Source organism: Knoellia tibetensis, assembly GCF_048606415.1.
GTDB lineage: Bacteria > Actinomycetota > Actinomycetes > Actinomycetales > Dermatophilaceae > Knoellia > Knoellia tibetensis.
On record NZ_JBMBWF010000003.1, the window covers coordinates 1 to 111,682 of the forward strand.

At 72.2% G+C, this 111,682-nt stretch carries 111 protein-coding genes and 1 tRNA gene (1 of these 112 cut by a window edge); 33 read left to right on the top strand and 79 right to left on the bottom strand.

What is annotated here, in order from left to right; translation table 11 throughout:
- Positions 1-345 precede the first annotated feature (345 nt).
- Positions 346-3,258: a leucine--tRNA ligase gene (gene leuS, locus ACOJV7_RS13755; protein ID WP_420190791.1), complete on the bottom strand. Its 2,913-nt coding sequence runs from the start codon at positions 3,256-3,258 to the stop codon at positions 346-348.
- A 262-nt stretch (positions 3,259-3,520) separates the two neighbouring features.
- Between leuS and ACOJV7_RS13760 the strand changes: the two genes are divergently transcribed.
- Positions 3,521-4,381 carry an NAD(P)/FAD-dependent oxidoreductase gene (locus ACOJV7_RS13760; RefSeq protein WP_420190792.1) on the top strand — a complete coding sequence of 287 codons (861 nt, stop codon included), beginning with the start codon at positions 3,521-3,523 and terminating at the stop codon, positions 4,379-4,381.
- Between the two features lie 14 nt (positions 4,382-4,395).
- Here ACOJV7_RS13760 and ACOJV7_RS13765 read toward each other — a convergent pair whose 3' ends face one another.
- Positions 4,396-4,881, bottom strand: a complete 486-nt coding sequence (locus ACOJV7_RS13765) for a DUF4396 domain-containing protein (RefSeq protein WP_420190793.1) — start codon at positions 4,879-4,881, stop codon at positions 4,396-4,398.
- Between the two features lie 68 nt (positions 4,882-4,949).
- On the opposite strand from ACOJV7_RS13765, the gene ACOJV7_RS13770 reads away from it, so the two are divergent.
- Positions 4,950-5,438, top strand: coding sequence for a methyltransferase family protein (locus ACOJV7_RS13770; RefSeq protein ID WP_420190794.1), 489 nt, complete (start codon positions 4,950-4,952; stop codon positions 5,436-5,438).
- A 7-nt stretch (positions 5,439-5,445) separates the two neighbouring features.
- On the opposite strand, the gene ACOJV7_RS13775 is transcribed toward ACOJV7_RS13770, so the two are convergent.
- The gene (locus ACOJV7_RS13775; RefSeq protein WP_420190795.1) at positions 5,446-6,240 is read right to left on the bottom strand and encodes a deoxyribonuclease IV; all 795 of its coding nucleotides are present in this window, start codon (positions 6,238-6,240) and stop codon (positions 5,446-5,448) included.
- A 10-nt stretch (positions 6,241-6,250) separates the two neighbouring features.
- Positions 6,251-7,747 carry a flavin-containing monooxygenase gene (locus ACOJV7_RS13780; RefSeq protein WP_420190796.1) on the bottom strand — a complete coding sequence of 499 codons (1,497 nt, stop codon included), beginning with the start codon at positions 7,745-7,747 and terminating at the stop codon, positions 6,251-6,253.
- A gap of 139 nt (positions 7,748-7,886) precedes the next feature.
- Between ACOJV7_RS13780 and ACOJV7_RS13785 the strand changes: the two genes are divergently transcribed.
- From ACOJV7_RS13785 to ACOJV7_RS13800, 4 genes are read left to right on the top strand one after another with little or no spacing between them, the layout of a single operon-like run.
- Entirely contained in the window at positions 7,887-9,023 is a 1,137-nt protein-coding gene (locus ACOJV7_RS13785; protein WP_420190797.1) for a metallophosphoesterase, read from the top strand.
- 1 nt (position 9,024) lies between these two features.
- Entirely contained in the window at positions 9,025-9,510 is a 486-nt protein-coding gene (locus ACOJV7_RS13790; RefSeq protein ID WP_420190798.1) for a hypothetical protein, read from the top strand.
- On the top strand, positions 9,507-10,106 hold the full coding sequence (locus ACOJV7_RS13795; protein ID WP_420190799.1) for a DNA-3-methyladenine glycosylase I: 600 nt from the start codon (positions 9,507-9,509) through the stop codon (positions 10,104-10,106). Before ACOJV7_RS13790 ends, ACOJV7_RS13795 begins: the two co-directional genes overlap by 4 nt.
- 35 nt (positions 10,107-10,141) lie before the next feature.
- Positions 10,142-10,963, top strand: coding sequence for a dienelactone hydrolase family protein (locus tag ACOJV7_RS13800; RefSeq protein ID WP_420190800.1), 822 nt, complete (start codon positions 10,142-10,144; stop codon positions 10,961-10,963).
- 39 nt (positions 10,964-11,002) lie between these two features.
- Here the strand turns inward: ACOJV7_RS13800 and ACOJV7_RS13805 are convergent, their stop codons facing one another.
- From ACOJV7_RS13805 to ACOJV7_RS13830, 6 genes are all read right to left on the bottom strand, one after another.
- Positions 11,003-11,689, bottom strand: coding sequence for a hypothetical protein (locus ACOJV7_RS13805; protein WP_420190801.1), 687 nt, complete (start codon positions 11,687-11,689; stop codon positions 11,003-11,005).
- An 85-nt stretch (positions 11,690-11,774) separates the two neighbouring features.
- Positions 11,775-11,847: transfer RNA gene (locus ACOJV7_RS13810), tRNA-Ala, on the bottom strand.
- Between the two features lie 77 nt (positions 11,848-11,924).
- Entirely contained in the window at positions 11,925-12,605 is a 681-nt protein-coding gene (locus ACOJV7_RS13815) for a histidine phosphatase family protein (RefSeq protein WP_420190802.1), read from the bottom strand.
- The gene (gene rsfS / locus ACOJV7_RS13820; protein WP_420190803.1) at positions 12,602-12,982 is read right to left on the bottom strand and encodes a ribosome silencing factor; all 381 of its coding nucleotides are present in this window, start codon (positions 12,980-12,982) and stop codon (positions 12,602-12,604) included. Before rsfS ends, ACOJV7_RS13815 begins: the two co-directional genes overlap by 4 nt.
- On the bottom strand, positions 12,969-13,604 hold the full coding sequence (gene nadD / locus ACOJV7_RS13825) for a nicotinate-nucleotide adenylyltransferase (RefSeq protein WP_420190804.1): 636 nt from the start codon (positions 13,602-13,604) through the stop codon (positions 12,969-12,971). Before nadD ends, rsfS begins: the two co-directional genes overlap by 14 nt.
- A gap of 26 nt (positions 13,605-13,630) precedes the next feature.
- Positions 13,631-13,867 carry a hypothetical protein gene (locus ACOJV7_RS13830; RefSeq protein ID WP_420190805.1) on the bottom strand — a complete coding sequence of 79 codons (237 nt, stop codon included), beginning with the start codon at positions 13,865-13,867 and terminating at the stop codon, positions 13,631-13,633.
- Between the two features lie 505 nt (positions 13,868-14,372).
- Between ACOJV7_RS13830 and ACOJV7_RS13835 the strand changes: the two genes are divergently transcribed.
- Together ACOJV7_RS13835 and ACOJV7_RS13840 are read left to right on the top strand one after the other, a co-directional pair.
- The gene (locus ACOJV7_RS13835) at positions 14,373-15,326 is read left to right on the top strand and encodes a glycosyltransferase family 2 protein (protein ID WP_420190806.1); all 954 of its coding nucleotides are present in this window, start codon (positions 14,373-14,375) and stop codon (positions 15,324-15,326) included.
- Positions 15,323-15,838, top strand: a complete 516-nt coding sequence (locus tag ACOJV7_RS13840) for a hypothetical protein (protein ID WP_420190807.1) — start codon at positions 15,323-15,325, stop codon at positions 15,836-15,838. Before ACOJV7_RS13835 ends, ACOJV7_RS13840 begins: the two co-directional genes overlap by 4 nt.
- Here the strand turns inward: ACOJV7_RS13840 and ACOJV7_RS13845 are convergent.
- The gene (locus ACOJV7_RS13845; protein WP_420190808.1) at positions 15,835-16,449 is read right to left on the bottom strand and encodes a TetR/AcrR family transcriptional regulator; all 615 of its coding nucleotides are present in this window, start codon (positions 16,447-16,449) and stop codon (positions 15,835-15,837) included. The genes ACOJV7_RS13840 and ACOJV7_RS13845 overlap by 4 nt on opposite strands.
- A gap of 92 nt (positions 16,450-16,541) precedes the next feature.
- Here ACOJV7_RS13845 and ACOJV7_RS13850 point away from each other — a divergent pair, with 92 nt between their 5' ends.
- Complete coding sequence (locus ACOJV7_RS13850; protein WP_420190809.1) at positions 16,542-17,264, top strand: GAP family protein; 723 nt, start codon at positions 16,542-16,544, stop codon at positions 17,262-17,264.
- 12 nt (positions 17,265-17,276) lie between these two features.
- On the opposite strand, the gene ACOJV7_RS13855 is transcribed toward ACOJV7_RS13850, so the two are convergent.
- On the bottom strand, positions 17,277-18,569 hold the full coding sequence (locus ACOJV7_RS13855; RefSeq protein ID WP_420190810.1) for a glutamate-5-semialdehyde dehydrogenase: 1,293 nt from the start codon (positions 18,567-18,569) through the stop codon (positions 17,277-17,279).
- Between the two features lie 78 nt (positions 18,570-18,647).
- Between ACOJV7_RS13855 and pdxY the strand changes: the two genes are divergently transcribed.
- Entirely contained in the window at positions 18,648-19,502 is an 855-nt protein-coding gene (gene pdxY / locus ACOJV7_RS13860; protein ID WP_420190811.1) for a pyridoxal kinase PdxY, read from the top strand.
- Positions 19,503-19,596: 94 nt separating this feature from the next.
- Here pdxY and proB read toward each other — a convergent pair whose 3' ends face one another.
- The 7 genes from proB to ACOJV7_RS13895 form a co-directional block, all read right to left on the bottom strand.
- Complete coding sequence (gene proB, locus ACOJV7_RS13865; RefSeq protein ID WP_420190812.1) at positions 19,597-20,724, bottom strand: glutamate 5-kinase; 1,128 nt, start codon at positions 20,722-20,724, stop codon at positions 19,597-19,599.
- 9 nt (positions 20,725-20,733) lie between these two features.
- Positions 20,734-22,266, bottom strand: a complete 1,533-nt coding sequence (obgE, locus tag ACOJV7_RS13870) for a GTPase ObgE (protein WP_420190813.1) — start codon at positions 22,264-22,266, stop codon at positions 20,734-20,736.
- A gap of 199 nt (positions 22,267-22,465) precedes the next feature.
- A complete protein-coding gene (rpmA, locus tag ACOJV7_RS13875; RefSeq protein ID WP_035907325.1) occupies positions 22,466-22,738 on the bottom strand; it encodes a 50S ribosomal protein L27 in 273 nt (90 codons plus the stop codon).
- A gap of 43 nt (positions 22,739-22,781) precedes the next feature.
- The gene (rplU, locus tag ACOJV7_RS13880; protein WP_035948939.1) at positions 22,782-23,087 is read right to left on the bottom strand and encodes a 50S ribosomal protein L21; all 306 of its coding nucleotides are present in this window, start codon (positions 23,085-23,087) and stop codon (positions 22,782-22,784) included.
- 105 nt (positions 23,088-23,192) lie between these two features.
- Complete coding sequence (locus tag ACOJV7_RS13885) at positions 23,193-26,309, bottom strand: Rne/Rng family ribonuclease (protein WP_420190814.1); 3,117 nt, start codon at positions 26,307-26,309, stop codon at positions 23,193-23,195.
- Between the two features lie 175 nt (positions 26,310-26,484).
- Positions 26,485-27,234 carry a TIGR03936 family radical SAM-associated protein gene (locus tag ACOJV7_RS13890; protein WP_420190815.1) on the bottom strand — a complete coding sequence of 250 codons (750 nt, stop codon included), beginning with the start codon at positions 27,232-27,234 and terminating at the stop codon, positions 26,485-26,487.
- Positions 27,235-27,321: 87 nt separating this feature from the next.
- A complete protein-coding gene (locus tag ACOJV7_RS13895; RefSeq protein ID WP_420190816.1) occupies positions 27,322-28,251 on the bottom strand; it encodes an MSMEG_6728 family protein in 930 nt (309 codons plus the stop codon).
- 217 nt (positions 28,252-28,468) lie between these two features.
- On the opposite strand from ACOJV7_RS13895, the gene ACOJV7_RS13900 reads away from it, so the two are divergent.
- Positions 28,469-29,479: a TerC/Alx family metal homeostasis membrane protein gene (locus ACOJV7_RS13900; protein WP_420190817.1), complete on the top strand. Its 1,011-nt coding sequence runs from the start codon at positions 28,469-28,471 to the stop codon at positions 29,477-29,479.
- A gap of 176 nt (positions 29,480-29,655) precedes the next feature.
- Here ACOJV7_RS13900 and ACOJV7_RS13905 read toward each other — a convergent pair whose 3' ends face one another.
- The 5 genes from ACOJV7_RS13905 to ACOJV7_RS13925 all read right to left on the bottom strand — a co-directional run bounded on the left by ACOJV7_RS13905 (position 29,656) and on the right by ACOJV7_RS13925 (position 35,511).
- Complete coding sequence (locus tag ACOJV7_RS13905) at positions 29,656-30,462, bottom strand: hypothetical protein (protein ID WP_420190818.1); 807 nt, start codon at positions 30,460-30,462, stop codon at positions 29,656-29,658.
- A complete protein-coding gene (locus ACOJV7_RS13910) occupies positions 30,459-31,421 on the bottom strand; it encodes a hypothetical protein (protein WP_420190819.1) in 963 nt (320 codons plus the stop codon). The genes ACOJV7_RS13905 and ACOJV7_RS13910 overlap by 4 nt, the downstream gene beginning before the upstream one ends.
- Positions 31,422-31,596: 175 nt before the next feature.
- Positions 31,597-32,802, bottom strand: a complete 1,206-nt coding sequence (locus ACOJV7_RS13915) for an endonuclease/exonuclease/phosphatase family protein (protein ID WP_420190820.1) — start codon at positions 32,800-32,802, stop codon at positions 31,597-31,599.
- A 124-nt stretch (positions 32,803-32,926) separates the two neighbouring features.
- Positions 32,927-33,388 (bottom strand): VOC family protein, encoded by a 462-nt coding sequence (locus ACOJV7_RS13920; RefSeq protein ID WP_420190821.1) that lies wholly within the window; start codon positions 33,386-33,388, stop codon positions 32,927-32,929.
- Between the two features lie 134 nt (positions 33,389-33,522).
- A complete protein-coding gene (locus tag ACOJV7_RS13925; protein WP_420190822.1) occupies positions 33,523-35,511 on the bottom strand; it encodes a TIGR03960 family B12-binding radical SAM protein in 1,989 nt (662 codons plus the stop codon).
- 78 nt (positions 35,512-35,589) lie between these two features.
- On the opposite strand from ACOJV7_RS13925, the gene ACOJV7_RS13930 reads away from it, so the two are divergent.
- A complete protein-coding gene (locus tag ACOJV7_RS13930) occupies positions 35,590-36,189 on the top strand; it encodes a protein-L-isoaspartate O-methyltransferase family protein (protein WP_420190823.1) in 600 nt (199 codons plus the stop codon).
- Positions 36,190-36,361: 172 nt separating this feature from the next.
- Here ACOJV7_RS13930 and ACOJV7_RS13935 read toward each other — a convergent pair whose 3' ends face one another.
- The 9 genes from ACOJV7_RS13935 to rimP all read right to left on the bottom strand — a co-directional run bounded on the left by ACOJV7_RS13935 (position 36,362) and on the right by rimP (position 47,295).
- On the bottom strand, positions 36,362-38,242 hold the full coding sequence (locus ACOJV7_RS13935; RefSeq protein ID WP_420190824.1) for an AMP-dependent synthetase/ligase: 1,881 nt from the start codon (positions 38,240-38,242) through the stop codon (positions 36,362-36,364).
- Positions 38,243-38,393: 151 nt separating this feature from the next.
- Positions 38,394-39,530: a rod shape-determining protein RodA gene (gene rodA / locus ACOJV7_RS13940; RefSeq protein WP_420190825.1), complete on the bottom strand. Its 1,137-nt coding sequence runs from the start codon at positions 39,528-39,530 to the stop codon at positions 38,394-38,396.
- Positions 39,494-40,456: a bifunctional riboflavin kinase/FAD synthetase gene (locus tag ACOJV7_RS13945; RefSeq protein ID WP_420190826.1), complete on the bottom strand. Its 963-nt coding sequence runs from the start codon at positions 40,454-40,456 to the stop codon at positions 39,494-39,496. The genes rodA and ACOJV7_RS13945 overlap by 37 nt, the downstream gene beginning before the upstream one ends.
- Before the next feature lie 10 nt (positions 40,457-40,466).
- A complete protein-coding gene (gene truB, locus ACOJV7_RS13950; protein WP_420190827.1) occupies positions 40,467-41,381 on the bottom strand; it encodes a tRNA pseudouridine(55) synthase TruB in 915 nt (304 codons plus the stop codon).
- Positions 41,378-41,950: a 30S ribosome-binding factor RbfA gene (gene rbfA / locus ACOJV7_RS13955; RefSeq protein ID WP_420190828.1), complete on the bottom strand. Its 573-nt coding sequence runs from the start codon at positions 41,948-41,950 to the stop codon at positions 41,378-41,380. Before rbfA ends, truB begins: the two co-directional genes overlap by 4 nt.
- 190 nt (positions 41,951-42,140) lie before the next feature.
- On the bottom strand, positions 42,141-45,023 hold the full coding sequence (infB, locus tag ACOJV7_RS13960) for a translation initiation factor IF-2 (RefSeq protein WP_420190829.1): 2,883 nt from the start codon (positions 45,021-45,023) through the stop codon (positions 42,141-42,143).
- A gap of 125 nt (positions 45,024-45,148) precedes the next feature.
- On the bottom strand, positions 45,149-45,514 hold the full coding sequence (locus ACOJV7_RS13965) for a YlxR family protein (protein WP_420190830.1): 366 nt from the start codon (positions 45,512-45,514) through the stop codon (positions 45,149-45,151).
- Positions 45,515-45,522: 8 nt separating this feature from the next.
- Positions 45,523-46,722, bottom strand: coding sequence for a transcription termination factor NusA (gene nusA, locus ACOJV7_RS13970; protein WP_420190831.1), 1,200 nt, complete (start codon positions 46,720-46,722; stop codon positions 45,523-45,525).
- 3 nt (positions 46,723-46,725) lie between these two features.
- On the bottom strand, positions 46,726-47,295 hold the full coding sequence (rimP, locus tag ACOJV7_RS13975; RefSeq protein ID WP_420190832.1) for a ribosome maturation factor RimP: 570 nt from the start codon (positions 47,293-47,295) through the stop codon (positions 46,726-46,728).
- A 102-nt stretch (positions 47,296-47,397) separates the two neighbouring features.
- Between rimP and ACOJV7_RS13980 the strand changes: the two genes are divergently transcribed.
- The gene (locus ACOJV7_RS13980; protein ID WP_420190833.1) at positions 47,398-48,456 is read left to right on the top strand and encodes a hypothetical protein; all 1,059 of its coding nucleotides are present in this window, start codon (positions 47,398-47,400) and stop codon (positions 48,454-48,456) included.
- Positions 48,453-49,385, top strand: a complete 933-nt coding sequence (locus ACOJV7_RS13985; protein WP_420190834.1) for an aminoglycoside phosphotransferase family protein — start codon at positions 48,453-48,455, stop codon at positions 49,383-49,385. The genes ACOJV7_RS13980 and ACOJV7_RS13985 overlap by 4 nt, the downstream gene beginning before the upstream one ends.
- A gap of 114 nt (positions 49,386-49,499) precedes the next feature.
- Here ACOJV7_RS13985 and ACOJV7_RS13990 read toward each other — a convergent pair whose 3' ends face one another.
- Positions 49,500-50,183 carry a response regulator gene (locus ACOJV7_RS13990; protein WP_420190835.1) on the bottom strand — a complete coding sequence of 228 codons (684 nt, stop codon included), beginning with the start codon at positions 50,181-50,183 and terminating at the stop codon, positions 49,500-49,502.
- Complete coding sequence (locus ACOJV7_RS13995; RefSeq protein ID WP_420190836.1) at positions 50,176-51,759, bottom strand: sensor histidine kinase; 1,584 nt, start codon at positions 51,757-51,759, stop codon at positions 50,176-50,178. Before ACOJV7_RS13995 ends, ACOJV7_RS13990 begins: the two co-directional genes overlap by 8 nt.
- A 193-nt stretch (positions 51,760-51,952) precedes the next feature.
- Between ACOJV7_RS13995 and ACOJV7_RS14000 the strand changes: the two genes are divergently transcribed.
- Both ACOJV7_RS14000 and ACOJV7_RS14005 read left to right on the top strand, forming a co-directional pair.
- Entirely contained in the window at positions 51,953-53,332 is a 1,380-nt protein-coding gene (locus ACOJV7_RS14000; protein WP_420190837.1) for a cation:dicarboxylate symporter family transporter, read from the top strand.
- A 160-nt stretch (positions 53,333-53,492) separates the two neighbouring features.
- Entirely contained in the window at positions 53,493-55,484 is a 1,992-nt protein-coding gene (locus ACOJV7_RS14005; RefSeq protein WP_420190838.1) for a thioredoxin domain-containing protein, read from the top strand.
- Here ACOJV7_RS14005 and ACOJV7_RS14010 read toward each other — a convergent pair.
- Positions 55,481-56,320 carry a PhzF family phenazine biosynthesis protein gene (locus tag ACOJV7_RS14010; RefSeq protein WP_420190839.1) on the bottom strand — a complete coding sequence of 280 codons (840 nt, stop codon included), beginning with the start codon at positions 56,318-56,320 and terminating at the stop codon, positions 55,481-55,483. The two genes, ACOJV7_RS14005 and ACOJV7_RS14010, sit on opposite strands and share 4 nt — an antisense overlap.
- Positions 56,321-56,446: 126 nt before the next feature.
- Here ACOJV7_RS14010 and ACOJV7_RS14015 point away from each other — a divergent pair, with 126 nt between their 5' ends.
- Positions 56,447-58,372 (top strand): alpha-amylase family protein, encoded by a 1,926-nt coding sequence (locus ACOJV7_RS14015; RefSeq protein WP_420190840.1) that lies wholly within the window; start codon positions 56,447-56,449, stop codon positions 58,370-58,372.
- Positions 58,373-58,397: 25 nt separating this feature from the next.
- Here ACOJV7_RS14015 and ACOJV7_RS14020 read toward each other — a convergent pair whose 3' ends face one another.
- The 6 genes from ACOJV7_RS14020 to ACOJV7_RS14045 all read right to left on the bottom strand — a co-directional run bounded on the left by ACOJV7_RS14020 (position 58,398) and on the right by ACOJV7_RS14045 (position 64,476).
- Complete coding sequence (locus tag ACOJV7_RS14020; protein WP_420190841.1) at positions 58,398-59,090, bottom strand: nucleoside/nucleotide kinase family protein; 693 nt, start codon at positions 59,088-59,090, stop codon at positions 58,398-58,400.
- Positions 59,080-59,871 (bottom strand): TSUP family transporter, encoded by a 792-nt coding sequence (locus tag ACOJV7_RS14025; RefSeq protein WP_420190842.1) that lies wholly within the window; start codon positions 59,869-59,871, stop codon positions 59,080-59,082. Before ACOJV7_RS14025 ends, ACOJV7_RS14020 begins: the two co-directional genes overlap by 11 nt.
- A 7-nt stretch (positions 59,872-59,878) precedes the next feature.
- Entirely contained in the window at positions 59,879-60,640 is a 762-nt protein-coding gene (locus ACOJV7_RS14030) for an HAD family hydrolase (RefSeq protein ID WP_420190843.1), read from the bottom strand.
- A complete protein-coding gene (locus ACOJV7_RS14035; protein WP_420190844.1) occupies positions 60,637-62,514 on the bottom strand; it encodes a proline--tRNA ligase in 1,878 nt (625 codons plus the stop codon). The genes ACOJV7_RS14030 and ACOJV7_RS14035 overlap by 4 nt, the downstream gene beginning before the upstream one ends.
- Before the next feature lie 148 nt (positions 62,515-62,662).
- A complete protein-coding gene (locus ACOJV7_RS14040; RefSeq protein ID WP_420190845.1) occupies positions 62,663-63,082 on the bottom strand; it encodes a CBS domain-containing protein in 420 nt (139 codons plus the stop codon).
- Positions 63,083-63,216: 134 nt separating this feature from the next.
- Positions 63,217-64,476: an MFS transporter gene (locus tag ACOJV7_RS14045; RefSeq protein ID WP_420190846.1), complete on the bottom strand. Its 1,260-nt coding sequence runs from the start codon at positions 64,474-64,476 to the stop codon at positions 63,217-63,219.
- A 22-nt stretch (positions 64,477-64,498) separates the two neighbouring features.
- On the opposite strand from ACOJV7_RS14045, the gene ACOJV7_RS14050 reads away from it, so the two are divergent.
- The gene (locus tag ACOJV7_RS14050) at positions 64,499-65,029 is read left to right on the top strand and encodes an MGMT family protein (RefSeq protein WP_420190847.1); all 531 of its coding nucleotides are present in this window, start codon (positions 64,499-64,501) and stop codon (positions 65,027-65,029) included.
- A 35-nt stretch (positions 65,030-65,064) separates the two neighbouring features.
- Here the strand turns inward: ACOJV7_RS14050 and ACOJV7_RS14055 are convergent, their stop codons facing one another.
- The 3 genes from ACOJV7_RS14055 to ACOJV7_RS14065 form a co-directional block, all read right to left on the bottom strand.
- On the bottom strand, positions 65,065-65,532 hold the full coding sequence (locus tag ACOJV7_RS14055; protein ID WP_420190848.1) for an SRPBCC family protein: 468 nt from the start codon (positions 65,530-65,532) through the stop codon (positions 65,065-65,067).
- Positions 65,533-65,578: 46 nt separating this feature from the next.
- Positions 65,579-65,980, bottom strand: a complete 402-nt coding sequence (locus tag ACOJV7_RS14060; protein WP_420190849.1) for a DoxX family protein — start codon at positions 65,978-65,980, stop codon at positions 65,579-65,581.
- Between the two features lie 70 nt (positions 65,981-66,050).
- Positions 66,051-66,344, bottom strand: a complete 294-nt coding sequence (locus tag ACOJV7_RS14065; RefSeq protein WP_420190850.1) for an Rv0909 family putative TA system antitoxin — start codon at positions 66,342-66,344, stop codon at positions 66,051-66,053.
- A gap of 197 nt (positions 66,345-66,541) precedes the next feature.
- Here ACOJV7_RS14065 and ACOJV7_RS14070 point away from each other — a divergent pair, with 197 nt between their 5' ends.
- From ACOJV7_RS14070 to ACOJV7_RS14080, 3 genes are all read left to right on the top strand, one after another.
- The gene (locus ACOJV7_RS14070; RefSeq protein ID WP_420190851.1) at positions 66,542-67,045 is read left to right on the top strand and encodes a hypothetical protein; all 504 of its coding nucleotides are present in this window, start codon (positions 66,542-66,544) and stop codon (positions 67,043-67,045) included.
- Between the two features lie 174 nt (positions 67,046-67,219).
- Positions 67,220-68,140 (top strand): hypothetical protein, encoded by a 921-nt coding sequence (locus ACOJV7_RS14075; RefSeq protein WP_420190852.1) that lies wholly within the window; start codon positions 67,220-67,222, stop codon positions 68,138-68,140.
- Positions 68,141-68,243: 103 nt separating this feature from the next.
- On the top strand, positions 68,244-69,458 hold the full coding sequence (locus ACOJV7_RS14080; protein WP_420190853.1) for a hypothetical protein: 1,215 nt from the start codon (positions 68,244-68,246) through the stop codon (positions 69,456-69,458).
- A gap of 89 nt (positions 69,459-69,547) precedes the next feature.
- Here ACOJV7_RS14080 and ACOJV7_RS14085 read toward each other — a convergent pair whose 3' ends face one another.
- From ACOJV7_RS14085 to ACOJV7_RS14115, 7 genes are all read right to left on the bottom strand, one after another.
- Positions 69,548-70,393 (bottom strand): GNAT family N-acetyltransferase, encoded by an 846-nt coding sequence (locus ACOJV7_RS14085; protein ID WP_420190854.1) that lies wholly within the window; start codon positions 70,391-70,393, stop codon positions 69,548-69,550.
- An 84-nt stretch (positions 70,394-70,477) separates the two neighbouring features.
- Positions 70,478-71,638, bottom strand: a complete 1,161-nt coding sequence (gene ispG / locus ACOJV7_RS14090; RefSeq protein ID WP_420190855.1) for a flavodoxin-dependent (E)-4-hydroxy-3-methylbut-2-enyl-diphosphate synthase — start codon at positions 71,636-71,638, stop codon at positions 70,478-70,480.
- Positions 71,639-71,763: 125 nt separating this feature from the next.
- Positions 71,764-73,128 carry a M50 family metallopeptidase gene (locus ACOJV7_RS14095; RefSeq protein ID WP_420190856.1) on the bottom strand — a complete coding sequence of 455 codons (1,365 nt, stop codon included), beginning with the start codon at positions 73,126-73,128 and terminating at the stop codon, positions 71,764-71,766.
- Positions 73,129-73,188: 60 nt separating this feature from the next.
- Entirely contained in the window at positions 73,189-74,400 is a 1,212-nt protein-coding gene (gene dxr, locus ACOJV7_RS14100) for a 1-deoxy-D-xylulose-5-phosphate reductoisomerase (protein WP_420190857.1), read from the bottom strand.
- Positions 74,397-74,915, bottom strand: coding sequence for an acyl-CoA thioesterase (locus ACOJV7_RS14105; protein WP_420190858.1), 519 nt, complete (start codon positions 74,913-74,915; stop codon positions 74,397-74,399). The genes dxr and ACOJV7_RS14105 overlap by 4 nt, the downstream gene beginning before the upstream one ends.
- Positions 74,916-74,959: 44 nt before the next feature.
- Positions 74,960-75,304, bottom strand: coding sequence for a barstar family protein (locus ACOJV7_RS14110; protein ID WP_420190859.1), 345 nt, complete (start codon positions 75,302-75,304; stop codon positions 74,960-74,962).
- Positions 75,304-75,798: a guanyl-specific ribonuclease gene (locus tag ACOJV7_RS14115; protein WP_420190860.1), complete on the bottom strand. Its 495-nt coding sequence runs from the start codon at positions 75,796-75,798 to the stop codon at positions 75,304-75,306. Before ACOJV7_RS14115 ends, ACOJV7_RS14110 begins: the two co-directional genes overlap by 1 nt.
- A gap of 92 nt (positions 75,799-75,890) precedes the next feature.
- On the opposite strand from ACOJV7_RS14115, the gene ACOJV7_RS14120 reads away from it, so the two are divergent.
- Together ACOJV7_RS14120 and ACOJV7_RS14125 are read left to right on the top strand one after the other, a co-directional pair.
- Entirely contained in the window at positions 75,891-77,078 is a 1,188-nt protein-coding gene (locus ACOJV7_RS14120) for a sensor histidine kinase (RefSeq protein WP_420190861.1), read from the top strand.
- Positions 77,075-77,722, top strand: a complete 648-nt coding sequence (locus tag ACOJV7_RS14125; RefSeq protein ID WP_420190862.1) for a response regulator — start codon at positions 77,075-77,077, stop codon at positions 77,720-77,722. The genes ACOJV7_RS14120 and ACOJV7_RS14125 overlap by 4 nt, the downstream gene beginning before the upstream one ends.
- A gap of 48 nt (positions 77,723-77,770) precedes the next feature.
- Here the strand turns inward: ACOJV7_RS14125 and ACOJV7_RS14130 are convergent, their stop codons facing one another.
- Positions 77,771-78,214, bottom strand: coding sequence for a hypothetical protein (locus ACOJV7_RS14130; protein ID WP_420190863.1), 444 nt, complete (start codon positions 78,212-78,214; stop codon positions 77,771-77,773).
- Positions 78,215-78,380: 166 nt separating this feature from the next.
- Between ACOJV7_RS14130 and ACOJV7_RS14135 the strand changes: the two genes are divergently transcribed.
- Together ACOJV7_RS14135 and ACOJV7_RS14140 are read left to right on the top strand one after the other, a co-directional pair.
- On the top strand, positions 78,381-79,154 hold the full coding sequence (locus ACOJV7_RS14135) for an ABC transporter ATP-binding protein (protein ID WP_420190864.1): 774 nt from the start codon (positions 78,381-78,383) through the stop codon (positions 79,152-79,154).
- Positions 79,151-80,542 (top strand): ABC transporter permease, encoded by a 1,392-nt coding sequence (locus ACOJV7_RS14140; protein WP_420190865.1) that lies wholly within the window; start codon positions 79,151-79,153, stop codon positions 80,540-80,542. Before ACOJV7_RS14135 ends, ACOJV7_RS14140 begins: the two co-directional genes overlap by 4 nt.
- A gap of 98 nt (positions 80,543-80,640) precedes the next feature.
- Here ACOJV7_RS14140 and ACOJV7_RS14145 read toward each other — a convergent pair whose 3' ends face one another.
- Positions 80,641-82,104 carry an NAD-dependent succinate-semialdehyde dehydrogenase gene (locus ACOJV7_RS14145; protein ID WP_420190866.1) on the bottom strand — a complete coding sequence of 488 codons (1,464 nt, stop codon included), beginning with the start codon at positions 82,102-82,104 and terminating at the stop codon, positions 80,641-80,643.
- 33 nt (positions 82,105-82,137) lie between these two features.
- Between ACOJV7_RS14145 and ACOJV7_RS14150 the strand changes: the two genes are divergently transcribed.
- On the top strand, positions 82,138-83,241 hold the full coding sequence (locus tag ACOJV7_RS14150; RefSeq protein ID WP_420190867.1) for an LOG family protein: 1,104 nt from the start codon (positions 82,138-82,140) through the stop codon (positions 83,239-83,241).
- On the opposite strand, the gene ACOJV7_RS14155 is transcribed toward ACOJV7_RS14150, so the two are convergent.
- From ACOJV7_RS14155 to pyrH, 5 genes are all read right to left on the bottom strand, one after another.
- On the bottom strand, positions 83,228-84,427 hold the full coding sequence (locus ACOJV7_RS14155; protein ID WP_420190868.1) for a monooxygenase: 1,200 nt from the start codon (positions 84,425-84,427) through the stop codon (positions 83,228-83,230). The two genes, ACOJV7_RS14150 and ACOJV7_RS14155, sit on opposite strands and share 14 nt — an antisense overlap.
- A gap of 339 nt (positions 84,428-84,766) precedes the next feature.
- Positions 84,767-85,981: a 23S rRNA (adenine(2503)-C(2))-methyltransferase RlmN gene (rlmN, locus tag ACOJV7_RS14160; protein WP_420190869.1), complete on the bottom strand. Its 1,215-nt coding sequence runs from the start codon at positions 85,979-85,981 to the stop codon at positions 84,767-84,769.
- Positions 85,982-86,066: 85 nt separating this feature from the next.
- Positions 86,067-86,996 carry a phosphatidate cytidylyltransferase gene (locus ACOJV7_RS14165; RefSeq protein ID WP_420190870.1) on the bottom strand — a complete coding sequence of 310 codons (930 nt, stop codon included), beginning with the start codon at positions 86,994-86,996 and terminating at the stop codon, positions 86,067-86,069.
- A 21-nt stretch (positions 86,997-87,017) separates the two neighbouring features.
- The gene (gene frr / locus ACOJV7_RS14170; protein WP_420190871.1) at positions 87,018-87,575 is read right to left on the bottom strand and encodes a ribosome recycling factor; all 558 of its coding nucleotides are present in this window, start codon (positions 87,573-87,575) and stop codon (positions 87,018-87,020) included.
- A 93-nt stretch (positions 87,576-87,668) separates the two neighbouring features.
- Positions 87,669-88,421, bottom strand: coding sequence for a UMP kinase (gene pyrH, locus ACOJV7_RS14175; protein ID WP_420190872.1), 753 nt, complete (start codon positions 88,419-88,421; stop codon positions 87,669-87,671).
- Between the two features lie 97 nt (positions 88,422-88,518).
- Here pyrH and ACOJV7_RS14180 point away from each other — a divergent pair, with 97 nt between their 5' ends.
- Together ACOJV7_RS14180 and ACOJV7_RS14185 are read left to right on the top strand one after the other, a co-directional pair.
- Positions 88,519-90,927 (top strand): hypothetical protein, encoded by a 2,409-nt coding sequence (locus ACOJV7_RS14180; RefSeq protein WP_420190873.1) that lies wholly within the window; start codon positions 88,519-88,521, stop codon positions 90,925-90,927.
- 48 nt (positions 90,928-90,975) lie between these two features.
- Positions 90,976-91,599, top strand: a complete 624-nt coding sequence (locus tag ACOJV7_RS14185) for an antibiotic biosynthesis monooxygenase (protein ID WP_420190874.1) — start codon at positions 90,976-90,978, stop codon at positions 91,597-91,599.
- 156 nt (positions 91,600-91,755) lie between these two features.
- On the opposite strand, the gene tsf is transcribed toward ACOJV7_RS14185, so the two are convergent.
- The gene (gene tsf, locus ACOJV7_RS14190; protein ID WP_420190875.1) at positions 91,756-92,586 is read right to left on the bottom strand and encodes a translation elongation factor Ts; all 831 of its coding nucleotides are present in this window, start codon (positions 92,584-92,586) and stop codon (positions 91,756-91,758) included.
- A 51-nt stretch (positions 92,587-92,637) separates the two neighbouring features.
- Positions 92,638-93,558: a 30S ribosomal protein S2 gene (gene rpsB / locus ACOJV7_RS14195; protein ID WP_420190876.1), complete on the bottom strand. Its 921-nt coding sequence runs from the start codon at positions 93,556-93,558 to the stop codon at positions 92,638-92,640.
- A gap of 377 nt (positions 93,559-93,935) precedes the next feature.
- Between rpsB and ACOJV7_RS14200 the strand changes: the two genes are divergently transcribed.
- Both ACOJV7_RS14200 and ACOJV7_RS14205 read left to right on the top strand, forming a co-directional pair.
- The gene (locus ACOJV7_RS14200; RefSeq protein ID WP_420190877.1) at positions 93,936-95,183 is read left to right on the top strand and encodes an MFS transporter; all 1,248 of its coding nucleotides are present in this window, start codon (positions 93,936-93,938) and stop codon (positions 95,181-95,183) included.
- A 48-nt stretch (positions 95,184-95,231) separates the two neighbouring features.
- Positions 95,232-95,534, top strand: coding sequence for a DUF1232 domain-containing protein (locus ACOJV7_RS14205; RefSeq protein ID WP_420190878.1), 303 nt, complete (start codon positions 95,232-95,234; stop codon positions 95,532-95,534).
- Between the two features lie 21 nt (positions 95,535-95,555).
- Here the strand turns inward: ACOJV7_RS14205 and ACOJV7_RS14210 are convergent, their stop codons facing one another.
- Positions 95,556-96,251 carry a DNA alkylation repair protein gene (locus ACOJV7_RS14210; RefSeq protein ID WP_420190879.1) on the bottom strand — a complete coding sequence of 232 codons (696 nt, stop codon included), beginning with the start codon at positions 96,249-96,251 and terminating at the stop codon, positions 95,556-95,558.
- 44 nt (positions 96,252-96,295) lie between these two features.
- Here ACOJV7_RS14210 and ACOJV7_RS14215 point away from each other — a divergent pair, with 44 nt between their 5' ends.
- Positions 96,296-97,456, top strand: a complete 1,161-nt coding sequence (locus ACOJV7_RS14215) for a pyridoxal phosphate-dependent aminotransferase (RefSeq protein WP_420190880.1) — start codon at positions 96,296-96,298, stop codon at positions 97,454-97,456.
- Between the two features lie 179 nt (positions 97,457-97,635).
- The gene (locus ACOJV7_RS14220; protein ID WP_420190881.1) at positions 97,636-98,223 is read left to right on the top strand and encodes a M23 family metallopeptidase; all 588 of its coding nucleotides are present in this window, start codon (positions 97,636-97,638) and stop codon (positions 98,221-98,223) included.
- A 4-nt stretch (positions 98,224-98,227) separates the two neighbouring features.
- Here ACOJV7_RS14220 and ACOJV7_RS14225 read toward each other — a convergent pair whose 3' ends face one another.
- The 12 genes from ACOJV7_RS14225 to ACOJV7_RS14280 form a co-directional block, all read right to left on the bottom strand.
- Positions 98,228-99,397 carry a DUF3152 domain-containing protein gene (locus tag ACOJV7_RS14225; RefSeq protein ID WP_420190882.1) on the bottom strand — a complete coding sequence of 390 codons (1,170 nt, stop codon included), beginning with the start codon at positions 99,395-99,397 and terminating at the stop codon, positions 98,228-98,230.
- Positions 99,390-100,322: a tyrosine recombinase XerC gene (locus tag ACOJV7_RS14230; protein ID WP_420190883.1), complete on the bottom strand. Its 933-nt coding sequence runs from the start codon at positions 100,320-100,322 to the stop codon at positions 99,390-99,392. The genes ACOJV7_RS14225 and ACOJV7_RS14230 overlap by 8 nt, the downstream gene beginning before the upstream one ends.
- Positions 100,323-100,440: 118 nt before the next feature.
- Positions 100,441-101,589, bottom strand: coding sequence for a DNA-processing protein DprA (dprA, locus tag ACOJV7_RS14235; RefSeq protein WP_420190884.1), 1,149 nt, complete (start codon positions 101,587-101,589; stop codon positions 100,441-100,443).
- Positions 101,586-103,133 carry a YifB family Mg chelatase-like AAA ATPase gene (locus ACOJV7_RS14240; protein ID WP_420190885.1) on the bottom strand — a complete coding sequence of 516 codons (1,548 nt, stop codon included), beginning with the start codon at positions 103,131-103,133 and terminating at the stop codon, positions 101,586-101,588. The genes dprA and ACOJV7_RS14240 overlap by 4 nt, the downstream gene beginning before the upstream one ends.
- Positions 103,130-103,489, bottom strand: coding sequence for a YraN family protein (locus ACOJV7_RS14245; protein WP_420190886.1), 360 nt, complete (start codon positions 103,487-103,489; stop codon positions 103,130-103,132). The genes ACOJV7_RS14240 and ACOJV7_RS14245 overlap by 4 nt, the downstream gene beginning before the upstream one ends.
- 109 nt (positions 103,490-103,598) lie before the next feature.
- Positions 103,599-103,913 (bottom strand): DUF2469 domain-containing protein, encoded by a 315-nt coding sequence (locus ACOJV7_RS14250; RefSeq protein ID WP_035906130.1) that lies wholly within the window; start codon positions 103,911-103,913, stop codon positions 103,599-103,601.
- Positions 103,910-104,701 carry a ribonuclease HII gene (locus tag ACOJV7_RS14255; RefSeq protein WP_420190887.1) on the bottom strand — a complete coding sequence of 264 codons (792 nt, stop codon included), beginning with the start codon at positions 104,699-104,701 and terminating at the stop codon, positions 103,910-103,912. The genes ACOJV7_RS14250 and ACOJV7_RS14255 overlap by 4 nt, the downstream gene beginning before the upstream one ends.
- Positions 104,702-104,732: 31 nt before the next feature.
- Entirely contained in the window at positions 104,733-105,626 is an 894-nt protein-coding gene (lepB, locus tag ACOJV7_RS14260) for a signal peptidase I (RefSeq protein WP_420190888.1), read from the bottom strand.
- Positions 105,626-106,327: a signal peptidase I gene (gene lepB / locus ACOJV7_RS14265; protein ID WP_420190889.1), complete on the bottom strand. Its 702-nt coding sequence runs from the start codon at positions 106,325-106,327 to the stop codon at positions 105,626-105,628. Before lepB (ACOJV7_RS14265) ends, lepB (ACOJV7_RS14260) begins: the two co-directional genes overlap by 1 nt.
- 56 nt (positions 106,328-106,383) lie before the next feature.
- Positions 106,384-106,743 carry a 50S ribosomal protein L19 gene (rplS, locus tag ACOJV7_RS14270; protein ID WP_420190890.1) on the bottom strand — a complete coding sequence of 120 codons (360 nt, stop codon included), beginning with the start codon at positions 106,741-106,743 and terminating at the stop codon, positions 106,384-106,386.
- 225 nt (positions 106,744-106,968) lie between these two features.
- Positions 106,969-107,130 (bottom strand): hypothetical protein, encoded by a 162-nt coding sequence (locus tag ACOJV7_RS14275; RefSeq protein ID WP_420190891.1) that lies wholly within the window; start codon positions 107,128-107,130, stop codon positions 106,969-106,971.
- The gene (locus tag ACOJV7_RS14280; protein WP_420190892.1) at positions 107,127-107,555 is read right to left on the bottom strand and encodes a hypothetical protein; all 429 of its coding nucleotides are present in this window, start codon (positions 107,553-107,555) and stop codon (positions 107,127-107,129) included. Before ACOJV7_RS14280 ends, ACOJV7_RS14275 begins: the two co-directional genes overlap by 4 nt.
- A 63-nt stretch (positions 107,556-107,618) precedes the next feature.
- Between ACOJV7_RS14280 and ACOJV7_RS14285 the strand changes: the two genes are divergently transcribed.
- Complete coding sequence (locus ACOJV7_RS14285; RefSeq protein WP_420190893.1) at positions 107,619-108,377, top strand: ABC transporter permease; 759 nt, start codon at positions 107,619-107,621, stop codon at positions 108,375-108,377.
- A 77-nt stretch (positions 108,378-108,454) separates the two neighbouring features.
- On the opposite strand, the gene ACOJV7_RS14290 is transcribed toward ACOJV7_RS14285, so the two are convergent.
- The 5 genes from ACOJV7_RS14290 to rpsP form a co-directional block, all read right to left on the bottom strand.
- Positions 108,455-109,036 (bottom strand): hypothetical protein, encoded by a 582-nt coding sequence (locus ACOJV7_RS14290; RefSeq protein WP_420190894.1) that lies wholly within the window; start codon positions 109,034-109,036, stop codon positions 108,455-108,457.
- A gap of 70 nt (positions 109,037-109,106) precedes the next feature.
- The gene (trmD, locus tag ACOJV7_RS14295) at positions 109,107-110,324 is read right to left on the bottom strand and encodes a tRNA (guanosine(37)-N1)-methyltransferase TrmD (protein ID WP_420190895.1); all 1,218 of its coding nucleotides are present in this window, start codon (positions 110,322-110,324) and stop codon (positions 109,107-109,109) included.
- Positions 110,325-110,332: 8 nt separating this feature from the next.
- Positions 110,333-110,878 (bottom strand): ribosome maturation factor RimM, encoded by a 546-nt coding sequence (gene rimM, locus ACOJV7_RS14300; protein ID WP_420190896.1) that lies wholly within the window; start codon positions 110,876-110,878, stop codon positions 110,333-110,335.
- A gap of 90 nt (positions 110,879-110,968) precedes the next feature.
- Positions 110,969-111,211: an RNA-binding protein gene (locus tag ACOJV7_RS14305; protein ID WP_147061631.1), complete on the bottom strand. Its 243-nt coding sequence runs from the start codon at positions 111,209-111,211 to the stop codon at positions 110,969-110,971.
- A 2-nt stretch (positions 111,212-111,213) separates the two neighbouring features.
- Positions 111,214-111,682, bottom strand: the 3' portion of a protein-coding gene (gene rpsP, locus ACOJV7_RS14310) for a 30S ribosomal protein S16 (protein WP_420190897.1). 65 nt of this gene lie beyond the right edge of the window; 469 of the gene's 534 nt are visible here — the last part of the coding sequence; the start codon falls outside the window, past its right edge; its stop codon occupies positions 111,214-111,216.

A 111,682-nucleotide genomic window follows, 5' to 3' on the forward strand; every position in this document is an offset into this window, starting at 1 on the left:
CCACACTTGGGCGTCAAACCCGGCCTACCGACCGAACCGACCACACTTGGATCTTCGCGGGGCTCCCACTCTAGCAGCCTTCCGACTGCCTCCCAAACCGGCTCTCACCGACCTGATCTTGCGGGGTCAGACCCAGGGACCGGCCTACTTCGCGCTGGGCCTCAAGCCCTGCACCGTGGTGTCCGTTCCTCCCTCTCGGGCTGACATCGAGAACAGTAGACGACCTTTCGCGGGAACTCCAAATCGACGCATTTGTGCAGGTCAGCGCGTCGCCGAACGGCACCGGCCCCGCACCGTCGCCTCGGGGGCGGTCGTGCGGGGCCGGCATACGGCGGTGTCCGGGCGTCACATGGGGACGACGTTGACGAGCTTGGGTGCGCGGACGATCACGGTGCGCACTCCCCCGGCCGTCGCCTCGACCACCTTGGGCAGCGCCAGCGCCTTCTCGCGCAGCTCGTCCTCACTGATGTCGGAGGCCACCTCGAGCCGGTCGCGCACCTTGCCCTTGATCTGGACGACGCACGTCACGGTGTCGTCGACGAGCAGGGCGGGGTCGGCCACCGGGAAGTCGGCGTGCGTGAGCGACTCCGCGTGCCCGAGCCGGGACCACAGCTCCTCCGCGATGTGCGGGGCGAGCGGCGCCACCATGAGGACGAGCTGTTCGGCCGCCTCACGCGGCACCGCGCCGAGCTTCGTCAGCGCGTTGTTGAGCTCGATGAGCCGGGCGATGGCGGTGTTGAAGCCGAGCTCGTCGTAGTCGCGGCGCACCGCGTCGATGGTGCGGTGCAGCACCCGGAGCGTCGCGTCGTCCACCGGCTCGTCGACGACGCGGACCTCGCCGGTCTCCTCGTCGACGACGTTGCGCCACAGTCGCTGGAGGAAGCGCTGCGAGCCGACGATGGCGCGTGTGTCCCAGGGCTTGCTCTGGTCGAGCGGGCCCATCCCCATCTCGTAGAGACGCAGGGTGTCGGCGCCGTAGGCGGCATACATGTCGTCCGGGGACACCATGTTCTTGAGCGACTTGCCGATCTTGCCGAACTCGCGGCTAACCGGCTGGCCCTGCCAGGTGAAGGTCACCTCGCCCGAGTCGCCGACGACCTCCTCGACCTCGCTGGCCTCGACCGGCTGGCCGCGGTCGTCGCGGTAGGCCGGCGCCTGAATGTAGCCCTGCGAGAAGTAGGTCCGGAACGGCTCCTCGCTCGTCACGTGACCGAGGTCGAAGAGCACCTTGTGCCAGAAGCGGGCGTAGAGCAGGTGCAGCACCGCGTGCTCGACGCCGCCGATGTAGAGGTCGACACCGCCGGGGTCGACCGTGCCCTCGGGGGCGCCGGCCACCGGCGTCTCGCGGGGCCCGATCCAGTAGTCCTCGGTCGCCGCGGAGACGAGCTCGTCGCGGTTCTCGGGGTCGAGGTAGCGCAGGTAGTACCAGCAGGACCCGGCCCAGTTGGGCATGGTGTTCGTCTCGCGCCGATAGCGCTGCACCCCTCGCCCGTCGCCGAGGTCGAGGTCGACCTCGACCCACTCACGGACCCGGCCCAGCGGCGGCTCTGGCTCGCTCGCGGCGTCGTCGGGGTCGAACGTGCGCGGGCTGTAGTCGGGCACCTCGGGCAGCTCGACCGGCAGCATCGACTCGGGCACACCGTGCGCGACACCATCGGCGTCGAAGACGATCGGGAACGGCTCACCCCAGTAGCGCTGACGCGAGAAGAGCCAGTCGCGCAGCTTGTAGCTCACCGTCGCCTCGCCGTGCCCGCGCTCGACGAGCCAGTCGATCATCGCGGCCTTGGCCTCGGCGACCGGCTTCCCGTTGAGGTCGATCTCGTCGTTGGCCGAGTTGATGGCCGGACCCTCGCCCGTGAACGCCTCGTCCTCCGGGTGCCCCTCGGTCGGCTGGACCGTGCGGACCCTCGGCAGGTCGAAGTTGTCGGCGAAGTGCCAGTCACGCTCGTCCTGGCCGGGCACCGCCATGATCGCGCCGGTGCCGTAGCCCATGAGGACGTAGTCGGCGACGAAGACCGGGATCTCGGCGCCCGTCGCGGGGTTGACGGCATACGCGCCGGTGAAGACGCCGGTCTTGTCCTTGCCCTCAATCTGTCGCTCGACGTCGCTCTTGCGCGAGGCGGCACGCCGGTATGCCGTCACCGCGGCCTCCGGGCTCGCCTCGCCTCCCGTCCATGCCGGGTTCGTGCCCTCGGGCCACTTCCCCGAGGGCACGAGGGCGTCGACGAGCGGGTGCTCGGGCGCGAGCACCATGAAGGTCGCGCCGAAGAGGGTGTCGGGGCGGGTCGTGAAGACCTCGATCGGGTCGACCTCCGGCGCTCCGGCGACCGGGAAGGCGACGCGGGCGCCGTGGCTGCGGCCGATCCAGTTGCGCTGCATCGCCTTGACCTTGTCGGGCCACTGCACGCGGTCGAGGTCGTCGGCGAGCCGGTCGGAGTAGGCGGTGATCCGCATCATCCACTGGCGCAGGTTGCGCTTGAAGACCGGGAAGTTGCCGCGCTCGGAGCGGCCCTCGTTGGTGACCTCCTCGTTGGCCACGACCGAGCCCAGCCCGGGCGCCCAGTTGACCGGGGCCTCCGAGGCGTAGGCGAGGCGGTGGCTGTCGACGATGTCGGCCTGCTCGACGGGGCTGAGGTCGGACCAGTCGCGGCCGTCCTCCGCCGGCAGTGGACGCGCGCCACTGGCGTACTCCTCGACGAGCTCGGCGATCGGCCGGGCGCGGCCGCGGCCGCCGTCGGGACGCTCGGCCTCGGTGTCGTACCAGCTGTTGAAGATCTGCAGGAAGATCCACTGCGTCCAGCGGTAGTAGTCGGGGTCCATCGTGCGGATCGCGCGGCGGTTGTCGAGGCCGAGCCCGAGGCGGCGCAGCTGCCGGGCCATGATGTCGATGTTGGCCTCGGTCGTGACACGCGGGTGCTGTCCCGTCTGGACGGCATACTGCTCGGCCGGCAGGCCGAAGGCGTCGTAGCCCAGGCAGTGCAGGACGTTCTTGCCGAGCATCCGGTGGTAGCGCGAGAAGACGTCGGTGGCGATGTAGCCCAGCGGGTGCCCGACGTGGAGGCCCGCGCCGCTCGGGTAGGGGAACATGTCGAGCACGAGCATGTGCCCACCGGAGAACGAGGCGACCTTCTCGGGGTTGGCGAACGGGCCGGAGGGGTTCGGCGCGTCGAAGGTGCCGTCCGCCTCCCAGCGGTCCTGCCACGCCAGCTCGATCCGGTCGGCCAGCTCGGCCGTGTAGCGGTGCGCCGTCTCGCTCATCTCATCCTTGCCTTCTCGAAGTCCTACGGCTGGCTGCCCACGAAAAAACCCCTCGCTCAGGAGGGGTTGGCCGCGGTGACGTCCGGGTCGGACGGTCAGCGCGGCTCGGGAAGGAGCTGCGGCCCTGCCATGCCCGAAGAGTAGCGCAGGCCCGTACGGCGACGACCCGGCCACCAGGAGGAGGGACGGACCCTGGCCCCACCTCACATGAGACGGGCCCCGGATGGGTACGGCAGGTCGACACCAGTGAACAAGGAGCGACATGTACGACGCACTCGTCATCGGAGGAGGGCCGGCCGGCCTCCAGGCCGCACTCACCCTCGGCCGCATGCACCGCCCGACCCTGCTCCTCGACTCGGGCTCGTACCGCAACGCGGCGGCCGAGGCGGTCCACAACCTCGTCACGGGCGACGGCCGCCCGCCGAAGGAGCTGCGGACGGACGCGGTCGCCGAGCTCACGGCATACGAGGCGGTGGAGCTGCGTGAGGTGGCCGCGACGGTGGTCCGGCGCAGGGAGGACGGGACGTTCGTCGCCGACCTCGAGGACGGCTCGCAGGTGGCCGCGCGCACCGTCGTGCTGGCGACCGGGGTGCGCGATGTCATGCCCGACGTGCCCGGCTTCACCGAGCAGTGGGGACGCACCGTCCACGTGTGCCCGTTCTGCCACGGGCACGAGCTTGCGGGCAGGCGCGTGGCCGTGGAGGGCGGAACCGCGGCCGCGCACCTCGTGGCGATCTTCGAGCCCATCGCCGCGCGGGTGGAGGTCGTGCCGACGGTGACCGCCGTGGAGATGACGGACGCAGGCCTGCGGGTCACCACGACGTCCGGAGAGGTCGTCGTCGACGGCCTCTTCACCCACCCGGACGTCGTCCAGGCGGCACCCTTCGCGGACCAGCTGGGGCTCGAGCTCCGCGAGAGCGGCTGCATCGCCATCGACGTCAACGGCAACACCAGTGTCAGGGGCGTCCTGGCGGCCGGGGACGCGGCGCACGTCGCGGACATGGAGATGCCGGTGCAGTCGGTGCTCGCCGCGGCGTATGCCGGTCAGGTCGCCGCCGCGTCGGCGCTCGGCCTGCTCGTCCTGCCGGTGGTGGAGCGGGTCGAGGCCGGCGCGGTGTCCTGACAGCGCCGCCGACGTCAGTGGTGGTACTCGTGCACGACGGCGTGGCCCTTGCCGCGGCCGATGAGCCAGCGGTTGACGGGGACCGTGACAACGAACGCGACCGCGAGCGCGAAGGCGAGCGCGCCCCAGAAGAGCCATGAGGCCAGGCCCGCGTCCATGGCGCCCGGGACGGCGAGCATGATCGCGTTGTCGACGACCTCCATGACCGTGATCGACACAGTGTCGGCGGCGAAGGCCACCCCGAGTGCGGTCGCCAGCGGCACACCCGCGCGGAGCACGGGCGTGATCGTCAACGCGTAGCCGAAGACGAACGCGAGCACGACCGCGAGGACGATGGTCGCGAGGTTCGAGAGGCCGAGGGCGGTGCCGATGGCGAGCCCCAGGACCTCACCGATGGCACACCCGGTGAGGCAGTGGAGCGTGGCGCTGGCCGCCTGGGACCAGGTGGCGCGGCTCGACGTGTGCTGGCCGTGGACGTGGTGGGGGGTCGAGGCGTTCATGATGTCGGCAACCATACCCCAGGGGGGTATATTCCGTCGAGCGTCGACGATCTCGATACGCTTCGCCGATGAGCGAGTCCGACGCCCCGGGCGCCCGGGGCGACGCCGTCGTCGCGTTCCACCTCTGGCCACCGGTGGCGGTGGGTGGACCGCTCGTCCTCGGCCTCGTGCTCACCAAATGGCTCGGCGACCTCGTCGAGCTCGGGGCTTGGCGGGTGCCCGTCGGGTGGTCCCTGCTCGGAGCCTTCGTCCTCTGGAACGGCTGGGCGCTGCTGCTCTTCGCCCGGCACCGGACCGGGCTGCTGCCCGGACAGGCGACGCGGCGGATCCTCTCGGACGGGCCGTTCGCCCGGTCGCGCAACCCGCTCTATGTCGGGCTGCTCGCGCTCCACCTCGGGATCGCGCTCGTCGCGCCATCGGCATGGGCGCTGCTGCTCCTGCCGGCGTCGGCCGCGCTCCTGCACTGGGGAGCGATCCGCCCCGAGGAGCGGTTCCTCACCGCGACCTTCGGGGACGAGTACACGGCGTATGCCGCGCGGGTGCGCCGCTGGCTGTGACGACGCCTCAGAGGCGCTCGCGCAGCCAGGCGAAGTCCGCCTTGTGGTCGTCGGGACCGCCCGGCGTCTCGCACACGACAGGCGCGCCCGCCGAGCGGACGACACCGGCGAGGAGGTCTGCGTCGATCTGGCCGGACCCGAAGTTGGCGTGGCGGTCGGCGCCGGAGTCGAAGGCGTCGCGGCTGTCGTTGCAGTGGACGAGGTCGATCCGGCCGGTGATGGCGAGGACGTCGTCGACGACGGTCTCGAGCGGGTTGCCACCGGCGTGCGCGTGGCAGGTGTCGAGGCAGAATCCCACCCGGTCTGCCTGCGACGCGGAGCCGATGGCGTCCCAGACGCCGGCGATGCGCTCGAGGTAGCGGGCCATCGCGTTGTCACCGCCGGCGGTGTTCTCGAGCAGCAGCGGCACCTTGAGGTCTGTCGCCTCGACAGCCTTGCGCCAGTTGTCGAAGCCCACGGCCGGGTCATCGCCCTTGTTGACGTGGCCGCCGTGGACGATGAGCCCCTTGGCTCCCACCGACGCGGCGGCGTCGACGTGCTGCTGGAGGAGCTTGCGCGAGGGGATGCGGATGCGGTTGTTGGTCGTCGCGACGTTGATGACGTAGGGCGCGTGGACGTAGAGGTCGACCCCGGCCGCCTCGGCGTCGGCGCGCAGGCCGTCGGCTCCCCCGGCATACCGGATCTCGGGGCCCTTGTAGCCCTGTGGGTCGCCGAGGAAGAACTGGACGAGCGTCGTGCCGCGGGCGGCGGCCTCGGCGAGCGGGTCGGTCTGGTCGACGTGGGCACCGATGGTCAGCGACATGCCGACCAGTCTAGGAACGACCCCTGTCAGCGGCGGCGAGGACCGGGGTCCGCGCGGGCAGCGGGGCGAACTCGAGTGTTCCGTCGTCCACGCGCCTCGCGGACATGAGCCGGAGGTCGGAGAAGTAGTTCTGCCGGACCGTCCACGGCCGGGTCGTACCCTGCTTGGGCAGCAGGTGGCGCGACCTCTCGATGTAGCCCGAGGTCAGCTCGAAGGGCGGCGTCCCCTCGTCGAGCGGCGCAGCAGGGCGGGGCGTCGCGGACGCCGTCCCGGTCGCGCGGAGGTGCTCCAGCACCGCGCAGACGAACCTCGACGTGAGGTCGGCGCGCAGGGTCCACGAGTTGTTCGTGTAGCCGAGGCAGACAGCGAGGTTGGGGACGCCGTCGAACATCGCGCCCTTGTAGAGGAAGTGCTCGCGCGGCGCGAACGTCGTCCCGTCGACGCTGAAGGTGATGCCGCCGGCGACCTCGATCCGCAGGCCTGTCGCCGTGACGACGGCGTCGGCGTCGAGCTCGGTGCCGCCGTCGAGGCGGATCCCGGTGCGGGTGAAGGTCTCGACGGTGTCGGTGACGACGGAGGCGCGCCCTGACTGCAGCGCGGCGAAGAGGTCGCCGTCCGGCACGACGCACAGTCGCTGGTCCCACGGGTCGTAGGTGGGGGTGAAGTGCTCGCGCACGACGTCCTCGCCGACGAGCCGGGAGTTGGCGCGGGCGAGCACCCTGCGCACGGCCCGCGGGAAGCGTCGCGACGCCTCGAAGAGCCCGACGTTCTGGAGGACGTTCTTGCCCCGCACCGCACGGCGCGCCGCGCGCTCGGGCAGCACCCGGTGCAGCAGGCCACCGACCCGGTCGTCGGCGGGCAGCGGCAGGACGTAGGACGGACTCCGCTGGAGCATGGTCACGTGCTCGGCCCCACGCTCGGCGAGCGCCGGCACGAGCGTCACCGCCGTCGCGCCCGACCCGATGACGACGATCCGCTTGCCCGCCGGGTCGAAGGCCTCGGGCCAGAACTGCGGGTGGATGATTGGCCCGTCGAACTCCGCCCGGCCGGGGAAGTCGACGACGTGCCCGGTGTCGTAGGAGAAGTAACCGGTGCAGACGTAGAGGAACCGGGCGGTGTGCTCGACGAGTCCCTCGACGGTCTCCGCCTTGACCGTCCATGTGCCGGTGCCGGACGACCAGGCCGCCGAGATGACGCGCTGGTCGTGGTGGACGTGCTCGTCGACGCCGAACTCGGCCGCGGTGTCGCGGATGTAGTCCCGGATCGCCTCACCGGTGGCGAGCACGTCGCTGCCCGCCCACGGGCGGAACGGGTAGGCGAACGTGTGGACGTCGGAGTCCGAGCGCACCCCGGGGTAGCGGAAGAGGTCCCACGTGCCACCGAGCGCGGGTCGAGACTCGAGCACGGCATACGAGACCGCGGGGTCCATCCGGCTCAGCCGGCAGGCCGCGCCGACCCCGGACAGGCCGGCGCCCACGACGAGGACCTCGACGTCGAGGCTGCGCATCGCACTCCTGACCCTGGGTGGCGTGGACAGCCACATGAAACCACGCTGCATGCTGGCCCCACCTGCCGGGACGGTGGTGTGGGCTCCCACCCCTGCGTGCGAGCATGAGGCCCCATCGCCGACCTCCCGGGACCCCTGCGTGCTGCTCTTCGCCCTCATCGCCCTGACCGTCGTCGGGCTCCTCACCTTCTGGCTGCACCGGCGTCTTGTCGTGGCGCCGGGTTGGGCGACGCGGTGGCGGTATGCCGTCTCGCTCACTGTCGTCGCCCTCACCGCTCTCGCGGTGGTCGCCATCGCGGGCGGGCTGCGGTGGGGCACGGCCGACGACACGCGGGTGACCGCAGCGGTCGCGCTCACCTGGCTCGTCGTCGCGCTCTACCTCGCGATCGGGCTTGCCGCCGCGCAGCTCGTCGCCGTCGTCGTCTGGCTCGTCACGCCCGAGGAGCGTCGTCGTCCGGTGCTGCGCGGGTTCAACCGGGCCGTCGCGGCCGTCGTCACGGTCGGCGCGCTGGGCACGTCGGCATACGGCGTGGTCGAGGCGACCGACCCGGTGGTGACGCGCACGACCCACCGTTCGGCGGAGCTGCCCGCGTCCTTCGACGGGACGACCGTCGCGCTCGTCACCGACCTGCACGCCGGGGTCGTGCATGGGCAGGACTTCGTGCGCACCATCGTCGAGCGGGTCAACGCGGCGCGCCCGGACCTCGTCATCCTCTCCGGCGACGTCGTCGACGCACCCTTCGAGCGGCATCGCGCCGAGATCGCGCCGCTGGCCGACCTCGAGGCCACGCTCGGCGTCTTCGCGGTGACCGGCAACCACGAGATCTACACCGGCTCGACCGCCGAGTGGGTGGCCGAGTGGGAGCGGCTCGGCATCACCGTCCTCTCGAACTCCGCGCAGGTCGTCACCCGCGGCGCGGAGAGCATCACCGTCGCCGGTGTGCACGACCGGGAGGGCACAGGCGCGTTCGCCCCCGACCCGCAGCGGGCACTTGCGGGCACGGATGACGCGTTCACCCTCTATGTGGCGCACCAGCCGGTCATGGCCGAGGTCTCGACCGACCGGGGCGTCGACCTCCAGCTCTCGGGGCACACCCACGGCGGGCAGGTCTGGCCCTTCGAGCTCCTCGTGCCGCTCCAGCAGCCGATGGTCGAGGGCTTCGCCGTCATCGACGACGTGCCGGTCATCACGAGCCGGGGCGCCGGCACCTGGGGGCCGCCGGTCCGCGTCGCGGCGTCACCCGAGATCCCGCTCATCACCCTGAGGAGGGGCTGACGTGTCCGATCCCGTGGCCCCGGACGGGCCCCTCTACCGCTCGGTCGTGCGACCCAGCACCCCGCTCGTCGTCGTCGGCGCCGTCGTGGCCGGCGTCGGCGTGCTCACGGGGCTGCTCGTCGCGGCCATGGGCGGGGCGTCGGTCGTCCTCGGAGCCGTCGTCCTCGTGGCGCTCGTCCTGCTCGGCTGGCTCGTCGCCCGCGGTCCGGTCCGGGTCACCGTCACCCGCGACGCGGTGCGGATCGGCTACCCCTTCGCGTCGCGCACGATCCGCATCTCCGACGTCACCGACGTCGGCGCCGGTGACCACGTCGACGGCGCCGGCTATGGCTGGGGCGTGCGTTGGGAGGGCCGCGGCAAGTGGGCCTACCGGGTGGGCGGGCCCATGGCGACCCTCGTGCACCGGGGTGGCCGCCTCGGCGTCTCGGTCACCGACCCGCACGCGTTCGTCGAGGCCGTCGTCGACGCACGCCAGGACATCGCGTGAGCGGCGTCGTCGTCGGCGAGGACGGCCTCTCGAGGCCGGTGTGGGCGTCGGTGGACCCGATGCTGCGCGACTACTACGACACCGAGTGGGGCATGCCGGTCCGCGACGAGCGCGGGGTCTTCGAGCGGCTCTCGCTCGAGGCCTTCCAGTCCGGGCTGTCCTGGGCGACGATCCTGCGCAAGCGGCCGGCGTTCCGGGAGGCGTTCGCGGGGTTCTCGCCCGACGCCGTCGCGACGTTCGGCGACGACGACGTCGAGCGCCTCATGGCCGACGCCGGGATCGTCCGCAACCGGGCCAAGGTGCTCGCCACGATCCAGAACGCCCGCGCCACGCTGGCACTGCGCGAGGACCCGGACGGCGACCTCGGGGCATACGTCTGGTCGTTCCGGCCCGAGCGGACGCCGCGGCCGCGCACCCACGCCGACGTCCCGACGACCTCACCCGAGTCGCTCGCGCTGTCGAAGGGGCTCAAGCGCAAGGGCTTCACGTTCGTCGGCCCGACGACGATGTTCGCGCTCATGGAGGCGATCGGCATCGTCGACACTCACCTCGTCGACTCGCACCGCCGTGGCACGTCCGGCGTCTGGCCGAACTGACCGCACACCCGTCGGGTGCGTGCGAGGCTCCAGCCGTGACCGACGACCCGCACCCGGACTTCGCCCGCGAGAGCTTCACCCGGCGCGGCGTCACGCACGAGGTCCTTCGGTCGGGCAGCGGGCCGGCCGTCATCGTCGTCGCCGAGGTCCCGGGCGTCACCCCGCGGGTGCTCGACCTCGCCCGCCAGGTCCGGAACCTCGGCTGCACGGTGGTGCTCCCGGTCCTCTTCGGCCGGGTGGGTCACGATGCGCACCCCGACTCGGCCGGGCAACTCGGGTCGGTCCTGTCGATGGCTCGTGCAGGGGTGTCGGTCTGCGTGAGCCGCGAGTTCACCCTGCTCGCGACCGCCCGCACCTCCCCCGTCGTCCCCTGGCTGCGGGACCTCGCCGCGGCGGAGCACCAGAGGTGCGGCGGGCCCGGCGTCGGCGCGCTGGGCATGTGCCTCACCGGCGGGTTCGCGCTGGCGATGGCGACCGACGAGCGCGTCCTCGTACCGGTCCTCGCGCAGCCATCCCTGCCCTTGGGGCTCACGCCCGCTCAGCGCCGGTCCATCGACGTCTCCCCCGACGAGCTCGCCGTCGTCGCGCAGCGGTGCGCTGCCGGGCTCACGGTGCTGGGGCTGCGGTTCGCCGGCGACCGGCTTGCGCCGAGGGAGAGGTTCGCGTTCCTGCAGCGGAGACTCGGCGACGCGTTCGTCGCGATCCAGCTGCCCGACTCGTCGGCCGACCCCCACGGCGCCATGCCACCGCACTCGACCCTCACCGAGCACCTCGTCGACACCCCCGGCGAACCGACCCACGACGCGCTGCAGCAAGTGCTCGACCTCTTCCGGACCCGGCTGCTCGGCTCCACCTGACCAGCGGCGCTCGGCCGCGGGGCGCGGTGGGTCCAAGGTTCAGGACCAGCGGGTGGGCTCGTCGCCGCTCGGGAAGCGGACGTCGGTGCTCGGCGGGCCGAAGAGACGGCGGGTCAGGTCGACCTGGAGCCAGAACCACGCCGCAGCCGTGGCGACACCAGCCGCGACGACCGGCCACGGCCGCTCGGTGACGAGGGCGCCGACGAGGGCGCCCAGCGCCCCGGCGAGGAGGGTGTTGACCACGGTGACGAAGAAGGTCGTCGACCCCACGATGTGCGACGTCATCCTCCGCCGCCTGCCGAGGGTGTAGGTCGTCATGAGCCCCGCCTCGTCGTCGTGCGTGGACGCGGTGAGGTAGGGCGCGATCTCGGGGGCGAGCTCGACGTAGGCCGCCCGCAGCCGGTTCATTCCGCGAATGAGCTGCGCGTCCTCCTGGCTCGCCAGGGCGACGCGCAGGAGGGTGAGCGAGCCGAGCACGAGAGAGGCCGCGGCGAAGGCCACCGCCAGGGGCAGCAGGGAGCGGTCGAACCCGATCCCCTGCGCGAAGAGGGCGAGGACGACGAGCAGTGCCGAGACGACGGTGAGGAGGATCGAGATCCGGCTCATGATCTCGCTCCATGTCATCGACCGGGTGCCGAGCAGGCTCCAGTGCTCCGTGGCGAGCAGCGTCGCGAGCTCCGGTCGGGGCCTCACTTCGTCACCCGGAGCCTCTTCGTCCATGGCCATGACGTCGAGTCTCCTCCGGAGAGGCCTCGCGGATGGCAGAACGACGAAGGGCCGGACACCATGTGTCCGGCCCTTCGTCGTTCGGTGGAGCATAGGAGATTCGAACTCCTGACCTCTTCCATGCCATGGAAGCGCGCTACCAACTGCGCCAATGCCCCGAGTTGCCCCGGTGGGACGTCCCCCGGAGGCGACTGCGAAAGTTTACGACGCCATTCGCCCGGCCACCAAATCGGGGTCAGGCGAGCCCGTCACCGGCGGCCGAAGCCGTTGCCGCGGACTGGTTCCACGTCTGGATCCGCCAGCCCGCACGCCCCTCGACGAGCTCGGCCCAGTGGCAGTTGCCGAGCCCTCCGAGGGCGAGCCACGACGTGCGCTGGTCGATGCCGACGAGGTCGGCCGCGAGAGCCCGCCCGGCAACACCGTGGGTGGCGACGACGGCGCACTCCCCCGGGGCGAGGTCGGCGAGCAGCGCCTCGACCCCGGCCCGGCAGCGCGAGGCGACGTCGGCCACCGACTCACCGTGCCCGCCGCGCCTGAAGTCGTCACCGCGCAGCAGCCGGTCCATGTCCTCGGGGTAGCCCGCGCGCACCTGCTCCCCCGTGAGCCCCTGCCAGGCTCCGGCGTGGATCTCGCGGAAGCGCTCGTCGGTCGAGAACGGTATGCCGTCCACGCGAGCCACCGTCTCGCCCGTCACAGCCGCGCGGGACAGGTCGGAGGCGACGACCAGCACCGGTGAGAAGGCCGCCAGCGCCCGAGCCGCGGCGGCCGCCTGCTCGACGCCGCGCTCGGACAGCGGCGAGTCGAGCTGGCCCTGCCAGACACCGGCGGCGTTGTGGGTGGTCTCGCCGTGCCGGAGCACGATGAGGCGTCGTGGTGCGTCGCCGCGCATGACCCGCTCGTTGGGGCCGGGCGTCACCGGCCGCCCTGCTCCGTGCCGACGGCGCCGAGGTCGACCTCGGGGCAGTCCTTCCAGAGGCGCTCGAGCTCGTAGAACTCGCGCTCCTCGTCGTGCTGGACGTGGACGACGATGTCACCGAAGTCGATGAGCACCCAGCGGCCGTCGCGTTGGCCCTCGCGGCGCACGGGCTTGGCGCCGAGCTCGCGCAGCGAGTCCTCGACCTCGTCGACGATGGCGCCGACCTGGCGCTCGGTCTCGGCCGAGGCGATGACGAAGATGTCGGTGATCGCGAGCTGCTCGCTCACGTCGATGCCGACGATGGTGGTGGCGAGCTTCTCGGCCGCCGCGTGCGCGGCGGAGCGGGCGAGCTCGAGGGAACGGTCAGTGGCTGGCACGGGACTCCTCGTCCTGGTCCGTCGCCGGGGCGAAGGGTGCGTCGGACGACGCAGCCGGCCCCCCGGCATACAGGTGGTGTTTGTTGATGTACTGGACGACGCCGTCGGGCACGAGGTACCAGACCGGCTCGCCGTCGGAGACGCGGTCGCGGCAGTCGGTCGAGCTGATCGCCATGGCCGGCACCTCCTGGAGGGTGACGCGGTCCTCGGGCAGGCCCGACTCCGAGAGCTCGTAGCCGGGACGGGTGACGCCGATGAAGTGCGCGAGCTCCCAGAGCTCGTCGACGTCCTTCCACGAGAGGATCTGGGCGAGGGCGTCGGCACCGGTGATGAAGAACAGCTCGTCGTCGGGGTGCTGGGCGCGCAGGTCGCGCAGCGTGTCGATCGTGTAGGTCGGGCCCGCACGGTCGACGTCGACGCGGCTCACGAGGAAGTGCGGGTTCGACGCGGTCGCGACGACGGTCATGAGGTAGCGGTGCTCGGCCTCGCTCACGACCTTGTCGGCCTTCTGCCACGGCTGCCCGGTGGGGACGAAGATGACCTCGTCGAGGTCGAAGAGCGACTGCACCTCCGACGCCGCGACGAGGTGGCCGTGGTGGATCGGGTCGAACGTCCCACCCATCACGCCCAGTCGACGGCGGCCAGTGCTCAGTGGTGGCCCTGGTCGTGCATCGTCCCGCCGTGGGCGTGGGCGAGCTCGGTCGAGTGGTGGTCGTTCTTCTCGCTGACCGGGGTGTGCCGCTGGGCGGTGCCGCGGAACGCCCACGTCACTCCGAGCAGCAGCGCGAAGGCGACGAGGGCGAGGGCCCCGAAGGCCCACGGCGGCATGGGGAGCTCGTGGGTGGCGGCTTCCTCGGCGAGGACACGGGCGGCGTGCGACGTCATGACGTGCAGCCTACCGGTCCCGTTGTCCACGGGCGCCGTCCACAGGGCTGTGCACGGGAGCGTGCCGAGGCGGCCGAACCTGTGGACGACACGCGCGGATCACGCCACACGCCGAGAATCGCGCCGGATCATCTTGCGCCGCAGGGCTACTGGGCGATAAACAAGTCCTCACGAACAACCGTCCGGGCACCTGAGTCAGGGCGGAAGTCGGGTCGAAGGAGAACGGCAGTGCCACCGAACCCGGTCAGGGGGCGGATGGGGGGTCACACCTCCAGTCGCGAGCGACATCGCGGGGCACGCCGCGGCCGACGGCCAGAGTCGAAGTTCTTCCCGGTGCAGCCGGGACGACGCCACTGTCGCGTGGCACCCTCGGTGGGGCAACCCGCCGGGAACGACCGGCTCAGTAAGGGCTAGCCCCACCGCCGAAGGCCCCCGATCTCATACGTCGAGGGCCTTCGGTGGTGTCCGGGCTCGTGACGCGCACGTGGCACCTACGCTGAACCCCATGTCCGCGCCACCACCCGACGTCACGCTGAGCATCGTCATCCCGATGTTCAACGAGGAGGCCGTCCTCCCGCTGCTCGTCGAGCGGCTGCGCCCGCTCGCCGAGAGGCTGGGCACGGCCTACGAGGTCGTCGCGGTCGACGACGGCAGCACCGACGCGACACCGGTCGTCCTCGAGCGGCTCCGGCGGGAGTGGCCCGAGCTGCGCATCGTGCGGCTGCGCGCCAACGCCGGCCACCAGGCGGCCATCTCGGCGGGACTCGTGCGGGCCCGCGGCGACTACGTCGTCACCCTGGACGCCGACCTCCAGGACCCGCCGGAGGTCATTCCGGAGATGCTGCGGATCGCCCGCGAGGACCACGTCGACGTCGTCTACGGCGTCCGCGAGGACCGCTCGACCGACACGGCGTTCAAGCGCGGGAGCGCGCGACTGTTCTACCGGGCCATCCGCCGGCTCGGTGCCGTCGACGCCCCCGCCGACGCCGGCGACTTCCGCCTCATGTCGCGCGCGACGGTCGACGCGGTCAACTCGCTGCCGGAGCACAACCGCGTCCTGCGGTTTGTTGTGCCGGGCCTGGGCTTCCCCTCGGGCTCGGTCGGCTACACCCGCGAGGTGCGCGCAGCGGGCGAGTCGAAGTACCCCCTCGCCAAGATGATCCGGCTCTCGATCGACTCGGTCACCGGCTTTTCCCACGCCCCCCTGCGCTTCGCGACGTGGCTCGGCCTCCTCGGTGGTCTCGCTGCGCTCGGCGTCCTCGTGTATGCCATCATCGCGCGCCTCCTCGGCCATGCCCTGCCCGGCTGGACCTCGACGGTCGTCATCGTCGCGGCGGTCGGCGCGGTGCAGCTGCTCGCCCTCGGGATCCTCGGTGAGTACGTCGGACGGATGTATGCCGTCATGCAGGCCCGCCCGACCTACTTCGTCGCGCACGACTCGCTGGACGCCGAACGGTGAACCGGGCGCGGCTGGCCTCCGCCGGCCTGGTCGTCGGAGCCCTGCTCGGCCTCGGTGGGTGGTACCTCGCCGGGCGGGGGGACGAGCCGCCGCCGAGCACGCGGGCACGCACTTCCGGCGGCGCGCTGACCTTCACCCTTCCGGAGTCGTGGCGCACCCTCGAGTGCGAGGCCGACGAGGGCGACTGCGTGCGCGTCGCGACCCCGGACATGGCCGAGGAGCACGCGGCGACGGTGTCGTTCCTGCCGCCGAACCCCGTCGAGGGCACGCCTGTCGACCTGCTGGCCAACCCCGACGTCACCGTCCCCGGGGCGGTCCGGATCACCGTCGACGGACTGCCGGCCGCCCGCATGAACCCGAACAGCGAAGGCCAGGACACGACGCTCGTCGCCGGACGCGCGCGGATCGAGGCGGGCCACACCTTCATGGTCGTCTGCCCCGTCGGCGGCGACGCCGACCGAGCCAAGGGCGTGTGCGACCAGATCGTCCGCACCCTCAAGGTGACGCGCTAGCCCGACCGGTGCGGCAGCGCCTCCAGGCGGGCTCGGAGCAGGGCGCGTGCCCGCGTCGGCGGCAGCAGGGCCGGCACCGTCCCACCGAGGAACGTGAGCCCGTCGAGGAAGACGTGGAGCTCCTCGACGTGCGCCGCGAGGGTCGCTGGGACGACCCCGACCTCGACCGGGGGCTGCTCGCCCGTGACGTCGGCCACGGCCATCGCGCACACGTGTCGCTCACCGTGCCAAGCCTGCTCGGCGAGACCGGGCCGGGCGTCGACACTGCGGCTGCGCGCCATGAACGCGAGGTAGACCCGAACCTCGGCCAGTCGGTCGTCGTCGAGCGGGAGCAGCTGCTCGAGCAGGGCCTGGGCCCGGTCGAGACCCGGCTCCTCCTGCTCGAGCACGCCCAGGATCCGGGCGGGGATGTCCGAGAGGCTCGCGTCGAAGGCGAAGTCGAGCAGCTCGGCCTGGGTCCTGAAGTAGTGGCGCACGGCGCCGGCGGACCACCCGGACTCGGCCGCGACCGCGCGGACGGTCGCGCCCTCCACCCCGCTCCGGGCCACGACACGACGCACCGCCGCCCCGAGCTCGGCTCGGCGCTCGGCGTGGTCGACGACCTTGGGCACGGCAGGATTTTCGCACAGGTGTGTCACTTCGTGGTTGACTACCCCCGGGCCGGTTTTCGGACGCTTGTGTCACAACACCTGGGAGGCGCGCCATGGATGTGGCCGTCATCGGCGGGCTCGCCCTGCTCGCGCTCGTCGACAGCACGAGCTTCGGCACGCTCGGGGTCCCCGTGTGGATGCTCGTCCAGCCGCGGGTCCGTGCCGTCGCGGTGCTCGCCTACGTCGCGGTCATCGCCGGCTTCTACTGGCTGCTGGGACTCGGCCTCCTCCTCGGCGCGCAGGCCCTGACAGGCGTGGCCGCCTCGCTCTCGGCGTGGGCTGACTCCCGACCGGTGACGATCGCGCAGCTCGTCGTCGGCGTGGCGCTCTTCGGGGCGAGCTTCGCCTTCACGCGCAAGCGCGGCGCGGCCCGCCGAGCCCGTCGCGGTGATCGCCCGACGCGCATGCAGCGCTGGACCTCACGCGCCGTGGGCGCCGACGCCACCGTCGGCACCGTCTCGCTCGTGGCCCTCGGGGCCGGGCTCGTCGAGGCGGCCTCGATGCTTCCCTACCTCGGAGCCGTCGGCATCCTCACGGCCAGCGTGGGGACGGCGGCGAGCGCCGGTCTCCTCGCGGCATACGTGGTCGTCATGGTCCTGCCGGCACTGGCGCTGCTCGGCCTGCGCCTTGCCGCCCACGACCGCGTCCGGCCGGTCCTCGAGCGGGTGCACCGCTGGGGCGAGCGCACCAAGGACGAGATGCTCGGGTGGATCTTCGGCATCATCGGCTTCCTCGTCGCGGGCGACGCCTTCCAGCGCTTGCAGGCGATGGGCTGACCGACGTGCCGCTCAGCGGACCTGGCCGTCGCCCTCGACGATCCACTTCGTCGTCGTCAGCTCCGGCAGCGCCATCGGACCGCGCGCGTGGAGCTTCTGCGTGGAGATGCCGATCTCGGCGCCGAAGCCGAACTCGCCACCGTCGGTGAACCTCGTGGAGGCGTTGACCATGACCGCGGCCGCGTCGACCTCCGTCGTGAACCGGCGCGCCGCAGCCCGGTCCTCAGTGACGATCGCCTCCGTGTGCCCGCTCGAGTGGGCCCGCACGTGCGCGAGCGCTGCGTTGAGGTCCGGCACGACGCCGACGGCCATCTCGAGGGCGAGGTACTCGGTATCCCAGTCCTCCTCGGTCGCCCTGACGTGCGGTATGCCGGCCGCCTCCGCAGCGCTCCCGGCCGCGGCGTCCGTGTGGAGCGTGACTCCCGCGCCGGACAGCTCGGCGAGGACCTTGGGCAGGAACTCGTCGGCGAGCGAGGCGTGGACGAGGAGGGTCTCGGCGGCGTTGCACACGCTCGGGCGGTGGGTCTTGGCGTTGACGGCGATGGCGAGCGCCTTGTCGAGGTCGGCCGCGGCGTCGACGTAGACGTGGCAGTTGCCGACGCCGGTCTCGATGACGGGCACGGTCGACTCGGTGACGACGGTCTGGATGAGCCCCGATCCCCCGCGCGGAATGATGAGGTCGACCTGGCCGCGGGCGGTGAGCAGCGCCCGCACCGCGTCGCGCCCACCCTCGAGGAGTCCGATGGCGTCGGCAGGCAGTCCGTGCTGCTCGAGCGACCGGCGCATCACCGTGACGAGGGCGCGGTTGGTCGACTCGGCGGCGGAGCCGCCACGCAGGATGACGGCGTTGCCCGACTTGAGACCGAGCCCGGCGGCGTCGACGGTGACGTTGGGGCGCGCCTCGTAGATCATGCCGACGACCCCCATCGGCACCCGCACCTGACGGATCTGCAGGCCGTTGGCGAGCGTCGAGCCGCGCACGACCTCACCCACCGGGTCGGGCAGCGCGGCGATGTCGCGCAGGGCGTGGGCCACAGCGGCGACCCGGTCGCGGTCGAGCGTGAGCCGGTCGACGAGGCCCTCGGCCATGCCTCCGGCGCGCCCACGCTCGACGTCCTCGGCGTTGGCGGCGACGACGGCGTCCGCGTCGGCGTCGAGGGCGTCGGCCATGGCCCGCAGGGCGTCGTCCTTGTCGGCGCGGCTCAGCAGGACGAGACGTCGTGACGCCTCCCGTGCCTTCGCGGCGAGGTCCGAGACACGCGCGATGTCGGCCGGGTCGAGGTCGGCGACGGAGGAGGCAGCCATGGCAACCAGCGTAGGTCGAGGTGGGCGGACGGCATACGGGCATCTCAGGGAACCGCGGCGGGTGCGAGGATGGCCGGCGTGACGACGATCCTCAGCATCCAGTCCTCGGTCGCCTACGGCCACGTCGGCAACAGCGCCGCCGTCTTCCCGCTGCAGCGCCTCGGGGTCGAGGTCTGGCCGGTCAACACGGTCCACTTCAGCAACCACACCGGCTACGGCGCGTGGCGCGGACCGCTGCTGCCCGCCGACGACGTGCGCGAGGTCATCACCGGCATCGAGGAACGCGAGGCCATGCCCGCGATCGACGCCGTGCTGTCGGGCTACCAGGGCGGCGAGGAGATCGGCGACGTCATCCTCGACGCGGTGCGCCGGGTCAAGGCCGCGAACCCGGACGCGATCTATGCCTGCGACCCCGTCATGGGCAACGCGAAGTCCGGCTGTTTCGTCCACCCCGCGATCCCGGTGCTCCTGCGCGAGCGCGTCGTGCCGCAGGCCGACCTCATCACGCCCAACCAGTTCGAGCTCGGCTTCCTCACCGACACCGAGCCCGAGAGCCTCGAGGACACGCTCGCGTCGGTCGAGGCCGCGCGCGCGATGGGCCCCTCGACGGTTCTCGTGACGTCGGTGCTGCGTCCGGACCGCCCGGCCGACACCATCGAGATGCTGGCCGTCCACGGCGACGGTGCGTGGATCGTGCAGACGCCGCAGCTGCCGATGAAGGCCAACGGCTCCGGCGACGTCACGGCGGCGCTCTTCACGGCGCACCTGCTCGACACCGGCGACGCGGGCGTCGCGCTCGGCCGCACCGTGTCGAGCGTCTTCGACCTGCTCCAGCGGACCCTCGACTCGGGCGCCCGTGAGCTCCAGCTCGTGCAGTCGCAGCAGGAGATCGCCGAGCCGCGGATGCAGTTCGAGGTGACGCGCCTCTTCTGAGCCGGGCGGACGGCATACGGACGGACGTGTGAGGTCCGGAGGGAGAGGTTCCCTCCGGACCCTCAACGTTCCCGCACGAGGAGCAAAAGATGGGTCAGAGGAGGACGAGGTCGTCACGGTGGATGACCTCGCGTTCGTAGGCCGCACCGAGGTCGCGCGCCAGGTCGTGCGTCGTCCGGCCGAGCATCGGCGGCAGCTCGCCGGAGCTGTAGTTCACGAGACCCCGGGCGACGGCGCGTCCGTCGGGCGCGCACACGTCGACCGGGTCGCCACCGACGAACGTGCCTCGGACCTCGACGATGCCGGCGGGCAGCAGCGACGTGCGCCGCTTGGTCAGCGCGGTCACCGCACCCTCGTCGACCATGAGCCGCCCGCGTGGCGTCGTTGCGTGAGCGATCCAGAGCTGTCGTGACGCGCGCGAGCGCGCCTGCGGCGCGAAGACGGTGCCGACGTCCTCGCCTTCGAGCGCACGCCCCGCGTCCGCGAGCCGCGACAGGACGGTCGGTATGCCGGCCGCCCCCGCGATGCCGGCCGACTCCACCTTGGTCGCCATCCCGCCACTGCCGACCGAGCTGCCGGTGCCACCGATCTCGACGCCCTCGAGGTCGCCGGGGTGCAGCACCGCGGAGATCCGGGACGAGCCCGGGCGTGACGGCGGGCCGTCGTAGAGCGCGTCGACGTCGGTGAGCAGGACGAGCGCGTCGGCGCCGACGAGGTGGGAGACGAGCGCGGCGAGCCGGTCGTTGTCGCCGAAGCGGATCTCGTGGGTCGCGACCGTGTCGTTCTCGTTGACGACGGGCACGATGCCGAGGTCCAGCAACCGTGTCAGGGTGCGGCGAGCGTTGGTGTAGTGGGTGCGCCGGGTGACGTCGTCCGCGGTGAGGAGGACCTGGCCGACGGTGAGCTGGTGGCGGGCGAAGGCGCGGGCGTAGGCCGCGACGAGGGCGCCCTGCCCGACCGAGGCCGCCGCCTGCTGGGTCGCGAGGTCACGTGGCCGGGAGGTCAGCCCGAGCGGGCCGAGACCTGCCGCGATGGCTCCGGACGAGACGAGGACGACCTCTCCCCCGCGGGCCCGGACCGACGCGAGGTGGTCGACGAGCGCGACGAGACGTGTCTCGTCGATGGCCCCGCCACCGGGACCGGTGAGCGAGGACGAGCCGACCTTGACGACGACCCGTCGCGCACCGCCGACCGCGGCACGCAGCACCGCCTCAGTGCCCACCCCTCGACCTCACTCGTCGCCGTCGTCGCGGACCGTGGACCAGTGACCGGCCTTGCGCTCGGCCGCGAGGGTCTCGCGGGCGGCCGTCTGGGCGTCCTTGCGGCCGTGGAACTCCTCGCGCTTCTGACCACGGGTCTTGCGGTCGGACTCCCCGAGGCGCAGGTCGGTGCCACGGGGCCCCGTGAGCAGCTCGGCGCCGGCCGCCATCGTGGGCTCCCAGTCGAAGATGACGGCGTTCTCCTCGGGGCCGATGACGACGGTCGAGCCCGCGACCGCACCGGCCTTGAAGAGCTCCTCCTCGACACCGAGGCGGTTGAGCCGGTCGGCGAGGTAGCCGACGGCCTCGTCGTTGGAGAAGTCGGTCTGGCGGATCCAGCGGGTGGGGCGGTCGCCGAGGACGCGGAAGATCTCGCCGTCGGCGGTGTTCTCGCGGCGCACGGTGAAGCCGGTGTCGTCGACCGCCTTGGGCCGGACGACGGCGCGGGGGCGCTCGACGATCTGCGCCTCGATCTCGGCACGGGCCTCGGCGACGTGCCTGGCCAGGCTGAAGGTCAGCTCCTTGAGGCCGATGTGGGCGACAGCGCTGACGACGTGCACCTCGAGCCCGCGCTCCTCAAGGTCGGGCCTGACCATCTCGGCGAGGTCGCGGGCGTCGGGGACGTCGGCCTTGTTGAGGACGACGATGCGGGTGCGCTCGGAGAGCGGGCGGCCACCGAGGCTGTTGTCGGGGACGTAGGCCGCGAGCTCGGCCTCGATGACGTCGAGGTCGGTCATCGGGTCGCGACCGGGCTCCAGCGTCGCGCAGTCGACGACGTGGACGAGGACCGAGCAGCGCTCGACGTGGCGCAGGAACTCGAGACCGAGCCCCTTGCCCTCGCTCGCGCCGGGGATGAGACCGGGCACGTCGGCGATCGTGTAGCGCTCGCTGCCCGCCGTGACGACACCGAGGTTCGGCACGAGCGTCGTGAAGGGGTAGTCGGCGATCTTCGGCTTGGCCGCGCTGAGCACCGAGACGAGCGAGGACTTGCCCGCGCTCGGGAAGCCGATGAGGGCGACGTCGGCGAGCGACTTGAGCTCGAGCACGATGTCGAGGGCGTCGCCGGGCTCGCCGAGGAGCGCGAAGCCGGGGGCCTTGCGGCGGGCCGAGGCCAGCGCCTTGTTGCCGAGCCCGCCGCGGCCGCCCTGGGCCACGACGAAGGTCGCGTCGTGGCCGACGAGGTCGGCGAGGATGTCGCCGGCGGCGTTCTTGACGACGGTGCCCTCCGGGACGGGCAGGACGAGGTCGGCGCCGTCGCCACCATTGCGCTCGTCGCCGGCGCCGGGCTTGCCGTTGGTCGCGCGGCGGTGCGGGGTGTGGTGGTAGTCGAGCAGCGTCGTCGACTGAGGGTCGACCGCGAGGACGACCGAGCCGCCCTTGCCGCCGTTGCCGCCGTCGGGCCCACCGAGCGGCTTGAACTTCTCGCGCTTGACCGAGGCCACGCCGTGCCCGCCGTCACCGGCCGCGACGTGCAGGACGACGCGGTCCACGAAGTTGACGGCCATGCTCTGTTCCTGCTTTCGACGGGGTGAGTGGTGCGGGTGGTGCGAGGTGGTTCAGTCTATGGGCGAGCTGGCACGGGCCTTGCGTCCGGCAACCCGACGACCTGGCCCCCAGAGTTGCGGACGCACGCAAACGCAAAGGCGCCCGTATGCCGGGTGCTGGACCTCACGGCATACGGGCGCCTGTGCGTGTGGCGCTGGGTCACTCAGCCGCGGCGGTCTCCGCGACGGGGACGATGTTGACGACCTTGCGGCGGCGCTTGGTGCCGAACTCGACGTTGCCCGCGACGAGCGCGAACAGCGTGTCGTCGCCACCGCGGCCGACGCCGTCACCGGGGTGGAAGTGCGTGCCGCGCTGGCGGACGAGGATCTCGCCCGCGTTGACGAGCTGGCCGCCGAAGCGCTTCACGCCGAGTCGCTGTGCGTTCGAGTCGCGACCGTTGCGGGTCGAGGACGCACCCTTCTTGTGTGCCATGTCTGCCTACCTTCGTGAGTCTGTGTTCTAAAGGTCCGGTCGCTCAGGCGTCGATCGAGGTGATCTTGACCTGGGTCAGCGGCTGGCGGTGGCCCTGACGCTTGCGGTAGCCGGTCTTGTTCTTGTACTTCATGATCGTGATCTTGGGGCCCTTGGCGGCCTTGACGACCTCGGCCTTGACGGACACCTTGGCCAGCTTCGACGCGTCGGAGGTGACGGTGGAGCCGTCGACGACGAGGAGCGGGGTCAGGTCGATGCTGTCGCCGGCCTGGCCGACCTTGTCGACGAGGAGGACGTCTCCGACGGAGACCTTCTCCTGCCGACCGCCTGCGCGAACAATCGCGTACACAGTGGGACTCACTTTCGGTTTCTAGGATGCGCGCCTTCGGATGACCGGCTGATAGCTACCCCGGAACACAGGACATCGGCTCGGTGGGCGCACCGACTGTCTAGGTTAGCGGTCGCCCTCGACCTGCTCCAAATCCGCGGGGGCGGACTCGGTGGTGGTGGACGGGCCGTCGGCGGCGCGCGGCGGACCGGCGGGGGCGACGACCCGACCGCGCTTGCGACGAGGACGGACGACGGGCTCGTCGAGCTGCGCCGGACGAGCGACCGCCTGGACCGGCTCGGGCTCCTCGTCGCGGGTCCCGACCTCGGCGATGACGGTGGCCGGCTCGGCCGGCGAGGACTCCACCGCAGTGGTCTCCCCGGGGGCCGCGGCCTCAGGGGCGTCCTCGGTCGGCGACGTGGGCTCGCTCTCGGCCGGGGCGGAGGCGGTCACGGTCGCGTCGTCCTGCGCCGGGCCGGTGAGCTCGGCGACGTCGTCGTCGTGGTGCTCGCCGGACATCGACTTGATGGCGGCAGCGTGCGCGGCGGCGGCGATCTGCGCGGCGGTCGGGCCCGAGTGCGTCGGGGCCGGTTCGGGGGCCGGCTCGTTCTGGGCCTGGCCCGTCTCGCTGCCCTTGCCGCCCCGACGCCCGCGGCCCCGGCCGGAGCCCTTGTCGCTGCTGCCGCCACCGTTGGCGTGAGCGTGGCCCTGCTCGCCGCCCGAGCTCGAGCGGTCGATCGGCTCGGACTGGACGATGATGCCGCGGCCGGCACAGTGCTCGCACGGCTCGGAGAAGACCTCGATGAGGCCCGAGCCGACCCGCTTGCGGGTCATCTGGACCAGCCCGAGCGAGGTGACCTCGGCGACCTGGTGCTTCGTGCGGTCGCGCCCGAGGCACTCGAGGAGGCGGCGGACGACGAGGTCGCGGTTGGACTCGAGCACCATGTCGATGAAGTCGATGACGATGATGCCGCCGATGTCGCGCAGCCGGAGCTGGCGCACGATCTCCTCGGCCGCCTCGATGTTGTTCTTGGTGACCGTCTCCTCGAGGTTGCCCCCCGAGCCGACGAACTTGCCGGTGTTGACGTCGACGACGGTCATCGCCTCGGTGCGGTCGATGACGAGGGAGCCACCCGAGGGCAGCCAGACCTTGCGGTCCATCGCCTTGGCGATCTGCTCGTCGACCCGGTAGTGGGCGAAGAGGTCGTTCTCGGAGGTCCAGTGCGTGAGGCGCTTGGCGAGGTCGGGGGCGACGTCCTCGACGTAGTCGCTCACCTCGGACCACGCCTGGTCGCCGGAGACGATGAGCTCGCTGAAGTCCTCGGTGAAGACGTCGCGGATGACCCGGACGGTGAGGTCGGCCTCGCCGTGGAGCAGGACCGGCGCCCCGCCGTTGCTCGCCTTCTTGGACGCGGCGGCCTTGGCCTTCTTCTGAATGTTGTCCCAGGCCTTGGTGAGCCGCTCGACGTCGGCGCGCAGCTCCTCCTCCGAGGCACCCTCGGCCGCGGTGCGCACGATGACGCCGGCGGAGTCGGGGACGACCTCCTTGAGGATCGCCTTGAGGCGGGCACGCTCGGTGTCGGGCAGCTTGCGCGAGATCCCCGTCATCGAGCCCTCGGGCACGTAGACGAGGTAGCGGCCGGGCAGCGAGATCTGGCTCGTGAGCCGGGCGCCCTTGTGGCCGATGGGGTCCTTGGTCACCTGGACGAGGACGGTGTCGCCGGAGCCGAGCGCGTTCTCGATCCGCTTGGCCTGGTTCTGCTCGAGGCCCGCGGCGTCCCAGTTGACCTCGCCGGCGTAGAGGACGGCGTTGCGGCCCTTGCCGATGTCGACGAACGCCGCCTCCATCGAGGGAAGGACGTTCTGAACGCGGCCGAGGTAGACGTTGCCGGCCATCGAGGCGTTGGACTCGCGCGAGACGTAGTGCTCGACGAGGACGCCGTCCTCGAGGACGCCGATCTGGGTCTTGTCGCCCTTGCCGCGCACGGCCATGACGCGCTCGACCGACTCCCGGCGGGCGAGGAACTCGGCCTCGGTGATGATCGTGCGGCGGCGTCCGGCCTCGCGACCCTCGCGGCGGCGCTGCTTCTTGGCCTCGAGCCGGGTGGAGCCCTTGACGGCCGTCGGCTCGTCGCGGTCCTTGCGCGGCTCGCGCACCTTGGTCACGGTGCCCGGCGGGTCGTCGCTGTCACCGGAAAGGCCGGAGCGACGACGGCGACGGCGGCGGCGGCTCGAGCCACTCTCGCCCTGCTCGGTGTCGCCCGAGTCGTCGGCGGGACCGGAGTCGCTGTCGTCGGACGCCTCGGCGGCGTCGGCTGCGCCCTTGTCCTTGGTGTCGGCCTTGCCGGCCTTCGCGTCGGCCTTGGCGTCACCCTTCGACTCAGCCTTGGCGTCACCCTGCTCGGAGCGGTCGGAGCCACCGCGACCCCGACGGCCTCGGCCACCACGGCGGCGACGACGGCCGCCCTCGGCCGACTCCTCGGCGCTCTCGTCGCGCGCGTCACGCGACTCGTCCTCGGACGCCTCGGCCGGCTCGTCCTGGGCGACGGGCTCGGTGGGTTCGGTGGGCTCGGCGGGGCGCTCGGCCGGGGCCTGCGCGGGCGAGGTGGCGCGGCGCCGACGGGGCGCGGCGGTCACGTCCGGCGCCTGGAAGAGGAGCCCGAACGACGACATCGCGGCCGGGGCTGCGGGCACCTCCTCTGGGAGGATCTCGGTCTCCCCCTCGGCGGACTCGTCCTCGTCCTCCGCGTCCTCGACGACCTCGGGCTCGGGCAGCGGCTCCGGCTCGACGGTGGCGGCCTTGCGGCTGCGCGAGCGCTTCTTCGGCGCCTCGGCCTGCTCGACGGTCTCGCTCTCGGCGGACGTCGCCCTCTTGGCCCTGGACGTCGTGGCCTTCTTCGGCTTCTCGGCCTTGTCGTCGGCCGGAGCCTGCTCGTCCGGGGTGGCCGCCGCGACCTCGGCGGGAGCCTCGTCGGTCAGGGTGGCCTTGGCCGCCTTCTTCGCGGTCTTGCGGGGCGCCCGCTTCTTCGGGGCGGGCGCGGGCTCGGCGGCGGCGGACTCCTCCGTCGTGCTCTCGGGCTCGGAGGCGGTCTCGGTCACCGCAGGCGCGGCGGCCTTCTTCGTCGCGCGGCGACGCCGGGGTGCGGCCTTGGGCTCCGCACCCGTGGAGGCCTCGGTGCCGGGAACGTCCAGCGTGGGGGTGTCACCCTCGGAGGACGTGGTGGGTTCGTCGTGGGTAGCCATTGCAGGTGGCCCTTCTGGCGCCACGTAGCCGTCAGCCACACCATCCGGAGGTCCGGACCTGCCGGCCCCGTGGGGCTCGGAGTAGCGATCGTGTGCGGAGGGGTCCCCGCCACGGAAGTCAAGGGCTGTCCCTGGGGCAGTTCGCGCGGCGAGTCAACTCCGCTGCGGCACCGCTTCAGGAACCGATGGCGTCCTTGTCGGCGGCCAGTGGATCGGCCACCCCGGCCTCTGCGGTGCGCAGCGGGCCCTGCGCCACTCGTGTCACCAGAGGTGGCACCGGAGGCTCGAGCTCGGAGACGGCGTGCAGTGCGGTCAGGATGTCATCGGGGCGAACGGACGGTGTGGTGTGCCGTACGACCATCTGCAGTATCGCACACGAGGGGTCGTCGGTCCCGGCGACGACCATCGACACGACGGCCGATCTCACGTCGAAGGTCCTGGGCCCGGTCTTGAACGTCCGGGTCACCTCGGCGACCTCGGTCGCGAGGAAGCGCTCGACGGCATACATGAGGGTCTGGGTGGGGACACCGCGCATCTCGAGGCGCCAGACACTGCCCTCGAGACGCTCGGCGAGGCTGCCCGGGCCCGCCTCGACGGCCTCGAGGACATCGAGGTCGGGCGGGAGCGCCGCGTCGAGCGCGACGCGCAGCGCCTCGGGGTCCACCCGCTCGGTCACCGAGATCTCGAAGTACTCCGCCTCTGATGCGGTCCCCGTCGGGGCGGCGTTGGCATAGCTGATCTTCGGGTGCGGGTGGAACCCCGCGGAGAAGGCCATCGGCACGCCGGCCCGCCGCAGGGCCCGCTCGAGCGCCCGGGCGAAGTCCCGGGTCGAGGAGAAGCGGAGCCGTCCGCGCTTCGCGTAGCGGATGCGGAGCTTCTGGACCGCCGGGGGCGGTGGGGGACCTTCGGGGGTGCGACGTGCCATGGTCCGCCCAGCCTATTTCAGGGCGAGTCGCCCCCGTGCACACCCGTATGCCGTCCGGTCCCCACCCCGGCTGCCGCGCCGGTGCGGTCAGGGCAGGACGAGCCTCGGCCGTCCCGTCTCCGGGCCGGGGTCGGCCGCTCGCGGGGTGACGACGAGCCCGGCGCCGAGGTCGTCGGCGAGCTCGTGCGTGACGAGACCGCGCCGGACGAAGCGGAACTCCGGCCGGGTCGCCGCCTCCTCCGCCATGGCGAGCCGGTCGGCCTCGGTCGGCCGGCGGGCGATGGACGAGCTCACGGCACCGGTGCCCTCGCGCGCCTGAGGTGCCGGCGCGGTCGAGGTCAGGGGCGACCGGTCCACGACCCAGAGCGTCGTCCCGCGCGTGCACAGGCCGGCGAGGAGACCGAGTGTCGGCGCCTCGGCCGCGTCCTCGTCGGCCAGGACGACGTCGTTGCCCGCCCTGAGCCGGGTCACGACCTCCTCGGCGTGCGGCGGCGGCGCGTCGAGGCCGAGGTGGGCGACCGCGTCGGCGAGGTGGAGGGGAGCCTCCGCGGTCGAGGGCAGCGGCCAGCGCGGGTAGGACGGGTCGGGCCAGACGTAGGGCAGGTCGTCGGGGACGTCGCCGAAGAGCGGGCGGTAGTGCTCGGGGTCCTTGCGCACGAGAGCCGACCGGTGGCTCAGGTGCACCGCCTCGTCGCCGACCCACGGCGGGAGCCGGCCCGAGTCGTGGAGCGCGTCCCAGTCGGGCTCGTGGCCGCCGGTGAACTCGAGGAGCGAGGCGCGGGTCGCATCGGCCCGACCGCGAGCGCGCCACTCGTCGACGCACGCCAGGCCGTAGGCCACGAGACCGGGGACGAAGCCGCGCCACATGCGCGTCGCCGGGTGGTTCTTCCAGCCGTAGGTCGGCCAGGTGAGCGCGCGCAGCACCTGGAAGGTCTCGACCCGTTGCTTGCCGAGCCGGCGGTCGTCGAGGGCCGCCGCGCTGTCACGGGGGTCGGGCCAGGGCAGGAAGGTCTGCATCCCCTCGGTTCTACCCTCACCGACCGGTCGTGACGCGCGGGAGCTCGCGGCCGTTTTGCCCCGCGGCGCGAGGACTCCCTAGACTTTGTTCACGAGGGGAGTACTTCTCGAGCTCGTGTCCGGTCAGTTCGGTCACCCAGACGGTGGCTCCGGCACGACACCAGCGGTTCGCCGCAGGTGAAGGAGACCTCATGACACCACGTCGTGAGGACCGCTCATGCTCTCTCTCGCCCCTGCCGCAGCGTCGGACGCCGTCGGCACCCCCACCATCTGGCTGCTGACCATCGGCGCCGTCATCGGGCTGCTCGTGCTCGACTTCCTCGTGACGAGGAGGCCGCACGAGGTCTCGATGAAGGAGGCCGTCGCCTGGTCGGCGTTCTACGTCGCCATCCCCGTCGGCTTCGGCGTCTGGCTGTGGAACGCGCACGGCAGCCAGACCGGTGTCGAGTACTACACCGGCTACCTCGTCGAGAAGTCGCTCTCGGTCGACAACCTCTTCGTCTTCATGCTGCTGCTCACCGCCTTCGCGGTGCCGAAGCAGTACCAGCAGCGGGTCCTGCTCATCGGCGTCGCCGGCGCGATCGTGCTCCGCGGCATCTTCATCGCTCTCGGTGCCCAGCTCATCGCGACCTTCTCGTGGGCCTTCCTGCTCTTCGGCGCGATCCTGCTCGCCACCGCCGTCAAGGTCCTGCGGGACGCGATGTCCGAGGCCGACCACGAGGTTGACATCGCGTCGCTGCGCTCGGTCCGCCTCCTCCGCCGCTTCTGGCCGGTGACCCACGACTACCGCGGAACCCGGATGACGGTGACCGAGGCCGGCCGCCGGATGCTCACCCCGATGGCCCTCGTCGTCGTCGCGATCCTCGGCACCGACATCGTCTTCGCCATCGACTCGGTGCCCGCGGTCTACGGCATCACCGAGGACCCCTACCTCGTCTTCGCGACGAACGCCTTCGCCCTGCTCGGCCTGCGCGCGCTCTACTTCGTCCTTCAGGGCGCCCTCGGCTCGCTCAAGCACCTCGGCCACGGGCTCGCCGCCATCCTCGCCTTCATCGGCGTCAAGCTCGTCCTGCACTGGGCGCACGGTGTCTGGACGTGGGTGCCCGAGGTGCCGACGCTCTTCTCGCTCGGCGTCATCCTCGCCATCCTCGCGACCGCCACGACGACGAGCCTCGTCGCCGCCCGGCGCGAGGAGGAGCGGGAGCGGGTCGAGACGCCCGCCGGCTGACCCCCGACCAACCACGAGGGCGGCGCACCGCGAGTCCGCGGTGCGCCGCCCTCGTCCCCGTACTCCGTGTGGCGCGGACGTGACGCGTATGCCGTGTGGCGCGGACGTGACGCGTATGCCGGGTGGCGCGGCGGACGGCATACGTCGCCGTGCGTCGGCGTCCCGGCGGGGTGAGGTCAGTGGCGACCGGGGGCGGGCGGCCAGGCGTCGGCGAAGTAGTCCGGCACCGGGACGAAGCCAGCGGCCGGCCCACCGGCGCCCGGGACGCGCAGCGCCTCCTCGACCTCAGACTCGAGCGTCGTCAGCGCGGTCTCGCACGACGTCATGGCGGTCCAGGGGTGGTTGCCGGCGTCGTCGGTGTCGTGGAGCAGCCCGCAGCTGTAGGAGCCCTGCGCACTCACCGAGGGCGGGTCGCCCTCCTGGCGGGGCGGGGGCGCCGGCGTGTAGTGGGTGAGGCTGCTCGCGAGGGTGGACACGGCCTCGGCGACCTGGGAGAAGAACGTCTCGCCCGCGGTCGAGATCGACTCGGACGCGCCTTTCATGTGCATCGCGCCGAAGTAGGCCGAGGACGTGCCGGCCTGCATCTTCGGGACGACCTCGCGGTAGGCCCGGCCGGCAGGTCCGCGCCAGCTCTCGACGGCCGGGAGGTTCTTGGTGTCGACGTCGTCGTAGGCGTCGGAGGCGTGTCCGGTCGCCGTCTGCCACGTCGTCGCGCGGGTGTCGAGGGCGTCGACCCAGGCCGAGTCGTCGACGTACTTCTCGGCCCACGTGACGACGGCCGAGACCTTGTCGCGGTACTCGTGCCACGAGTGCCCGGAGCCGGGACGGAAGCCGTCGATGTAGTGCACGCCCTGCGGCCCGCACGTGTGGACGTTGTGGCTGTTGACGTAGGTCATGTACTCGCTGTCGATGCCCGTGACGTAGGTCCGCAACGTGCCGAGGCCCGTGCGGAGGGTGCGCACCGATGCGCTCACCGTGCTCATGCCTGCACTCCGTTCGGTTCGTGCCGGACCTGGCCGGTCGGCAACCGGTCGTCGGCCACCTGCGTGACCTGCTTGCCGTCGACGTCGAGGAAGACGAGTTGGGGCTCGCCCCCGCGCAGCTCGACGACGGCGTAGTCGGCGCCCTCGGGCAGGGCGCGGTTCCACTCGGTGCGGACCGGCTGCGCCGTCGGCTCGCTCGCCCCGCTGCCGGCGACGACCCGCGGCTGCGGGTCCTGCGCGAGGTCGAGAGGCTCGGCGTCGGCGATGGGGCGTCCGCCGTGCGACTGCCACGCCGCGCCGTCGCGCGGCTGCGCGTCGGTGTCGACGTAGGTGATCCGCGGCTCGCCGTCGACCATCGTCACGACGATGCGGTCGGCCCGCTCCGGGATGCGCTCGACGTCGCGGCCGTCGACCGCCCGGCCCTCCCCCGGCTCCATGACGCGGGGCGTCCACGTGACCTCGCCCGTCTCGGGGTCGACCGTGCGGTCGAAGGTAATGTCGGGGTCCTTGGGGTCGGCCGGCATGGGGTCGGCGGGCGTCGGGTCCTGCGGGCCGAGCAGGTCGGTGTAGTGCCCCTCGCCCTTGCCACCGTGCTCACCGTCTCCGCCCGCCCCGATGCCGGCGCCCGGGCCGGACCCGGTGCCGCCACCGCCGCCACCCGAGGCAGCGGTGCGGACCCGGGAGTCGGCGTCCCGGTCGTCGCTCGTCGTCTGGGCGTTGTTGCTCGTCACGTTGGTCGAGGTTGCCCTGAGCCGGGAGGCACCCAGCTCGAGGACGTTGCGGACGGCGAGGTCGGCGGCGGCGTACTTCGTGCCGACGACGGACTGGAACCCGCCGAACGACACCCCCAGCGCCGGGACCGCACGGTGCGCCTGTCCCAAGGACTCCGACGCAGAGCTCCACTGCGCCGCGTCCGCGCCCATGTCGGCCGGGACCACCCGAATCCGTTCGTCACCCATGCGTTCGCCTCCCACCGCCCGTGGGCCGACGTCCCCCGTCGTGCCCGTTCGTCGACGACGCTAGGGCACGCTCCCTTCCCTGACGATGGGGAGCACTCCCCCGCGCGACCACGGACGCCGTATGCCGTGGCACCAGCGGGTGCCACGGCATACGGCGTCGTTCGTGGTGGGAAGGTCAGCGGAGGGTGACGTCCGCCCAGACGAGGCGGTGGTCGCTCGTCGGGAACGGGAAGACACCGGTAAGGCGGAAGAGCGGGTCGCTCTGGACGGGCCAGAAGACGGCGGCGTCGTCGACGGTGAAGTGGCGCGAGAACAGGGTGTAGTCGACGCGGAGGTTGCCCGGGGCGCTGTCCGAGAAGTCGGCGGTGTCGTACCTCGGGTCACCGCGGTGGGTGAGGTTGGCGCCGCCCTGGAGCCGGGCCGCCTCGACTGCTCCCTCGGAGGTGGCCTGCGGGTCGACGATCCGCTTGTTGTCGAGCAGCTGGTGGATGGCGCCGTCGTAGGAGTCGCCGTCGAAGGGGTCGGCGTTGTAGTCGCCGAGGATGACGAAGCTCTGGCTCGGGTTGAGCCCGCCGCGGGCGCCGGCGTCGTCGTAGATGTAGGAGCCCTTGCCCGGCGTGACGTAGTCGGCCCAGAAGCGGATCTCGTCGTGGTTGCGGCGGCCGTTGCGGTCCTCGGGGCCGTCGAAGCTCGGCGGCGTCGGGTGGGCGGCGAGGACGTGGACGGTGCGCTTGCCGACGGTCACCGGGACGTCCCAGTGCGACTTGCTCGACAGCCGCAGGATGTCCTGCTCGGCCGGTGAGTACCAGTCGGTCGGGAGGACGTTGCCGGGCATGTCCTTCCAGAGGAAGTGCTGGAAGGTGCGGACGGCGTCGGTCTGGATCGGGTACTTGGAGAGGACGACCATGCCGTACTGGCCCGGGAAGAGACCGAAGCCGAAGGCGTCGTCGCCACCGCCGACGGTGCCGTCGTTGTTGAGGTCGAACCCGCTCGGGACACCGGTGTTGGACGGCGCGACGAACGCGTAGGGGTAGTCGACCGGCGACGCGCCGTTGTGGCCGACCTCGAGGTAGTTGTCGCGGAAGAGGTCGACGGCCCGGCCGCCCTCCACGTAGTCGAACTCGTTGAGCAGGACGATGTCGGGGTTCGCGCGCTGGATGACCTCGGCGACCGCCTTGGCCTGCGCGTTGTCGGGCGTCGAGAGGTCGCTGACCAGCTGCCCGGCGGCGTTGCGGTTGAGCGAGAGGTTGTAGGTCGCGACCCTCAGGGACTCGCCGCGCGCGGTGCCGGGCGGGTCGGAGGGTGCTGCCTGGGCTCCGGCGGCGGGAGCGAGGGCGAGGAGCGCTGCGGCGCAGGTCATGGCGGCTCGGGCGAGGTTCATCGTGCGGTCCTTGGTCGGCGTGCGGGGGTGCTCCACAACCTAGCCACGGACGACGTCCGGATGCCCCTTCGCAGGTGAACGCTTCGCGAACCCGTATGCCGACCGCTCACGACTGACGCGGCGCTCAGTCGAGGCAGAACTCGTTGTCCTCGGGGTCGGCCATGACGATGAACCCGGCCTCCATCGGCGGCTGGGGCTCGACCCTGCGCAGCCGTCGGGCGCCCAGCCCGACGAGGCGCTCGCACTCCGCCTCGAGGGCGGCCATCCGCTCCTCGGCCTGCAGACCGGGAGCGGCCCGCACGTCGAGGTGGACGCGGTTCTTGGCGACCTTGTCCTCGGGCACCTGCTGGAAGAAGACACGTGGCCCGCCGCCGTCCGGGTCCTCGATCGCCGAGCGCGAGTTGTGCTCGCTCTCGGGGACGCCGATCCGCGTGAGGAAGTCGTCCCACGCGGCGAGGGGGTCACCGCCCTCGGGCACCTCGACACCCGGCGGGCCGGGGATGGTGTAGCCGAGCGCGGCCGCCCAGAACCTCGACTGGGCGCGCGGGTCGTGGGCGTCGAACGTCACCTGGATCGTGCGGCTCATGCACGCCAGCGTGGCACCGACCCCCGACAGCGCGCACCACCTGGTTTCTGCGCCGTGAGCGCCACCGGCGCCGAGAGTGGTGACCGGCTCAGGCAGGTGTGCGCCGATGCGAACGATGTGCGCCGGTGGTCGGGTCAGGCGTGGGAGTGCTCGGCCATCGCGGCCTTGCCGGCGCCGAGGACGGTGAGCGGAAGAAGGACCTTGCCGGTCGGACCGATCTCGATCTCGGTGCCCAACTGCGGGCACACACCGCAGTCGAAGCACGGCGTCCAGCGGCAGTCGTCGACCTCGGTCTCGTCGATGGCGTCGAGCCAATCCTGCCAGAGCCACTCCTTGTCGAGGCCGGAGTCGACGACGTCCCACGGCAGGACCTCGGACTCCTCGCGCTCGCGCGTGGTGTACCAGTCGACGTCGATCGGCCACTCGCTGCGCGAGAACGCCTTGTCGGCGGCCTCCATCCACAGGTCATAGGAGAAGTGCTCACTCCAGCCGTCGAAGCGTCCGCCGTCGCGCCACACCTGCTCGATGACGGCGCCCACTCGGCGGTCACCGCGGGAGAGCAGTCCCTCGACGATGCCCGGCTTGCCGTCGTGGTAGCGGAACCCGATGGACGAGCCGAGCCGGCGGTCGGAGCGGATCGCGTCGCGCAGCTTCTCGAGCCGGGCGTCGGTCTCGTCGGCCGAGAGCTGCCCGACCCACTGGAACGGCGTGTGCGGCTTGGGGACGAACCCGCCGATCGAGACGGTGCAGCGGATGTCCTTGCGCCCGCTCACCTGGCGGCCGGTCTCGATGACCCGCTTGGCGAGCTCGGCGATCTGCAGCACGTCCTCGTCGGTCTCGGTCGGCAGCCCGCACATGAAGTAGAGCTTGACGTTGCGCCAGCCCGCACCGTATGCCGCGGAGACCGTCGTGATGAGGTCGTCCTCGGTGACCATCTTGTTGATGACCTTGCGAATGCGCTCGCTGCCGCCCTCGGGCGCGAAGGTGAGGCCCGAGCGTCGACCGTTGCGGGTGAGCTCGTTGGCGAGGTCGATGTTGAAGGCGTCGACCCGGGTCGAGGGCAGCGACAACCCCGTGTTGGTGCCCTCGTAGCGGTCGGCGAGGCCCTTGGTGATGTCGGCGATCTCGGAGTGGTCCGCGCTCGACAGCGAGAGCAGCCCCACCTCCTCGAACCCGGTGGCGGCGAGGCCCTTCTCGACCATCTCGCCGATGCCGGTGATCGACCTCTCGCGCACCGGGCGGGTGATCATGCCTGCCTGGCAGAAGCGGCAGCCACGGGTGCACCCGCGGAAGATCTCGACCGACATGCGCTCGTGCACCGACTCGGCGAGCGGCACGAGCGGCTGCTTCGGGTAGGGCCACGCGTCGAGGTCCATGACCGTGTGCTTGGACACCCGCCACGGGACACCGGGCTCGGTCGGCGCGATGCGCTGGATGCGCCCGTCGGGCAGGTAGCTCACCTCGTAGAAGGCCGGCACGTAGACGCCCCCCGTGCGCGCGAGGCGGAGGAGAAGCTCGCGGCGACCACCCGGCATACCCTCGGTCTTCCAGGCGCGGACGAGGTCGGTGACCATGAGGACTGCCTCCTCGCCGTCGCCGATGATCGCGGCGTCGACGAAGTCGGCGATCGTCTCGGGGTTGAAGGCGGCGTGGCCACCGGCGATGACGACGGTGTCGCCGTCGACGCGTTCGCGGGCGTGCAGCGGGATCCCGGCGAGGTCGAGCGCGGTGAGCAGGTTGGTGTAGCCGAGCTCGGTCGAGAACGAGACCCCGAGCACGTCGAAGTCGCCGACCGCGCGGTGTCCGTCGACGGTGAACTGCGGGACCCCCGACTCGCGCATGAGGGCCTCCATGTCGGGCCACACGGCATACGTGCGCTCCGCGAGCGCGTCGGGAACCTCGTTGAGGACCTCGTAGAGGATCATCGAACCCTGGTTGGGGACACCGACCTCGTAGGCGTCGGGGTACATGAGCGCCCAGCGGACGGTCGCGTCGCCGCCGACGTGCCAGTCCTTGACGGTCGAGTTGAGCTCGCCACCGACGTACTGGATCGGCTTGCTCACCCGTTCGAGCAGGGGCTCGAGGTCAGCGAAGAGCGAGGTGCCGGCAGGACGGGGATGCATCCGTCAAGGGTACGGTCGCGACACCGCGAGCCCCAAAGTCACGGCGTCGGGCACCGCTGACGGGCGCACACTGGAGGGGTGGATGCCGCGCAGCGGGTGGCGGAGGCGATGGCCGCGTGGCCGCGCCAGGGGTTCCTGCCGCGCCGCGAGCGACGTCACGCCGGGCGGGACGGGCCGCTGCCGATCGGGCACGGCCAGACGAACAGCCAGCCGCGCACGGTCGCCGCGATGCTCGAGCTCCTCGACGTCCGGCCCGGTGACCGGGTGCTCGACGTCGGCGCCGGGTCGGGGTGGACGACTGCGCTGCTCGCGCACCTCACCGGACCGGGCGGCTCGGTCCTCGGTGTCGAGCGGATCGAGGAGATCGCGGCGGTCGGCGCCGCGAACCTCGAGCGCACCGGTATGCCGTGGGCTCGCCTCGTACTCGCCACTCCGGGCGTGCTCGGCGCACCGGGTGAGGGGCCGTTCGACCGGGTCCTGGTGTCGGCGGAGGCCCAGTCGCTGCCCCGGGCGCTGCTCGACCAGCTCGTGCCCGGCGGGGTCATGGTCGTGCCGGTGCGGGGCTGGATGCACCGGGTCGTGCGCGACCCCGGGTTCGACGCCGACGGCGCCCCGACCGGGGACGCGCACGTCGAGATCCACGGGGCCTACCGGTTCGTGCCGCTCGTCGAGGACTGAGCAGGACGGCATACGGGCGGGTTCGGGTCCCGGGCGGGTCCGGGCGGCTCCGGGCGACTTCGGGTGGGAAACGCGGACTGCGCAAGGGAGCGGTTCCCTTGCGCAGTCCGAGCAACCCACTTCAGGCGGCGGGTCCCACGCTCTGCGTGGGCAAATGGTGACGGGTGAGGTGTCAGGCTCCGGCGTAGTGGGCGTCGAGCGCGTCCTTGTAGCGCTCGGAGACGACCTTCCGCTTGAGCTTGAGGCTCGGGGTGAGCTCGCCGCTGTCGACGGTGAGGTCGTGGTCGAGGATGGTGAACTTCTTGACCGTCTCCCACCGGTTGAGGCCGGCGTTGAGCTCGTCGACGTAGCCCTGGACCATGTCGTGAGCCTGCGGCGAGGTGACGATCTCGGCATAGCTCTTGCCGCCGAGACCGTTGTCGGCGGCCCAGCCCTCGATGGCGTCCGGGTCGAGCGTGACGAGCGCGGAGACGAAGTTGCGGTCGGCTCCGTGGACGATGAACTGGCTCACGAAGGGGCACATGCCCTTGAACTGCGACTCGATCATCGAGGGCGCGACGTACTTGCCCCCCGAGGTCTTGAAGAGGTCCTTCTTGCGATCGGTGATCTTGAGGAAGCCGCGGTCGTCGAGCTCGCCGATGTCGCCGGTGTGGAACCAGCCGTCGGCGTCGATGACCTCGGCCGTCGCCTCGGGGTTGTTGTGGTAGCCGTCCATGATCCCGTCGCCGCGGAGCAGGACCTCTCCGTCGTCGGCGATCCGGACCTCGGTGCCGGGCAGCGGCCACCCGACCGTGCCGTAGCGGTAGGCGGAGGTGCGGTTGACCGTCGTCGCGGCGCACGACTCGGTGAGGCCGTAGCCCTCCCCGACCAGCATGCCCATCGAGTCGAACCAGCGGCCGACGTCCTGGTTGAGGGCCGCCGAGCCCGAGATGAAGAGGCGGACACGACCACCGAAGCGGCCGCGCACCTTGCTGAGGACGAGCTTGTCGGCGAGGGCGTGCTTGCGGGCGAGCATGCCGCTCGGCGCCTTGCCCTGCGCGCGCAGGTCGCTCACCTCGCGCCCGACGCCCTCGGCCCAGCGGAAGAGCTTGAGCTTCACGCCGCCGTCGGACTCCATCATCATCTGGACCCGGTTGTAGGCCTTCTCGAAGATGCGGGGCGCGGCGCCCATGAACGTCGGCCTCACGACCGCGAGGTTGTCGACGATCTTGTCGATCCGTCCGTCGATGGCGGTGCAGAAGCCGATCTGCAGCGGCAGCGTGAGGAGCAGCTTGCCGAAGACGTGGGCCAGCGGGAGCCAGAGGTACTGGAGGTCGTCGTCGCGCAGGATGCCGATCGAGTCGGTGGCGGCGGCCTCGTAGGTCCACGCCCGGTGCAGCAGGCGCACGCCCTTGGGCCGGCCGGTGGTGCCCGAGGTGTAGATGATCGTCGCGAGACGGTCCGGGGTGAGCGCGTCGATGCGCTCGTCGATGAGGCCCGGCGTGCGCTCGAGCTCGGCGCGACCCAGCTCGGCGAGGTCGTCGAGGCTGATGACCCAGTCGTCCTCCCCCGCGGCGGCCGCGGGGTCGAAGGTCACGACCTTGGAGACGCCGGGCACCGAGCCGGCGATGCGGCGCAGCTTGGCGACCTGCTCGGCGTCCTCGGCGAAGACGACCTTGCTCTGCGAGTCGGCGAGGATGAAGGCGACGTCGTCGTCGATCGTCGTCGGGTAGATCGTCGTCGTCACGGCACCGGCGACCATGACGGCCAGGTCAGCGAGGGCCCACTCGTAGCGGGTGGCCGAGGCGAGGGCCACACGCTCCTCCGGGGCCACACCGAGCGCGACGAGCCCGGCACCGATCGCGTCGACGCGCGCCTTCGCCTCCGCCCACGTCACGGTGAGCCACTCGTCACCGCTCTCGGCGACCTTGGCATACATGAAGGCGGGTGAGTCGGGCGTCCTCTCGACGCGCTGCCGGAAGAGGTGGCCGACGCTCGCGGCGCGCTCCTCGATCAGGTGGTGGTCCACGGCCTCGTCGGCCGGCGAGTGGATCTGCGGGGTCGCTGCAAGCATCTGGGTTCCTCGTCATTGGGGAGCTCGTGGCCGGAATGCTCCCACATGACCCCCGGCGCCGGGCGCAGCTCGCGGCAAATGTGACCGACGAGTAATCGACTCGGTCCGCACGCAGGGCGGGACACTGCTCCGGACTCCGTCGTGGCGCGGTTCAGACGCGGTCGCGGTGCGCGGCGGCATACGCGGCGTTGACGACTCCGATCGCCAGCCACGAGGCGAACATCGAGGACCCGCCGTAGGAGACGAAGGGCAGCGGCAGGCCCGTCACCGGCATGACGCCGAGGGTCATCCCGACGTTCTGGAAGACCTGGAACGCGAGCCACGTCCCGACCCCGACGCCGACGAACCGGCCGAAGGCGTCACCCGAGCGCCCGGCGACGACGAAGACCCGGATGACGAGGAACGCGAGCAGCAGGAGGAGCCCGGCCGCGCCGACGAACCCCAGCTCCTCCCCCGCGACGGAGAAGATGAAGTCGTTGAGCTGGTAGGGCACGAAGCCGCCCTGGGTCTGGCGGCCCTCCATGAAGCCCTGGCCGGTCCAGCCGCCCGAGCCGATGGCGAGCCGGACCTGCCGCGTCTGGTAGCCGATGCCCTGCGGGTCGGCGCTCGGGTCGGCGAAGGCCAGGAGCCGGTCGCGCTGGTAGTCGCTGAGCAGCGGGGTCGTGAGCGCGGCGACGACGAGCCCGACGGCGGCCACCCCGATCCCCACGACCCAGCGGCGCGGCGTCCCGGCGACGGCGATGACGACGAACGCCAGGGCGCCGAGGACGACGGCCGAGCCGAGATCGGGCTGGAGCATGATGAGCGCGACCGGCACGAGGGCGAGCAGCCAGCCGAGCGCGACGTCACGGTTGCCGGGTGCGACCCGGCGTTCCCACCGGTCGGCGAGGACGAAGGCGAGCACGAGTGCGAGCCCGAGCTTGGCGAACTCCGAGGGCTGCACCGTGAACCCGGCGGCGATGGGGATCCACGACCGTGAGCCGTTGATCGTCACCCCGAGCGGGGTGAGGACGGCGACGAGCCCGAGCAGGGAGAGGCCGTAGATCCACGGCGCGACGAGTCGCAGCCCGTGGTGCCCGAGCCGGGCGACGCCGATCGCGAGCCCGATGCCGATCGCGGTGTTGAGCAGGTGACGGACGAGGTATGCCGTCCCTGCGGCCTCGTGGGTCGCGGACCACACGAGGAGCGCACCGACGACCGACGTCCCGGCGGCACCGACGAGGAGGCCGAGGTCCTGCCGGAGCCAGCGGCTCAGGAGTGGACGATCTGGGTGAGCACCGTGCGGCACTGCTCGACGTCCTTGGCCATGGCGACGAGGAGGTCGTCGATGCTCTCGAAGCGCAGAGTCGGGCGGATGTGCTCGACGAACTCGACCATGACCCGCTCGTCGTAGAGGTCGAGGTCGTCGCGGTCGAGGACGTAGGCCTCGACGGTGCGGCGGTCCTCGGTGTCGAAGGTCGGGTTCGTGCCGATGGAGATGGCCGCGGGCATGGTGCGGTCGGGCTCGCCCTGCTCGAGGCCGAGACGGGTGAGCCAGCCGGCATAGACGCCCTCGGCGGGCACGAGGCCCAACGAGTCCTGCGACAGGTTCGCCGTGGGGTATCCGAGCTCACGCCCGCGGTGGTGCCCGTGGACGACGGTGCCGACGACGCGATGGGGACGGCCGAGGGTGCGGGCGGCCGCCGCGACGTCACCGGCCGCGAGCGCCTGGCGCACCGACGTCGAGGACCAGCGGTGGTCCTCGCCGACGTCCTCGATGGCGACGACCTCGAAGCCGTGCCGGGCGCCGAGCTCGCGGAGGGTGTCGACGTCGCCGGAGTTGCGGTAGCCGAACTTGGTGTCGACGCCGACGACGACGGCCTTGGCGCCCAGGCCCTCGACGAACGTCCGGAGGACGAACTCCTCGGGCGACTGCTGCGCGAACTCCGCGGTGAAGGGCAGGACGAGCAGACCGTCGATGCCGGTCGTCTCGAGGAGGTCGTCACGGATCGACCCGGGAGAGATGAGCTCGGGGGCGCGCTCGGGGTGGAGCACGGCGACCGGGTGCGGGTCGAAGGTCACCGCGACGGTGGGCAGGCCGAGCTCGTGACCGGTCTCGACGAGCTGGGTGAGCACCGCCCGGTGGCCCCGGTGCACGCCGTCGAAGTTGCCGAGGGTGACGACGCAGGGTCGCAGCTCGTCGGGCGTGGCTGCGGGGTCGGTGAACCGGTGCACGGTGGACACTCTACGAACTCGCCGGGGCGAAGACGACGTGGCTCCGGGCGGTGGCCCTGCTCTCGTCGAGCATGGCGACGAGAGAGCCGTCGGGTCCGAAGGCCGCGACCGGCTCGGTGCGCCCCGGCTCGGCCGACGGCAGCCGCTGGCCGTAGCCGATGGTACGGGCCTCCTCCGCGGTCAGCTCGCGCGTGGCGAAGCCCGCCCGTGCCGCCTCGGCGAGCGGGACGACCGGCATCGGCTCACCCTGGCGGGCCTCGAGCTCGGCGAGCGGGTGGGCCACGTCGAGGCCGAAGCCACCGACCCGCGTGCGTCGCAGCGCGGTGAGGTGACCCGCGGACCCGAGCGCGCTGCCGAGGTCGCGGGCGAGCGCCCGCACGTAGGTCCCCGACGACACGGTGACGGTGACGTCGACGTCGACGACCGTCGCGCCGTCGACGGTGCTGCGACGGACGTCGTGGACGTCGAACCGCGAGACCGTCACGGGGCGGGCCGGCAGGTCGACGGCCTCGCCGGCGCGGGCGCGGTGGTAGGACCGCTCCCCCTTGACCTTGATCGCGCTCACGGCGCTCGGAACCTGCTCGATGTCGCCGGTGAGGGTGGTGATGGCCGCCCTGACGGCCTCGTCGGTGACGTCGGCGGCCCCGGGCGCGCTCGTCACCTCACCCTCGGCGTCGTCGGTGAGGGTTCCCTGGCCGAGGCGGACCGTCGCGTCGTAGTCCTTGTCCGCGCCGACGAGGAAGGTGAGCAGCTTGGTTGCCCGGCCGACACCCAGCACGAGCACACCGGTGGCCATCGGGTCGAGGGTGCCGGCGTGACCGACCTTGCGGGTGGCGCACAGTCGCCGGGCGCGGGCGACGACGTCGTGGCTCGTCCAGTCGGACGGCTTGTCGACGACGAGGAGTCCGTCGACGCTCGCGCTCACGCGCGGCCGGTGTCGTCGGCGCCGGGGGCGCCGTCGCCGGTGGCGCTGTCGTTGGCCGCAGTGGTGCCGTCCGAGGCCCCGGGGGTCGCGCCGTTCGCGCCGGACTCCGGAGCGGCGTCGCCGTCTTCCTCGTCGTCCTCGTCGTCGTCCTCGTCGTCGTGGCGGTAGGGGTCGGCGTCGCCGGCGTAGCTCGCACCGGAGGCGGCCGCAGCGACCTGAGCGTCGCGCTCGCGCGCCTCGGCCAGCAGCACCTCGAGGTGGGCCGCGGTCTCGGGGATGGCGTCGGCGATGAACTCGAGCGACGGCGTGAGCCGGATGCCGAGGTTGCGGCCGACGTGGCTACGCAGCTTGCCCTTGTTGGCGGCGAGCAGCTCGGCGGTCTTGGCGCGCTGGGCGTCGTCGCCGAAGACGGTGTAGAAGACCGAGGCGTGCTGGAGGTCGTTGGTCACCCGGACGTCGGTGATCGTCACGAACCCGAGGTCCGGGTCCTTGACCACCTGGTCGAGCCCTGCGGCGATGAGGGTCTTGATGCGGTCGGCGACCTTGCGGGCGCGTGCGGCGTCAGCCACGACAACTCCTTCTCGGATGACAGTGGTGCCCGCACACCCTATGCGCCGCCGTGGGGCAGGACGTGTGAGGGCCGGAGAACGGGAGCGGCCGGCATACCGAGGAGTCGGTATGCCGGCCGCTCACGTGGGGCGAGCTGCCTTGGGACTCAGGCCCGCGGCTTCGCCCACGCGAAGCGTGGGACCCGCCGCATCACGCGCGAGGCTTCTCCCGCATCTCGTAGGTGGCGATGAGGTCGCCGAGCTGCAGGTCGTTGAACGAGCCGAGGTTGATACCGCACTCGAAGCCCTCACGGACCTCGGTGACGTCATCCTTGAACCGGCGCAGGCCGGCGATCTCGACGTTCTCGGACACGACGACACCCTCACGCGTGATGCGTGCCTTGGTGCCGCGCCTGATCTCGCCGCTGCGGACGATCGAGCCGGCGATGTTGCCGAACTTGCTCGAGCGGAAGATCTCGCGGATCTCGGCGGTGCCGAGCTCGACCTCTTCGTACTCGGGCTTGAGCATGCCCTTGAGGGACTGCTCGATCTCCTCGATGGCCTGGTAGATCACCGAGTAGTAGCGGATCTCGACGCCCTCGCGCTCGGCGTAGTCAGCGTTCTGGCCCTCGGCCCGGACGTTGAAGCCGATGATGATCGCGTTGGAGGCGACCGCGAGGTTGATGTTGTTCATCGTGATCGCACCGACGCCGCGGTCGATGATGCGCAGGTCCACGTCGTCACCGACGTCGATCTGGAGCAGCGCGTCCTCGAGGGCCTCGACCGAGCCCGACACGTCACCCTTGAGGATGAGGTTGAGGGTGTCGACCTTGCCCTGCGCGATCGCCTCGTTGAGGTCCTCGAGCGAGATGCGCTTGCGCGACTTGGCCAGGCTGGCCTGGCGGTCCGCCGACTCGCGACGCTCCGCGATCTGGCGTGCGGTGCGGTCGTCCGGTGCGACGACGAACGTGTCGCCGGCGCGCGGGACGGACGAGAGACCGAGCACCTGGACCGGACGCGACGGGGTCGCCTCGGTGACGTTCGCGCCGTGCTCGTCGAGCATGGCGCGGACGCGGCCGTAGGAGCTGCCGGTGACGATGGCGTCGCCGACCCGGAGGGTTCCGGACTGGATGAGCACGGTCGCCGTCGCGCCACGACCCTTGTCGAGGTTGGCCTCGATCGCGACACCACGGGCGTCACGGTCGGGGTTGGCCCGCAGGTCGAGGGCGGCGTCGGCGGTGAGCAGCACGGCCTCGAGCAGCGAGTCGATGTTCTGACCCTGCTTCGCGGACACGTCGACGAACATCGTCTCGCCGCCGTACTCCTCGGCGACGAGGTTGTACTCGGTGAGCTGCTGACGGATCTTGGACGGGTTGGCGCCCTCGACGTCGATCTTGTTGACGGCGACGACGATCGGCACGTCCGCGGCCTGGGCGTGGTTGAGCGCCTCGATGGTCTGCGGCATGACGCCGTCGTCGGCAGCGACGACGAGGATCGCGATGTCGGTCACCTTGGCACCACGGGCACGCATGGCGGTGAACGCCTCGTGACCCGGGGTGTCGATGAAGGTGATCGGACGGTCGACGCCCTCGTGCTCCTTGTGGATCTGGTAGGCACCGATGTGCTGGGTGATGCCACCGGCCTCGTCGCCCGCGACGTTCTCGTTGCGGATGGCGTCGAGGAGGCGGGTCTTGCCGTGGTCGACGTGACCCATGACGGTGACGACCGGCGGACGGGCCGCGAGGTCGTCCTCGTCCTCGGAGTCGACACCGATCTCGAGGTTGATGTCGAAGGCGTCGAACAGCTCCTTCTCCTCCTCCTCGGGCGAGACCATGCGGATGTCGTAGCCGAGCTCGGCGCCGAGCAGGCGGAACGTGTCCTCGTCGAGGCTCTGGGTCGCGGTCGCCATCTCACCGAGGTGGAACATGACCGTGACGAGCGAGCCCGGGTTGGCGTTGATCTTGTCGGCGAAGTCCGTGAGGGACGCACCCTGGCGCACCTGGATGACGGTGGAACCGTCGCCGCGGGGCACGCTCACGCCACCGATCGACGGTGCCTGCATCTCCTCGAACTCGGCGCGCTTCGCGCGCTTGGACTTGCGCGCACGTCCCGGACGACCGCCACCGCGGCCGAAGGCACCTGCCGTGGAGCCGCGACCTGCGCCGCCACGGAAGCCACCGCCACCGGGACGACCGGCGTAGCCGCCGCCACCACCGGGACCGCCACCACCGGGACGACCGGCGCCACCGGCGCCGGGACGGCCACCACGGCCACCCGCACCGCCGGGACGCTCACCCGGGCGCGCGACGGCGCTCGAGCTCGGCATCATGCCCGGGCTGGGACGGGGGCCACCGGGACGCGGACCGGCCGCACCGGCACCGGCGCCACCGGGGCGGGGTGCGCTGCGGGGACGGGGCATGCCCTGGCTCGACGCGAACGGGTTGTTGCCGGGACGGGCGGCGCCGCCACCCTCACGACCACCCTCGCGGCCGCTGTCACGACCACCTTCACGACCACCGTCGCGGCCCTGGCGCATGCCCTGGCTCGGTGCGAACGGGTTGTTGCCGGGACGCGGGGCGCCTGCGCCGGGGCGCGGTGCACCGGGGCGTGCGCCACCGGACTCGGGCGCCGACGGGGTCGCCCTGGCGGCGGGAGCGGCCGGAGCCGCGGGTGGCGGGGCGGAGGGGGTCGCCTTGGCGGCGGGTGCTGCGGGGGCCGGAGCGGCCGGAGCGGCCGGTGCGGGCGCCGCGGGGGCGGGCGCGGCCGGGGCCGGCGTGGCCTTGGCGGCGGGGGCTGGGGCCGCGGGCGCGGCCTGGGCCGGTGCTGCGGGCGCAGCGGGAGCCTTGGGACCCGGCGTCCCCGCGGGGGCGGCAGCGGGCTTGGCTGCGGACTTCTTGGCCGCCGGCTTGGCAGGCGCCTCGGTGGCAGCCGCCTTCTCGACGGGGAACTTCTCCTGGTACCGGCGGACGACCGGGGCCTCGATGGTCGAGGACGCCGACTTGACGTACTCACCCATGTCGTTGAGGCGCTCGAGGAGGACCTTGCTGGTCACTCCGACTTCCTTGGCGAGTGCGCTGACTCGGACCTTTGCCACGTTTCTCCTTCATCTGGTCCGTGCGACCTGACGAAGCAGCAGGCGCGGACCACTAGTGCTGGGGGGAGCTCATTACTGAGTACTCATCGGGTGCTCATCAGCGTCAAACCACTCTCTGTTCAGAGCTAACGGACGGTTCCCTTGGGACGGACGGTGGTCTGCTCGTGGGTGGCGATCTCCTCCGCCACGGCGGTGGTGTCCAGGGGCACGCTGACTCGCAGCGCACGCCCGAACGCCCGTCGTCGGACGGCGAGGTCGAAACATTCTCCGGTGGGATGCAGCCAGGCGCCGCGCCCCGGGAGACACCGCCGAAGGTCGGGAACGAGGTCCCCGTGGCCTCCGACGACCACTCGCAGGAGTGCCGACCGGCTATCCGACACCCGGCACCCCACACAGGTGCGCACCGGCCCCGTCACTGTCGACGTATGCCGTGTGCCCGCCTTCGCGTGCGACGCCCGAGTCCGGAGTCCAGCCCGGTCGGTCCCACCCATCGTAGCCCCTAGCGGGGGTCGGGAGTGTCACCGGACGCACCCGACGGGCCCGCGGACCCCTCGCGGGGCGCGCCCGAGCCGGGGTTGTCCGAGCGGATGTCGACGCGCCAGCCGGTGAGCTTGGCGGCGAGGCGGGCGTTCTGGCCCTCGCGACCGATGGCGAGCGAGAGCTGGTAGTCCGGGACGACGACGCGGGCCGCGCGCAGGGTGCGGTCGACGATCTCGACCGACTGCACGCGCGACGGGCTCAGCGCCGCGGCGATGAAGGTCGCGGGGTCCTCGTTGAAGTCGACGATGTCGATCTTCTCGCCGTGCAGCTCGGCCATGACAGCCCGCACGCGCGCGCCCATCGGGCCGATGCACGCGCCCTTGGCGTTGAGCCCGGCGACCTTGGTGTGGACGGCGATCTTCGTGCGGTGACCGGCCTCGCGGGCGAGCGCGGCGATCTCGACGCTGCCGTCGGCGATCTCGGGGACCTCGAGGGCGAAGAGCTTGCGCACGAGGTTCGGGTGCGTGCGCGAGAGCCCGATCTGCGGGCCGCGCATGCCCCGCTTGACGCTGACGACGTAGGTCCGTAGCCGCTGGCCGTGGACGTACTTCTCGCCCGGGACCTGCTCGGCGAGCGGGAGGATGCCCTCGACGGTGCCGAAGTCGACGGTGACGTGTCGCGGGTCCGGACTCTGCTGGATGATCCCGGCGACGATGTCGCCCTCACGACCCTTGAAGTCGCCCATGATCGCGTCGTCCTCGATGTCGCGCAGGCGCTGGACGATGACCTGGCGGGCGGTCGCGGCGGCGACGCGACCGAAGTCGCGCGGGGTGTCGTCGAACTCGGGGCCGTACTCACGCCGGGTGCGCGGGCGCGCCGGCTCGACGGGCGCTGCGCCGTCCCCGGCGTCGTCCCCGGCGTCGTCGTCACTGCCTGCGTCCGCAGATGTGGCGGCTCCAGGCCCCAGAGTTGCGGACGCAAAGGGGTCGGGCGTGGGGGCGGCGGACGGTTCGTCCTCGACGGGGACCTCGAACTCCTCGCGGGCCCAGATCGTCACGTGGCCCGTCTTGCGGTCGAGCTCGGCGCGGGCGTTGCGGTAGGCGCCGTCGGTGCGGTGGTAGGCGAGCAGGAGCGCCTGCTCGATGGCGGGGATGAGGACGTCGAGCGAGATGTCGCGCTCGCGCTCGACACCCCGCAGGACGGCGAGGTCGATGTCCATGGGTCAGCTCTCCTTGTGGTCCGACGCGTCGGCGTCGTCGGCGGGGCCGGCCGGGGCCGGGGTCTGGTCGTCCTTGCGCGAGAACTCGACCTGCACCTCGGCGCGGTCGAGGACGGCATACGGGAAGGTCTCGTCGCGACCGGGAGTCTTCTTGACGGCCGGGATCGCGAGGGTGAGGTCGTCGGCGCCGGCCCGCGTGATGCGGCCCGTCACGGGGGCGCCGTCGCGGACGGCGAGGGTGACGAGGCGGCCCACGTTGCGCTGGAAGTGCCGGGGCGCGGTCAGCGGGCGGGAGACGCCCGGAGAGGTGACCTCGAGGGTGTAGGGCTGCTCGCCGAGAACGTCGGAGTCGTCGAGCGCCTCGCTCACGGTGCGGGTCGTCTCGGCGATCTCGTCGAGGGAGAGGGAGTCCACCGTCTCGGTGACGTCGCCGGTGGTGTCGAGCTCGCGGTCGACGACGACCCTGACGACGCGACGGCGGCCGGCGGGGGTGATGCTGACCTCTTCGAGGACGACTCCCGATCCGTCCAACGCACCTGCGAGCAGCTCCTGCACTGCGGTGTCCCGGGTCATCGATCTCCCTCTCTGTAGTTCTCGGGCCGCGTCCTGCACCTGCGGCGACGCCCACTCTAGCCGGGCTCGGAGGCGGCCTTCCACGCGTGCGAGGATGCCGCCATGCGTGACGCGACCCCGTCGGCCCCGGGTCCGACCCGGCGACTCGTCACCGCGGGGGCACTGGGTGCGGTCGTGGCGACGCTGGCGGGCTGCGGCATCCGACTGGAGGACGACGCCCCCCGGGTGCCGCTCGTCCCCACCCGTGAGCCGATCGAGGCCGAGGAGGAGCTGCTGCGACTCCACGCGGCCGTCGTCGCCGCGTCGACCACGTCGCTCGTCTCGTCCGACCCCGTTGCCCCGCTCCTCCCGCCGCTCCACGCCCGTCAGGCGACCGTGCTCCACGACGCCCTCCGTCAACGCGGGCTTCCCGAGAGCGCACTGACGTCGCCGTCCGCTTCCCCCACGCCGACGCCGTCGGCGACACTCGCGACCCCGAGTGGCTCGGCGGGGTCGGGAAGCCCGCGCCCGACCGCGCCGGCCGTTCCTCGCCGGACGGTTGCCGAGGTCGAGGGCGAGGTCGCTGCCGCCGGCACGGGGCTCGAGGGTGCCGAGGCGGAGCTGAGGCCGGCCCTCGTCGCCATCCTCGGGCAGGCCCACGCGGCCCTCGAGCTGGCCGCCCCGGTCGCGGCTCCCGGCTCCGGCGTCTCACCTGCACCGAGCGCGTCGGCGATCCCATCGGTGTCGGCCGAACCGGACGTGCCCCCGCCGTGGTCGAGCCCCGACGCCCTCGTCCCGCTCATCGTCGCCACCCGCCGGGCGACGTGGCTCCTCGAGGTCGCCGCCGCGAGGTCACCCAGGGCGGTGCGCACCGCGTGGCTGCGGGACATCGGGGCGCTCGAGTCCCTCACCTCCGACCTCGTCGACGCCGCCGGGTCGTCCGCCCCGCCGCCCGACCTGGGCCAGACACTCCCCCGCCCGGTCACCACGCCCGCGGAGGCTGCGACGCTCGCGACCGAGGCGATGACCACCCTGCTCGCCGCCACCGGCGCCGCGCTTCGCGCGGTCATCGACGCCGATCCCGAGGCGGCGTTCGCCGCCCTGCCCGGCTGGCTCGGCACGGTCGCCGCCGTGGCGCACCGGCACGGCATGCGGCTCACGGCGTTCCCGGGGCTCGCGTGACTGACGCCTCCGCGCGGGAGCCGCTCGACCCGCGCGCCCCGGCCGAGTGGCTCACGTGGATGAGCCGGCTGCCGGCCGAGGGCGGCCCGACGGGTGCCGACTGGGTCGCCACCGTCGACCGGCTCGCCCGTGAGTGCCTCGACGCGTGGGACCTCGAGGTGACCGGCGCCCCGATGACCGGCTGGACCGCCGTCGTCCACCCCGTCACCCGGCGCAGCGGCGAGGGCGAACCGCTCGTCCTCAAGGTCGGCTGGCCGCACGTCGAGTCGGCCCAGGAGCACCTCGCGCTGCGGGCGTGGGACGGGCACGGCGCGGTCCGGCTCGTGGCGGCCGACCCGTCGCGCGGCGCGCTCCTCCTCGAACGCCTCGACGCCGCTCGCGACCTCGACACCGTCGACATCGAGGAGGCCTGCTCGCTTGTGGGCGGGCTCTACCGCGAGCTGCACGTGCCCGCGCCCCCGACGATCAGGACTCTCCCGGCCTACCTCGACCCCTACCTCACCCAGCTGCGGCAGCGCACCGACCTGCCTCGACGGGTCGTCACCCGCGTGACCGGGCTGGCCCGCGAGCTGCTCGCCGAGCCCGGGCCGAGGGTGCTGCTGCACACCGACCTGCACTACGAGAACGTCCTCGCCGCCGACCGCGCGCCGTGGCTCGTCATCGACCCGAAGCCGCTCGCCGGCCCCGCGGCCTATGAGCTGCATCCCTTGCTGCGCAACCGCATCGAGGAGATGGGCAGCGGTTCGTCGCTGCGCTGGTCGGTGCGCCAGCGTCTGGAGCTGGCCTGTGGCGCCGGCGGGATCGACGAGGAGCTCGGTCGGCTGTGGTCCATCGTCCGGTGCGGCGTCGAGATCCTCTGGGCGGCGGTCGACGGGGACGACGCCGAGCTGTCGAAGAACCTCACCCTGCTCAAGGCGCTCGAGGACTGAGGCGCTCGTCGGGCGTCTCGGCGGCACGGGCCCTCTCGCCTCGGCTGCGCTGGGCGAGCCTCGCCCCGGCTGCACTGGATGAGCTCGCCTCCGCTGCACTGGATGAGCCTCGCCTCAGCTGCGCCAGCCGTACTCCACCTCGGGGCGGCCGGCGCCGGAGTAGCGCGAGCGCCGGGTGGCGACGCCGCTCTCGTGGAGGTGCTCGAGGAAGCGCCGTGCCGTGACCCGGCTGACGCCGAGGTGGCCCGCGACCTCGCTCGCCGACAGGGCCGACGGCGACTCCCGAAGCGTGGCGACGACCCGTCCGAGCAGCTCCTCGGACATCCCCTTGGGCAGGCTCACCGGACGTGTCGGTCGGGCCGCCGCGAAGACCTCGTCGACCTCGGCCTGGCTGCCGACCTCGGCGGTGGCGACGTGGGTCGCGCGGTAGTCGAGGTAGGCAGAGAGCCGGTCGCGCAGGGTGCCGAACGCGAAGGGCTTGAGGACGTACTGGACGACGCCGAGGGAGACCGCCGACCGCATGATCTCGAGGTCGCGCGCGGAGCTCACCGCGATGACGTCGGCGGCGTGCCCGGCCGCGCGCATCGCGCGCACGACCTCGAGCCCGTGCCGGTCGGGCAGGTTCATGTCGAGGAGGACGACGTCGACGTCGGTGCCCTGGAGCGCCCGGAGTGCCTCCTGCCCGGTCGACGCGACGGCGACGACGACGAACCCGGGGACGCGACCGACATAGGTCGCGTGGGCCTCGGCGGCGACGGGCTCGTCCTCGACGACGAGGACGCGCAGCGGCTCAGGCACGGGACTCCTCCTCCCGGGAGACGAGCGGCAGGCTGACGACGAACCGGGCGCCGGGCGGGCCCGTCACGTCGAGGGTCCCACCGAGCCGGTCGATCGTCTGCGCGACGAGGGCGAGGCCGATGCCGCGCCGACCCGCGCGCCCCTCCCCCTTGGTGCTGAACCCGCGGCGGACGACGGCGCCGACCCCCGCCTCGGGCAGCCCCGGGCCGGAGTCGACCACCTCGAGGACGAGGTGGTCGTCGTCGACGCGGGCATCGACCTCCACCCGGCGTTCGGAGCCGGGCGGAAGGCCGGCCACCGCGTCGAAGGCGTTGTCGATGAGGTTGCCGGCGATCGTGACGACGTCGCGCACGGGCACGGCGCCGGTCGGCCACTGGGCACCCGGCGCGATGCGCAGGTCGATGCCGCGCTCGCTCGCCTGTGCGCTCTTGCCGACGAGGAGCGCCGCGAGGGCCGGCTCGGTGTCGGCGGCGACGACGTCGTCGGTGAGCTGCTGGGTCACGGCGAGCTCGTCCGTGGCGAAGTCGAGCGCGCGGTCGACGTGGCCGAGCTCGATGAGCGAGACGATCGTGTGGATCCGGTTGGCGGACTCGTGCGCCTGCGAGCGCAAGGCCTCGGTGAGGCCCCGCGCGGAGTCGAGCTCGCCGGTGAGGTGCTCGAGGTCGGTGCGGTCGCGCAGGGTCGCGACGGTGCCGAGCCGGCGGCCCTCCCACATCGCCGGGGCGGTGCCGAGGACGAGGACCCGGGCGTCGGTGACGTGGAGCTCGTCCTCGCGCCGCACGCCGTCCGAGAGCGCGGCCGTGAGGGCCGGGCTGAGTCCGAGGTCGGCGAGGGGACGGCCGCTCGCCCCCTGGGGCAGCCCGAGCAGCCGGACCGCCTCGTCGTTGGCGAGCTGGAGCCGGCCGTCCTGGTCGACGAGCAGCAGCCCCTCGGTGACGGCGTGGAGGACGGCGTCGTAGTACTCGTACATCTCGCGGAGCTGCTCCTCCCCGAGACCGAGTGTCTGGCGTCGGGTGCGCCGCGACACGAGCCCCGTGCCGAGACCCGAGAGCAGCGCGGCCGCGGCTCCGGCGAGGAGGAGACCGGGCAGCTGCTCGCTCACGGCGCGCGACAGGGCGGTGCGGCGGATGCCGACCGACACGAGGCCGACGACCTCGCCGGCGTCGGACTCCACGGGGACGACGACCCGACGCGAGGGTCCGAGGGTGCCGGTGTAGTCCTCGACGACCTCACCGCCTCGAACGGCGGCGGCGATGTGGCCGATGAAGCGCTGCCCGACCTGCGCCGGGTCGGGGTGTGAGTAGCGCACGCCCTGGGTCGTCATGACGACGACGAAGTCGGTGCCGGTCCCCCGGCGCACGTCCTCGGCGTAGTCCTGCACCGCCGGGGTGGGGGTCGCCGACGCGAGCGCCTCGACGACGGCCGGGGTCGAGGCGACCGTGCGGGCCACCGACATCGCACGGGTCGTCGCCTCCTGCGTCTGGGCGCGGCGGGCCTGGACGTAGGCCGCGGCGAGCCCGACGGCGACGACGAGCAGCGCGACCCCGACCTGGAGGACGAACGTCTGGGTCGCCACGCTCCAGCGCGCCGGCGAGCGCCGGGAGCTCACCCGGCCCGCCGGCATACGGCACGGGGGTGCGCGCGGGGCACCTCGGGCACGTCCCCGCGGAACTCAATGAACACAACGGTGACCCTAGCCAGTCGCGGCACCAGACTCGGGCTCGCCCAGACCCGGGACCACCCGGGCCCGCCCACCCAGGGAGACACCCGTGACCGACAACGTCGTCGACCGGCCCGTGCGCCGGGACCGCACGCACTGGCTCTACATCGCCGTCATCATCGCCATGGTCGCCGGCATCGCCGTCGGCGTCATCGCCCCCGACTTCGGCGTCAAGCTCAAGTGGCTCGGCACCGCGTTCGTGGACCTCATCAAGATGATGATCAGCCCGATCATCTTCTGCACGATCGTCCTCGGCATCGGCTCGGTCCGTCGCGCCGCGCAGGTCGGCAAGGTCGGTGGGCTCGCCCTCGGCTACTTCCTCACGATGTCGACCGTGGCGCTGGCCATCGGCCTCCTCGTGGGCAACATCGTCAAGCCCGGCGCCGGCCTCAACCTCACCGACGAGCTCGCCGCGAGCGGGCAGAAGGCCGTCGGCGAGGAGCACGAGACGACCGTCGACTTCATCCTCGGGCTCATCCCCGACACGCTCGTCTCCGCGCTCACCTCCGGCTCGGTCCTCCAGACGCTCCTCGTCGCCCTCCTCGTCGGTTTCGCGCTCCAGAAGATGGGGCGTGCGGGCGAGCCGATCCTCGGCGGCATCCGCCACCTCGAGCGGCTCGTCTTCCGCCTCATGGCGATGATCATGTATGCCGCACCCATCGGTGCGTTCGGAGCGATGGCTGCCGTCGTGGGCGCCACCGGCTGGCAGGCGCTCAAGTCACTCGCGCTCATCATGATCGCGTTCTACGTGACGTGCTTCCTCTTCGTGTTCGTCATCCTCGGCACGCTCCTCAAGGCCGTCACCGGCGTCAACGTCTTCGCGCTGCTCAAGTACCTCTCGCGCGAGTTCCTCCTCATCCTCTCGACGTCGTCGTCGGAGTCGGCCCTCCCCCGCCTCATCGCGAAGATGGAGCACGCCGGCGTCTCGCGGCCGGTCGTCGGCATCACCGTGCCGACGGGCTACTCGTTCAACCTCGACGGCACCGCGATCTACCTGACGATGGCCTCGCTCTTCATCGCCGAGGCGCTCGACAAGCCGTTCTCGCTCGGTGAGCAGCTCTCGCTGCTCGTCTTCATGATCATCGCGTCGAAGGGCGCCGCCGGCGTCACCGGCGCCGGCCTGGCGACGCTCGCCGGTGGCCTGCAGTCGCACCGCCCGGACCTCGTCGACGGTGTCGGGTTCATCGTCGGCATCGACCGGATGATGAGCGAGGCGCGGGCGCTGACGAACTTCGCGGGCAACTCGATCGCGACGGTGCTCATCGGGCACTGGGTGGGCGAGCTCGACCGCGCGAAGCTCGACCGGGTGCTCGCCGGCGACGACCCCTTCGACGAGGCGTCGATGGTTGACGACCACGACGACGAGCGTGCCGAGGGACGCGGGCGCGACCTCGTCGGCGACCCGCAGTCGCAGACCGTGGGTCACTGACCGTGAGCTGAACCTGCGCTCATCCTGCGCTCATCCTGCGCTCATCCTGCGCAGACCCGCGCTGATCCTCCGGTGTCGGGGATCCGGGCCTCCCGCCTCCGCGGTGGGCCCGGATCCCCGACACCGCCGTCGCGACCGCCCGCGTGACAGGCTGGGACTCATGGCGAACCGACTCGCTTCCTCGACCTCCCCCTACCTCCTCCAGCACGCCGACAACCCCGTCGACTGGTGGGAGTGGGGCGAGGACGCCTTCGCCGAGGCCCGCCGTCGCGACGTGCCCGTCCTGCTCTCGGTCGGCTACGCCGCCTGCCACTGGTGCCACGTCATGGCGCACGAGTCCTTCGAGGACGAGCACGTCGCCGAGGTCGTCAACGCCGGCTTCGTCGCGGTCAAGGTCGACCGCGAGGAGCGTCCTGACGTCGACGCGGTCTACATGAACGCGACGACCTCGCTCACCGGTCACGGCGGCTGGCCGATGACGTGCGTCCTCACCCCCGACGGCGACCCGTTCTTCGCCGGGACCTACTTCCCGCGCGAGCACTTCCTCACCCTGCTCGCCAACGTCTCCCGCGTGTGGTCCGAGCAGCGCGACGACGTGCTCGCCTCCGGGGCGCACATCGCCGCCCGCCTCCGTGAGGTCACCGCACCCGGACCGTCCGCACCCATCACGCGCGACACGACGTCGTATGCCGTCCGCTCCCTCCGCGGTCACTACGACCTCGCGCGTGGCGGCTTCGCTGGCGCGCCCAAGTTCCCTCCGTCGATGGTGCTCGAGTTCCTCCTGCGCCACCACGCCGCCACCGGCGACGCCGACGCCCTCGCCATGGCGCGCGGCACGTGCGAGGCGATGGCGCGGGGAGGCATCTACGACCAGCTCGCCGGCGGCTTCGCACGGTATGCCGTCGACGCCGACTGGGTCGTGCCGCACTTCGAGAAGATGCTCTACGACAACGCCCAGCTGCTGCGGGTGTACGCCCACCTGTGGCGGGCGACGGGCGAGTCCCTCTGGCGCCGGATCGCGTCGGAGACAGCGGACTTCGTCGTCCGCGACCTCGGTACGGCAGAGGGCGGCTTCGCCTCGGCGCTCGACGCGGACACGGTCGTCGACGGCGTGTCGGTCGAGGGGGCGACCTATGCCTGGACGCCGGCGCAGCTCGACGAGGTGCTCGGCGAGGACGACGGCCAGCGTGCCGCTCGTCTGCTGTCGGTGACCGACCAGGGCACCTTCGAGCACGGCTCGTCGACGCTCCAGCTGCGTGCGGACCCCGACGACGCGTCGTGGTGGGCCGACGTCCGCGCCCGCCTGCTCACCGCTCGGGACGCCCGGCCACAGCCGGCGCGCGACGACAAGGTCGTCACGTCGTGGAACGGGCTGGCCGTCGCCGGGCTCGCCGACGCGGGGGTCCTGCTCGACCGGCCGGACCTCGTCGACGCGGCGCAGCGGTGCGCCCGCTTCGTCATCGACACGCACCTCGTCGACGGCCGTCTGCGGCGTGCGTCGAGGGACGGCGTCGTCGGCTCCGCGGCGGGGGTGGCGGACGACCACGGCAACCTCGCCGAGGGCCTGCTCGCGCTGCACCAGGCCACAGGCGACCCCGAGTGGCTTGCCGTGGCGACCGATGTCCTCGACATCGCCCTCACCCACTTCCGGGACGACGACGGAGCGGTCCACGACACCGCCGACGACGCCGAGCAGCTCTTCAGCCGCCCGCGCAGCCAGGGCGACAACGCCGAGCCGAGCGGACTGTCATCGCTCGCCGGGGCGTGGCTCACCCTCGCCGCCCTCACCGGCTCACCGACCCACCGAGAGGCCGCCGAGTCGGCACTCGCCGCGGCGGGTCCGCTCGCCGGGCGCGACCCGCGGTTCGCCGGGTGGAGCCTCGCCGTCGCCGAGGCCGCGCTCGCCGGCCCCCTCCAGGTGGCGCTCGTCGGTCGCGGGCCCTCCGCCGAGGAGATGCTGGCGGCCGCCCGGTCGAGCACCTCCCCCGGGCTCGTCCTCACCCACGGCGACCCGGACTCCCCCGGCCGCCCGCTGCTCGAGGCGAGGCCGCGCGTGGGAGGTGAGCCGACGGCATACGTGTGCCGTGGGTTCGTCTGCGACGCACCGGTGACCGGCGTCGACGCGCTGAGGCAGGCGCTCGCACGTGCCTAGAGGGTGACGCTGCCCTCGATGCGGGTGACCGCGTCGCCGGAGACCCACACCTCGCCGTCGGCGGCCTCGACGTGCACCCGGCCCTCGCGTCCGATGACCGAGCCCTGCCGCGCGACGTAGGAGTCGGGCAGCGCTCCCGTGCCGAGGAGCCACTGGGCGAGACCGGCGTTGGCGCTGCCCGTGACGGGATCCTCGGCGAACTCGTTGCCGTCGGCATAGAAGGCGCGCACCTCGACGTCGGCGCCGACCTCGGCCGCCGTCGCGTCGTCCCACCGCCCGAGCAGGCAGACCTTGAGGTCGGTGAAGGCGGCGAGGTCGGGCACGACGTCGACGACCGCCGACGCGGTGCCGAGGTCGACGCCCACCCAGCCCGGACCGTTGTCGACCCAGGCCATGTCCTCCACCGCGGACGCGTCGATCCGCAGCCCGCGCAGGATCCGCGACGCATGTGCGTCGTCGACCGAGCCGGAGCGCCGCAGCGGCGGGGCCGCGAACCCGAGCCGCGGCGAACGCCTCACGTCAACCAGCCCGGCGCCGCACTCCTGGACGACGACGTCGCCCCGCGGCTCGCCGCCGGCCTCGAGCCAGGCATGAGCGCTGCCGATCGTCGGGTGCCCGGCGAAGGGCAGCTCGCCACCTGTGGTCCAGATGCGCACGCGGTAGTCCGCCCGCGGGTCGGCCGGGGAGCTGAGGAAGGTCGTCTCGGACAGGTTGGTCCACCGCGCGAACGCCGCCATCTGCGCATCGCTCAGCCCGTCGGCGTCGTGGACGACCGCGAGGGGGTTGCCGAGCCACGGCTCGGAGGAGAAGACGTCGACCTGACGGAAGGGCAGCACCGGACCATCCCAGCACACGCCTTCGGTTCAGAGCGCGAGCGCCGGTATGCCGGGTCGCGGGCGGACGACTCCTGTGAACCCGCTGTGGGTGGGCACGGCGCGCGCAGTGAGTCCGACCGGTCCACAATGTCGCTCGTGACGACGTCCCCGCCGCCCCAGGTCGACCTCGCCGGAGTCGCGCCCGAGCTGCGCGAGATGTTCACCCTGCGCCTCGAGCGCTGGTGGCCCGACCTCCACGACGCGCTCGTCTCGCTGCACGGCACCGGCGCCGGCGCCCTCGCCGAGGAGCTCGTCTCCCTTGCGGCACAGGCCTTCCGGGACCGCTCCCCCGCGCTGCGACGCCGCGACCTCGAGCGCATCCTGCGTCCCGACTGGCTCCAGGAGCCGTCGATGGTCGGGTATGCCGCCTACACCGAGCGGTTCGCCGGGAACCTTCGCGGGGTGGTCGCCGAGATCCCCTACCTGCGCGACCTCGGGGTGACCTACCTCCACCTCATGCCGCTGCTCCAGCCGCGTGAGGGCGACAACGACGGTGGCTACGCCGTCGCCGACTACCGCGCCGTCCGCCCTGACCTCGGCGACATGGACGACCTCGCCGACCTCGCCTCCGCACTGCACGAGCAGGGCGTGAGCCTCGTGCTCGACCTCGTCCTCAACCACGTCGCCCGCGAGCACGACTGGGCCGCACGAGCGCGAGCCGGCGAGACGGCATACCGGGAGTACTTCCACGTCTTCTCGGACCGGACGCTGCCGGACGCCTACGAGCGGACGCTGCCCGAGGTCTTCCCCGACTTCGCGCCCGGCAGCTTCACGTGGGACGACGAGCTGGGCGGGTGGGTCTGGACGACCTTCAACGAGTGGCAGTGGGACCTCAACTGGGCGAACCCCGCTGTCCTGCGCGAGTTCGCTGCCATCATCCTCGAGCTCGCCAACCGCGGCGTCGACGTCTTCCGGCTCGACGCGATCGCCTTCATGTGGAAGCGGATGGGCACCGACTGCCAGGGCCAGCCGGAGGTGCACGCCATCACCCAGGCGCTACGCGCCATCACCCGGATCGCCTGTCCCGCAGTGGCGTTCAAGGCCGAGGCGATCGTCGCGCCGAGCAAGCTGCTCGCCTACCTCGGTCAGGGTCGCTACTCGGGCAAGGTGAGCGACCTCGCCTACCACAACAGCCTCATGGTGCAGGTCTGGTCGATGCTCGCGACGAGGGACGTGCGGCTCGCCGCCCACGCCCTCGAGCGGCTGCCCACGAAGCCGACGACGTCGACGTGGCTCACCTACCTACGCTGTCACGACGACATCGGCTGGGCGATCCAGGACGAGGACGCGGCAGCAGTCGGGCTCGACGGCCACGCGCACCGCCGGTTCCTGACGCGGTGGTACGCCGGCGACGAGTGGGGGTCGAACGCCGACGGACTCGTCTTCCAGTACAACCCCGAGACCGACGACGGACGCACGAGCGGCACGGCCGCCAGCCTCGTCGGCCTGTCGACCGCCCGCACCGACGAGGAGCGCGACCTCGCGGCCCGGGCGCTGCGCCTGGGTCACGCCGTCGTCCTCGGGTGGGGCGGCATCCCGGTCATCTGGAGCGGCGACGAGCTCGGCCAGCCGAACGACCCCGGCTGGGCGGACGAACCGGGCCACGAGGACGACAACCGGTGGGCGCACCGCCCGCGCCTGGACCGCGAGCGCCATGACGCGCGGCACGACCCGGCGGCGACCGCGGCCCGCGTCTTCGAGGACCTGCGCGAGCTCGTCCGGGCCCGCGCCTCGCTCCCGCACCTGCACGGCAGCATCGAGTCGCGCATCGGCCCTGTCGACGACCCCGGCGTCCTCGTCACCGTGCGCGAGCACCCGCTCGGACGCTTCGTCGCGCTGCACAACGTCACCCCGACGTGGCGACCCTGGCCCGGCCACCGCGCCCACGAGCTCGGCGTCGACGCGTCGAGCGACGCCATCACCGGTGCGCCGCTGCACTGGGGCGACGACGGCGACGTCTGGCTCGAGCCCTATGCCGTCCTCTGGCTCACGACGCCGGTCGCGCAGGGCTGAGCGCGGCTCGCTTCGTGCGCCCGCGTCAGGTGGCGCTGACGACGACGCCGTCGAGGAGCACGACGTCCGCGCGGGCCTCACCCTCGGCGACGGCTCGGGCGTTGGCCTCATCCGAGCGCAGGACCCACTCAGTCGCGTCGTCGACCTCACGGCCGGTCTCCACGTGCCGGGCGATGAGCCGTTCGACGCGGGCGTCCGGCGCGAGCGCGCACCACCACACCTCGTCGAGCAGCGCCGGGACCGCACCCCAGCCGTCGTCGTCGAGCAGGAGGTAGTTGCCCTCGGTGACGACGAGGTCGGCCCCGACGGGCACGACGAGCGAGTCCGGCACCGGCTCACCGACGACGTGGTCGAAGCTCGGAGCAGTGACGACCGCGCGCGGTTCGCTGCGCACGGCCGCGAGCAGGCCGGCATACGCGCTCGCGTCGAAGGTGTCCGGCGCGCCCTTGCGGTCGCGCCTCCCGAGGGCGTCGAGCTCGGCGTTCGTGAGGTGGAAGCCGTCCATCGGCACGTGCGCGACCCGCCCCGACAGGCGTGGGTATGCCGTCACGGCCGCGAGCAGTCGCGTCACCAGGGTCGTCTTGCCGGCCCCGGGCGGGCCGGCGATGCCGAGCACCGCGCGGCGGGGGCCCACACGGTCGACGAGGTCGGCGAGGCGGTCGAGCAGGTCCTCGACCTGCACGCCCGAGGGGTCGTCACCGGTCACGTCACCAGACACCGAGCACCTGCCCTCCGATACGGATGATGAACGCCGCCACGACGACGACGAAGACGATGCGCACGAATCCGCTCCCGCGCGAGACCGCCGTGCGCGCGCCGACGTAGCCGCCGAGCAGGTTGGCCGCGGCCATGACCGCGCCGACCTTCCACATGACGTGCCCGCCCGGCGCGAAGACGGTGAGGGCGCCGAGGTTGGTGGCGAAGTTCGCGATCTTGGCCTTGGCGCTCGCCTCGAGGAAGGCGTAGCCCATGAGGCCGACGAGGGCGAAGACCATGAACGACCCCGTGCCCGGTCCGAGGGCTCCGTCGTAGATGCCGATGACGAAGCCGACGGCCATGGCGGTCATGGTGTGGCGGGTGCCGTCCCAGCGCAGCGCCGTGCTCGTGCCGAGCGAGGGCTTGAAGAGGGTGTAGGCGCCCACCGCGACGAGCATGACGAGGATGATCGGGTTGAACGCCGACTTCGGGATGTGCAGCCCGATGAGGGCGCCGCCGATGGCGCCGAGGTAGGCCACGCCCGCCATGGGGAGGGCGGTGCGCAGGTCCGGTCGCACCCGTCGCCAGTAGGTCGTCGCGCTCGCCACGGTGCCGGCGATCGAGCCGATCTTGTTCGTGGCGAGGATCTGCGCCGGGCTGGCGCCGGGGAAGCCGAGCAGCAGCGCAGGGATCTGGATGAGCCCTCCCCCGCCGACGACCGCGTCGATCCAGCCCGCGACGAACCCGGCGAGGGCCATGAGCGCGAGCGTGGTGAGGCCGACGTCGCCGAGCGTCTCGGTCATGCCGCCGTCAGTCCGCCAACCATGCGTCGACGATGTCGAGCACGTCGAGGAGCTCGTGAGCGACGGCGTCGGGCGTCACCTCGACGGCGACCTGCTGGTCGACGGGGATGTCGGAGTGCGGCACCCAGATGGCGCGCATGCCCACCTGCTGCGGGCCGTGGACGTCCTCGAACGGGCGGTCGCCGACGTAGGCGGCGGCCTCGGGGTCGACGCCGACGGCCTTGCACGCCGCGAGGAAGGCGTCGGCGTGCGGCTTGACGACGTGGATCTCCGACGAGTAGACGTCGGCGTCGAGCAGGTGGAGGACGCCGTCGCGCTCGAAGACCTCGCGGTGGTAGTCGCGCGACCAGATCGTGTTGGAGAGGACGCCGATGCGGATGTTCCTCTCGCGCAGGCCTTCCCAGAGCGGCCGGACCTGCTCGTCGGTGTGGGTGTGTGGCTCCCAGAACCCTCGGTAGGCGGCCAGCGCAAGGTGGTGGCGGTCGTGCGCCGGGTCGATGCCGGCGTCGTCGAGGATGTCCTCGAGCGTGGCGCTCGTGTGGTCGGTGCGTCCACGCTGCCATGCGCGGTCCTCGGCCTCGAGGATGCGCAGCGCGAGCGAGTCGGCCTCGGCGAGCTCGTCGGCGGGCATCTCGCTCGCGTCGATGGGGATGCCGTGGACCTCGCGCGCATAGACCCGCCACTGTTGGGGCAGGTCGACGTCGTGCCAGGGCGTGAGCGTCCCGCCCCAGTCGAAGATGACGGCCTCGATGGGGCGGGACCCGCTCATGCGCGCGTCCCGGCGGCGGCCGTGGTGTCGGCTGCGGTGCCGGCTGCGGAGTCGGTCCCGGCGGCGGTCCCGGTGTCGGTCCCCGCGGAGGTCGCGGTGTCGGCGCCGCGGACCTCGCGCACGACCTCGTCGACGATCGCGTCGACGGCGACCTCGCGGCGCTCGCCCGTGCGGCGGTCCTTGATCTCGACGACACCGTTCTCGAGCGACTTGCCGACGACGACGATCGTCGGCACGCCGATGAGCTCGGAGTCCTTGAACTTCACGCCGGGGCTCACCTTCTCGCGGTCGTCGTAGAGGACCTCGAGCCCCTGCGCCTCGAGTGCGGCGGTGAGCTCGTCGGCCTTGGCGAAGACGTCGCCGTCGCGGTCGCGGTTCTTGCCTGTGGCGACGACGTGGACGTCGGCGGGCGTGACGTTGCGCGGCCAGCACAGCCCGGCGTCGTCGAGGTTGCCCTCGGCGATCGCGGCCACGGCACGCGAGACGCCGATGCCGTAGGACCCCATCGTCACCGTGACGAGCTTGCCGTTCTCGTCGAGCACCTTGAGGTCGAGCGCGTCGGCGAACTTGCGGCCGAGCTGGAAGATGTGGCCCATCTCGATTCCGCGGGCGGCGTGCAGGACGCCGTCGCCGTCGGGGCTCGGGTCGCCCTCGCGCACCTCGGCGGCCTGGATCGTGCCGTCGGCGGTGAAGTCCCGCCCGTGGACGAGGTCGAGGACGTGCTTGCCGTGCTCGTCGGCCCCCGTGACCCACGCCGACCCCTCGGCGACCGACGGGTCGAGCAGGTAGCGGATCCCCGACGAGCGCTCCTCGCCGAGCACGCCCGGGCCGATGTAGCCCTTGGCGAGGACCGGGTTCGCGGCGAAGTCCTTCTCGTCGAAGGCCTCGACCTCGGCCGGCGAGACCTGCGCCTCGAGCCGCTTGGCGTCGACCTCACGGTCGCCGGGGACGCCGATGGCGAGCGGCTCACGCGTGCCGTCCGGGTGGACGAGCATCACGATGACGTTCTTGAGGGTGTCGGCGGCCGTCCACTCGCGCCCGTCACCGCGCGGGTGGTTCGCGTTGAGCGAGGCCACGAGCGTCTCGATCGTCGGGGTGTCGGGAGTGTCCTCGACGTGCGCGGCCGGGACGCCGGAGGCGTCGACGGCGGCAGCCTGGGGCACGACGACGGCCTCGACGTTCGCGGCATACGAACCGCTGTCGTTGCGGACGAAGGTGTCCTCACCGATCGCGCTCACCGCGAGGAACTCCTCGCTCGCCGAGCCACCCATGGCGCCGGACATAGCAGCGACGATGACGTACTCGAACCCGAGCCGGTCGAAGATCCGGATGTACGCCGCTCGGTGCGCCTCGTAGGACGCCTGCAGCCCCTCGTCGCTCACGTCGAAGGAGTAGGAGTCCTTCATGACGAACTCACGCCCGCGCAGGAGCCCGGCCCGCGGACGCGCCTCGTCGCGGTACTTGTTCTGGATCTGGTAGAGGCTGAGCGGCAGCTCCTTGTAGGAGCTGAACATGTCCTTGACGGCGAGGGTGAACATCTCCTCGTGCGTCGGCCCGAGCAGGTAGTCGACGCCCTTGCGGTCCTGGAGCCGGAAGATGTTGTCGCCGTACTCGGTCCAGCGGTTCGTCGCCTCGTAGGGCTCGCGCGGCAGCAGCGCCGGGAAGGTCAGCTCCTGCGCGCCGATGGCGTCCATCTCCTCGCGCACGATCGCCTCGACCTTGCGGAGCACCTTGAGCCCGAGCGGCAGCCACGTGTAGATGCCGGGGGCGGCGCGACGGATGTAGCCGGCGCGCACGAGGAGCCGGTGACCGGGCAGCTCGGCGTCGGCCGGGTCCTCGCGCAGGGTTCGCAGGAACAGCGAGGACATGCGCATGGCCACAGGGGGTCTCCAGGTGTGAGGGGTGGGCAACCCGCCAAGGATAACGACGACCCCGTATGCCGTTCACCCGCATTCCGCGCCATCGCGCCCGGGCGGTCGCGTGGGACCGTCCGGGCGAGGTCGAGGCTGAGCCGGGCCGACGTCAGGGCCGGGCGAACACCTTCTCGACGAACGTGCTGAGCTGGGTGTCGTCGAGGTGCCTCGCGAGGTCGGCTTCGCTGATCATGCCGACGAGCCGGTGGTCCGAGATGACCGGCAGGCGCTTGATCTGCTCGCGACCCATCATCTCGACGATGTCGCTCATGTCGGTGTCGGCGTCGACCCACGTGACCTTGCCCTGCGCGAGCTCGGCCGCGGTGCAGCTGGCAGCGTCCTTGCCCTCCGCGACGCACTTGATGACGATGTCGCGGTCGGTGATGATCCCGTGCAGCTTCTGGTCGTTGCCGCAGATGGGCAGGGACCCGACTCCCATGTCGCGCATCATCCGCGCGGCCTCGTCGAGCGTCTGGTCCTCGCCGATGCACTGCGTGCCCTCGTGCATCACGTCTCGAGCCGTCGTCATGGTGAACCTCCTCGGTGGTGGGGACTTCCGGGGCGGCGCACTGAGCGGTCCTGGCGACGAGGGCCGCGTTCGGCGCGTCGTCACTGCCACTCTCCTCCGGCGGATCCGGAGGCACAAGACCCGCGACGGGTCGGTCAGTCGGCGTCGACGAACCTCGCGGACGGCGCCGCCCGCCGCAGCGCAGGAACCCACGTGAGGAGGGCCGCGCAGCCGTTGGCCAGCGCGACGACCACGAGCGCCGTCGGCACTCCCCAGCGCGAGGCGATCTGTCCGGAGACGAGCACGCCGATCGTCGCTCCGCCGCCCCAGGAGAGCGTGCGGGAGGCAGAGCTCACGCGCGACAGGAGGCGTTCGGGGATGACCTGCATCCGGTAGGTGACGGTGGCCGAGATGACGAGCACGTGGAGGATCGCGTAGCCGAGGTAGACCGCGAGCGCGAGACCGTAGCGGTCCAGCCGGCTGAGCAGGAGCAGGAGCACCGTCATCAGGGGGAAGAGGACCTGCGCGAGGCGGATCGCCCCGAAGCGGCGGCTCAGCCGGGGCATGAGGAAGGACGCGAGGAACGCGCCGGCCGCCCAGCTGCCGAAGAGCAGACCGAAGCGCCATCCGCTCGTGCCGACACCCAGGACCCGGTCGGCCCACGGCACGACGAGCCCGAGGAGCGCGGCGGCCGAGCCGGCGCCGAAGACCGCGACCATGGCCAGCGGCCACAGGGTGGGGTGGCGCCGCAGGAAGGTCAGGCCCTCGACGAGGTCGGCCCTCAGGTCGCTCGCGGTGACCCGGGTCGTTCGGTCGCGGGCGCCATTGAGGCCGGAGCGGATCGCCCGCACGAGGAGCAGGCTGCCGACGAACGACAGGACGTCGACGACGAGCAGGGTCGCCGGCGACCAGACGACGAGTGCCAGGCCCGCTGCGGCGGGCATGGCGACGTCGAGGACGCCCTGCGTGCCCCAGATACGAGCGTTGGCGTCGGGCAGCCGGGACCGGCCCACGAGCGTCGGCAGCGCTCCGGCACTCGAGCCGTCGAAGAGGACGGCAGCCGACGCGGAGGCGAAGGCAGCGGCATACACGTGCGGGATGGTGAGCACCCCGGCGAGGTGCGCCAGGACGAGGCTCGCGATGGCCACGGCGCTCACGAGGTCCGCCGCGACCATGATCCGGCGCCGGTCGAACCGGTCGCCCAGCACGCCCCCGACGAGCCCGAAGAACGCCATCGACAGGGTGCTGGTGGCCATCAGGGACGACGTGAGCGCGGGCGAGCCGGTGACCTGGTAGATGAGGACGGGGAGTGCGACCGCCGTGACCGACGAGCCGACCATCGTCACGGCGCGCGAACCCCAGTAGCGCAGGAAGTCGGCGTCCCGCCACAGGGTCGGGGCCACCGTGCTCGTCACGGCCTCAGCCTAGGCTGACGGCATGGCGAGCGAGCTGACGATCGAGCGGGTGCTCACCCTCGTCGAGCTCGTGCCGCGCGGGCGGGTCGTCAGCTACGGCGACCTGGGGGCGATCGTCGGCATCGGGCCGCGACAGGTGGGGTCGTTCATGGCGAACCACAGCGAGGGGCTGACGTGGTGGCGGGTCACCAACGCCGCGGGCGACCTTCCCCGTGATCTCCTGGACAGGGCCCGTCCGCACTGGGCCGACGAGGGGATCCTCGTCAAGCGCAACGGGCGGGGTTGCCGGATCGCCGACTACCGCGCGGACCTCGACGCGCTCGCCACGGCATACCGGGTTCGCATCGCCGACACGCTCGCGCGCATGGGGACCGAGACCCCGCACACGAGCAACCCGGCCGCGTCCGCGCTGGCCGCGGCCGGTATCGCGACGCTCGAGGAGCTCGGCGAGTGGCGCCGCGCGGACGTGCTCGCCCTGCACGGGATGGGTCCGAAGGCGCTGGGGGTGCTCGACGTGGCGCTGCGCGAGGCCGGGCTCGACTGGAAGGGGTGAGGGCCCCGAGCGCGCGTCGGCCGACGGCGCACGGGTCAGGCGGTCGGGCCCGACTCCGCGGCGCTCTTGAGCCGGGCGAGGCCCTTCTCGAAGTCCTTGCCGACGAGCTTCTCGGTGGGCATGACCTTGGCGAAGAGGGCGGCGAGCCCGGTGTTGTTGCCACGCATCACCCAGTCGACCTGTGTGCCGTCACCGACGGGCTGGAGGACGAACTCGATGTCGTTGTCGGCCTTGAACGGCTTGAGGAAGCGCAGGTCGATGGCGATGCGCTCGGGACTCGAGCCGGTGATCTCCATCGACCCCTCGCCTGCCTTGCGGTTGCCCTGCCACTCGTAGCGGGCGCCGACGCCCGAGTCGGCGCCGGAGTAGGCGCGGCGCAGGTCCGGGTCGACGTCCTCCCACGGCGACCACCTCTCCCACTCGTGGAAGTCGTCGATGAGGGCGTGGACCACCGTCGGGGCGGCGGCGATGGTCGTGCTGCGGCGGAACTCGAAGGCGGCCATGAGCACAGGGTAGGACGCGGGCGACCGCCGCGGGTGCGGTCGCCGGTCAGAGACGACCGGCTGCCCGGAGCGCGGTGCGGATCATCGGCCACTGCATCGGCAGCCGCGCCAAGGTGCCCGCCAGGAAGGCCCTGGAACCGGTGTCCTGCCTGCGTTGCGCCCGCTTCGCGTGGTCCGCGGTCATCTGGACGTTGGCCGGGAAGACGGCGACGAGGAGGGCGGCGCTGGCGAGTCCGGCGACCTTGCGGGTGCGCGGGTGGAGAAGCCCGAGGGCGCAGGCGATCTCGGCGACGCCGCTGACGTGGACGAGCGCGCGCTTGCGCGGCAGCACGTGGGGCACGATGCCCTCGAAGACCTGCGGGCGCACCAGGTGCGTCACGCCGGAGGTGAGGAAGAGCGTGGCGAGGCCCACGGTGGCCTTGTCCAGCGGTGGGGTCGTCTGTGGCATACGGGCCAGCATCGCAGAACACGCCCCGGCTGCCTGGGCAGCGGAGGCGCGTTCTGGCTTCAGCCGTCGGTCAGACCGGCGGCGGGGGCGGCGGGGTCGTGCCGTCGGTGCGCGGGCCGACCGCGTCGTTCGGGGTGGTCGTCGGCCCGGCCACCGGGCGGGCCGAGGAGATGCCGAGGCCGGAGCGGAGCGCATTGCCGCCCTTGCCGACGTGGCCGGCATACTTCGGGCCCACCTTGCGGCCGACCGCAGACTCGACCTTGCCGATGGCCGACGAGACGGACTCGGGGTTCTTTCGGGCATAGTCACGGGCCTGCTTGGCGAGGCCTGCGAGTGCGGCGAGCTTGACGACGCCACGAGCCATGGGGTCCTCCTGGGGTTGGGGTTGGTCCTGTGAGGGGCAACTCGTCAGCCTGCCGCAGGGTTCCCGCCGATGGGGTCTCGGGGCTTGACCAAGTCCTGAGGCGTTCCTGACGCGTTGCTGACCGGGCCCTTGCCGAGGTCTTCCTAGCGTCGAAGGTGCTGCACCCGAACAGACACCCACCCGACGCAGGAGGAACCATGACCATGCTCGCCACCCGAGGCGCGCGGACGGCGGCCGTTGCCGCCGTCTCGTTCGCCGCCGTCCTCGGCACCGCACCCTCGGCCTCGGCCGTCACCAAGCTCACGCACTCCCAGGCCACGGCGAAGCTCTCGGCTGCGGGCATCACGTGGTCGTCGTCCGGCGGGTGCAGCAACCGCAACATCTCGACGTGCACGTCCTTCGACCAGATCAACTCGACGACGATCGACGGCGTCATCACGCTCAAGCGCTCCAGCGGGTGCGCCGTCAACATCACCGGCGGCACCGAGACCGGACACGCCTCCGGGACGTACAGCCACTGGAACGGCTACAAGGTCGACATCTCGCTCTACTCGTGCGTGAGCAGCTACATCACGAACACCTTCACGTATGCCGGTACCCGCAGTGACGGTGCCGCGCTCTACCGCTCGGGGGCCGGCAACCTCTATGCCAAGGAGGGCAGCCACTGGGACATCCTCTACTACAACTGCGGCGGCTGCTGACCCCTCGCAGCACCGATCCCGGCCGTCCCCGCAGCTCAAGGTCCCACACATCGAGGCGTAGACGTCGCGGTGTGTGGGACCTTCTGCGTCCACACCCCATGGTCGGAGGTGCGGTCGTCCACAGGTGCTGCCCGGCCCCTGTCGTGGGCGAGGCAGCGCCGGGACCCTGCATCCATGCCCCGCAACCACCACGCGATGCGCGGATCCCTCGCCGAGGCGCTAGCCGCCGACCACGACGGCGTGGTCAGCCGGCAGATCCTCCAAATCGCCGGCATCGGGCGCGACGCCGTCCGGACGGAGGTTCGCGCCGGCCGGTGGGAGGTCGTGGGAAGGCACACCGTGCGCGTGCTCTCGGTCGACGCCGGGCCTCGCCTCCACCTGTGGCGCGCCGTCTGGGAGAACGGTCACGGCGCGGTCCTCGACGGTGCCGCCGCCCTCGTGGCCGGCGGCATGACCGGGTTCGCGCCGCGCACGATCGACGTGTCGATTCCGCGCAACGCCCGTCGTCGGGCCGTGGAGGGCGTGACGACCCACGTCCGCCGAGAGATGCCGCCCGCCACGGCCGCAGGGTTGCCACGCGTGCGCCCGGCGCAGGCGACGATCCACGCCGCTCAGTGGGCGGTCTCGGACCGACAGGCCGCACTGCTCCTCTGCCTGCCGGTGCAGCAACGGCTCGTGCGCGGTCCCGACGTGCTCGCTGAGTGGCGGCAGGTGTCTCGCTCCGCGAGGCGCAGCTTCCTCGATGCTGCGGTCGTCGACGTCTGCGACGGCGCGCACGCCCTGGGAGAGCTCGACTTCGGGTGGTGGTGTCGTCGATACGGCCTTCCCGAGCCCGAGCGCCAGGTCGTCGTGGCGGGCCGCTGGGGTCGCATCTATCTCGATGCGCGCTGGCCGGGTCTCGCAGTGGAGATCGACGGAGGTCACCACTTCGCCGGGCTCAACCCTGTCGACGACGCACCGCGGGCCAACGAGGTCGTCATCGGCGGCGACCGGGTCCTGCGCCTGCCCCTCCTGGGCCTGCGGCTCGTGCCGCACGACTTCATGGGTCAGGTGGCGCGCGGCATCGAGCTCTATGTCCCACGGAAGGCGGCATAGACGTCGCGATGTGTGGGACGTTGCCCCTCTGTGGCTGGATCGTGACCGGTGCTTCGGGCGAATCCCGCACGGCCGACGGGGCGAGGCCGGATCATGGCTGCGCATGGAGGGAGCTCGCACGACCGGCGTCACATGGGCGCTGCGCTGGCTGGCCGCACCGACGACGCTCGTCGGCCTCGTCGCCCTCGTCCTCAACGACCGCTTCCTCAAGGACGCCTGGCCCGGACTGCTCACCGGCAAGCTGAGCGACGTCGCCGGACTCGTCGTCGCTCCGCCACTGCTCGCCGTCGCGCTGGCCTGGGTACGGGTCCGGCACGTCCGCGTCTGGGCCGTCGGGTCGACCGGGGTCCTCTTCGCCTTCGCCAAGGCGACGCTCGTCGGCAGCGTGCTCGCGTCGCAGATGTGGTCGCTCGCCCTGCCCTCGCTCGTGCGTCAGGACGTCACCGACCTCGTCGCGCTCCCCGCCCTCGGGCTGGCGTGGTGGGCCGGGGGGCGTGCCGGGCGAGGGGTGCCGACCGGTCGGCGGCGGTCGTCGCTCGTCGTCGGCGCACTCGTGCTGCCCGGCGCGGTCCTCGCCACGACGGCGACGTCGTGCTCCCCCGCCGACGGGCTGCGCGAGGTCACCCTCTACGAAGGAGTCTTCACCGGCGGCGACGGTCGCATCGAGCGGCGGATCATCACGAGCGACTGGTCCGCCGTGACAGTGGACGACACCGGCAGGCTCCAGCAGCTCAGCGGGCTCGACGACGAGCGCCTCGCCGAGGACAGTGACGTCGTGACCACCGAGGCGTGCTCGACGAGCGACCCGCGCCGGTGCTGGCGCCGCGCCCAGCGCACCACGGCGGCCGTCGAGGGCAGCGCCGACGGCGGTGCGACCTGGCAGCTCGAGTTCGCCGTCCCGGAGCGCGAGCTCGCGGCTGTGCGCGAGGAGGTGGGCGACCGGCGGTGCGGGGCCGAGCCGCCGCTGGGGGTCTCCGACGTCGTCGTCCTCGACGGTCCGCAGGGCCAGGTCGTGGCCGCCGCGTCATCCAACACCGGGCTGCTCCTGCGCAGCACGACCGGACAGTGGCGGCGTGTGCCGCTGGGCTCGCTCGGCCGGTCGGCCGACCCGCCGCCGACGCCTGACCCGCAGGTGCAGCTCTTCCCCGTCGACCCCGTGCCCACGCCGACGACCACGATCCCGGGACCGACGGGATCGACCCCGCCTCGAGGCACGAGCGGGCCGGCCCCGAGCCCGACATGCGCCTCTCCACAGACGCGGACCTACACCCCCGACCCGCGCAACGGCCCACCCGTCGTCGTCACCCGCTGCCCCTGACCGCGACCAGCACCCGGCGGGCGGTGGAGGGACGAGCGGGCACGAGCAGTGGCACCGCACGGCCGGGCGCCCGGAAACCGGGAAGCCGGTCAGAGCAGGACGGTGGTGAAGTCCCCGACCGGGGCGAAGCCGAGCCGGTCGTAGGTCGCTAGCGCCGGCGCGTTGAAGTCGTTGACATAGAGCGAGACGAGCGGAGCCGGCCCGGCCATGACCTGCTCCACGACCGATGCGATCATCGGCACCGCCAGCCCCTGCCCGCGCAGGTGCGGCGCGACCCAGACGCCCTGGAGCTGGGCGCACCCGAGCGCGAGGGACCCGATGTCGGTCTTGAAGACGACCTCGCCGTCCTCGACGACGACCCACGTGTGGCCCCGGGCGATGAGCGCGGCGAGCGAGCCGCGGTAGCTGCGCGGCGACCCGGTGTAGGGCGGATAGCCGATCTCGGCGGTGAACATGTGGGCCGCCGCGGGCAGCACGATGTCGACCTCGTCGGCACGTGCCGGACGCACGCGCGGGTCGAGCTCGACGCCCAACGCGGACGGCGGGGTCGACGTCGCCAGCATCGGCTGGTGGGCCCGGATGGCACGCGGCCGACCCCAGTGCGGCTCGAGGTCGTCCCAGAGGTCGACGACCTCCTCACGCGGCCCGAGCAGCGAGGCGATGCGGCCGCGCCACCGACGCATCCGCTCGGCATACAACGCCCGGTCCGCCGCGGTCGTCTCCACAGGAACGACGTTGGAGCTCGCCCAGCACAGCGACGTGAGCCTGCCCTCCTCGCGCACGCCCATCGCCGCGCTCACCGAACCGGACGCAAGGGTCTCGATGATGCGCGCGGCCACGAAGACGTTCGTCGCGACGTTGCGCGAGCAGAGCTCGAGGGCGTCGTCGACGTCGGTGCGGGTGAGGGTCCTCACCGGGCTGCGGGTGCGGAGCACGCGCTCAGCCTAGGCGGCAACCCGCCACGCCACCCGGCGCACCGCCCAATTTCGTCGCGCTGCGGGCGCGACGCCCACCGACCGTCAGCCGACGGTGACGCTGGGGGCGCCCGCCGACTCCTCGTCGACCGGCTCGCCCATCTCCTCGGCGATGCGCATGGCCTCCTCGATGAGGGTCTCGACGATCTGGCTCTCGGGCACCGTCTTGATGACCTCGCCCTTGACGAAGATCTGGCCCTTGCCGTTGCCGGAGGCGACGCCGAGGTCGGCCTCACGCGCCTCACCGGGACCGTTGACGACGCAGCCCATGACGGCGACGCGCAGCGGCACGGTCATGCCCTCGAGCCCCGCGGTCACCTGCTCGGCGAGTGTGTAGACGTCGACCTGGGCGCGACCGCACGACGGACACGACACGATCTCGAGCTTGCGGGGCTTGAGGTTGAGCGACTGGAGGATCTGGTTGCCGACCTTGACCTCCTCGACGGGAGGTGCCGACAGCGAGACACGGATGGTGTCGCCGATGCCCTTGGACAGCAGGGCGCCGAACGCCGTGGCCGACTTGATCGTGCCCTGGAACGCCGGCCCGGCCTCGGTGACACCGAGGTGCAGCGGCCAGTCACCCCGCTCGGAGAGCAGCTCGTAGGCCTTGACCATGACGACAGGGTCGTTGTGCTTGACCGAGATCTTGAAGTCGTGGAAGTCGTGCTCCTCGAAGAGCGAGGCCTCCCAGACGGCCGACTCGACGAGCGCCTCGGCCGTCGGCTTGCCGTACTTCTCGAGCAGCCGCTTGTCGAGCGAGCCCGCGTTGACGCCGATGCGGATGGAGACGCCGGCGGCCTTGGCGCGCTTGGCGATCTCACCGACTTGGTCGTCGAACTGACGGATGTTGCCCGGGTTGACCCGCACGGCGGCACAGCCGGCGTCGATCGCGGCATAGACGTACTTCGGCTGGAAGTGGATGTCGGCGATGACGGGGATCTGCGACTTCTGCGCGATCGCCGGCAGCGCCTCGGCGTCGTCCTGGCTCGGGCACGCGACGCGCACGATGTCGCACCCCGCGGCGGTGAGCTCGGCGATCTGCTGGAGCGTCGCGTTGATGTCGGTCGTCGGGGTCGTACACATCGACTGCACCGAGATGGGGGCGTCGCCTCCGACCTCGACCTTGCCGACCTTGATCTTGCGGGTCTTGCGCCGCGGTGCGAGCACGGGCGGCGGGAGGGACGGCATACCGAGACCAACACTCATGGCACCCATTATCCGGTATGCCATCCGGCCGCCGTCATCGCGTGCACAACTCGCCAATTCCTCGGGTTCGGCACGCGCGGACCGCGTACGGAACGAGGGGAATTGGCGAGTTGTGCACGGACTCGTCAGCCGCCCAGGTCGATGGGTTTGACGATGTCGGCATAGATGAGCAGGGCCGACATGACGAGCAGGCCGAGCGAGACGGCATACGCGACGGGAAGTGCCTTGGCGACGTCGACGTGACCTGGGTCGGGCCGGCCGCGCAGGCGGGCCCAGCCCTTCTTCGTGCCCTCCCACAGCGCGCCCGCGACGTGGCCGCCGTCGAGAGGCAGCAGCGGGATGAGGTTGAAGACGAAGAGCATGAAGTTGAGCGACGCGAGCAGCATGACGAGGAACCACGCCTTGTCGCTCCACGACTCTCCGACGACGTCGTCGAGCTTGCCGGAGGACACCTCACCCGCGACACGACCGACGCCGACGACCGAGATCGGGCTCTCGATGTCGCGCTCCTGGCCGGAGAACGCGGCGTTCCAGACGCCGACCATCTTCTGTGGGATGCGGACGATCGCGCCGGCGGTGCGCCAGAGGTTCTCGCCGATGATGCCCGGCACGGCGGTCACGGGCTGGGCCTCGTAGTCGAGGATCGCCGACGAGCTGATGCCGAGGTAGCCGGTCTCCACGACCTTCTGCGTACCGTCGGCTCCGAGGATCGGCTGGCCCTGGTCGTCGTAGGCCGGGAGCGTGTTGAGGATCGGCGTCACCGAGAGGGTGCGCTCGGCGCCGTCGCGCAGCACGACGACCTCGGTCGGCTGGTCGACGCGCGGGCGCACGAAGCGGCCGACGTCGGCTGACGTCCTGACGACCTCGCCGTTGATGCTGCGGATCTCGTCGCCGGGCAGGATGCCGGCCGCATTGGCCGGGGTCTCGGGTGCACCGGTGCAGCTCGGGTCGGTGCGGGCCTCGTCGACGGTCTTGACGCACTCGGCGACGGCCGCGACGCGGGCGCCGTCCTGCACCGAGAGGATGCCGTGGGCGGTGACGAGCACGGTGAGCAGGACGGTGCCGATGACGAAGTTCATGAACGGGCCGCCGAGCATGATGACGACCTTGCGGTGCACCGGCAGCTTGTAGAAGACGCGGTTCTCGTCCCCGGGGCGCAGCTCCTCGAGCGAGGCCTTGCGAGCCTCGTCGGCGAGCTGGCTGAACCGGCCGGTCGAGGACACCCGCACCTTCGTCGGGTCCTCCCCCGGGCGCGGCGGGAACATGCCGATCATCCGGATGTAGCCGCCGAGCGGGATCGCCTTGATGCCGTACTCGGTCTCCCCGCGACGGCGGGACCACAGGGTGGGGCCGAAGCCGACCATGTACTGGGTCACCCGGACGCCGAACTTCTTCGCCGGCACGAGGTGGCCGATCTCGTGCAGGCCGATCGAGGCACCGACCCCGATGGCGAGGACGAGCACGCCCACGATGTAAGCGACAACGGTCATTGTCTTAAACCTCGGTGCCTTCCAGCAGTGCGACGAACGGTGCGACGGGTGCGACGTGGCTCAGAGGCCGAGCTCGGTGGCGGCCTGCCCCCGGGCCCAGGCGTCTGCGCTGAGCACTCCCTCAACGGTCGACGCGTCGACATCACTCCCAGTATGCGCTCCGGCATGGGCGTCGACGACCCGCTCCACCGAGTCGACGATGTCGACGAAGCCGATCCGCCCCTCGTGGAAGGCGTCGACGGCGACCTCGTTGGCGGCGTTGTAGACGGCGGGGAACGTCCCACCGGCCTCCCCCACCCGACGCGCGAGACGCACCGCCGGAAAGGCGTCGTCGTCGAGCGGCGCGAAGTCCCACGACTGCGTGAGCGACCAGTCGCACGGCTCGTCCACGTCGTCGAGCCGCTCCGGCCACGACAGCCCGAGGGCGATGGGCACGAGCATGCGCGGCGGGCCGAGCTGGGCGATCGTCGACCCGTCGCGGAACTCGACCATCGAGTGGATCTGCTGCTGCGGGTGGACGACGACGTCGATGCGGTCGAACGGGATGTCGAAGAGCAGGTGCGCCTCGATGACCTCGAGCCCCTTGTTGACGAGGGTCGCCGAGTTCGTCGTGATGACCCGCCCCATCGAGAAGTTCGGGTGCGCGAGCGCCTGCTCCGGTGTGACGTCGGCGAGCTTGGCACGGCTGCGTCCGCGGAAGGGCCCGCCGCTCGCGGTGACGACGAGCCGCCGCACCTCCTCGGCGCGACCGCCGCGCAGCGACTGCGCGATCGCCGAGTGCTCCGAGTCCACCGGGACGATCTGGTCGGGCTTCGCCGCGCTGCGCACGAGGTCGCCGCCGATGATGAGCGACTCCTTGTTGGCCAGCGCGAGCGTCGACCCGGCCGCGAGCGCGGCGAGCGTCGGGCGCAGCCCGATCGAGCCGGTGATCCCGTTGAGGACGACGTCGGCACCGCATCCGGCGGCCGTCGCCGCCGCCTCGTCCCCGACCACGATCTCCGGCGCGTATGTCGGGCCACGCAGAGCGTGGGACCCGCGCCCCCGCTCGCCGGCATACGCAGCGATCGCGGCGCGCACGTCGTCAGCCGAACCGGACGCGACGGCGACGAGGGGCACGTCGAAGGCGACGGCTTGGCGGGCGACGAGGTCGACGTTGCCGCCGGCGCTGAGCGCGGTGACCGTGAAACGGTCGGGGTTGCGGCCGATGACCTCGAGCGCCTGCGTGCCGATCGAGCCCGTCGAGCCGAGGAGCGAGACCGTGCGAGGGCTCACGCGCCCGCCTCCGCCGCCTGGTCCCCTGCATCCGCGGCACGGGAGGCCTCGATCGCGGCGCGCATGGCCAAGCGGTGCTCGCGCCGGATCTCGGCCTCGCGGAAGCGACGCTTCTCCTCAGGCGTCTCGAGGTCGAGCGGAGGCACCGCCTTGGAGCGACCGTCGGCGTCGACGGCGACGAACACGAGGTAGGCACTGGCGACGTGGACGCGGTCGGTGTTCGAGTCCCACCGGTCGACCTCGACGCGCACGCCGACCTCCATGGAGCTGCGGCCGGCCCAGTTGAGCTGCGCGCTCGAGTGGAGGATGTCGCCGACCCGCACCGGGGTGAGGAAGGACATCTCGTCGAGCGCCGCGGTCACGGCAGGGCCGCCGGCGTAACGGTTCGCGACGACTCCGGCGATGCTGTCGACCGCCTTCATGATGTTGCCGCCGTGCACGGTGCCGAGGAGGTTGGCCTCGGTCGCGCGCATGATCTCGGAGAGGTTGACGCGTGTCTCACTGGGTGTCGTCACGCACCCATCCTGCCAGCGGCTCCGGGAAGCCCTCGAGACGCTCGTCAGCGGTCGATGATCGTCACGTGGACGCTCGGGTGGACCTCGTCGAGCTCGGCCAGGACCGACTCGATGCCGGTCGCCGCCCGCGGGTCGGTGCGCCGGAGCTCGGCCGCGTCGTCCCACACGATCTCCCAGTCCCCGTCGCTCTCGCGGGCGAGCGTGTCGAGGCAGTCGGCGAGCGCGTCGAGGTTCATGCCGAACCACTCGGGGAAGTTGAGCGCCTCCGAGAACGCCTCGAGCGTCTCGGCCTTCGTCGCCCGGCCGTGCACGACCTGCACCTGCCGCCCCTCCTCGACGGCGTCGGCGACGAGCCCGTCGAGGTCGACCCGGTCTCCGAGAACGCGCATCACTGGCCTTCCTTGATCTGCCGGAAGCTGTCGTAGTGGTCGTCGGTCCAGAAGCGGTCGCCGGCGGTGCCGCTGATGATCCGGCGGGCACCGCGGTCGCTCGATCCCGGTGTCTCGACGGTGTACTCGCGGTAGTAGCCGCGCTTCTGCTCGGGCAGGATGCCCTCGCGGTTCTGGAAGGTCTTGTCGTCCTGCTCGTAGGGGAAGGGCCCTCCCCCACGGATGCGGTCGAGCGTCACCCGCCCCTCGGCGGGCAGGGCCGACTCGTCGATCGTGTCCAGCCCCGAGTCGGGCGTCTCCAGGACGGAGGGGTATGCCGTCGGGCTGGGTCGCGCCGTGGCCGTGGGCCGGGCGCCCCGGTCGTCACCACCGCCACCCGACGACCCGTGGCTGCCCGTCCACCAGAGCACCGCGACGAGCACGGCCACGGCGAGCGGCACGAGCCACATGAGGCTCGAGCGGCGTCCGGCCACGGGTGGGGTCACGATCGACATTGTGCCGTGGGCGGCCGGCATACGCCGTGCGGCGGAGGTGGGTCCGCCCTGAGACTGACGCCGGCCGTCGAGCGCCCGCCTAGCCTTGACCCGTGAGCGACGTGTGGGGCGACGAGCGGCCGACCCGCCGTCAGCTGCTCGCCGACGTCGCGGTGGCCGTCGCCTTCGGCCTCCTCATGCTCGCGGTCCACGTCGCGCTCGGCGTGTGGCCGGCGCTGGCGGCGGTCCTGCTCGCCGTGGCCCTGGGGCTGCGCCGGGTGTCGTGGCCGCTCATGTCCGCCTTCGCCGTCGCCGGCTCTGTCGCGCAGGTCGTCGGCGACGACATCGCCTACCTCGCCAACATCGCGTATGCCGTCCTCTTCCTCACGCTCGGCGCGCACCGCGACGCCCGGGTCCGCCGCTTCGGTCTCGTCGCGGCCGGGGTCGCCGTGCTCGGTGCGGCGACCTACGGCGCGACCCGCGGAGGGCTCGACCTCGGTGGGCTGCAGCGCGGGGCCGCGGCCGTCGGGCTCGGGTCGACCGCGGCGGTCGTGTGCCTCGGCGGGTGGGGCTGGGGCTACGTCCGGTGGCAGCAGCGGCAGGCCGTGCAGGCGCGGGTCGACGCACAGCTGGAGGCGCTCGAGGTGCGCCGGGTGACCGAGCTCTACGACCTCGAGCAGGAGCGCCGCCGGATCGCCGCCGACATGCACGACGTCGTCGCGCACTCCTGGGCGGTCGTCGCCGCGCAGAGCGACGGCGCGCGGTATGCGTTGCGGGACAGGCCTGCCGAGGCCGAGCGCGCCCTCGAGGTCATCGGGGAGACGGCCCGCACTGCCATCGGCGACCTGCGCACCCTCGTCGCCCGCCTGCGGGACCGTGAGCTCCGGCCGACGACGCCCGGGCCCGCCCAGCAGGAGGCCCTGCTCGACCGCATGCGCGCGTCCGGCATGGACCTGCGGATGTCCGAGACCGGCTCGCCCGACGGGTCCCCGCTCGTGGCGCTCACGGCCCACCGGCTCCTCGGGGAGTCGCTCACGAACGCCCTCAAGCACGGCGACCTCACCCGACCGGTGGAGGTCCAGGTCGACTGGACCGACGGCTACCGTCTCCGGGTGACCAACTCCGCCGGTGCAGCCGAGCCCGCACCTCCGTCCGGAGGGCACGGCATCGCCGGCATGGCCGAGCGGGCCCACGTCGCCGGCGGCAGGCTGTCGTCGGCCCGCGACGGGGACCGCTGGGTCGTCGAGGCCCACCTGCCGCGACAGGTGCGGACGTCCTCGGACGGCGAGGCTCCGGCGTGAGCGTGCGCGTCGCCCTCGTCGACGACCAGGCCCTCTTCCGGGCCGGGATCGCCATGGTCGTGTCGAGCCAGGACGACCTGCAGGTCGTCGGGCAGGCGGGCGACGGCGACGAGGTCGTCGCGCTCGTCGAGCAGTGCCGGCCCGACGTCGTGCTCATGGACGTCCGGATGCCGCGCGTCGACGGGGTGGAGGCGACCCGCCGGCTGCTCGCCCGCTTCGGGGAGGAGGCGCCGCGGGTCCTCGTGCTCACGACCTTCGACCTCGACGAGCTCGCCGCCGACGCGATCGAGGCGGGCGCCTCGGGCTTCGTCCTCAAGGACGCCCGGCCCGAGCTGCTCCTCGCCGCGATCCGGGCCGTCGCAGAGGGGACCCAGATCGTCGCGGCCGGTGCGACGCGGGCCGTCTTCGAGCGCTTCCGGCAGCGCACGACCGCCGCCCCGGGAGCAGACTTCGAGCGGCTGACCCCACGCGAGCGCGAGATCCTCCTGCGGGCGGCCCAGGGCCTGTCGAACGCCGAGATCGCCGCCGCCGAGTTCCTCTCCGAGGCGACGGTCAAGACACACGTCTCGCGCGTCCTCACCAAGCTGGCGCTGCGCGACCGGGTGCAGCTCGTCGTCTACGCCTACGAGCACGGCCTGCTCTGACCCAGGTCCCGAGCGGGCGGTCGACGGTCGGACACCCGAGGGCTGGCGTCAGCCCTGGACGGGGTGCTGCTCGATGAAGTCGTGGATCGGCCGCAGCTGCTCGAGCGGTGCGAAGAAGCCGAGCACGCCCTGGTCGACGACGATGCGCTTGACGCCGTGCTCGGCGAACTGGTCGCACATCGCGAGGATGTTGCCGCTGGGCACGGCGAGGACCTGGTTGGCCTGCTCCTCGCTGAAGCCGTTGGCCAGCGCGAACTCGCGGGCGCGACCACCGGTGGTGAAGGCGAGGAGCGAGGACACCTCGTCGACGGTGCCGACGAGCGGGCCGACGTCGGGCATCGTCCCCCGCGCGACGAAGAACCACCGCTCGAGCCCGAACATCGCCCGCCACAGGGCGGTCTGCGGACCGAGCGCACCCCCGGACTCGCGGACGGCGTGCGACAGCCCGTCGATGGTCGCGGGGTCGGTGAAGGTCGAGGGGGTCTGGCTCATGCCCCGCACCCTACGGACCGCAGAGGTGAGGGGCGAAGGGCGGTCGCTCCACGGCATACGGGTGGTTGTCACCCGCGGGAGGGGCGCTGGGATACATCGCTGGACGGACCCGGATGCCTCTCCTGCCCGATGTGCCCTGGCGGGGCGCGTTCCTAGCGTCGTCACCATGACATCGACACCACACCAGAACGAGTCCCACCCGGCCGTCGTCTCGCTGCGTCGGGCCTCCCGGATCTACGGCGAGGGCACCGGCAGGGTGGCCGCCCTCGACGAGATCAGCGTCGACATCACCCGTGGCGGGTTCACCGCGATCATGGGCCCGTCCGGCTCGGGCAAGTCGACGCTCATGAACGTCGCCGCCGGGCTCGACGACGTGACAAGCGGCGAGGTCATGCTCGCCGGCAGGCCGCTCACGCACCTCGACGACGATGCACGCACGAGGCTGCGCCGCGAGGAGGTGGGTTTCGTCTTCCAGGCGTTCAACCTCGTGCCGACGCTCTCGGCCCGCGAGAACATCCTCCTGCCGTTCGAGCTCGCCGGGCGCCGGGTCGACGCCGAGCAGCAGCGGTGGATCGACCACCTCGTCGTCACCCTCGGCCTCGGCGAGCGGATCGAGCACCGGCCGAGCGAGCTGTCCGGCGGCCAGCAGCAGCGCGTCGCCATCGCTCGGGCTCTCGCCGCACGACCGTCCGTGATCTTCGCCGACGAGCCCACCGGCAACCTCGACTCGCGCTCGTCGCGGGAGGTGCTCACCCTGCTGCGCACGGCGGCCCGGGAGTACGGCCAGACGATCGCGATGGTGAGCCACGACCCGGTCGCCGCCTCCTATGCCGACCGCATCCTCGTCATAGCCGACGGCCGGCTCGTCGGCGACCACGGGCCGCTGTCGCCGCAGCAGATCTCCGACCTCCTCATCGGCTTCGAGGTGGGCGCGGCATGAGGCGCAACCTCGTCCTCGGGAGCCTGCGCGAGCTCGGCACGGTCGGGCTCGTCGCCGCCCTCTGCGGCGCCTATGCCGCGACGCTCATGACGACCTCGTCGGTCCTGTCGACGGTCAGCGGCCAGTCGGGCGGGTCGGTCGGGCTGCTGCTCGGGATCGTCGCCGGCGTCTTCATCCTCATCGCGCTCTATGTCGGCGCAATCGTCATCGTCGGCGCCGTCGACACGGTCGTCGCCGGCCGGCTGCGCCACATCGCGCTGCTCCGGCTCCTGGGTGCCCGCGGCCGGGAGCTGAGGTCGTCGCTCATGCGCGGAACCGCGGTCGTGGGCGCGTTGGGCGCCACGGCTGGACTCGCCGTGGGGACCTCGCTCACCCACGCCGTCCGGCTCGTCCTCGTCGCCCGCGGAACCCTGCCCGAGGCGGACTACCCGTGGGCGACGTGGCAGCTCGGCGGTGCGCTCGTGGCGATCAGCGCCTCGGCGACGGTCGCGGGCTGGCTGGGGTCGCGTGGCGTCCTCCGGGTGTCACCGGCCGCGGCGCTTGCCGGGACCGCGGCCCACACGGCTGCGCCGCGGTCGGCGTCGGTGTGGCGTGCGGTCATCGCAGGCACCGGCATCACCGGCGGGCTGCTCGTCCTCGCGCTCGGGGCGGCGCTCGGGGAGTCGAACCCGGCGGCGGGCTTCGTCCTCGCCTTCCTCGGCGCGGCCGGCTCGGGGACCGGCTTCCTCGTGGGTGCACGGTTCGTCATCCCCGGCGTCGTCGGGGCGCTGAGCCGCATGCTCGGGAGCGACCCGGCGAGCGTCGTGGCCCGGCGCAACGCCGTGCTCGACCCGCTGCGCACGACGCGCTCGACGATGGGGCTCGTCATCGGCGTCGCCCTCGTGACGACGTTCACCTCGGGCATGTCGGCGCTGCGCGACAGCGTCGCGTCGTGGGACGTCGACGCGGCCCAGCGCGCCCAGGCCGACCAGGTCTATGCCGTGACCTCGACGGTGCTCGTCTGCATCATCGTCATCTCGTCGGTCATCGCCGCCGTCGGCTTCGTGAGCACGATGTCGCTCAGCGTCATCCAGCGGCACCGCGAGATCGGGCTGCTCCGCTCGCTCGGCTTCACCCGCCGCCAGGTCCGCACGATGATCACGAAGGAGTCGGTCGCGCTGTCGGCCTCGGCCGTCTTCTTCGGCGCGGTGCTCGGTCTCGTCTACGGGTCGGCCGGGGCGCAGGCGCTCGTCGGCGCGCCCACCGAGGGACTTGTCTGGGGTATGCCGTTCGGTGCCCCTCTTGCCATCGCCGCGGCCGGCGTCGTGCTCGTCCTCGCCGCGTCGCAGGGTCCGGCCCGGCGGGCCGTCGCCGTGGCGCCCGTCGAGGCGCTCCGCATCGACACCTGACCCGTGCACAACTCGCCAATTCCCCTCGTTCGGTACACAGGCCATCCGTACCGAACGAGGGGAATTGGCGAGTTGTGCACCGGGGCGGCTGTGGGGCGTCAGGGGTTGAGCGAGACGTAGGTCGTCTCGAGGTACTCCGAGATGCCCTCGAACCCGCCCTCGCGACCGAAACCGGAGTGCTTGACGCCGCCGAACGGCGCGGCCGCGTTCGACACGATGCCGGTGTTGATGCCGACCATGCCGAAGTCGAGCGCCTCGCTCACCAGCAGCACCCGGGCGTGGTCGCGCGTGTAGGCGTAGGCGACGAGGCCGTACTCGGTCGAGTTCGCCTGCCGCACCGCCTCGGCCTCGTCGACGAAGGTCGTGATCGGCGCCACGGGTCCGAAGATCTCCTCCCCGAGGACCCGCGCGTCGGCCGGCACGTCGACGAGCACGGTGGGGGCGTAGAAGTGGCCGCGGCCAGCCACCGGCTCGCCGCCGGTGAGCAGCCGGGCGCCCTTGTCCACGGCCTCCTGCACGAGCTCGTGGACGCCGTCGCGGGCCTTGGCCGTGATGAGGGGGCCCACCTCGACACCGGACAAGGTGCCCTTGCCGACAGTGAGCCCGCCCATGCGCCCGGCGAGCTTCTCACCGAACTCCTCGGCGACCGACTCGTGGACGAGGAAGCGGTTCGCCGAGGTGCACGCCTCGCCGATGTTGCGCATCTTGGCGAGCATCGCCCCCTCGACGGCGGCATCGAGGTCGGCGTCGTCGAAGACGAGGAAGGGTGCGTTGCCGCCGAGCTCCATCGACACCCGGAGCAGCTGCTCCGCCGACTGCTCCACGAGCCTGCGTCCGACTGCGGTCGAGCCGGTGAAGGTGAGCTTGCGCAGCCGCGGGTCGCGGATGATCGGCTCCGAGACGACGGCGGTGTCCGAGGTGGTGACGACGTTGAGGACGCCGTCGGGCAGGCCGGCCTCCTGCAGCAGCGCCGCCAGGGCGAGCATCGACAGCGGCGTCTCCTGGGCCGGCTTGACGACCATCGTGCAGCCCGCGGCGACGGCCGGCCCGATCTTGCGGGTCCCCATCGCCAGCGGGAAGTTCCACGGCGTGATCATGAAGGTCGGGCCGACCGGCTTCTGCATCGTGAGGAGGCGTGACCCGCCCGCCGGGTTGACGGCATACCTGCCGTGGATGCGCACCGCCTCCTCCGAGAACCACCGGAAGAACTCCGCGGCGTAGGCGACCTCGCCGCGCGACTCGGCCAGCGGCTTGCCCATCTCGAGCGTCATGAGCATGGCGAACTCGTCGGTCCGCTCGGTGAGCAGCTCGAACGCGCGGCGCAGGATCTCGCCGCGGTCCCGAGGCGCCGTCGCGGCCCAGTCCGCCTGTGCCGCAACGGCTGCGTCGAGGGCGGCCTCGCCGTCCGCGACCGTCCCGTTGGCGACCTCGACGAGCACGCTCCCTGTCGCCGGGTCGTGCACCGGGAACGTCGTCGCGCTGAGCGAGTCACGCCACTCCCCACCGACGAGAAGCTGGGTGGGGACGGAGGACAGGACGGACTTCTGCGTCACGGGAGCCATGCTTCGACCCTAACCGCGGGCAGGATGATCGGCATGGACGAGATCGAGACCCTCGGCGACCTGGACGCGGCCCTGTCGAGCGGCGCACCGCTCGCGGGTCTCCGGATCCAGGACCTCGACCTCACCGGTCACGAGGACCAGCTGCTCGCGCGCACCGACCTCGAGGCCCTCGTCGTCCTCGGTGGCCGGCTCTCCCCCGCGCTCGACGCCCACCTGCGACTGCATGGCGCCCTCGTCTTCCCGACCGACCCGCACGCGCCGGTCAACCCCTACCGCGCGACGCTCTACCAGCCGCACGAGCTCTATGACGGCCTCGCCGAGCGCGGCTACGAGCAGACCCCCGACGCGCTGGCCTACCACTGGTCGCGCGACGCCACCCTCCACCACGACGTCTTCGTCAGCCTGCTGCGCGCCATCCACGACGACTCGGTGAGCGATGCCCTCACCGAGTTCCTCGGCGGCTCCCCCGTCGTCGGCGTCATGGGTGGGCACGCGCTCTCGCGCGACGGCGATGCGTATGCCGGCGCCGCCCGTCTCGGGCACCGGCTCGCCACCGCGGGGCTCGTGGTGGCCACCGGCGGCGGACCGGGGGCGATGGAGGCCGCCAACCTCGGGGCGCTCTGCCCGAACGAGGAGGTCCTGCGCGACACGCTCGGGCGACTGGCCGGCATACCGTCGTTCCGGCCGTCCATCGACGACTGGGCCGGCATCGCGCTCCGGGTCCACGACGAGGTCCTGCGGCAGCCGGTCGCGGACAGCCGCGTGCGCTCAATCGGGATCCCCACGTGGTTCTACGGTCACGAGCCGCCCAACGTCTTCTGCAACGGGATCGCGAAGTACTTCAGCAACGCCGTCCGCGAGGACGGGCTGCTCGCGAGGTCGACCGCGGGCCTCGTCGTCCTGCACGGCGCGGCCGGCACGGTGCAGGAGATCTTCCAGTCGGTGACGCCGCTCTACTACGCCGAGGCGGAGCGCACCCTGCCGCCGCTCGTCCTCGTCGGCGTCGAGCACTGGTCGCGTGACGTCCCCGTCTGGCACGCCATCGAGGCGTTGGGCCGCGACCGAGGGCTCGGGCAGGTCGTGCACCTCGTCGACACGGTCGAGGAGGCCGCCGAGGTCGTGCTCAGCCGCGCGTGAGCAGGACGACCCCGAGGCACATCTCGTCGGTCGTGCCCTCGCCCCAGGCGACGTAGCGTTCGCGCGTGCCCTCGTAGGCCGGCAGCACGTCGCGCATCGCCTGGTCGTGGGTGCACGTCACGGTGAGCGTGTCGCCCTTTGTGATCGGCTGCGGCTTGGGCAGCGGGATCGCGTCCTGGTCGTCGAAGTTCCACACGGGGATGTCGAGGACCCGCTTCGCCTGCGGCGTGCCCTTGTTGACGTCGACGGTGATCGACTTGCCGAGCAGGTGCATGTGACCGGCGACCGCGCGGATCTGGCCGGCCTGGGTGACGGGCCGCGTGCAGGACTGGGTGGGCCCGGGCTTCAGCTCGCCGCACAGCAGGTGGAGCAGGTCGGCCGTCGCCACCTGCTCGCCGAAGCGAGCGCGGATGTCGGCGACGGCGGGCGTGCGGGCGCAGAGCTCGCCGGGCGTGCCCTTGCGGCAGGGCAGCTCGACGGGCGCCGGCAGGAGCATCGTCTGGAGCGGGGTCTTCGTGCCCGCCGCTGCCGGGGTGAGCCGGAGCCGGGCGCTGCTCTGGTCGGGTCCGTCGCCGACGAGGAGGTTGTAGTGCATCTGCATGACGAGCTGCGAGCCCTTGGCCAGCGGGATGCCGATGTCCTCGGCCATGACCCGCTCACCCCCGCCCGGCGCCCACGCGGCGACCCACTCGGCGCTGTTGATCTGCGAGGCGGCACCGCCCTTGATGCCGGTGCCCCCGAAGCAGGTCCAGCCGTCGCCCTCGTCCCGCGCGTCCTGTGCCTTGGCGGCGGCGACGTCCTGCGGCTCGACCTTGTAGAGGATGACGTGGTGCACGGCGTCGGGGTTGTCGGGCATGACCTTGACGCCACTGACGATCATGTCCTGCGCAAACTTCGGGTCGACGAGGAAGCAGCGGTAGTCGTCGGTGCCGCTGCCGAACGGGGCCTTGGGCGTGTACTTCGCCGCCATCGAGATCTCCTGGAAGGCCTCACCCTTGCGCAGGGCCACCTCCGGCTCCTCGGGCTTCGTTGGCTTCGCGCTCGCGGGCGCCTTCTCCGGGGACGACGCGGCACCGTGGCTGCTGGAGTGCGAGTCCTCGCCACGAAGGTTGTCGGGCAGGGTGCCGCCGCAGGCGGTGAGGGCGAGGGCGGCGACGATGCCGGCCGCGGCGAGACGCAGGCGCATCGCTCCAGCGTAGTCGCGCCGGCTTGGCGCTCCCGCGGAACCGGACGACACGGGCTCACGTCACAGTGACGTGATCGCCTGGACGAGACCCCGAGCCTGGCCTCGACGACGACGTCCTTCAGCTGGTCATCGAGAGCGGAGGCGCGCAGTGCCCTTTGGCGCCGGTGCAGGTCGAGGCGTGGAGCGTCCCCCGGGCGAACCTCCCGGATCCGCTGGTCTTCCACGACCAGCGAGGCGACCCGGCCTGACAGAGGTGGGCGGCCGGCATACGACAACGAGCCGGTATGCCGGGCCCGCGCGGACCGTGGGACCCGCGGTCCCCTTCGTGGTCGCGCTCTGTCAGGCGGTCGTGGCCGCCAGCTGGCCGCAGGCGCCGTCAATGTCGGAGCCGCGGGTGTCGCGGACGGTCGTCGGGATTCCGTGGGCGCGCAGCCGCTCGACGAACTGCTGCTCGACGCCGCGGCGCGAGGCGGTCCACTTCGAGCCCGGCGTGGGGTTGAGCGGGATCGGGTTGACGTGCACCCAGCCCTTGCCGCGGGCTACGAGCTTCTCCCCGAGGAGGTCGGCCCGCCACGCGTGGTCGTTGATGTCCTTGATGAGGGCGTACTCGATGCTCACGCGGCGACCGGTCGCCTCGTAGTAGCGGTGGGCCGCGTCGAGCGCCTCGTCGACCTTCCAGCGGGTGTTGATCGGGACGAGCTCGTCCCGCAGCTCGTCGTCGGGCGCGTGCAGGCTGAGAGCGAGGGTCACCGGGATGCCCTCGGCGGTGAGCCTGTCGATGCCGGGCACCAGGCCGACGGTCGACATCGTGATGCCGCGGGCGCTCATGCCGAGGCCGTCGGGGCTGGGGTCGGTGAGGCGGCGGATCGCGCCGATGGCGGACTTGTAGTTGGCCAGCGCCTCCCCCATGCCCATGAAGACGACGTTGGACACGCGCTGGGGTCCGAGCGACGAGGCCTCGACGTCGTCCTCCGCCTCGTCGCCGAGGCCGGCCTCCGCGGGGTGGGTCGCACCGATGGCCGGCAGGGCGCCGTGGCGCAGCTTGCGGTTGGCATCGACGACCTGCTCGACGATCTCGGCGGCCGACATGTTGCGGGTGAGCCCGGCCTGGCCGGTGGCACAGAAGGGGCAGTTCATGCCGCAGCCGGCCTGGCTCGAGATGCAGATCGTCACGCGCCTGGGATAGCGCATGAGCACCGACTCGACGAGTGCGCCGTCGTGCAGGCGCCACACGGACTTGAGCGTCGCGCCGTGGTCGGCCTCGAGAGTGCGGACCGGAGTGAGCAGCGGCGGCAGGAGGTCGGCGACGAGCTGGTCGCGCATGGCCTTGGGCAGGTCGGTCATCTCCTCGGGCGACTCGACGAGCCGCTCGAAGTAGTGCGTCGAGAGCTGCTTGGCGCGGAAGCCCTTGTGGCCGAGCTCCTCGACGGCGGCCTTGCGCTCGGCGGGGCTGAGGTCGGCGAGGTGGCGCGGGGGCTTGCCCCGACGCGGCGCCTGGAAGGTCAGCTGGCCGGGCGCGGGACGGCCGACGGTGGGTTCTGGGAGCGAAGTCATCGGGTCCAGTGTCCCACTGCTGAGGCGCTGGCTCCGAACCCGAGCGGGCGTGGCCGGACGGGGAGTGGCTGCGGCCGCTCGGAGGTCAGGTGACCGGGGCGGCCCAGAGCAGCAGCGCCCACACGACGGGGATGCAGACGAGGAGGGAGTCGAGCCGGTCCATGAGCCCGCCGTGGCCGGGGAGGAGGCTGCCCATGTCCTTGATCCCGAGGTCGCGCTTGATGCTCGACTCGATGAGGTCGCCGATCGTGGCAGCCGCGGCGACGACGACGCCGATGACCGCGCCCTGCCACCACACCCCGTCGAGGAGGGTCGCAAGGCCGACGGCGCCGACGACCGCGCACGTGAACGCGGAGCCGCCGAAGCCCTCCCACGACTTCTTCGGCGACAGCGACGGCGCCATCGGGTGCTTGCCGAGGAAGACCCCGAACGCGTAGCCGCCGATGTCGGAGGCGACCGTGACGAGGACGAAGTAGATGATCCGCAGGTGCCCGTCGTCGGCGGAGAGCAGCAGCGAGGCGAACCCGCCGAGGAAGCACGGGTAGAGCGAGACGAAGAGCGCGCCCGAGATGTCGCGCATCGCGCCGTCGAGCCCGTCGGCGACGCGCCAGACGAGGATGCCGACGCAGGTGAGCCCGAAGGTGAGGACGAGCGCCTCGGGCCCGCGGTAGAAGGCCGACAGCAGCATCGAGACCGCGCCGATGACGACGGGCACGAACGGCACGTCGAGCCCGGCCTGGCGGACCGCCCGCCGCATCTCCCACGCGCCGATGACGATGGCGACGACGAGGACCGGCAGGAAGAGCTCGCGCCGGAAGACGAGCGAGGCGATGACGAGCGCCGCGAGGCCGACGCCGACGCCGATCGCCGCCGGCAGGTTGCGACCGGCCTTCGTCCTGCCCTTGCCGTCGGTGCCGGCCGACGTGGCAGCGCCGGCGGACGTGTCGGTGGCGGCGGCCGCCGGCACGGGCGCGGAAGCGGCCGCGGGCTCGTCGGTCGTGGAGGAGTCGCTCATGCGCGCAACGACTGCCCGAGGTCAGACCTCGAGCAGCTCGGTCTCCTTGCTCTTGAGCACCTCGTCGACGGTGTCGACGTACTTCTTCGTCACGCCCTCGAGGTCCTTCTCGGCGCGCGAGCCCTCGTCCTCGCCGACCTCGCCGTCCTTGACGAGCTTCTCGATGGACTCCTTGGCCTGCCGCCGGATGTTGCGGATGGCGACCTTGGCGTCCTCGGCCTGGCCGCGCGCCATCTTGATGTACTCCTTGCGGCGCTCCTCGGTGAGCTGCGGGAGGATGCAGCGGATGACGTTGCCGTCGTTCGAGGGGTTGACGCCGAGGTCGGCGTCGCGCAGGGCCTTCTCGATGTTGGACATCGCGCCCTTGTCGAACGGAGAGATGAGGATCGTGCGCGCCTCGGGCGTCTGGAAGGACGCGAGCTGCTGCAGCGGGGTCGGCGCGCCGTAGTAGTCGACGACGACCTTGTTGAACATGCCCGGGTGGGCTCGGCCGGTGCGGATGCCGGCGAAGTTGTCCTTGGCCACCTCGACGGCCTTCTCCATCTTCTCCTCGGCCTCGAGCATCGTGTCGTCGATCATGGGCGCAGGTCTCCTTCGGTATGCCGTGCCGCCCGGTGGAGCGGCAGGGTCCAGTCTGTCAAACAATGGCGCGAACGCCGTGGTGGCCGGGCCTCAGGCCGTGACGAGCGTGCCGATGCGCTCGCCCTGGATGGCCCGGGTGATGTTGCCCGCGCCCTCCATGCCGAAGACCATCATCGGCAGGCCGTTCTCCATGCAGAGGCTGAAGGCGGCCGCGTCGACGACCTTGAGGCCGCGTCGGAGGGCGTCGCCGTAGGTCACGGTCTCGAGCTTGCGGGCGTCGGGGTTCGTGCGCGGGTCGGAGTCGTAGACACCGTCGACGCCGCTCTTGGACATGAGCACCATGTCGCACTGGCACTCCAGCGCCCGCTGCGCGCTCACCGTGTCGGTGGAGAAGTACGGCATACCGGCTCCGGCACCGAAGATCACGGCGCGCCCCTTCTCGAGGTGGCGGATCGCGCGACGCGGGATGTAGGGCTCGGCGACCTGGCCCATCGCGATGGCGGTCTGGACCCGGGTGTCGATGCCCTCCTTCTCGAGGAAGTCCTGGAGGGCGAGGCAGTTCATCACCGTGCCCAGCATGCCGATGTAGTCGGCGCGCGAGCGCTCCATGCCCTTCTGCTGCAGCTCGGCGCCGCGGAAGAAGTTGCCGCCGCCGACGACGATGGCGACCTGGGTCCCCTCGCGGATGGCTGCGGCGATCTGGGCGGCGATGCCCCGCACGACCTCGGGGTCGACGCCGATCCTGCCGCCGCCGAACACCTCACCGCTGAGCTTGAGCAGGACCCGTCGGGGCCGCCCTGCGGTGGTCGTCGGAGCGAGCTGCGTCTGGACGTCAGTGGTCACCGTGCCTCCTCGGCAGTGTCTGCTGGCGGTGCCCCGAATCCTCGCACATCGCCCGAAGACGCCGGTACGGCGGCGGCGCCCCCGCTAGCGTTGAGGCATGGGGCAGCAGTCAGGCCTCCATCGAACGGCTGAGCCCAGCGCCGTGCGCGAGGAGGATCGTCGCGCCCGGGCGGAGCGCGTCCAGCCGCCCTACCCGGGCCGACCGGGCGTGCCGTCCATCATGGGTCTCGCTGCGCGGGTGCTGCCCTGGGTCCTCGGCCTCGCCCTCCCGGTGTCCTACCTCCTCATCCACGAGACCCCGGCCGAGGACGTCCTCCGGTATGCCGTCTACCTCGCCCTGGGCGTCGTGCTGCCGGGAACGCTGATCGTGCGGGCGCTGCGGCCACCGGTGGACCGTCCTGCAGTCGAGGACCTCGCGCTCGGTGCCGCGACGGGCATGGTCGGGCAGCTCGTGGCACTCGTGCTCGCCGTGCTGGCCGGCCACGCCTCGTGGGCACGCTGGTGGCCGGTGCCGGTGGTCGTGGCCTCGCTGCTCGTGCCGGTACTGCGGCGGCGGTGCTGGACGAGGGACGGCTCGGGCGGGCGCGTCGACGCGGCCCCGCTCTGGTGGCACTGGGGCGTGGCGGGTGCCGTCGCCGTGGTCGGGGTCCTCGCCGCGCGGCCCTTCGTCGACTTCCCGCTCCCGCCGGCGCAGGGCGTCTACTACGTCGACCTGCCGTGGCACCTCGCCCTCGTGCACGCCATCCTGCGGTCCGTGCCACCCGAGGTGCCGCAGGTCGCGGGGCTCACCGCCGAGTACCACTGGTTCTCCGACGCCGACATGGCTGCGGCGAGCGTGGTCTCGGGGGTGCCGGAGGCGGTCGTCCTGCTCCGTCTGTGGCCGGTGGCCGTCCTCGCCGCGGGCGGTGTGCTCGTCTCCGTGCTCGCCCGCAGGCTCTCCGGCAGCTGGGCCGCGGGGGTCCTCGCGGCGTGGATCTTTTCGGCCCTGCGCGGCGTCCAGGTGCTGCCGGTGCACGTCGCCGAGTCGCCGCTCGTGCCGTTCAGCCCCAGCCACGGCTACGTCGTCGTGCTGACGCTCGCGGCGATGACGCTCGTCGTGCCGGCGCTAAGGGGTGAGCCGGTGGGCAGGGGCGGCTGGGTCGTGCTCGCCGGTCTGCTCCTCGCCGCCGGGGGCGGCAAGCCGGTGGTCCTGCCGACCGTGGCCTGCGGGGCCCTCGTCGCGGCCGTGGCCGGCCGGCTGGTCCTGCGCGACCGGGTCCGGGCCCGGGCCGCGCTGGGCCTGTTCCTCGCCTGCGCCGCGCTCCTCCCGCTCACCGCGACGACGTTCTCGGGCAGCGACAGCACGAGCCAACTGCGCCCGTTCGGGTTCATGAGCTTCCACCCGCTGTTCCGGGCCGTGACCGACACGGCGGGCGGCGCCGGCGGGACCTCCGGCGACGGGTTCGCCGGGGTGAGCGCCCGAGCCGCGCAGATCGTCGTGCTCATGCTCGTCGCACTTGCCTTCAGTCACCTGGGCACGGGCCTCGGCGTCTTCGCCTTCCTCTCCCGGTCGGTGCGACGCGACCCGGCCGCGTGGTTCGTGGGAGGGGCGCTGGTCGCCTCGCTGGGCGGCTACCTCCTGCTCATGCACCCGGCATACAGCCAGGTCTACTTCGTCCGCCTCGCGCTGGCCTACGGCGCGGCGGTGCAGGCCTGGGTGCTCGTGGGCGCCGTCCGACGCCTGCGAGGGCGACGCGTCGGCGCTGCCGTCGCGGCGGCCGGCGCCGTCGCCGGGGCTGCCCTCGCCTGGCTCACCGCGCGGCTCGTGCCACCGCTCACAGGCGCCGAGGCGCAGAGCCTGCATGCCTGGCGCTGGGCCTTCGCCGAGTCGCTGCTCGTCTTCGTGGGAGGGCTGCTCCTCATCGCGCTGGGCGTCGTCCTCCTCGGGCGCCGAGCCGGGCGGAGCCGAGGGGTCGCCGCCACGGTCGTCGTGTCCGCGCTCGTCGTCGGAGCGCCGGCCCACGCCGTGCGTCAGCGCACGGTCGTCCCGGTCGTCGACGCCCTCGAGGGCCGGACCCGGCAGGTCGTGACGACGCCACGCGGCCCCAACGACATCCCCCTGCCCGCCGGCGGCGCGGCGGCGATGGCGTGGGTCGCCACCCACACGCCGCCCGACGCCGTCGTCGCCACCAACCGGCACTGCTCGCGCGGGATCGTCGAACGCGCCTGCGCCTCGAACCTCTACTGGGTGAGCGGCCTCGGCGGTCGTCAGACCGTCCTCGAGTCGTGGGCCTACGTCCCCGTCTTCGGCGGTCCGACCCGGCCGGACCCCTACCCCGCGCGCCGTGCCGAGAACGACGCGCTCTTCACCGCGCCGACGACCGAGGGCTTCGCCGCGATGAAGCGGAAGCTCGGGCTGTCGTGGCTCGTGTCCGACAGCACCGCGACCCCGGTCTCGCCCGAGCTCACCCGCTTCGCCACTCCACGCTTCAGTGCCGGGACCGTCACGGTCTGGGAGGTGAGGTGAGCTGTCCGCCGTCGAGGACGTCCGTCGGAGGTCGGCACACTGGGGGGTGTGACCGACTCCCCCACCGCACCGCCGTCCCCGGGCGCCGGACCCGTGACCGTCGCCATCACCCGCCGGGTGCGTCCCGAGGACGAGCTCCTCATGCGGGCCTGGGCCGACGCCGGCACCCAGATGGCCAGCCACTTCCCCGGGTTCCTCGGCTCGGGGTGGGTGCGACCCTCGCCGCAGTCGACCGACTGGCACATGCTCTACCGGTTCGACTCGCGCGACTCCCTCGCCACCTGGCAGGAGTCGACCGAGCGCAACAGGTGGCTCACCGCGGGCAGCAACCTCGTCGAGGACACGCGGGTCGAGCACCGCACCGGCATCGAGGGCTGGTTCGACGAGCCCGAAGACCGCGACATCACCGACCTGTCGGCGCCGGTCGCACCGCCCGCTCCCCCGCGCTGGAAGCAGATGGTCGTCATCTGGCTCGCGTTCTTCCCGACGTCCGTGGCGCTGGGCTACCTCTTCGCGCCGGTCACCGGCGGCTGGCCGACGTGGGCCCGGGTGCTGCTGTCGACGCTCGTCGCGACGCCGCTCATGACCTACGCGATCCTGCCGAGGATGACGCGACTCTTCCAGCCGTGGCTCACCCGCGGCCTGGCCCCCACTTCCGGTGGGAAGGGCTGACTTCGGAGCACAACGGTTCCCACTGAAGTGCGACAAACCCACTTCAGGCGGGAAAAGAGTGGCGCAGACGCAGGTATGCCGCCCGCTCCGGGTCCCACGTTCTGCGTGGGCGGTGAGCGGACGGCATACCTGTGGTGCGTGGTTCAGACCAACAGGTCAGCCACCGACGCGGAAGCGGGCGAAGGAGGTGGCCTTGGCGCCGGCCTCCTCGAGGACCTTGGCGACGGTCTTCTTCGGCTCCTTGGCGAACGGCTGCTCGAGCAGGACGTTCTCCTTGAAGTAGCCGTTGACGCGACCCTCGACGATCTTCGGCAGCGCAGCCTCGGGCTTGCCCTCCTCCTTGGCCGTGGCCTCGGCGACGCGACGCTCGTTCTCGACCGTCTCGGCGTCGACCTCGTCACGGGTGAGGACGGTCGGGCTGAACGCCGCGACGTGCATCGCGACGTCGCGAGCGACCTGCTCGTCGCCACCCTCGGTCGCCACGAGGACGCCGATCTGGGCGGGGAGGTCCGGGCTGGTCTTGTGCTGGTAGGCAGCCACGACCGGGGCCTCGACACGGGCGACCCGCTTGACCTCGATCTTCTCGCCGATCGTCGCGTTGGCGTCGTCGAGGAGCTCCTTGACGGTCCTGCCGTCGGAGAGGGTGCTCGCGAGCAGCTCCTCGGCGTTGGCCGCCTTGGTCTCGACGGCCTGGGCGAAGACCTGGTCGGCGAGGGCGATGAACTTCTCGCCCTTGGCGACGAAGTCGGTCTCGCAGAGGACCTCGACGAGCGTGCCCACGCCACCCTCGGCCTTGGCGATGACCAGGCCGTTGGAGGTGGTGCGGCCCTCGCGCTTGGTCACGCCCTTCTGGCCCTTGACCCGGAGGATCTCGGTGGCCTTGGCCTGGTCGCCGTCGGCCTCGTCGAGGGCCTTCTTGACGTCGAGCATGCCGGCACCCGTGGACTCACGGAGCGCCTTGATGTCAGCGGCGGTGTAGTTCGCCATGTGGATGTGCGCTTCTTTCTGTGGAAAGACGGACAGGAAGGAGGGAGAGGCTCAGGCCTGCTCGGCCGGGGCGGCCTCGGCGTCGGCCGGGGCCTCGGCGGGGGCGTCGGCCTCGACCGGAGCGGCCTCGGTGGCGTCGGCGGCAGCGGTCGCGCCGGCCTCGGGGGCCACGGCCTCGGCGGTCTCGGCAGCAGCCTCGGCGTCGCCACCGAGCAGCTCGCGCTCCCACTCGGCCAGCGGCTCCTCGCCCGCACCCTCGGCGTCGGCGGTGGCGTTGCCACCCGAGCGCGAGATGAGGCCCTCGGCGACGGCGTCGGCGATGACCCGCGTGAGCAGCGTGACGGAGCGGATCGCGTCGTCGTTGCCGGGGATCTTGTAGTCGACCTCGTCGGGGTCGCAGTTGGTGTCGAGGATCGCGATGACCGGGAGGCCGAGCTTGCGCGCCTCGTCGACCGCGAGGTGCTCCTTCTTGGTGTCGACGATCCACACGGCGGACGGCACCTTGGACATGCCGCGGATGCCGCCGAGGGTCTTGTCGAGCTTGTCGCGCTCACGCTTGAGGAGCAGGAGCTCCTTCTTGGTGCGGCCGGAGCCGGCGACGTCGTCGAAGTCGATCTCGTCGAGCTCGACGAGGCGGGTCAGACGCTTGGAGATCGTCTGGAAGTTGGTGAGCATGCCACCGAGCCAGCGGTGGTTGACGTAGGGCATGCCGACGCGCGTCGCCTGCTCGGCGATGGGCTCCTGCGCCTGCTTCTTCGTGCCGACGAAGAGGATCGAGCCGCCGTGCGCGACGGTCTCGCGGACGAACTCGTAGGCGTTGTTGATGTAGGTCACCGACTGCTGCAGGTCGATGATGTAGATCCCGTTGCGCTCGGTCATGATGAAGCGCTTCATCTTCGGGTTCCAGCGACGGGTCTGGTGCCCGAAGTGGACGCCGCTCTCGAGGAGCTGGCGCATGGTGACGACGGCCATGCCGTGTTCTCCTTGTGCTTGTTTCAGTTGCGTCGGTGTCCCACGGGTCGTGGGCACCTGCCTGGCGTCCTGACACACCCCGCCGTATGCCGTGTGGCTCCGGACTGTGGTGGTGCGCCCCCCGCTTCGTGGTGCTCCAGTCAGCGGGCGCGGAACGCGCGAATTTGGTTCCGGGTGCGAGCACACGAAAACCGCGGTCCATCCTATGCGCGACGTACAGCGATCGAGAAATCCACCTGCCTCGGCGCACGTGCGGTGCGTGGCCGGGTCGGCGGGCGCGGTCGCGCGCCCTGGGTGGGCCGGCATGGAGGCTTGGGCCTTGCGAGGCGCACGAATGGGCGCGCGGACGGGCCAGCGCGGGGCTAGGGTCGTCCCTCGTGTCTCGTCTGGGGGAAGTGCTCGCGCCGTCGCGCCTCGGACGACCGTTCCGGTGGCTCATGTCGGCGTCGTGGACGAGCAACATCGGTGACGGCATCGCCCTCGCGGCCGGTCCGCTGCTCGTCGCCTCGCAGACCCGCAACCCCACGCTCGTGGCGATGGCGGCCCTGCTCCAGCGGCTGCCGTGGCTCCTCCTCGGCCTGTGGGCCGGTGCGATCGCCGACCGGGTCGACCGCAAGCGGATCATCGTCACCGCCAACGCGCTGCGGGTCCTCGTCGTCGTGGCTCTCTGCGGGTTCATCGTCAGCGACCACGTGTCGATCGCCGTCGTCCTCGTGACGATGTTCCTTTACGGCGTGTGCGAGGTCTTCGCCGACTCGACGGCCGGAACGCTCCTGCCCATGCTCGTCGGCCGCGACGACCTGCGCACCGGGCAGGTCCGGCTGCAGGCCGGCTTCCTCACCGCCAACCAGCTCGTCGGTCCGCCCGTCGGGGCCTTCCTCTTCGCCGCGGGCATGGCGTGGCCCTTCGTCACCCAGGTCCTGCTCGTCGTCGTCGCCATCGGGCTCGTGGCGCGCGTGGACCTCCCCCGCGGTGGCGTCCGAGGGTCGGTCGAGACCCACGTGCGGGCCGACATCCGCGACGGCCTGCGGTGGATCCGCCACCACGCGGCGATGCGCACGCTCGCGCTCGTCATCCTCACGTTCAACGTCACGTGGGGCGCGGCGTGGTCGGTACTCGTCCTCTACTCGCTCGACCACCTCGACATGGGCGAGGTCGGCTTCGGCCTGCTGACGACCGCGAGCGCCGTCGGCGGCGTCATCGCGACGCTGTCGTTCGACCGGGTGTCGAGCCGGTTCTCGCTCGCGTTGCTCATGAAGGTGTGCCTGCTCGCCGAGGTCCTCACCCACCTCGCGCTCGCGCTCGCTCCGAACGGGACGGTGGCGATCGTCATCATGTTCGGCTTCGGCGCCTACGCCTTCACGTGGGGGACGGTGAGCAACACCGTGCGGCAGCGTGCCGTGCCCACGGCCTACCAAGGGCGGGTGGGGTCGGTCTACATGACCGGGCTGTTCCTCGGGCTCGTCGTCGGTCAGGCCATCGGAGGGCCCCTCGCCGAGCGGTGGGGGCTCACTGCGCCGTTCTGGTTCGCCTTCGTCGGCACGGCCGTCATCCTCGCGCTCGTGTGGCGCCAGCTCGACTCGATCGCCCACGCCGGCGACGACCCTGACATGGCAGCCGCCTGAGCCGGTCTCCCCAGCCGCCGGAACGCCGACGTGCCGGAGACTAGCCTCATGGATGACGTCATGCGGACCGTGCTCATCGCCCTCGGCGTGGTCCTCACGCTGTTCCTCCTCGTCGTCGGGCTGCTCATGTGGCGGTTCAGGATCCCTCCCCGGGGGGTCGTGGCCCTCGCCACAGCCGGGTTCTACCTCGTCGTGCCCGTCGACGTCGTCCCCGAAGCCGTACTCGGTCCGCTGGGCCTCGTCGACGACGCCGGGGTGGTGGGCGCTGCCGTCCTCTTCGCCCTGCGCGTGGCGAGGGCGCGGCGGGTGCTCGTCGACTCCGGCGTGGACTTCCGCCGTCGGCGCGACTGAGGCCGGACGAGGCCATCCGCCTCAGAGGTGCTTGAGGGCCTCTCGCCGGCTGAGGCCGGAGATGCGGTCGGAGTGCCGGTCGACGAACGACTGGACCCACGTGGGGTCGGTGCGGGCGTACTGGCGCAGCGCCCACCCGATCGCCTTGCGGACGAAGAACTCGCGGTCCTCGAGGTTGGCCTCGATGACCTCGGCCAGCAGGTCGGTGTCGGTGCGGTCCCGGTGCCTGAGCTGGCTGATGATCGCCGACCGCCGCAGCCAGAGGTCGTCGCTCTCGGCCCACTCGCGCATCCGCAGGCCCTCCCCCTCAGGGTCGACGAGGAGCACCTCCCCGATGACGTTCGACAGCTCGTCGACGAGGTCCCACCACGCGCCGGTGACGACGAGGTCCTCGACGAGCGGCATGAGGTCTGGGTCGCGCCAGGCGCGGTAGGCGCGGTGGCGGAGGAGGTCGAGGGCGGCATACCGCTCCTCGCGGAAGCGCGCGCCGTCCCAGAGGGAGCGGATCGCCCGCTCGAGCTCGCCGCGCGACTCGAGGCGCAGCCCGGGGTCGTCGAGCAACGGCCGGACGAGCTCACGCCGCCGCGGCGAGGTGAGCCCGAGGAACGGCATGGCGCTCTTCATGTAGCGCTGCTGCCCTGCCGCCCGCTCGGGGTCGGCGCCGGTGCGCAGCGCGGCGCGCAGGGCGTCGACGAGCTCGGGTCCCGGGTCGGTCATGTCGCCGAGCGTAGGGCCGACCCCTGACGGCTAGCCTGCGAGACATGGACTCGCCTCTCGTGCACCGCATGCAGGGCTTCGGCTCGACGATCTTCGCGCAGATGTCGGCCCTCGCCGTCGAGCACGGAGCCCTCAACCTCGGCCAGGGGTTCCCCGACACGGACGGCCCGCAGGAGGTGCTCGACGCGGCGAAGGCAGCCATCGACGGTGGCCGCAACCAGTACCCGCCGGGCGCCGGCGTCCCCGAGCTGCTCGACGCGGTCGCGCTGCACCAGAAGCGGTTCTACGGGCTCGACGTCGACCCGCGCCGCGAGGTCCTCGTCACCGTCGGCGCGACCGAGGCCATCGCGGCGACGATCCTCGCGCTCTGCGAGCCGGGCGACGAGGTCGTCACCTTCGAGCCCTACTACGACTCGTATGCCGCGTCGATCGCCCTCGCCGGGGCCGTGCGCCGCACGTCGGTGCTGCGCTTCCCCGACTTCGCGGTCGACGAGGAGTCGCTGCGGGCGGCGTTCTCGTCCCGGACCCGGCTCGTCCTCCTCAACACCCCGCACAACCCGACGGGCAAGGTCTTCACCCGCGCCGAGCTCGACCTCATCTGTGCCCTGGCCCGCGAGCACGACGCATGGGTCGTCACCGACGAGGTCTACGAGCACCTCGTCTTCGACGGCGTCGAGCACGTGCCGGTCGCGACGCTCCCGGGGATGTGGGAGCGGACGCTGACGATCTCGTCCGCGGGCAAGACCTTCTCGACGACCGGGTGGAAGGTCGGCTGGGTGTCGGGCCCGCCCGAGGCGGTCGCCGCCGTGCGCACGGTCAAGCAGTTCCTCACGTATGTCGGGTCCGGACCCTTCCAGCCTGCGGTCGCGGTCGGGCTGGGTCTGCCCGACGACGTGTATGCCGGTCTCGCCCGTTCGCTCGAGGGCAAGCGCGACCTGCTCGTCACGGCGCTGCGCGACATCGGGCTGGCGGTGGCGGTGCCGTCGGGCACGTACTTCGTCGTCGCCGACGCCGCACCGCTCGGCGCCACGGACGCGCTCGCGTTCTGCCGCGAGCTCCCGGCACGGGCGGGCGTGGCCGCCGTGCCCGTGTCGGTGTTCCACGACGACGTCGACGCCGCGCGCACGCTCGTGCGGTTCGCCTTCTGCAAGCAGGACGACGTGCTCCGCGAGGCGGCGGTGCGCCTCTCCGCGCTGCGTGGCTGAGGCCAAGCAGGAGGCAGAGGCTCGAACGCTCCTCTGCCCGGCCGGGCGGGTCGGTGACGTCGGGTGCGGGCCGAGGACGATGGCGGTCGTCGTCCACAACGGGAGGTGTCGGTCGCGGTCGTCCACAGGTCGCCCGATCCGGGGTCGCGCGACGTGCCGGAGCGGCCGAGGCTCGGCACATGTCCACCTCGTCCGCCCTGCGCCGCGCCCTCGCCGTCCTCGGCATCACCGGGAGCCTGCTGCCCGGGGTGGCCGCTCCCCCGCAGGTCGTGCTCCCCGTCGCGGGCGTGCCTGCCGCGGCGCTGCCGTCGGTCGACCTCCCTCACCAGGAACCGGGCGTCGACCGACTGCGGCGGACCTGGGCCTGGCCCCTCGAACCGAGGCCCGCGGTGACCGCGCCCTTCGTCGCCCCGCGCTCGACCTGGGGCGCAGGTCACCGCGGTCTCGACCTCGCCGCGCGCCAGGGGCAGGACGTGCTGGCCGTCGACGACGGCGTCGTCACCCACGTCGGGGTGATCGCGGGCCGGGGAACCGTGAGCGTGACCCACACCAGCGGGTTGCGCAGCACCTACGAGCCGGTGGACGGGGCGCTGCCGCTCGGGACGCGAGTGGGTCGTGAAGAGGCCCTCGGAGTGGTGAACGGCAGGACCCACTGCGGCGGTGCCTGCCTGCACCTCGGGGCCGTGCGTGGCGCGGGCTACGTCGACCCGAGACCGCTGCTCACCGGTGGCCCGGTGATCCTGCTGCCTCTCGGCGCTCGCCCCTGAACCCTCAGGGCAGGGTCGGCCAGGCGTTGGGGCGGCACCCGTCGAGGCCCTTGGACTGCTGCAGCATGATCGGCGCCACGTCGCCGGCGCCGGTGCACTCGACGTGACCGTGGTAGAGACCGTGGCCGATCTCGTGGTTGACCATGTACTGCCGGTATGCCGGCAGCGCACCTTCGTAGCCGGCGACACCGAGCGTCCAGCGGGCCGTGTTGAGGACCACCCTGCGGAGGTTGAAGCACGACACCTGGCCGTTGGTCCGCAGGGGCTTGCACAGCTCGTCGGTCATCGTCGGGCTCGCCAGCACGATGGTGATGTCGACGTCACCGCGTGACACCGCGTCGGCGTCGACGGCCCGGAAGCGCACGCGGTCCTTGGTCTGCCAACCACGGGCGTCGCCGAGGGTCTGCGAGACGATGGTGGCGGCCTCCTGCGGGTCGACGCCGGAGCCCTCCTCGACCTCGAACGCGACACGGATCGTGCGGTTGGGGTTGACCGTGGGAGCGGCGATGCCGGGAAGGGCGACGGGGACGCGCTTGCCGGACCCCGCCTTGGGGACCGGGGTGCCACCCGATGGGGCGGCGGGCGGCGGGCTCGGGGGCAGCTCCTCGGCGGCCGGGACCGGGTCCGACCCAGACCGGGCGACGGACGCGGTGAGGTCCGCCGTCTGCCGCGCCGGGCTGCTCGACTCCTCGCTGGGCCACAGCGTCCACAGCGCGAGCGCGACGACCGACGACACCCCCAGTGCAGCGACGCCGCGACGCCGGGCGATGGTCCGGGTGGACGCCCGACGTCGCCGGCCCTGCGCGGGCGCTCCCCGCCGCGCGCCACGGCGAGTCTCCCCAACGGTCTCCCCGGGCACCATCTCGATGTGGGTCTCGCGCCGCTCGGGCGCGGTGCGGCGGACACCGTCGTGGACCGTCCGCCGACGGTCGGCGCGCGTCGGCGGTGCCGGCTCTTGGTGGTCGGGACGACCCTGGTGTTGCTCGGCTCGACCCGGGGCCCGGCCGTCGTGACGACTCGAGTCGTGGCGAGCTGCGCGACGTGCGGCGGAGCGCCGCTGCTCCTCGGACGCCCGCCGCAGGTCAGCACGGCGCGTGGGGGCACTGTCCTCGTGGGGAGCGGCGCTCGCAGGCGGCTCGCTCACCCAGTCGGGGAGGTCGATGTCGTCAGGCACGCGGGTGCGCCTGCGCGTAGGAAGCGGAGAGTCGTTCGATCGAGACATGCGTGTAGATCTGGGTCGTCGAGAGGGAAGCGTGACCCAGCAGCTCCTGCACCATCCGCAGGTCCGCCCCACCCTCGAGCAGGTGGGTCGCCGCGCTGTGGCGGAGCCCGTGCGGCCCCAGGTCCGGCGCGTCTGGAACGTGGGTCAACATGTCGTGAACGAGGGTACGCACCTGTCGGGGGTCGAGCCGCCCACCCCTGCGTCCGAGGAAGAGACCTGCGCCACTTCGATCCGTGACGAGGCGCGGGCGCCCACGTTGGAGCCACTCGGTGAGCGCCGCAGCGGCCGGCCGGCCGTAGGGCACGCGGCGTTCCTTGTCGCCCTTGCCGATGACGCGGATCACGCCGGCTTCGTGGTCGACGTCGTCGACATCGAGTCCCGTGAGCTCACCGACCCGGACTCCGGTGGCATAGAGCAGCTCGAGCACCGCCCGGTCACGCAGGCGCACCGGGTCCCCGTCGTCCGCGGCCACGGCGGCCACGTCGAGGAGACCGGCGGCGTCGTCCTTCGCCAGCACCGGAGGCAGGGTGCGGTGGCGCTTGGGGGCCACGAGACGCAGCGACGGGTCGGTGTCGACGTGTCCCTCGCGCACCGCCCAGGCGAAGAAGGTCCGCATCGAGGCGGACCGCCGTGCCAGGGTCGCCCGAGCGGCCCCACCCGACGCCAGCGAACCCAGCCACTCGCGCAGGTCGGCGAGACGGACGTCGATCAGCGGCGTCTCGGGCGGCGTGGGCTCCTCGTCACTGACTCCGTCGACGTGGGCGAAGAACTCGCGCAGGTCTCCGAGGTAGGCACGGATGGTGTGGGGTGAGCGCCCTCGCTCAGCGCGCAGGTGACGCTCGAAGGCGTCGACCGTGGCCTGGCGGCTGAGACTCACACACAGCACCGTCTCATCACCCGCAGGCCCGATCAACCACCGGTGCGGCGGGTCAACCATGTCTCGCGCCGCGCACGTCGCGAACGTGCAGGTCGGACGGCTGCGGTGCTCGGCCTCCTCACGAGGAGCGTCCTCGTCGAGGTGGCGGGGACTTGCGCCAGCGGTCCTCGTCACGGACGACGAGCCCCAGCGCCCCGAGCCGGCCCAACGCGGCGAGCAGGGTCATCGTGTCGAGGGCAGTGTGCTCCTGGAGCCGCGCGAGGTCGGCACCGGCGCGCACCGGCACGGCCGAGAAGACCGCCAGCCCCACCGGGTCGAGCTCGGACTCCGCAGTCTCCGGCGCTCGGACCGGACCGACGGCATCGAGGCTGAGCCGTCCCATGAGGTCGAGCACCTCGGCGGCGTCGGTGACGAGGGTGGCGCCGTGCTCGCGCATGAGCTGGTGGCACCCGGCGGACTGGACGGAGGTCACCGGACCGGGGACGGCCGCGACGTGCCGAACGAGCCCGCGGGCGAACTTCGCCGTGTTGAGCGACCCCGAGCGCAGCCCGGCCTCGACGACGACCGTGCCGACGGTCATCGCGGCGATGAGCCGGTTGCGCGCAAGGAACCGGTGCCGGTGGGGCGCCCACCCCGGCGGCAGCTCGGACACGACGGCGCCGTGGCGGGCGATCTCGCGCAGCAGCCCCTCGTGCGCCTGCGGGTAGGCGCGGTCGAGACCGCGTGCAAGCACGGCGACCGTCGGTCCACCCGCAGCCAGCGCGCCCCGGTGGGACGCCGCGTCGATGCCGAATGCCGCCCCCGAGACGACGGTGACGCCGCGGGTGGCAAGTCCCTCCCCCAGGTCGGCCGCGACGGACAGGCCGTAGGCGGTGGCCGCCCGGGAGCCCACGACGGCCACGCTCCCCTCGGCGACCGACACCTCGCACTCCCCGCGCGCATAGAGGCACAACGGCGGGACCGTGAGCTGGTCGAGCCCGCTCGGCCACTCGTCGTCGCCGGGCACGAGGACACGCGCACGCAGCCGATCGAGGACGTGTCGCGCCCGGTCGAGGTCGAGCGCCTCGAGACGCGCGGCATGCGCGCCGGCCTGCGCCTCGGGACCCGAGAGGAACCGGTCGAGCGCGTCGACCGCGCCGTGGCTCGCGATCGACGCGGCCACCTTCTCGTTCTCGGGCTCGACGAGGCGGCTCCACGCAAGGCGGGCCCAGCGCTCGTCCGACAGCGCTGCTCCACCCGGGACGCCCAGGGACCGCAGGCGGCTCATGCCGCCGCCAGGGTGCCGCGACGCATGGTGAGCGCCAGTTCGACGTCGTCGACCGTCGGGGACGTGAGCCCCCGAAGGTCCGCCGAGGACCACGCGAGACGCAGGGTGCGGTCGTAGCCCCGCAGGGTGAGCTGGCCGTGGTCGATGGCCCGGTCGATCGGTGCGGTGACGGATCCGGGCAGGCGCAGTGGCCTGCGCCGCAGGGCATGTCCGGGCACCCTCGCGTTGGTCTGCCACCCCCGTGCCGCCCACCGCTCGCGTTGGGCCCCACGCGCCGCCAGCACTCGGGCGAGGACGGCCTCACTCGACTCACCCCGCTCGTCGGCGAAGGCGGCCCGCGACACCGGAGGGACGACGACCTGGATGTCGATGCGGTCCGTGAGCGGCCCGGAGAGCCGGTTGGCGTAGCTGCGCTGCTCGAGCGCCGAGCAGACGCAGTCGACTCCCTTGCCCCAGGCCCGCCCGCAGGGACACGGGTTCGTGGCGAGGACGAGCTGGAAGCGCGCGGGGTAGCGGACCATCTGCCTCGCCCGCGAGATCGTCACCTCCCCGGACTCGAGCGGCTGCCGCAGCTGCTGCAGGACCGAGGTCTTGAACTCGGCGGCCTCGTCGAGGAAGAGCACCCCTCCGTGGGCGCGGGAGATCGCACCGGGCAACACCACGCCGGAGCCACCACCGGCGATCGACGCCATCGAGGCACTGTGGTGCGGCGCGACGAAGGGCGGTGTGCGGTCGAGCGCGGTCGTCGCCGCGATGTCACCGGTCAGCGACCGGATCGCGTGCGTCTCGAGGGCCTGCTCCCGCGACAGCGGCGGCAGGATCGTCACGAGCCTCTCGGCGAGCATCGTCTTGCCGACACCGGGCGGGCCGTTGAGGAGCAGGTGGTGCTCTCCCACCGCCGCGAGCTCGAGCGCGAGACGCGCCTCCGGCTGGCCGATGACGTCGCCCAGGTCGACCCCTCGCGGGGCCGAGGTCACCTCACCGGTCGCCGGCCGGTCGGCGACCGGCAGGGGGTCGACACCGGAGCGGACGGCATACCAGTGGACGAGGGTCTCGAGGGTGGGTGCGGAGTGCACGGTGACCCCGTCGACGAGCTGCGCCTCGGCAACGTTCTCGGGCGGGACGACGACGTGCCTCACACCCGCCCGCGCGGCGGCCAGCACCGACGGCAGGACACCGCGGACGCCACGCACCGAGCCGTCGAGACCGAGCTCGCCGAGGTGAACCGTGCCCGCGATCCGACGTGGGTCGACGACGCCGGCGGCGGCGAGCACGGCCAGCGCGATGGCGACGTCGAACCCCGTGCCCTGCTTGGGGATCGACGCGGGCGAGAGGTTGACGGTGATGCGCTGGGGCGGCAGGGGCACACCGGTCGTGGCCGCCGCCGAGCGCACCCGGTCGGGTGCCTGGCCGCACGCCTTGTCCGGGAGCCCGGTCACGCTGAAGTGCGGGAGCTGCGCGGAGATGTGCGCCTCGACGTCGACGAGCCGGCCCTCGAGCCCCGTGAGGGCGACGGCGAGGGTCCTGCCCAGCTTGGCGCTCACGAGCCCACCGCCTCGACGTGTCGGACGACGGGTGGCAGCCCGCGACGGGCGAGCACGCCGATGACGTCGACCCGCACACTGGCCACGGGGCGGGTCCGCGTGCGCAGGTATGCGGCGGAGAGGCGACGCAGCCGCCTCGCCTTCTCCCACGTCACCGCCTCGACCGGGTCACCCACCCCGGTGCCCGCACGGGTCTTGACCTCGCAGACGACGAGGCAGTCCCCGTCGAGGGCGACGATGTCGATCTCACCCTCGGGGCAGCGCCAGTTGCGCTCGAGCACGCGCAGGCCGCGTTCTCGCAGGTAGCGCGCCGCGAGCTCCTCGCCGTAGCGTCCCAGGGCCAGATGTTCGTCCATGACACGGAGCATCGGCGGACGGGCCGACACCCGACCACCCCAGTCCGGCGCTCCTGTGGACGGTGGGAGGAGCCGTGCCGTCTGTGGACGGCGAGCCGTGCTCAGCGGGTCAGAAGTCGCCCTTGGGCAGCTGGAGCTCGGACTTGGCGAGCTCCTCGACGTTGACGTCCTTGAACGTCACGACGCGCACCTGCTTCGCGAAGCGCGCGGGGCGGTAGATGTCCCACACCCACGCGTCCTGCATCGTCACGTCGAAGAAGACCTCGCCGCCGTCGCTGCGCACCTTCACGTCGACGGAGTTGCACAGGTAGAAGCGGCGCTCGGTCTCGACGACGTGGGAGAACAGCCCCACGACGTCCCGGTACTCGCGGTAGAGGGCGAGCTCCATCTCGCTCTCGTACTTCTCGAGGTCCTCGGCGCTCATGCGTTGACAGCTCCATCTTCGTGGTGGTCCGTGCGGGGTGCGACGCTCGCCGACACCAGCTCGGGTGCGACCTCGGCATCCGCGAGTCCGGCGACGGCACCCCCATCATCGGTCATCGTCCCGGGCAGCCGCCACGAGCGTCGGTGCAGGTCGCACGGACCGTGCTCGCGCAGGGCGTCGAGGTGCTCCGGTGCCGAGTAGCCCTTGTTGAGCTCCCACGCGTATGCCGGGTGCTCCGGTGCGAGGTCGACCATGATCCGGTCGCGGGCCACCTTCGCCAACACGCTGGCCGAGGCCACGGACGAGCACGTGAGGTCGGCCTTGATCATCGTCGTCACCGGAGGCGTGTGGACCTCCTCCGCGGCGAAGGCCAGCAGCCCCACCTCGTCGGGCGCGGTGAGCCAGTCGTGGTTGCCGTCGAGGATGACGAGGTCGGGCACGACGTCGAGGGAGGCGATCGCCCGGCGGCCGGCGAGGCGCAGGGCCGCGATGATGCCGATCTCGTCGATCTCGGCCGGGGACGCGTGCCCCACAGCGTGCGCGAGCGACCAGCGGCGGATCCGCGGCACCATCGACTCGCGGACGTGGGGTGGCAGGAGCTTGGAGTCGCGGACCCCCTGCGGGGCTGAGCGGCACGACTCGTCGATGACGACGACCCCGACGGTCACGGGGCCGGCGAGCGCCCCACGACCGACCTCGTCCATGCCGGCGAGGAGCCGGTAGCCGTCGCGCTGGAGGGCGCGCTCCACCCTGAGGTTCGGCTTCTTGGATCGGGGAGGTGCGGGCATGGCGGGTGCTGCGGTCCTTCTGGTGGTGCGGTCAGGGGCTCGTCGACGTGCTCGGGGCGCCGGACGACGAGGGCGTGGAGGGCGAGGACCCGTTCGGAGACGTGCCCGACGAGGCCCCGGGGGCGGGGACGCCCTTGAACGTCGACTCGGGGCGACTCAACCACCCGGCACGGTCCAGCGGCCAGACCTTGGCCACGGCACGACCGGTGATGTCGGCGATCGGCACCGAGCCCTGCCCACCTGTCCCGTCGGGGTCGTGGAAGCGCGAGTCCTCCGAGTCGCTGCGGTGGTCGCCCATGACCCAGATCTTGCCCGCGGGGACGGTGATGTCGAAGGTGATCGAGCTCGCGACGTCGCCAGCCTTGACGTAGGGCTCGGTGAGCGGGACGCCGTTGACCGTGAGACGGCCCTGGGCGTCGCAGCAGACGATGTGGTCGCCCGGCAGCCCGATGACCCGCTTGATGAGGTGGTTGTCGGAGGTGTCCGGCAGCAGGCCGACGAACGACAGGACCCGCTCGACGCCGTCGCGCAGTGGCCCGTGGCTCACCTCCGGCACCGCCGACAGCCACTCGCCGGGGTCCTGGAAGACGACGACGTCGCCCCGCTGGACGTCGACGACGTCGGGCACGAGCTTGTTGACGACGACCCGGTCGTTGAGGATCAGCGTGTCCTCCATCGAGCCGGAGGGGATGTAGAACGCCTGGACCAGCCACGTCTTGACGACGAAGGACAGCGCGAGCGCCATGGCGACGACCACGACGAACTCGCGCAGCGCCGCACCGGCGGCACCGGCCGCTGCGCGTCCACGCCCTCGGCCACCCGGACCCGGCGCACCCGCGTCGGCACCGAGGCCGTCGTCGAGCGACCCCTGGGGTGCGTCCGGGTCGTACTGACCCGGTTCGAACCGGGCCTCGTGGCTCGTCATCACTGGTGTCCGCGCTCTCGGGGCTGGGTGGTGGAGGAGGATGTCGGGGCGCCGAGCCGGTCGAGCGGCCAGATGCGCGTGAAGACCGTACCGATGACCGCGTCCTCGGCCACCGTCCCGTCGGTGGTGTCGGACCCGGCGCCGACATGGGTGCGCGAGTCCATCGCCGTCGCGGCGTTGTCGCCGAGCAGGAAGAGTCGCCCCGACGGCACGGTGAGCCGGAACGGCGCGGCGTTCGCGGGGAGCTCGGGGCCGACGGCGGTCCCGTCGACGCTCACCCGCCCGCCCTCGCAGCACTCGACCTCGTCACCCGCGCCGGCGGCGACCCGGGCGAGGACGGACTTCTCACCGAGGTCGAAGCCCAGTGCGGCCGACGCCGAGGAGAGCACGCGGCCGATGGCGCCGTCGTCGGTGTGGGTCGAGCGGTCCGGGCCGGGCCACGCGGTCGTGACGTCGGCGACGACGAGGTCACCCACCTCCGCTCCCCCGACCCTGCTCACGAGCACGCGGTCGCCCTCGACGACCGTCGGGTGCATCGCGTCGCTCGCCACGGCATACGGCTGGGCGAGGAAGGTGCGCACGAGCAGGACGGCGAGCACTCCCGCGCCGAGGAGCACCGGAACCCGCTGGGCACGACGCGACCCGGCCGCCGCCGTGGAGGCGGGGGCCGGGTCGGTGTCGTGGGGGGCCGGGGACGTCATCGAGGCGATGCTAGTCGCCTGACCCCGGCAAGACGCAGAGCGCGTCGCGCCGCGGCTCAGGAGGCCGGGGTCGTCTCGCGCTTCTCCTTGATCTTGGCGGCCTTGCCGCGCAGGTCGCGCAGGTAGTAGAGCTTCGCGCGACGGACGTCACCGCGGGTGACGACCTCGATGTGGTCGATGACCGGCGTGTGGAGCGGGAAGGTGCGCTCGACACCGACGCCGAAGGAGACCTTGCGGACGGTGAAGGTCTCGCCGAGGCCGCCACCGTGACGACGGATCACGATGCCCTTGAAGACCTGGACGCGCGAGCGCGTGCCCTCGATGACCTTGACGTGCACGTTGACGGTGTCACCGGCGCGGAACGCGGGGATGTCGTCGCGGAGGGAGGCCTTGTCGATCTCGTCGAAACGCTGCATGACTGCTTCGCTTTCTTGTGCGGTGCCACAGGTCACCCACGGTGATGTCGTGCTCTGTCTGATGGTGGTGCGTGCGTCGTGGCCTCATGCGCGGCGGCCCGGTCGACCCGGGCGCCCTGCACTCCCCCTGTGGCGGGGGCGTTGTGTCGACGGACGCAAGGAGCAAGTTTGCCAGAGCACCCTGCCTCCGGCGAAATCGAGCCGGGCGGGCGGCTGGGCGACCGGCTAGGGGGTCACCGGCTCCGGAGGGGTGGACCGCGGCCGGCGCCGGGCGTTGGCGATGAGCACGATGTCGGGGTCGACCTTGTCCTCGCCACCCCGCAACCGGATGAGGAGCTTGGCGGACTCGATCTGGTCACGGGTGACCTTGACGATGCGTGCGCTCACGGACGGCTCCTCTCGGCTGGCTCGTCTCCATCATCCTCCACAACCTCGACGTCGTCCACGAGCATTCCCCCGGCGCCGAGGCCGACCTCGTCGCCCTCCTGGTCGAAGCGGGCATGGGCGAGGAGGACCTCCTCGAGCAGCCGGCGGTCCTCGGCCGAGGTGAGGTCGCTGTCGACCATCGCCCCGAGGACGATGCGGCCGAAGTGCCGGCGCCGGAACGAGTCGTCCGAGTTGAGGTCCGCGAGGGCCGCCGTGAAGCGCCGCCCCCACTCCTCGCGGGCGCTGGCCCGCTCGCGCTGGCTCAGGTCGTCGGCCGCCGCCCGCGACTCGGCCTCGGTGTCGCGGCGGGCGGCCCAGAAGCTCGCGGCCGAGCCGATCGCCGCACCGACGAACGCCAGGATCGCCACGAGCCACTCCCCGGTCATGGCGCAAGGATGCCAAGGCGCGCCGACAGACGCCCGTCGGACGCGCGGCATACGGTGTGCGACGTGAGCATCGATCCCGGCTGGCCCGTCGCGCTGGCGTGCGTCGCGCTCCTCGCGCTCACCCTGACGATGTATGCCGTGGGCCGGCTTCCCGACCCGGCCTCCACCCTGATCGCGGCTGGGCGGGCCGTGGTCCAGCTCGGTGTCGCGGCGCTCGTCATCACCGTGGTGGCGCGCAACCTCGCGCTGTCGGTGCTGCTGCTGTGCTTCATGTTCACGGTGGCGGTGGTGACGACGACCCGACGGGTGGAGGCGACGAAGGCCTGGCCGTGGTCGACGGTCGCGATGCTCGCCGGGCTGCTGCCGGTCGTCGCCATCGTCCTGCTCACCCGCACCGTGCCGCTCGAGGGCATCGCCCTGATCCCGGTCGTCGGCATCATCCTCGGCAACACGATGAACGGGCACACCCTCGTGGGCCGTCGGGCGTTCGCCGCCCTGCGCGAGGAGACCGGGCAGTACGACGCAGCCCTCTCCCTCGGACTCACCCGCGCGCAGGCCATCGACGAGGTCGTCCACCGGCGCCTGCCCGAGGCGCTCATCCCCGGTCTCGACCAGGTGCGCACGGCCGGGGTGGTCACGTTGCCTGGCGCCTTCATCGGCGTGCTCCTCGGCGGTGGCTCACCGGCTCAGGCGGCGGCTGCGCAGGTGCTGGTGCTGCTCGGCATCATGGCCGCACAGACGACGACGGCGGTCGTGGCCGGACGGCTCATCGCGGGAGCCCGGCTGCTGCCGGAGGACCTGCAGGCCCGCCTCCGTCCCTAGGCGTCGAGCTCTCCTTCGCGTCCTGGCGAAGGCGTCACGGGTCACGCCTCCTGCAGGACCGGAACCGCCGAGCCATGTCAGCGGACGGGCGTGGCTCCGGGGACGGCGTTGAGGACCGCGTTGGCATAGCGCCGGTTGCGTCCGTAGTCGAGCCACTGCAGCGGGTATGCCGGCCGCGACCACGCCGTGACGAGTCCGCGGCCGTCGTGGGCCTGCAGCCTCACCGTGATGCTCTCGCCCCAGCTCGCCATCGACAGCGAGCGCGTCGAGACCACCGTCTGCGGGTCGGTCGGACGCGGCGGACCGAACCCCTCGGCGACGAGCGCGGCATAGACCGCCTCCCAGACCTGCGCCGGCGGCGCGGTCGTGGCGACCTGCCCGAACGCGGAGGGTCCCCGGCCCGCGGGGCCCTCGTACTTCCCCTCCTTGGCCGACGAGATGGCCATGGGCACCCCGAGGAGCAGGAGGAAGCCGAGCAGCACGAGGAAGCCGGTGACGAGGCCGGACACCCCACCCCCACCGGCCCAGACGACGAGGGCGGTGAGGAGGCCGGCGCCGGCGAGGACCGCGACGGCGGCGATCCGCCCGATCCGGAACTGGCGCGTCTGGGACTCGTGCGCGTGGCGCAGGTCGGGCGGGTTGAGCGGCGGGGTCGTCACACGCGGAACGCTAGCCGTCATCCACCCCCGCGAGCGGGAGGCGCCGGACCGAGCGGACCGACCGGCGTCGTCAGGCGGGTCCGCGGCGCTTCGTGAGGTCGACCGTGCCGGGGAACTCGCCCTCGCCCGGTCGCACGCGGTAGCCCGCCTTCTTGTACATCCTCAGGTTCTCGGTGCTCTTGGCACCGGTGTTGAGCCAGTAGGTGCGGACGTCCTCGGACGCCAGCGACTCGGCATACGAGAGCAGCTCGCGACCGAGGCCACGACCCTGGAGGTAGGGGGCGACCATGAGGCGCCCGATCTGCCACGTGCCCTCGTGCTGCGGGTGCGGGCGTACCCGCACCGACGCGAGCAGCTGCCCGTCGCGCCGCCACACCCGCGTGTCCCACTCCTGTATGCCGGCCCGCACCGTCTCGAGGTCCTCCTCGCCCGCGCTGAACATGCCGTAGCGCGCGAACTCCGGCGCCCAGCACGCCCGGGTGAGGACCTGGAGGTCGGGGGCGTCGGCCGGGGTGGCGACCCGCTCCTCGAGGTCGGCGAGGGCGGTCGACGCGGCGGCCGGGGGCAGCAGGTCGGGGCGGCGCTCGGCGGTGCGCTGGACCCGCTGCTCGTGGCGCCACTCGGCGATGGCCCGGTGGTTGCCGCCGAGCAGGACGTCGGGCACGCGGCGCCCGTCCCATTCGGCGGGCTTGGTGTAGACGGGGTACTCGAGCAGCCCGTCCTCGTGCGACTCCTCGACGAGCGACTCGGCGTTGCCGATGACGCCGGGCAGGAGCCGCGCGACCGCCTCGACCATGGCGAGGACGGCGACCTCTCCCCCGTTGAGGACGTAGTCCCCGAGCGAGAGGACCCGCACCGGCATCCGCTCGCCGGCCCACTCGTAGACGCGCTCGTCGATGCCCTCGTAGCGGCCGCAGGCGAAGGCGAGCCAAGGCTCCTCGGCGAGCTCGCGCGCCACCTGCTGGGTGAAGAGCTCGCCGCCCGGTCCCGGGACGATGAGCGTCGGCACCCGAGCCGGCTCCCCCACGCCGGATGAGCCGGCTCTGCTCCCTGCCTCCACGACGTGGTCCAGCGCCTCGGCCCAGGGGCCGGGCTTCATCACCATGCCGGCGCCACCGCCGTAGGGCGAGTCGTCGACGGTGCGGTGCCGGTCGTGGGTGAAGTCGCGCAGGTCGTGCACGTGCAGGTCGAGCAGCCCGTCGCGCCGCGCCTTGCCGATGAGCGAGAGGTCGAGCGGCGCGAGGTACTCGGGGAAGATCGTGACGACGTCGAGTCGCAGCCGGCCCATGGCGTCCCTCAGAGCTCGTCGAGGTCGAAGAGGCCCGCGGGGGCGTCGACGACGACGTGGCCGCCCTCGACGTCGACCGAGGTGACGATGGCCTCGACGAACGGCACGAGCGCCTCGCGACCGTCGGCAAGGCGCACCTCGAGCAGGTCCTGCACGGCACCGACGACGAGCCCGGTCACCTCACCCAGGGCCGCCCCGGAGGGGTCGACGACGGCGAGACCGACGAGGTCGTGCTCGTACCACCCCTCGTCGTCGTCCTCGGCCTCCGCGGCCTCGTCCACGTCGAGCACGAGGCGGGTGCCGCGCAGCGACTCGGCGCCGGTGCGGTCGGGGATCTCCTCGAAGCCGAGCAGCCAGGTCTCGCGGTGCTTGCGCGCCGTCACAAGGGTGAGGGACCGCGGCACGCCGGTGCCGACGGTGGCCTCGGTCGCGAAGACCGTCCCGGGGACGTAGCGCCGCTCGGGGTCGTCGGTGTGGGTCTGCACGGTGACCTCGCCGCGCAGGCCGTGGGGCCTGCCGATGCGGGCGACGAGCAGGGAGTCGGTGCTGGCCATGGGTCGAATCCTCTCAGGACGGTGGGCACACGCGAACGCGCCGCGCCCCTCGTGGGGGACGCGGCGCGTTCGGCTGACGTGCGCGGTGGCTCAGCGCACCCGGTCGGTGTCGACGATGTCGATCCGGACGGGGCGGCCACCCGCGAGGGCGGTCATCACGGTGCGCAGGGCGCTCGCCGTGCGGCCGGAGCGGCCGATGACGCGACCAAGGTCGTCCGGGTGGACCCGGACCTCGATGATCTCGCCGCGACGGAGCTCCTTGCGCTTCACGGCGACGTCGTCCTTGTGGTCGACGATCCCCGTGACGAGGTGCTCCAGCGCCTCCTCGAGCATCGTCAGGCCCCTGCCTTGTCCTCGGTGGCCTCGGTGTCGGGACCCTCGGCGGGCTCCTCGGCACTCTCGGCGGCAGCAGCGCCCGAGTCGGTGTCGGCCGCCGGGGCGACCTCGTCCGCAGTGGGCTCCTCGACCTTCTCCTCGGCCGCGGGGGCCTCGGCGTCGGCCTTCTTGGCGGCCTTCTTGCGGGCGGTGGTGGCGCCGGACGTGTCCGAACCCTCACCCTTGCCCGCGGCGGCGAGCGCGGCCTCGTAGAGGTCCTTCTTGTTGGCCTTGGGCTCGGCCACCTTGAGGGTGCCCTCGTCCATGATCTTGAGGAGAGCGGCGACGGCCTCGGTCGGCTGCGCGCCCTGGCCACGCCAGTAGTTGGCGCGGTCCATGTCGATCTCGATGAGCGACGGCTCCTGGTTGGGGTCGTACTTGCCGATCTCCTCGATCGCGCGGCCATCGCGCTTGGTGCGCGAGTCCATG

Coding starts and splice junctions, on each gene's coding strand:
- leuS (WP_420190791.1), bottom strand. CDS start 3,258: ATGAGCGAGACGGCGCACCGCTACACGGCCGAGCTGGCCGACCGGATC.
- ACOJV7_RS13760 (WP_420190792.1), top strand. CDS start 3,521: ATGTACGACGCACTCGTCATCGGAGGAGGGCCGGCCGGCCTCCAGGCC.
- ACOJV7_RS13765 (WP_420190793.1), bottom strand. CDS start 4,881: ATGAACGCCTCGACCCCCCACCACGTCCACGGCCAGCACACGTCGAGC.
- ACOJV7_RS13770 (WP_420190794.1), top strand. CDS start 4,950: ATGAGCGAGTCCGACGCCCCGGGCGCCCGGGGCGACGCCGTCGTCGCG.
- ACOJV7_RS13775 (WP_420190795.1), bottom strand. CDS start 6,240: ATGTCGCTGACCATCGGTGCCCACGTCGACCAGACCGACCCGCTCGCC.
- ACOJV7_RS13780 (WP_420190796.1), bottom strand. CDS start 7,747: ATGCGCAGCCTCGACGTCGAGGTCCTCGTCGTGGGCGCCGGCCTGTCC.
- ACOJV7_RS13805 (WP_420190801.1), bottom strand. CDS start 11,689: ATGGCCATGGACGAAGAGGCTCCGGGTGACGAAGTGAGGCCCCGACCG.
- nadD (WP_420190804.1), bottom strand. CDS start 13,604: ATGGGTGGGACGTTCGACCCGATCCACCACGGCCACCTCGTCGCGGCG.
- ACOJV7_RS13830 (WP_420190805.1), bottom strand. CDS start 13,867: ATGACGTCGCACGCCGCCCGTGTCCTCGCCGAGGAAGCCGCCACCCAC.
- ACOJV7_RS13835 (WP_420190806.1), top strand. CDS start 14,373: ATGTCCGCGCCACCACCCGACGTCACGCTGAGCATCGTCATCCCGATG.
- ACOJV7_RS13850 (WP_420190809.1), top strand. CDS start 16,542: ATGGATGTGGCCGTCATCGGCGGGCTCGCCCTGCTCGCGCTCGTCGAC.
- ACOJV7_RS13855 (WP_420190810.1), bottom strand. CDS start 18,569: ATGGCTGCCTCCTCCGTCGCCGACCTCGACCCGGCCGACATCGCGCGT.
- obgE (WP_420190813.1), bottom strand. CDS start 22,266: ATGGCCGTCAACTTCGTGGACCGCGTCGTCCTGCACGTCGCGGCCGGT.
- rpmA (WP_035907325.1), bottom strand. CDS start 22,738: ATGGCACACAAGAAGGGTGCGTCCTCGACCCGCAACGGTCGCGACTCG.
- ACOJV7_RS13885 (WP_420190814.1), bottom strand. CDS start 26,309: ATGGCTACCCACGACGAACCCACCACGTCCTCCGAGGGTGACACCCCC.
- ACOJV7_RS13890 (WP_420190815.1), bottom strand. CDS start 27,234: ATGGCACGTCGCACCCCCGAAGGTCCCCCACCGCCCCCGGCGGTCCAG.
- ACOJV7_RS13895 (WP_420190816.1), bottom strand. CDS start 28,251: ATGCAGACCTTCCTGCCCTGGCCCGACCCCCGTGACAGCGCGGCGGCC.
- ACOJV7_RS13900 (WP_420190817.1), top strand. CDS start 28,469: ATGCTCTCTCTCGCCCCTGCCGCAGCGTCGGACGCCGTCGGCACCCCC.
- ACOJV7_RS13905 (WP_420190818.1), bottom strand. CDS start 30,462: ATGAGCACGGTGAGCGCATCGGTGCGCACCCTCCGCACGGGCCTCGGC.
- ACOJV7_RS13910 (WP_420190819.1), bottom strand. CDS start 31,421: ATGGGTGACGAACGGATTCGGGTGGTCCCGGCCGACATGGGCGCGGAC.
- ACOJV7_RS13915 (WP_420190820.1), bottom strand. CDS start 32,802: ATGAACCTCGCCCGAGCCGCCATGACCTGCGCCGCAGCGCTCCTCGCC.
- ACOJV7_RS13920 (WP_420190821.1), bottom strand. CDS start 33,388: ATGAGCCGCACGATCCAGGTGACGTTCGACGCCCACGACCCGCGCGCC.
- ACOJV7_RS13925 (WP_420190822.1), bottom strand. CDS start 35,511: ATGCATCCCCGTCCTGCCGGCACCTCGCTCTTCGCTGACCTCGAGCCC.
- ACOJV7_RS13935 (WP_420190824.1), bottom strand. CDS start 38,242: ATGCTTGCAGCGACCCCGCAGATCCACTCGCCGGCCGACGAGGCCGTG.
- ACOJV7_RS13965 (WP_420190830.1), bottom strand. CDS start 45,514: ATGGGTGGGACCGACCGGGCTGGACTCCGGACTCGGGCGTCGCACGCG.
- nusA (WP_420190831.1), bottom strand. CDS start 46,722: ATGGACATCGACCTCGCCGTCCTGCGGGGTGTCGAGCGCGAGCGCGAC.
- rimP (WP_420190832.1), bottom strand. CDS start 47,295: ATGACCCGGGACACCGCAGTGCAGGAGCTGCTCGCAGGTGCGTTGGAC.
- ACOJV7_RS13980 (WP_420190833.1), top strand. CDS start 47,398: ATGCGTGACGCGACCCCGTCGGCCCCGGGTCCGACCCGGCGACTCGTC.
- ACOJV7_RS14005 (WP_420190838.1), top strand. CDS start 53,493: ATGGCGAACCGACTCGCTTCCTCGACCTCCCCCTACCTCCTCCAGCAC.
- ACOJV7_RS14015 (WP_420190840.1), top strand. CDS start 56,447: ATGTCGCTCGTGACGACGTCCCCGCCGCCCCAGGTCGACCTCGCCGGA.
- ACOJV7_RS14025 (WP_420190842.1), bottom strand. CDS start 59,871: ATGACCGAGACGCTCGGCGACGTCGGCCTCACCACGCTCGCGCTCATG.
- ACOJV7_RS14030 (WP_420190843.1), bottom strand. CDS start 60,640: ATGAGCGGGTCCCGCCCCATCGAGGCCGTCATCTTCGACTGGGGCGGG.
- ACOJV7_RS14035 (WP_420190844.1), bottom strand. CDS start 62,514: ATGCGCATGTCCTCGCTGTTCCTGCGAACCCTGCGCGAGGACCCGGCC.
- ACOJV7_RS14040 (WP_420190845.1), bottom strand. CDS start 63,082: ATGACGACGGCTCGAGACGTGATGCACGAGGGCACGCAGTGCATCGGC.
- ACOJV7_RS14050 (WP_420190847.1), top strand. CDS start 64,499: ATGGCGAGCGAGCTGACGATCGAGCGGGTGCTCACCCTCGTCGAGCTC.
- ACOJV7_RS14055 (WP_420190848.1), bottom strand. CDS start 65,532: ATGGCCGCCTTCGAGTTCCGCCGCAGCACGACCATCGCCGCCGCCCCG.
- ACOJV7_RS14060 (WP_420190849.1), bottom strand. CDS start 65,980: ATGCCACAGACGACCCCACCGCTGGACAAGGCCACCGTGGGCCTCGCC.
- ACOJV7_RS14065 (WP_420190850.1), bottom strand. CDS start 66,344: ATGGCTCGTGGCGTCGTCAAGCTCGCCGCACTCGCAGGCCTCGCCAAG.
- ACOJV7_RS14070 (WP_420190851.1), top strand. CDS start 66,542: ATGACCATGCTCGCCACCCGAGGCGCGCGGACGGCGGCCGTTGCCGCC.
- ACOJV7_RS14075 (WP_420190852.1), top strand. CDS start 67,220: ATGCCCCGCAACCACCACGCGATGCGCGGATCCCTCGCCGAGGCGCTA.
- ACOJV7_RS14080 (WP_420190853.1), top strand. CDS start 68,244: ATGGAGGGAGCTCGCACGACCGGCGTCACATGGGCGCTGCGCTGGCTG.
- ispG (WP_420190855.1), bottom strand. CDS start 71,638: ATGAGTGTTGGTCTCGGTATGCCGTCCCTCCCGCCGCCCGTGCTCGCA.
- ACOJV7_RS14095 (WP_420190856.1), bottom strand. CDS start 73,128: ATGACCGTTGTCGCTTACATCGTGGGCGTGCTCGTCCTCGCCATCGGG.
- ACOJV7_RS14110 (WP_420190859.1), bottom strand. CDS start 75,304: ATGCGCGTTCTCGGAGACCGGGTCGACCTCGACGGGCTCGTCGCCGAC.
- ACOJV7_RS14115 (WP_420190860.1), bottom strand. CDS start 75,798: ATGTCGATCGTGACCCCACCCGTGGCCGGACGCCGCTCGAGCCTCATG.
- ACOJV7_RS14130 (WP_420190863.1), bottom strand. CDS start 78,214: ATGAGCCAGACCCCCTCGACCTTCACCGACCCCGCGACCATCGACGGG.
- ACOJV7_RS14135 (WP_420190864.1), top strand. CDS start 78,381: ATGACATCGACACCACACCAGAACGAGTCCCACCCGGCCGTCGTCTCG.
- ACOJV7_RS14140 (WP_420190865.1), top strand. CDS start 79,151: ATGAGGCGCAACCTCGTCCTCGGGAGCCTGCGCGAGCTCGGCACGGTC.
- ACOJV7_RS14145 (WP_420190866.1), bottom strand. CDS start 82,104: ATGGCTCCCGTGACGCAGAAGTCCGTCCTGTCCTCCGTCCCCACCCAG.
- ACOJV7_RS14150 (WP_420190867.1), top strand. CDS start 82,138: ATGGACGAGATCGAGACCCTCGGCGACCTGGACGCGGCCCTGTCGAGC.
- ACOJV7_RS14155 (WP_420190868.1), bottom strand. CDS start 84,427: ATGCGCCTGCGTCTCGCCGCGGCCGGCATCGTCGCCGCCCTCGCCCTC.
- rlmN (WP_420190869.1), bottom strand. CDS start 85,981: ATGACTTCGCTCCCAGAACCCACCGTCGGCCGTCCCGCGCCCGGCCAG.
- ACOJV7_RS14165 (WP_420190870.1), bottom strand. CDS start 86,996: ATGAGCGACTCCTCCACGACCGACGAGCCCGCGGCCGCTTCCGCGCCC.
- frr (WP_420190871.1), bottom strand. CDS start 87,575: ATGATCGACGACACGATGCTCGAGGCCGAGGAGAAGATGGAGAAGGCC.
- ACOJV7_RS14180 (WP_420190873.1), top strand. CDS start 88,519: ATGGGGCAGCAGTCAGGCCTCCATCGAACGGCTGAGCCCAGCGCCGTG.
- tsf (WP_420190875.1), bottom strand. CDS start 92,586: ATGGCGAACTACACCGCCGCTGACATCAAGGCGCTCCGTGAGTCCACG.
- rpsB (WP_420190876.1), bottom strand. CDS start 93,558: ATGGCCGTCGTCACCATGCGCCAGCTCCTCGAGAGCGGCGTCCACTTC.
- ACOJV7_RS14205 (WP_420190878.1), top strand. CDS start 95,232: ATGGATGACGTCATGCGGACCGTGCTCATCGCCCTCGGCGTGGTCCTC.
- ACOJV7_RS14210 (WP_420190879.1), bottom strand. CDS start 96,251: ATGACCGACCCGGGACCCGAGCTCGTCGACGCCCTGCGCGCCGCGCTG.
- ACOJV7_RS14215 (WP_420190880.1), top strand. CDS start 96,296: ATGGACTCGCCTCTCGTGCACCGCATGCAGGGCTTCGGCTCGACGATC.
- ACOJV7_RS14220 (WP_420190881.1), top strand. CDS start 97,636: ATGTCCACCTCGTCCGCCCTGCGCCGCGCCCTCGCCGTCCTCGGCATC.
- dprA (WP_420190884.1), bottom strand. CDS start 101,589: ATGAGCCGCCTGCGGTCCCTGGGCGTCCCGGGTGGAGCAGCGCTGTCG.
- ACOJV7_RS14245 (WP_420190886.1), bottom strand. CDS start 103,489: ATGGACGAACATCTGGCCCTGGGACGCTACGGCGAGGAGCTCGCGGCG.
- ACOJV7_RS14250 (WP_035906130.1), bottom strand. CDS start 103,913: ATGAGCGCCGAGGACCTCGAGAAGTACGAGAGCGAGATGGAGCTCGCC.
- ACOJV7_RS14255 (WP_420190887.1), bottom strand. CDS start 104,701: ATGCCCGCACCTCCCCGATCCAAGAAGCCGAACCTCAGGGTGGAGCGC.
- lepB (WP_420190888.1), bottom strand. CDS start 105,626: ATGACGAGCCACGAGGCCCGGTTCGAACCGGGTCAGTACGACCCGGAC.
- lepB (WP_420190889.1), bottom strand. CDS start 106,327: ATGACGTCCCCGGCCCCCCACGACACCGACCCGGCCCCCGCCTCCACG.
- rplS (WP_420190890.1), bottom strand. CDS start 106,743: ATGCAGCGTTTCGACGAGATCGACAAGGCCTCCCTCCGCGACGACATC.
- ACOJV7_RS14280 (WP_420190892.1), bottom strand. CDS start 107,555: ATGACCGGGGAGTGGCTCGTGGCGATCCTGGCGTTCGTCGGTGCGGCG.
- trmD (WP_420190895.1), bottom strand. CDS start 110,324: ATGGGCCGGCTGCGACTCGACGTCGTCACGATCTTCCCCGAGTACCTC.
- rimM (WP_420190896.1), bottom strand. CDS start 110,878: ATGGCCAGCACCGACTCCCTGCTCGTCGCCCGCATCGGCAGGCCCCAC.
- ACOJV7_RS14305 (WP_147061631.1), bottom strand. CDS start 111,211: ATGCTCGAGGAGGCGCTGGAGCACCTCGTCACGGGGATCGTCGACCAC.